Consider the following 112358-nt stretch of genomic DNA (forward strand, 5'->3'; position numbering starts at 1 on the left):
TGCGGACGCCCTCGTCCGGGTGGTGGTGGGCCATGTCCAGCGCCGCGGCGTTGCGGTAGGTCAGGGCCCGGATCGCCTCGATCTGGGACTTCATCGTCAGCAGCATCCGGCGGACGTCGGGGTGCTTGACGATCAGCGACTGGCCACCCTCCAGCTCCTCGTCACCGGGGGCCTTGCCCTGGCGGCGCTCAAGGGAGTACTGGACGGCTTGCTGGTAGGCGCGGTCGGCGATCGAAAGGCCCTGGGCGCCGACACCCAGGCGGGCGTCGTTCATCATCGTGAACATCTGGCGCATGCCCTGGTTGGGCTCGCCGACCATGTAGCCGATGGCCTTGTCGTACTCCATCACGCAGGTGGGGGAGGCGTGGATGCCCAGCTTGTGCTCGGTGGACACGACCTCGACGGCGTTGCGCTCGCCGATGGACCCGTCGTCGTTGACCAGGTACTTGGGGACGAGGAACAGCGAGATGCCCTTGGTGCCGACCGGCGCATCGGGCAGGCGGGCGAGGACCAGGTGGCAGATGTTCTCCGTCAGGTCGTGGTCCCCCCAGGTGATCCAGATCTTGGTGCCGGTGATCCGGTAGGTGCCGTCCTCCGCCGGCTCGGCCTTGGTGGTCAGCGCGCCGACGTCGGATCCCGCCTGCGGTTCCGACAGGTTCATCGTGCCGGTCCACTCACCGGTGACCATCTTCGGCAGGAACGTCTGCTGCAGGTAGTCGTTGCCGTGCGCCAGCAGGTCCACGACCGCGCCGGTCGTGAGCATCGGGCACAGCGAGAACGCCATGTTCGCGGCCGTGATCATCTCCTTGATCGCGGTGGCGACGGCCAGCGGGAAGTTGCCGCCGCCGAACTCCTCGGGGAACTGGATGGCCCCCCAGCCGGCGTCGACGTACTGGGAGTAGGCGCTGTGGAAGGACTCCGGGGCGGTGACGCCCTCGCCCTCGGCGCGGATGACCGATCCCTGCTGGTCGCCGTCGACGTTGGTGGGGGCGATGACCTCGGTGCAGAACCGGCCGCACTCGCGCAGGAGCCCCTCGACGAGCTCCTCGTCGGCGTGGGCGAAGGCGTCGATCGACTGCAGGGTGTCCAGCTCGGCGACGTTCTTCAGGACGAACATCATGTCTCGAACAGGGGCGCGGTAGGTCATGCGGTACCAGCTCTCTCGGGTCGTTACCGGTCGGTAGGCGAGGGTACCCAAGGGAACACTGTCCGGCCCATTCCGAAGGGGTTTCCGGGGGTCCCCGCCCGGATAGCATTGCGCCGAACATGATCATCACCCTTGCCACTGAAGCCGCGTCCGCCACGCAGCGCTTCGCCGACTTCGACGTGCCCCCCTTCGCGTGGTGGGGCCTCCTCATCGGCATCGTCTTCCTGCTGCTGCTCGACCTGCTGCTCGTGCACCGCAAGCCGCACGAGATCAGCTTCCGCGAGGCCATCATCGAGTCGGCCGTCTGGATCACCCTCGGCCTGGCGTTCGGCCTCGTGATCCTCTTCTGGCAGGGCGGACAGGCGGCAGGTGAGTACTACGCCGGCTACCTGATCGAGAAGAGCCTGTCGATCGACAACGTCTTCGTCTGGGCGGTGATCCTCAGCTACTTCTCCGTCCCGAAGATGTACCAGTTCCGTGTGCTGTTCTGGGGTGTCTTCGGCGCCCTCGTGCTGCGCGCCCTCTTCATCTTCGCCGGCGTGGCCTTGATCGAGCGCTTCGACTGGGTGCTCTACGTTTTCGGTGCGTTCCTGCTGTACTCGGCCTGGAAGCTGGCAGCCCACCGCGACGCCGAGATCCACCCCGAGGAGAACCCGGTCCTGAAGCTGGTCCGTCGCGTCGTCCCCTCGACGAACGACTACCACGGCCAGGCCATGTTCATCCGCGAGAAGGGCAAGCTGCTCGCGACGCCGCTGTTCGCCGTGCTCGTCCTGATCGAGGCGACCGACGTCGTGTTCGCCGTCGACTCGGTTCCGGCGATCCTCGCGGTGTCCCGTGAGCCGTTCCTCGTCTTCGCCTCCAACGCCTTCGCGATCATGGGGCTGCGGGCCCTGTACTTCGCGCTGGCCGGCATGAAGGACCGGTTCCGCTACCTGGACCTCGGGCTTGCCGCCATCCTTGCCTTCGTCGGCGTGAAGATGCTGATCGCCGACGTCTACCACATGCCGATCCCGCTCAGCCTCGGCGTGATCTTCGGTGTGCTGACCATCGCCATCTGGACGTCGCTGGCCGCCGACAAGCGCGACACCCCCACCGCGGACCCGGCCGGTCGGCCGGTCGACCCGGTGTCGGAGGAGCCCGCCTCGCTCGAGGCCCCGCCGGTCGAGGAGCAGGCCCCGGAGCCCGAGCACCCCCGCGGCTGAACCCGGCGTCGGGAGGGTCAGTCCTCCCGACGGATCCGCGCGACCGTGGCCTTGGTCACCTCGACCAGGGCCGCGGGCGCCAGCTCCAGCTCCAGGCCGCGTCGGCCACCGGAGACGAAGACCCGCTCGTGGTCCATCGCGGAGTCGTCGAGGACGGTGTCCAGGCGCTTGCGCTGGCCGATGGGGCTGATCCCACCGACCACCATGCCGGTCGAGCGTTCGGCGTCGGCCGGCTTGGCGACAGCGACCTTCTTGACCCCCAGCGCCTTGGCGACGGCCTTCAGGTCCACCGTCGTGGTGACGGGCACGATGGCCACGGCCAGCCGGTCGTGCTGCACGAGGATGGTCTTGAAGATGCGCTCGGCAGCGACGTCCATGGCCGCTGCCGCGGCGAGGCCGTAGCCCCGGTCGTCGTCGGGCACACCCTCCTCACCCAGGTCGTGGACCTCGTGGTCCAGCTTCGCTCGGCGAAGGGCGATCACTGCGGGGGTTTCCTTGCCGCTCATGCCGCGAGGCTATCCCCGACGGGCCCCGTGGTCGCAGTCGGCTCGGTCACCCGCCACCGAGCCCGCCGGCGTCGCCGAACGGGTCGTCGCGCTCCCGCACGGCCTGCCGGAAGCCGGCCTCGGCTGCACGCTGCTGGAAGGCGTACCCCTCGGGCGTGTGGCGCGTGATCCCATCGAAGACCGTGCCGAGCACCTGGGTGGCGTGCAGCCCCTGCTCCTGGACCTGGGTGTTGACCAGCAGCTTCATCATCGCGAGCTGGTTCAGCGGCATGCGGGTGATCCGCTCGGCCAGGGCGTCGGTGCGCTCGACCAGCCGGTCGGCCGGCGGGGCCTCGATGGCGAGTCCCCACTCGAGGGCCTCGGTGCCGGACAGCGAGTCGCCGGTGAACAGCAGCCGCTTTGCCCGCTGCGGCCCCAGCCGGTGGGTCCACATCGACGTGGTGGGCGAACCCCAGACCCGGGCCGGCGGGTAGCCGATCCTGGCGTCATCGGCGATCACGAGCAGGTCGCTGCACAGGGCGAGGTCGGTCCCGCCGGCGACGCAGAAGCCGTGGACGCTGCAGATGACCGGGGTGGCCGCGTGGAACAGCGTCATGAACGCCTTCACGTTCCGGCTCATCATCGCGTAGTCCACCATCGGGTCCCACGTACGGGACGGATCGTGGTTGGCGGCCATCACCGCCGGGTCCAGCGGCGACCCCTCGACCGCGTCGCTGGGACCCAGCGACCCCTGACCCTCGGCCGACTCGACCAGGTCGTAGCCGCCGCAGAACCCCTTGCCGTTGCCGGACAGCACGATCACGTGGACGTCGGGGTCCAGATCGGCCCGTTCCACGGCAGCGGCGAGCTCGGCGATCAGGGTGCTGGTCAGGCCGTTGCCGCGGTCGGGACGGTCCAGGGTGATGCGGGCGATGCGGTCAGCGGTGGAGTACGTCAGCTGGGTGGGTGGCCACATGGCCGCAGCGTAGGGTCTCGGCTCGGTACCCTGCGTGGTTCGGCACCAACGCCGAACGAGACGACAGACCCGGAAGCAGAAGGACACCTGTGGCGCCGCACGACGACAGAACCGCTTGGCTGGTCAAGGCCGGGAAACGCGCCAAGCACGCCCGCGACTTCGTCATCAAGGACATGGTCTCCATCGGCAGCGAGTGGCCGGGCGTGGGCGACCTGTCGACGGCATCGGACGCCGAGGTGTTCCTCGCGATCGAGGCGGCCGGCCGCAAGAAGCCTGCCGACGACCTCGTCCAGCTGCGCATCCTGTCGACCCGGATGGCCACGGGGGACATCGTGGTCACCCCTGACGTCGCCAACGGGGACCTGCTGTTCGGCGCGGTCAGCGGCGAGTACGAGTACTCGGCCCGCCCGGTCGTGGAGGACCACCACCACTCCCGCCCGGTCAGCTGGTTCGGTCGCCTGACCGTCGACCACCTCGAGCCGTTCCTCGCCAAGGCCGTCGACTGGCGCGGTGGGACGCTGCGTCGCCTGCCCGAGCAGACCCACTGGCTGCGCCTCGCCGGCGAGATCCGCGACGGCCTCGGCCGGCCCGCCAGCGACTTCCCCCGGATCGCCAAGGCTGCGCCCGCCAAGCGCAAGACCCCGTCGAGCACGCCGCGCATGGCCGCCAACCCGACCATGGTCGTCAACCCCGACCAGCTGTGCCCCTCCTGCGGCCTGCTCCGCGCCGCCAGCATGTTCCCCGACGGCTCCGAGTACTGCCGCGACTGCGATTAGATCGGTCCTCGGGCTCGGTGCTTGCTGGTCCTCGCTCCGCTCGGACGGTCCTCGGGCTCGTGACCGGCGAATCGCTCCCTCGATTCTCGGACCTCGCTTCGCATCGGGCACTGCGAGTCTCGCTCGCGTTTCGCCGGCGCCCTGCGGCGGTGGGTGGGAGCCCTGGTGGGGTCGGCACACGACGCGTTCCGGCCGTGGCGTGTGGTGTGTGCGTTCGGCTCCGTTGAGGGGTGGGCATCGCACCCAGCCTCTTGTGGCGTGTGCCTTGGGCATCCGTGTGCGGTGGGCATCGCACCCGGCGGCGGGCCCTGGGTGCGGTCGGTGTCGCTGAGGGGTGGGTATCGCACACGCACCCCGGGTTGAGGGGTGGGGGGGTCGCACACGCCCGCCCTGGTTGAGGGGTCAGGGGCCACGCACGCGCCCCTGGTTGAGGGGTGAGGGGCCACATACGCACGCCCGGGTTGAGGGGTGGCCATCCCGCACACCCTCAGGCGGTGTGTGGCGTGGACGTCCCTGAGGGGTGGGCCTGGCACACGGTGGCCGAACCTGGGTGTGGTCGGCGCCGCTGGGGGGTGGGTATCGCACACGCACCCTAGGCTGAGGGGCCGCGGCCGTGAACAGTCGGTGACGGGCGGGGGAGGGGGACCGGCGGTCGCCTAGATTGCCGGCCATGACGAACTCGACCCTGTGGCTGCGTGGCAGCCTGCTGGCCCTGGTGATCCTGGCGACCGCGTGCGGCGGAGGCACCGACGACACCGCGGAGGGGCAGCCCGAGGTGGCGGTGGTGGAGGAGTTCGACGCCGAGTGGACGCGCAACGCCACGGAGCTGCGCGGCAACGACGGCGACCGGTACGCCTACACCTGCCCGCCGGGCGGCAGCGCGTCGTCGGTCTGGGGGACGGGCCCCTACACCGACGACTCCTCGGTCTGCACCGCGGCCGTCCACGCCGGGCTGATCACCTTCGAGGACGGCGGCCGGGTGGTGTTCGAGATCGAGCCGGGCCTCGAGGCCTACCCCGAGGGGGAGGCCAACGGGGTGACCGCCTCATCGTGGCCCAGCTGGCCCGGCTCGTTCTCCTTCGTCAGCCGTTAGGCCGCCGCCCGCCGACCGCCGCCCGCCGCCCGGACTAGATCGCCATCGTCTCCGTCAGGTAGCCCGCCAGGCGGTCCGGGCCGGGGAAGTAGTCCCACTCCTGCGCATGCGGGTAGGGGGTGTCCCAGCCGGTCACGCGGCGGACGGGCGCCTCCAGGTGGAAGAAGCAGTAGCGCTGGACTAGGGCGGCGAGCTCGGCGCCGAAGCCGCTGGTGTGGGTGGCCTCGTGGGCCACGACACACCGCCCGGTCTTCTTCACCGACTCCACGATCGTGTCCAGGTCCAGCGGCAGCAGGGTCCGGAGGTCGACGACATCGGCCTCGACCCCCGCCTGCTCGGCCGCGGCAAGGGCGACGTGGACCATCGTCCCGTAGGCGAGGATCGTGATGTCCGACCCCTCGCTGGCCATCGCCGCCTTGCCCAGGGGCACCGTGTAGTGGCCCTCCGGGACCTCACCCATCGGGTGGCCCTTCCAGGCCTTCGACGGGCCGTCGTGGCGCCCGTCGAACGGACCGTTGTAGATCCGCTTCGGCTCGAGGAACACGACGGGGTCGTTGTCGGCGATGGCCGACAGCAACAGGCCCTTGGCGTCGTAGGGGTTGGACGGCACAACCGTCTTCAGCCCGGCGACGTGGGTGAACAGCGCTTCGGGGGACTGGCTGTGCGTCTGGCCGCCGAAGATCCCGCCACCGGTGGGCATCCGCACGGTGATCGGGGCCCAGAAGTCACCAGCGGACCGGTGCCGCAACCTGGCGGCCTCGCTGACCAGCTGGTCGTAACCGGGATACATGTAGTCGGCGAACTGGATCTCCACGACCGGCCGGATCCCGTAGGCACCCATGCCGATCGCGGCGGCGATGATGCCCTGCTCGCTGATCGGGGTGTCGAAGCAGCGAGTCTTGCCGAACCGCTCCTGGAGCCCCTTGGTGACGCGGAAGACGCCGCCGAAGTAGCCGACGTCCTCGCCGAAGACCACGACGTCGTCGTCGGCCTCCATGGCGACGTGGTGGGCGTCGTTGAGGGCCTGGATCATGTTCATTGCGGGCATCAGCTGTTTCCCCCGGGCGTGGAACCGGCACCGAACTTCAGGAAGGCGGCACGCTGCCGCTCCAGATGTGGGGGCATGTGCTCGAACACGCCCTCGAAGATGTCGCGCTGCGCGGTGTTGTCGTGCAGCGTGCCGTAGCGCTCGGCCTCGCGTTGCGCCTCGGCGACCTGTTCCCTGATCTCGGCTTCCATGTCGGCACGGTCGGACGCCGACCAGTCGCTGATGGCGGCGAGGTGGCGGTGCAGCCGCTCGACCGGGTCCCCGAGCGGCCACTTCTCGTACTCGTCCTTGGGTCGATAGCCCGAGGGGTCGTCGGAGGTGGAGTGGGCGCCGGCGCGGTAGGTCAGCCACTCGATGAGGGTCGGGCCCAGCGACCGGCGGGCGCGGTCCGTCGCCCACTTCGCGGCGGCGTAGACCGCGAGGTAGTCGTTGCCGTCCACGCGAAGGCTGGGGATCCCGAAGCCGTGCCCACGGGCGGCGAACGTCGCTGCGCCACCACGTGCCACGGTCTGGTAGGTCGAGATGGCCCATTGGTTGTTGACGATGTTCAGCACGACCGGCGCGTTGTAGGTCGAGGCGAACACGAGGGCGGAGTGGAAGTCGCCCTCCGCCGTCGATCCGTCGCCGATCCAGCCGGCGGCGACCTTGGTGTCGCCCTTGATGGCCGACGCCATCGCCCACCCGACGGCCTGGCTGAACTGGGTCGCCAGGTTGCCCGAGATGGTGAAGAACCCCTGCGCCTTGGAGGAGTACATGACCGGCAGCTGGCGCCCGCGGACCGGGTCACGCTCGTTGGAGTAGATCTGGCACATCATGTCGACGAGCGGGTAGTCGTCGGCGATGAGCAGCCCCTGCTGGCGGTACGTCGGGAAGTTCATGTCCCCGTCGGCCTGCACCATCCGCGAGGCGCAGGCGATGGCCTCCTCACCCAGGCACTGCATGTAGAACGACGTCTTGCCGGTGCGCTGGGCGGTCTGCATCCGCTTGTCGAACTCGCGGACGGTCAGCATGTGCCGCAGCCCCGTGGTCAACGTGTCGACGGACAGCTCGGGGTTCCACTCGCCGACGGCGTTGTCGTCGTCGTCGAGGACCCGGACCAGCCCGTAGGCGAGGTCGCGCATGTCCTCCGGCGGGGTGTCGACCGCCGGCCGCGGTGCGTCACCGGCGGCGGGAAGGTCGAGGTCGTCGTAGGAGGGTGTGTCGCCCGGTCGGAAGGCGGGCTCGGGAACGGTCAGCCTCAGCGGCTGTACGGAGGGGTCGGCCATGGGCCCGATTGTGCCGGACGTCGCCGACCCCCACCGGTGGCCGTTCCTACAGGGCGGACAACGCCGCGTCGTAGTCGGGCTCCTGGCCGATCTCGGGGACCTGCTCGCTGTGCAGGACGGTGCCGTCGGTGTCGAGGACGACGACCGCACGGGAGGCAAGGCCGGCCATGCCGCCGTCGAGGATCTTCACGCCGTAGTCCTCGAGGAACTCCGGGTTGCGGAAGGTCGAGCCGACGGCGACGTTCTCGATGCCCTCGGCGCCGCAGAAGCGCTTGAACGCGAACGGGAGGTCAGCGGAGACACAGACGACGGCGGTGTCCTCGAGCTCCGCGGCCTTCTCGTTGAAGGTGCGGACGCTGGTCGCGCACACGCCGGTGTCGACGGACGGGAAGATGTTCAGCACGACCTTCTTGCCGGCCAGGTCGTCGGAGGAAACGGGCTTGAGGTCGGCACCGGTCAGGGTGAAGGCCGGGGCCTTCTCGCCCTTCTGGGGGAGGTCGCCGATGGTGCTGATGGCGTTGCCGCCGAGGGTGATGGATGCCATGTGCAGGGGTCCTGTTCTGTCGGTTGTCGTCTGGACGGTCGGTAGGGGGAACTGGTGGTTCTGGGACTGTCTACATGCCGATGGGCGCGCGCGGAAACCGGACGCTCGACGTATCCGGTCACAGGGCCCGTGCTAGGCGGTCATGTCCGCCGGGTCGAGCCCCTCGCGGGCGCACCACTCGCGATAGGCGATCGGGGAGATCTCGCTGGGCTTGATCTCGCTGCGACCACCCCAGAACACGTTGGTGTAGGACACGGGAATGCCGACGGACTCCAGGTGCGCGTCGATGGCCGCCTTGTGCTCCAGCACCCGCTCCTTGTCGGTCCCGTGGGACACACCCATGATGTTGACGTCGGCGAACTCGGGGCCGCCCTCGCGCCAGTAGGCGTGGGTCATGCAGTGATGCCGCCCGACCTCCTGGCCGGCGCGCAGCTCCTCGCCCTCGGGCACGCGCCAGTGGAACAGCGCGTTGTAGCGGGTGACCTGGGTGCCGTCGCTGTGCTTCTTGACGTGCTCGAGGAACGTGGAGAACCGGCCGATGACCCGCCGTTCGTTCAGCGACGCCGCCACCTCGCAGAAGTCCTCGATCGTCTCCCCGGCCTCGGCCGCGCGGGCGACCCATGGATCCTCGACGATCTCCTCGGGCGCGAACTCGCGCTTCAGCGCCATCAGGATCCGCCACTCGCGCTCGGTCAGGTCGACGATCTTCGTGTCGAGCACCCGCCCGGGTTCGTCGGTCTTCTCGCCCGGCTCGATCGTGCGGCGACGCACGTGGCCGACGCCCAGGGCGAACAGCTTCTTCGCCGGCAGCAGGCGGTACCCCTGCGCACCCGTCTTCGCCATCAGGTACCGGCAGTGGGCGTCCATGTCGTAGGGCTTCGGGACCTTCAGGGTCGTCCAGAGCTTGTACTGGCTGCCCGGCGTCTCGCGGTCGGTCGTGCGAGTGACCACGTGGCCGCTGAACGGGTCCTGCTCGAACATGTAGTCGAACGTGGCCTTGATGTCGTCCTGGGGCACCTTCCACGCGACCAGCGCACCCGGTGCGAGGGAGGTCGCCATCAGCGTCTGCCGGATCCGGCGGATCGTGCCCGCCTCGACCATCGCACGCAGCCGTTCCAGCACCGTCTCCAGCTCGACCCCCGAGTCCTCGGCGATGGTCCGGAAGGGGTAGCGGTGGAACCCCTGGATCCGGTCCTCCGACACCTTGAGGATCTGGGAGTTGACGGCGTCGTCGACGCCTGCAGGCACGGCTTCAGCAGTTGACATCGTCCTCGGAGTGTAGGTCGACCTGCCATGCACGCCGTACGGTGAGGCCATGCGCGTCACCACCATCCACGCCCCCGGCGACATCCGCCTCGAGGAGCGCCCCGACCCGACCATCGAGCGTCCCACCGACGCCATCATCCGGACCGTGGCCGCGTGCGTCTGCGGGTCCGACCTGTGGCCCTACCGCGGCGCCAACGACGTCGAGGCCGGGAACCCGATCGGCCACGAGGTCGTGGGCGTGGTCGAGGCTGTCGGCGCCGACGTGACGTCGTTCCGCCCCGGACAGTTCGTCGTCGTGCCGTTCTGCCACAGCGACAACACCTGCGCCCACTGCGCGGTCGGCATGACCTCGGCCTGCGTCAACGGCGGGTTCACCAGCGGCGGCCAGGCCGAGCTGGTCCGGGTCACCCAGGCCGAGGGCAGCATGGTCGCCACCGACGGCATGCCCGACGACGACCTCATCCCCTCGTTGCTGACCCTCTCCGACGTGATGGCCACCGGCTGGCACGCCGCGGTGGCGGCAGGGGTGGAGGAGGGGGACACGGTCGTCGTGGTCGGCGACGGTGCCGTCGGGCTGTGCGGCGTCCTCGCGGCCTCGGTCATGGGGGCCGGACAGGTCATCGCCATGTCCCGTCACGAACCCCGCCAGCGGATCGCCGAGCAGTTCGGCGCCACCAACCTGATCGCCGACCGCGGTGAGGAGGGCGAGCAGGCGGTCCTCGAGCTGACCGACGGCGTCGGCGCCGACGCGGTGCTGGAGTGCGTCGGGACCGGCCAGGCCATGGAGACCGCGTTCGCGGTCGCCCGCCCCGGTTCGACCGTCGGGTTCGTCGGCGTGCCCCACGGTGTCGAGCTGCCGATCCGACGCATGTTCGGCAGGAACATCGGCCTGGCCGGCGGCATGGCCCCAGTCCGCACCTACCTGCCCGAGCTGCTGCGGCTGGTCACCGAGGGCACGATCAACCCCGGCATCGTCTTCGACGCGGTCATGCCGCTCGAGGACGTCGCCGAGGCGTACCGGGCGATGGACGAGCGCGAGGCCATCAAGGTGCTCCTCGAACCCTGATCGTCAGGCGTCGAGGTGGTAGGGCACGGAGGTGACCACCGTGCCGCGGCGGAACAGCAGGCGTGCCTTCAGCAACAGGGCGCTGTTGTTGTGCAGCAGGTGCCCCCACCAGCGCGACACCACGAACTCGGGGATGAGCACCGTGACGATGTCACCGTCCCAGCGGTCGTCGACCTCGTCGATGTAGCGCAACAACGGCCGGGTCAGCTCGCGGTAGGGCGACCGGATGACGTCGAGTCGGATGTCCCCGGGCACCCTCGCCCAGCGCTCGTGGATCGCGGTCTCGGCGTCGTCGTCGGCGACCACGCTGACCGCCAGCAGGTGCGTCGGGTGCAGCGACCACGCGTAGCGCAGTGCCTCGACGGTCCCGCGGTGCACGTCGCCGACCAGGACGACGACGGTGTGGGCGGTCGGCTCCAGCACGATGCGGTCGGGCAGCCGCAGCCCCGAACGGACCCGTTGGTAGTGGGCCGACACCCCGCGGAACAGCAGGACGACGGTCGGGATCACCACGAGCGGCAGCCATGCCCCGCTGGAGAACTTGGTGACCGCCACGATGAGCAGGACGACGAAGGTGGCCAGGGCGCCGACGCCGTTGATGGCCACGCCGCGTTGCCAGCCCGGTTCCCGCAGGGTCAGGTGGTGACGCACCATGCCGGTCTGCGACAACGTGAAGCTGGTGAACACCCCGACGGCGTACAGCGGGATCAGGGCTGTCGTGATGCCGCCGAAGCCGATCAGCAGGGCCGAGGCCGCCGCGGCGAGCAGGACGATCCCGTTGGAGAAGACCAGCCGGTCGCCGCGGTTGGCCAGCTGCCGGGGCAGGTAGCCGTCGCTGGCGATGATCGAGGACAGCCGGGGGAAGTCGGCGTAGGCGGTGTTCGCCGCGAGCACGAGGATGCAGGCAGTGGCGACCTGCAGGACCAGGAAGAGGGGCCCCGCCCCGAACACGGCGAGGCCGAGCTGAGAGACGACGGTCTGGTCGTGGCTGGGGACCGGCATGACGTCGCGGGCGAGCACGGCCGAGCCGAGGAACAGCGCGCCGAGGATGGCAGCCATCCACGAGAGCGTCACGGCCGCGTTGCGCGGGGCCGGCCGCTCGAAGGCAGGGACACCGTTGGAGATCGCCTCGACACCCGTCAGGGCGACGGCACCCGACGAGAAGCCCTTCAGGATCAGGAAGAGCCCGAGCTCGCCGCCGTCCAGGGCTCCCTCGAAGCCCTCGACGTCGACCGGTGACAGGCCACCGAACAGACCCAGCTCGGCCTTGGCGAGGCCGACGACGACGAGGGCGCCGAAGGTCAGGATGTAGACGTAGGTCGGGACGGCGAACACACGGCCCGACTCCTTGACACCACGAAGGTTGACGATCGTGATCAGGGTCACGAGGACCAACCCGACGGCGACACGGTTGTCGCGCAGCCCCGCGAAGGCGGGGATGGAGAGGATCGCGGCCACCCCGGCGGAGATGGAGACGGCCACGGTCAGGATGTAGTCGACCAGCAAGGACGCCCCGGCCACCAGGGAGGGCGTCTCGCCAAGGTTCTCGCGGCTGACGACGTAGGACCCACCGCCGGAGGGGTACGCGTGGATGGTCTGGCGGTAGGACGTCGAGACGATCAGGAGCAGGACGGCGACGGCCAGCGCGATGGGCACCAGCACCGACAGGCCGAGGGCCAGGCTCGACGCGCCGAGCGCCACGACGAAGAGGATCTCCTCGGTTGCGTAGGCGGTCGACGAGATCGCGTCGGAGGAGAAGACCGCCAGTCCCACGCGCTTGGAGATCCGTTGGTGGTCGAGCTCGCTGCTGGGCAGGGGGGCGCCGACCAGGGAGCGCTTGATCGCCTCCAGCACAGGGGGATGGGTGTCCTCCGTCGGCCCATCCGGGTCGGCGTGGGCGCGGGCGACGTCGTGACGTCGGGAGACCTCGAGGTTCATCGGACGTGCTCGTCGGCTGGTGCGGCGTCCAGCGGGACGACAGGGGTACTCGGGGTGGCGGGGCACACGGCGGGGTGGCGGGAGCCGGTGCGCAGCTCCAGCAGGACGGGCACCACGGAGGCGAGCACGATCACACCGATGATCGGCAGGAGGTAGCGATCGATGTCGGGGATGGCCTCGCCGAGCAGGTAACCGGCGGTCGTGACACCCCCGCCCCAGAGCAGGCCGCCTGCCACGTTCCACCCGACGAACGCGCGATACGGCATCGCGACCGCACCGGCGACGAAGGGCACGAACGTGCGGACGATCGGCACGAACCGGGCGAGGAGGACGGCGCGGCCGCCGCGCTCCTCGAAGAAGGTCCTGGCCCGCTCGACGTGTGCGGGGCGGGACCACCACCGCTCGCGTCGCAGCAACGGCATGCCCAGGCGAGACCCCAGCCAGTATCCGGTCTGGTCACCGAGGACGGCCGCCAGGCAGACGCCGACAAGCAGGACGGGAAGGTCGAGCACGCCCCCGGCGGCCAGCAACCCTGCGGTGAACAGGAGGGAATCGCCCGGCAGGAAGAACCCGACCAGCAGGCCGGACTCGATGAAGACCACGGCGATGACGCCGATCAGGCCGAACGTCATCACGAGGTGATCGGGATGGAGCAGCTCCATCACCGTCCCCCACCTGCGGAAACGGGTACGTCGGCACACCACACACATCCGTGCACGCTGTCGCTCTCCTGCGCTGGGGCCCGTCGACCGGGCACGCCTCCCCGGCCCGGACGGGTCGGAGGTCCGCGTGGAACCAGCCCCACTTCGCGGACGTGCCCATCCTAGCTGTGGACGGATCCGCCGCAGCGATGTCACGGGTGTCTGCGAGGGTGGTGTCCATGTCAGACGACACGTCCCTGCCGCCAGCCCCACCGCCACCCGAGGAACCACCCGAGGAGGAGTGGGAGGACTCGTGGAGCCCCGACGAGGAGACCCCGTCCCGGGCGACGGCGCCCGTGGCGCGACCGGTCGTGCCGGATGGCCCACGTCGCGTGGAGGGCGACGTCGACGCCGACGCGATCGGCGAGCAGGCGCAGGCGCTGATCGAGCAGCTCGCCGGGCCCGACGCGACGGTCCGGCCCGACCAGCTGACGGCGATCATCGCCCTGCTCGAGGGCCGACGAGCGCTCGTCGTCCAGCGCACCGGCTGGGGCAAGACCGCCGTCTACCTGCTGGCCACCGCCCTGGCCCGGCGGCGCGGTGACGGCCCGACCCTGCTGGTGTCGCCGCTGCTCGCCCTGATGCGCGACCAGCTGCTGGCCGCCGAACGGGTGGGTGTGCGGGCGGCGACGATCAACAGCGCCAACATCGACAAGTGGGGCGAGGTCGAACGGGCGGTCACCTCCGACGAGGTCGACCTGCTGCTGATCAGCCCCGAACGTCTCAACCACCCGGGGTTCCGCGAACGGGTGTGGCCGTTCCTCGCGGCCCGGGTCGGCATGGTCGTGGTCGACGAGGCGCACTGCATCTCCGACTGGGGCCACGACTTCCGGCCCGACTACCGGCGGATCAAGGACGTCCTGGCCGACCTCGGCGGTGCCGGTGTCCTCGCCACGACGGCGACCGCCAACGACCGGGTCGTCGACGACGTCACCGCACAGCTGGGGGAGGGGACCGTCATCCTGCGGGGCGGGCTGGACCGCTCGTCGCTGCACCTCGCCGTGCACGACCTCGACGACGACGAACGGCTGGCGTGGATGGCCGGCTGGATCCCGACCGTCGAGGGCTCGGGCATCGTCTACTGCCTGACGGTGGCCGACACCGAGCTGGTTGCGGAGTTCCTGCGGGCCGAGGGCATCGACGCGGTCGCCTACTCCTCGTCGCTGGACAACGACGCCCGTGAGCAGCTCGAGGCGGACCTGAAGGCCGACCGGGTCAAGGCCGTGGTGGCCACGTCGGCGCTGGGCATGGGCTTCGACAAGGCCGACCTGACCTTCGTGGTCCACCACGGGCTGCCGTCCTCGCCCGTCGCCTACTACCAGGCGATCGGCCGCGCCGGCCGAGGGGTGGACCGGGCCGACGTGGTGGCGCTGCCCGGCCACGACGACGACGCGGTGTGGGCCTACTTCGCGTCGGCCTCGATGCCCCGCCAGAAGCTGGTCGACCAGATCCTCGAGACGTTGTCGGTCGGGGCCTCGACGTCGGTCGCCGCGCTGGAGACGTCGGTCAACGCCGGTCGAGGACGGCTCGACGCCGCGCTGCGGATCCTCGACGTCGACGGCGCCGTCGAACGCGTCAAGGGTGGCTGGACGGCGACCGGGAAGGGGTGGCAGCCCGACGAGGAGCGCATCGACCGGGTCGCCCGAGCCCGCGACCTCGAGGCGGACGCCATGCGGACCTACGCCGGGCTGGCGGCGAAGGGCGAGTGCCTGATGCACCTCCTGCTGGACCACCTCGACGACCCGTCGGTCAGCGAGGACCCGTCGTGGCGCTGCGGGCGCTGCCAGGGCTGCGACCCGACCCTGCCGTCCGCCACGTTCGCGGCCGACGCCGCCACAATCACCCGCGCCCTGGCGTTCCTCCGCAGCCGCGACGTGATCGTCGAACCCCGGCGCATGTGGCCCACCGGCCTGTCGGACCGCAAGGGCAGGATCAAGGGCCTCCAGGCCGAGGAGGGGCGGGCGCTGGCCCGCGGTTCCGACCCGGGCTGGCGTGACGTCGTCGAGGTCCTGCTGCGGCGTGGCGCCGACCGGGCCGACCCCGCGGTGGAAGAGGCGCTCGAGGAGGCCGTCGACGGCCTCTTCGCCGTCCTCAAGCGGTGGCGCTGGGAGGCCCGTCCGACCTGGGTGACCTGGGTGCCGTCACGCGGTCGCCCGTGGCTGCCCGAGACGCTGGCCGAGCGGATCGCCACCGCCGGGCGGATGGAGCTCGTCGACGCCGTCAGGAGGACCGGGGTCGACACGCCACCGCAGGAACGGATGGGCAACTCCGCCCACGCCGCCTCCAACGCCATCGCGGGCCTGACCGTGGATCCCGCGGCGGTCCGCGCCGCACCGGCTGGCCCCTGCCTGCTGGTCGACGACATCCGGACCAGCGGGTGGACCCTCACCGTCGTCACCGACCTGCTGGCACAGGCCGGCGCCGACGCCGTCCTGCCCCTCGTCCTCAAGCGCGCGTACTGACCCTCGACATCCTGGAGGAGCCCCCGTGGCCAGCCTGATCAGCCACACCACCGTCAACACCCTCGACGCCTACACCCTGTCCTGCTGGTGGCGGGACCTGCTGGGCTGGACCGACGTGCCCGGCGACCCGAACGAACCGGGCCACGAGGAATGCATGATCGTCGACCCGGCGACGGGTCGGATGGTGCTGTTCATCGAGGTCGAGGAGCTGCAGCCCAGGGAGGGACGGTTCCACTTCGACCTGATGCCGACGGACCGCACCCGCGACGAGGAGATCCAGCGGGTGCTGGAGCTGGGCGCACGGCAGGTCGCCGACCGGCGCAACCCCGACGGGACCGGCTGGATGGTCCTGGCCGACCCGGACGGCAACCAGTTCTGCGTGATCCGCAGCGCCGAGGAACGCGCTGCAGCGGGCGACCCTCCGCTCGGCGGCTGACCCGCGATCCGGCCCGAGCTGATCCGGCCCGAGCTGATCCGGCCCGAGCTGATCCGGCGGGTCAGCGGCGGCCGAGGATCGAGCCGAGGATGTCGTCCAGCGGGCTTGCCTTCTTCTGCTTGTCCCGGATGCCGTCGAGCACGTCGTCCAGCACCCCGCCACCGCTGGAGGACCTCTCCTCCTTGCCGTCGCCGAGGACCGAACCGAGGATGTCGCCGATGCCGCCGCCGTCGCCGCGGTCCTGCTCGGGCGCGTCGCCACCGCCGAGGACCGAGCCGAGGATGTCGCCGAGCCCGCCGCCGCCACCGGTCGCCTGACCGGCTGCCCCGCCGCCGAGGACCGAGCCGAGGATGTCGCCGAGGCCACCGCCCCCGCCCGAGCCACCGCCGGTCATCTTCTTCTTCATGTAGGCCATCACGAGGGGTGCGAGCATCGGCATGAGCTTGCCGACCAGGTCACCCGAGCCGCCGCCCAGGAATCCCTGGAGGTCGTGCTCGACCGCGCCCCGCCGGTCGCCGAAGACGTGCCCGACGATCTTGTCGCCCTCCGCGGGGTCGACCCGGCGGACGGCATCGTCGGCATTGAGGAGGGACTCGTCGTGGTCCTGGCGCAGGGCAGACGCGAGCCCCAGCGCCCGAGCGGGATCACTGGCCTGTGCGGTCAGCCCGGCGAGCAGCGTCGGCAGCGCCGCCTCGGTCGCCTGCCGCGCCGTGTCCTCATCGGTGCCCAGGCGGGCGGCGATGTCGGACATCGACACGCTGGACAGGATCTCTTCGGTCATCGGGTTGGCCACGGTGGTGCTCCAGGGAGTTGGCGTCGGCCTCGTCACGAGGTCGAGGGGAGCCTACGCCCTCGGGGCTGCCCACCGGCCGGCCCAGCCGGGCGGTCACGATCGCGCCAGTCATCGGCCATGGACGACGCAGGCCCCGATCGCGCCGGTGGCCACCCGGCCCGGCCGGGCCACACCCGGCGGGCTACCAGCCGCGGTCGCGCCACTCCTGCAGGTGCGGTCGCTCGGTGCCCAGGGTCGTGTCGTCGCCGTGGCCCGGGTGGACCCACACCGCGTCGTCCAGCACGAACAGCTTGCCCTCCAGCGAGTCCATGATCCGTCCGAACGCCTCGCTGCTGCCGAAGGTGTTGCCCGGGCCACCCGGGAATGCGGGGGGAAATTCCCTCCCTAGAAGTGCTATCTTGAGACCATGAGAGCAGGTTGGGTACGGTCATGAAAGCGGGTCTCTACGCCCGCATCTCCCAGGACGAGCACGGCACCGAGAAGGGGGTGCAGCGTCAGCTCGAAGACGCCCGTGCCCTCGCTGAAGCGCGTGGCTGGGAGGTGGTGGGGGAGTGGGCGGACAACGACGTCAGCGCCTACTCCGGAGCGAGACGGCCTGGCTACCAGGCACTCATGGACTCAGCGGCCGCGGGAGAGTTCGACCGGATCGTGGTCTACATGACCTCCCGGCTGTGGCGGTCACGTCGGGAGCGAGCCGAGGCGATGGACCTGCTCGCGGACCGGCGGATCTCCGTGGCGGCGGTGTCGGGTCCCGAGCTGGAGCTGGCCAGCGCCTCGGGCCGGATGGTGGCGGGCATCCTGGGCGAGTTCGACACCGCCGAGTCGGCGATCAAGGGTGAGCGTGTGGCGCGTGCGGCGCTGCAGCGCGCGCAGGAGGGTCGTGCGTCGGGGCCGGTCCTGTACGGCTGGCGTCGCGAGCCCGTGCTCGACGATGAAGGACGGCAGGTGTCGTTCCGCGATGTCGAGGATGAGGACCAGGCCGATATCGTCCGCGAGTTGGTGGACCGCATCATCGCCGGTGAGTCGATGAAGGGGATCGGGGAGGACTTCAACCGACGAGGCGTCCCCGTGCCGTCGGGCCGGGCCGGAGTGAAGTGGCGCGCGGGGACGGTCCGCAAGCTCGCGCTTCGACCGGCCAACATCGCCAAGCGGGTCCACCATGGGCTCAAGCGGGATCGGCTCGGCCGTCGGGCGCCCCGCCACAGCGGCCCGTGCGTCGATGCGTGCATCATCGGCGATGCAGCCTGGCCGCCGATCATCGAGCAGGAGCGCCACCGCGAGGTTGTCGCCCTGCTGACCAACAAGTCGCGCCGCACCACCATCGCCACCAACAACCGGGTGCATCTGCTGACCTACGGCATCGGGCGGTGTGGCATCTGCGGGGCGGACCTGCGGGTCAAGTCGTGGCGCTACCACCGCAAGCGGACCGGCCAGACAGTGCAGCGGACGCTCTACACCTGCGAGGCCAAGGGCTGCACCAGCCGCGACGAGCCATCGGTCGACGATCTGATAGGGCAGGTCGTCGTCGCCCGCTTGGGTGCGCCGGATGCGGCCCTGCCTGACCTGACGGCCGCCGGTCGGCGAACAGGTGCGGACGACCACCGGCGGATCGCCGAGGATTTGCGCCGCCGGCTCGACGCTGCCGCCGTCGACTACGCCGACGGCCTCATCGATCGGTTGCAGCTCCGTGAGATCTCCGCTCGGCTGCGGCCGCGACTCGAGAACGCCGAGCGCAAGGCGACCCGCACCTACGCGACACCCGATCCGAAGCCGCTGCGCGACCTGCTGACGAGTGCCAGCATCCAGACGGCTTGGGCACAGCTTGACGTGCGCGGGCGGCGGCGGGTGCTCGAGGTCCTTAACCTCTCGGTGTCGCTCATGCCGACCCGGCAGGGCCCCGGCTTCGAGCCGACCGACGTCGTGATCGAGTGGGCTCCCTCCAGCCACGACTAGGGCTGAGTTTCTCAGGGGAGCGCCCGGGTACGGACCGGGGGTGGATCGACGTCCTCCTCCTGGCGCTGTTGCCGGCCGCCGGCAACATCACGGGTGGCCTCGTCGCCGAGATCACCCCCCGTCGGACCGTTGGCGCAACCGGGCCTTGCACGCCGCGGCCGGTGTGGTCTTCGCCGTCGTAGCCGTGGAAATCATGCCGAGAGCCGTCGATGTCGTGGCCGGGTGGCTGCTCGCCCTCGCGTTCCTTGGCGGTGGCGGCCTCTACCTGCTGGCGCAGCGACTCATCCAGGCCCGCGCGAAGGGCTCCGGGCGGATGTGGATGATCTACCTGGCCATCGCGTCCGATCTGTTCAGCGACGGGCTTCCCATCGGGGCTGGTGCGTCGCTGGGCGGCGGGCTCGGGTTGGTGCTCGCGGTCGGTCAGGTGCTGGCCGACGTGCCCGAGGGGGCGGCGTCGACGATGACCTTCCGGGGCAACGATGTCCCACGATCCCGACGCCTGTTGCTGTCGGTGGCAACGGTTGTGCCGGTGTTGGTCGGGGCGGCGCTGTCGTTCCTGGTCCTGCGTGGACGTCCGGAGCGGTGGCAGCTGACTGCGCTGGTCCGCCGCGTGGCTGCCGAGCAGGCGGCCGTCCGTGCGGCGCTGGCGGCAGCGGATCAGGCAGCTGAGCCGCAACTCATCGGTCGCCAGGCGGTGGTGGCCGGGGGACAGGAGGCCTGGCCCCCGGTCATGGCGTGCCCCCTCGGACCGCCGAACGGCTTCTCGTCATCGTGGGGCGCGCCACGATCCGGCGGTCGCAGCCACGAAGGGGTGGACATGTTCGCGGCCCGGGGGACCCCGTGGTGGCGGCCGGCGCCGGCACCGTCCGAGTCGGACGCAACGGCTCGGGCGGATTGACGGTCAACCTGCATGACGTGGCGGGCAACCGGTACTACTACGCCCACCTCGACAGCGTCGGCGTGCTGGACGGGCAAGCGGTCGAGGCGGGTCAGATCCTCGGTGGTGCAGGTACGTCCGGAAACGCCGCAGGTACGCCGCCGCACCTCCACTGGCAGGTCCACCCCGGTGGCGGCGGACCGGTCGATCCGTTCCCGCTCCCCAACGCGCTCTGCAGGTGACGGGCAGGACGGTCGTGCCGGCGTCGCGACTGGATGGTCGGCAGTGATCGGCCCCCAGGTTGTCGTGCGGACACTATCAGGGCTGCAGGCCCCGTCAGGCACTGACCAACACGGTCGAGCTGCGGTGGCCACCCACGCCTGACATGAGCAGCGGCGACACCCCCGTGGTCGTGGTCGACACCGCTCTCCCGGCGCTCGTGTGGACTGCCGACGATCAGATCGGGGGCCAGCCAAACCGGCTGAACAGGCTGGTGAGGGGAGCGAAGAAGCGAAGCCACTGATTCGTGAGGAGCAGGATGCCCATGGTCACCATGACGGCGGCGCCGGCCAACTCCACCGCTCTGGCGTGTCGACGGAGCCAGGTAACGATGGGGTCGAGCTGTGAGGCTGCGACGGCGAGACCGATGAAGGGCAGCCCCAACCCGGCCGAGTAGACGGCCAGCAGCGCCGCCCCTTGCCCGACGGAGCCGTTGCTGGCGGCCAGGGTGAGGATGCCGGCCAGCACCGGGCCAATGCACGGCACCCATCCGATCGCGAAGGCCATCCCCAAGGGAACCGCTCCGGCAGGGCCGGGCCGGACCCGCGACAGGTCGAACCGGTACTCCCGCATGAGCACCGGCACGCGCACCACACCGGCCAGCACCAGCCCCATGACGATGATGACGACACCGCCCACTTGTGAGAGCACGATGCGGTTGGTGAGCAGCACGGTGCTCATCGCCGACGCGCCCGCGCCGAGGGCGGTGAAGACCACACCGAAACCGGTGACGAACAGCAGAGCGCTGGACAGCGCACGGGGCCGAGCTGTCCGCCGTTGCACCACCGTTGCGGTCGAGGCTGCGGTGGTGGCCCGTCCTGAACGATCCGGGGCGTCCTGGCCGGTGCTGCTGATGTAGGCCACGTAGCCCGGCATCAGCGGCAGGCAGCACGGCGAGGTGAAGGACAGCACTCCGGCCGCGAACGAAAGTCCAGCCATCGTCATCAGCTCCATGCTGGGTCCTTCCGCGCCTCATTCCGCAACGTCCCTTGTCTGCTACGTCCAGTAGTAGCATGTTGGGCTGCTGGATCTACAGCGAGCAGAAGTTCGGTTCGAGGAGGAGGACGGCATCTGCGGCATCCACCGCCCCGAGGACCAGCATCGCGGCCATGAGCGTCGTGGCCGCGCCCAGGATGGCGCGGTCGCGCCAGGATGCGGTGGGGCTGGGCGCAACCAGACGCTGCACCCGCCAGACCGCATCGCCGGACGCCCCCAATCCGTGTCCGGGCCTGGCCGCGAGGGCGACCTGACCCAGGGTCACGCCGACGAGTCGGGGGCCGTGTCGGCGCACCGCCGCATCATCGGCCAGCGCCTCGAGGTGCCGCCCGATGCAGTCGCTGGCGTGACGGACGAACGGCAGCGGTGCGAGCCCTGCGCCCAGAAACTGTGTGACGGCATCCAACAGGCCGTGCCGACCGCGCTGGTGGGACTGTTCGTGCGCCAGGACGACGCTGCGCTCAGTGGCGTCGGCGTCGGCCCAGAACACGGCGTCGACCGCGACCACGGGGCGGAGCAGTCCCACGGTGACCGCCGGTGTCCCAAGATCATCGACGACGGCGACCCGCCTCGGCCGATGGGTGGCCCCGACAACATCCGCCGTCACCGCCGTCACCGCTGGGGCCGTGCGGACACGCCGGAGGAGCCGGCGCGAGCCGATGAGGTCCTTCGCAACGCACCACAGGCCCCGGCCGGGCAGCAGCACGACCCAGGCGAGCAGCAGCGACGACTGCCACCACCCGAGTCCCCCGGTCAGCAGGTCGCGCAGCACTGTGCCGCAGGCGGCCACAAGGGTGCCCGCCGGGCCCGCTGCGTCGGCGATGGCCTGTACGACCAGTCCCAGCGAGCCGACCCACACGGCGGCGGTCGAGAGCAGCAGCATCGTGACGGCGGCGCGTGGTGCCCGTGCCTCGAGGTCACGGCAGGGCCGCCAGGCAAGCATTGTCAGGCCCATGGCCGTGAGCATGGCCGCGTGGATCACGCCGATCCCCCGCTTTGCGGTTCCGGGGCGCCGCCGAGCAGGCGGCGCAGCGCTGCAGCCTCGTCCGGATCGAGATCGGCGACGAAGTGCAGCAGGGCCGCGGTCCGGTTGCCCGCGACCGACAGCGCGTCGGCCATCGTGGCGGCCGCGTGAGCCTCACGCGTCGACGACGGCTTGTAGGTCCATGCCCGTCCGGCCCGACGCCGCCGGAGCAACCCTTTGTCGTGCAGTCGGTTCATGACGGTCATCACCGTGGTGTAGGCGAGATCGTCCTCGAGCCTGGACAGCACGTCACGAACCTGCAGGTACTGACCCGCGTCGTCCCAAGCCACCCGCATGATCTTGGCCTCGAGCGAACCGAGTTCCGGGGAATCCGCGCCAGCAGCCATGCACGGGCCTCCTCTCGTACGGGTGAACAACAGTGAACGTGGCGTCCCAGACTACAGTGTGAATGTGAACCCTAGGACGTGTAGTACAACCGTCGCTGACCGTCCAGGTCGTTCGATGCGCCGCAGCGTGATTGGCCTCCTGCTCGGCGCGCTGTACCGCAGCGAGGACCAGGGGGCCTCATGGGATCTGGCTGGCCTGGAAGGACAGGACGCGATGTCGCTGGGGGCGCAGGATCCTGACGGGCTGCTGTTCGTGGCCGGTCATGAGGTGCTGCAGCGCAGTCGTGATGGCGGTGCCACGTTCGAGCCGCTCGCGCCGCCGGACCTTCCGTCGCTGGACATCCACGCGTTCGCGCAGTCCGCCAGCGATCCGGAGACGGTGTATGCGTTCGTGGTCGGCTTCGGCGTGTTCGTCAGCACCGACGCGGGTGAGACGTGGGAGGCCCGGGCCGGGGCCGGCCAGACGGTCGGCGCGGACACCTTCGCGCTGTTGGTCGACCCCGAGGACCCCGACGTGGTCCTGGCGGGTGGCGGGCAGAGCGGGCTGGCGCGCTCCGCCGATGGCGCCCGGACCTTCACCGTGGTCGACGAGGCGGGCGTGGGCTCGTTGACCGCCGACCCGGATGACCCCGATCGGGTGGTCGCCCTGACCAGCGTGGGGGTGCAGGAGAGCATGGACGGCGGGCAGACGTGGTCCATGGTGGGCCCGCCAGACGTCGCTGGACAGCCGGTGACGATCGCCGCCGGCACCCAGGGCCGTATCTGGCTGGTCGCCGAGGAGCCCCGGCAGCTGTACGTGAGCACCGACGGCGGGTCCACGTGGCAGACCGCACCGCCGGCCTGACCGGCGACGCCGATCCGCCTGTCCGCCGCGCAGCCGGGGCAACGGCGTCGGTCGCCGTCGTGCTGGCCATCGCCGTCGCCGGCGTGGTGGCCTACCTGACCTCGTCGGCACATGGACTGCACGATCCGGTCCACGCGCTGCAGCAGTTCGACCTGTTCTACCTCGACCAGCCCGCGCCGCTGGCTGAACAGCTCGGTCTGCAGCCCGGCCGGCCCGTCCTGGTCGTGGTTTGTGAGGACTGCCAGGCGCCGGACGTGGACGCGCAGGTCCGCGTCACCGACGACCCCGACGTCGCACGGCGCTACGGCCTGCTCACCGCGGAGGGCCGGATCGGTCCTGGCTACGCCGTGGTGGATGCCACGGGCACGTTGCGCTACCGGACGTTTGACCCCGCACCCGCCGCGCACTCCGAGGAGATCGCCGTGCTGCTGGACGCTGCCCGGTGAGGCACGCCATCACTGCCGTGGTGGTCGTGGCGGTCGAGAGCTACCTGTACTGGCGCTACCGGACTCTGGGTGCGGAGTTCCACTTCTGGCTGCACGGCCTGTTCGGCGGTGCCATCGGGGTGGCCACGACGACGGGCTGGGCGCTGCTCCGCCGGCGCCGCCCCGGCGCGGTGTGGGGGCCGGGCTTGGCCGGGCACGTCTACTCCGCCTTCCCCGACGCCCTCTTCCTGTCCGCGGGGATCCTCCACGCCCTGTGGATGGACGCCTTCGCCTTCCACATCGCCCTGCACCTGATCCCCGCACCGCTTGTCACGATGCTGGGCGTGTTCGCGCTGACCCTGTTGGCCTGGCTGTCGGCGTCGTTGGACCGCCCCCGCACGGCGGTCGCTGCGCTCGTCCTCGCGGTCGGGGTGACGACGGTCGCGCTGCTGGTCGCACCGGCCATCCCCACCACGGTCGAGCAGATCCGCGATGCGCCGGAGATCGCGCTGCTCTGCCCGCTTCGCGAGGTCGATGTCGCCTCGTGGTGATGCTCAGCCGTCGTCGGCGCAGACCTGCTGGGTGGTCTGCCGCTGCGATGCCAGCTGGTCGGGCGTCCACCAGGTGGTGATGTAGGCCAGCACCGCTCGGCGGTCCTCGGCGTCGAGGTCGTCGGCGAAGGCGGGCATCGTGGGGGTGCCCTCGGGAAGGCCGGGACGATCGGGCAGGCCCTCGGCGATGATGTCGAGCAGCTCGCATTCGGCGTGGTGCCAGGTGTGGCCCTGGGCGTTGTGTCGTGGTGGGATGTCAGCGATCGCACCGCCCTGCGCCCCGCCGTGGCAGCTCATGCAGTTGGCTGCATAGATGGCCTCCCCCCGCTGGACCGCCGCGGCCTCCGCGCCGCTGGGCCCGCCGTCGGGGGTGGCGCATCCGGTCAGCACGACGACGAGGACGACTTCGGGGGCCTCGGTCAGGCTGGCGCCTTGCGATGGATCAGTGGTGGCGAGGAAGGAGTGCGCTGACGCCGGCCCCGCAAGCACCGCCAGGAAGGCGAAGGTGAGCGCCAACACACCTGCGGAACTCCGGCGCATCTGCTTCTCCTGTCCGGTCGATCTGGTCACAATCCCATTCGGCTTCGGCACCACAGGCTACGACGCTGCATAGTGGACGGTGCCACCGACGTGCGTCGGCAGGCGCCCCACCATGACCATCACCCCGTTCCTCTCCTCCGCCGCAGATGCCAGCCGTGCCGCCGCGTCACGCTGCGTGCTGGAACTGCAGGCCTGCCACCGGTCATACGGCGCGGTCCTGGCCCTGACCCCGATCACCCTGCGGGTGCAGCGCGGCGCGGTGTGCACCGTCACGGGTCCCAACGGGTCGGGCAAGACCACACTGCTGCGCATCGCCGCAGGGTTGCTGAAGCCGTCCGGAGGCGTGAGGACCGGTGGCGAGCCGGCGCTCTACGCCGCCGCAGGGGACGGGGCCAGAGCGACACAGACGGTCGGGCAGGCGGTGGCCGTCGCCGCGGCGCTGGGTGGAGGTGACGTCGAGGAGGCGATCGAGCTCGCCGGCCTGTCAGCCCTGCGCACGAGCACGGTCGGTGAGCTGTCGGCCGGCCAGCGGACACGGGTCACCCTTGCGACCGTGCTGGCCGGCACCCCGGCCATCGCCTGCCTCGACGAGCCTGATGCGCATCTGGACGCCGACGGACGACGCTGCGCGGCGGGGGTCGTCGACCACCTCGCCCGCCGTGGTGCTGCCGTCCTGATCGCAACCCATGACCGTCGCTGGCTCCAGGAGCGACAGGACGGTCATCTCGAGCTGTCCCCGTCGAGGGGTGAGCGTGGTGGCTGATGCCGGCAAGGTGCTGACCGTGTTCACGCGGGAGCTGGCAGTCGAGGCATCGGGCCGGCACCTGACCCGTGTCGCGGTCCCGTTCTCCCTCGCCGGCGTGCTGCTCGCCGGCCTGGCCTTCGGTCCGGCACCGTCGGTGCTGCAGGTGGTCGCCCCCGGCCTGCCCTGGCTGGTGGTGCTGCTCCTGGCCGCACCGTTGTCGCTCACCGTCGCGGTGGCCGAGCGCGAGGACGGCTGCTGGGACCTGCTGCGCAGCCTGGCCGGCCCAGGCCCGCTGCTGTGGGGGAAGCTGGCGGCGATGTGGGTGTGGCTGACGGCCACCTGGACCGCCGCAGCTGGTCTCAGCATCATCGTGATGGGTGCCGGGATGGCGCTGTCATCGGTGCCTGCTGCCGCGCTCGGCACCCTAGGCCTGTCGAGTGCCGTGGTCGTGTACGGCACCGCCGCCTCGGCAGCCGGCCGGACCGGCACGGGGCTGCTGACGGCGCTGGTCCTGCCGGCAGGGCTCCCGGCCCTCGTCGCGGGTACGCAGGCGAGCACGCCTGGCGTCGACGCCTCATCCTGGCTACTGCTGCTCCTGGCCTACGACCTTGCGGCCCTCGCCGTGGCGTGGGCCGTGTTCCCGACCCTGCTGGAGGAATGACCGTGCGCATCCGACCCACCACCGTCCTGGGTGCTGCCGCCGCGGCGGCCGGTGGCGCCGCCGCAGTCCTCGGCCTCCTGCTCGCCCCTCCCGATGTCGTGCAGGGGCAGCCGCAACGGCTGATGTACGTCCACGTGCCGGCGGCATGGGTGGCCTACCTGGCCTTCGCGGGGGTGCTGGCCGCGAGCGTCGCCTACCTGCTGCGCCGCGACCTGCGGTGGGACCGACATGCTCGGTCGGCTGCGGAGTTGGGCGTCGGGCTGACTGCGCTGGCGATCGTGCTGGGAAGCCTCTGGGGCCGACCGGTGTGGGGAGTGTGGTGGACGTGGGAGCCCCGGTTGATCACCACCGTCGTCCTGCTGGTGGTGTACGTGGGCTACCTGGGGGTGCGGGGGCTGTCGGCGGACCCCCATGCCAGCGCACGACGGGCGGCGGTCGTCGGGATCGCGGCCTTCGTCAACGTCCCGATCGTGCACTACTCGGTGGTGTGGTGGCGGACCCTGCACCAGCCACCGACCGTGCTGCGGCCGGGGGGTCCGGCCGACTCCATCGAGCCGATGATGCTAGCCGCGCTTCTGACCGCGGTGCTCGCCTTCACGCTTGCTGCGGTCTGGGTTCACCTCCGTCGCGTCGCGGTGCTCGCCCAGGACGACCCGGCCGTTCCCGCCGACGACGACATGCCACGACCACTGGAGCTGACCGTGACCGCGAGGACAAGCCGATGAGCGACGGATGGGGCTGGGTGGTGGTCGGCTACGTGCTGACCGTGCTGGTGTGGGCCGGCTACGCGTGGTGGAGCGGCCGGGGGTTGGACCGATGAGGCTGGCCCGACCGCGCACGCGGCTGCTGGTCGTCGCGGTCACCGCGCTCGCCGCGATCGGCCTGCTGGCCACGAGCGGACTGGACGACAGCCTGGTGTACTACCGGAGCCCGGCAGAGGCCGCGTCGCTCTCCGCAGCCGACGGACGCCTGCGCTTGGGCGGTCTGGTGCAGCCGGGCTCGGTCGTCCGCGACGGCGAGGCGGTCCGGTTCGTGCTGACCGACGGCGTCGCCGACGTGGACGTGGTGCACCTCGGTGATCCGCCCGGCGTGTTCCAGGAGGGCCAGGGCGCACTGGTCGAGGGTGCCTTCGACGGTGACGGGGCCTTCCGCTCCGACCTGCTGATCGTCAAGCACTCCAACGAGTACGAGGCCGCATCCGAGGCTCGCCCGTGAACAGCCTCCTCGGAACCGCCGCGCTGTCGCTCGGCTTCGTCACGTCGCTGGCTGCGACGGGATGGTGGGTGCTGAGCGTGCGCCGCCCCGAGCTCGCGCCGCGGGCGAAGCGCCTGACCGCGGTGATGGCCGTCGGGGCGGCGATGGCGTGCGCCGTGCTGGTGTGGGCGCTGGTCACCCACGACTTCAGCGTCCGCTACGTCGCGGAGAACGGCGCCCGCGCCGTGCCGCTCTACTACACCGTCATCAGCCTGTGGGCGGCGCTGGAGGGCTCGCTGCTGCTGTGGCTGCTGGTGCTGTCGGGCTATGCGGTGCTGGTGATGCGCCGCGTCCACCCCCGGGCGGCAGCGCTGCACCCCTGGGTGATGGCGGTCATCTGCGGCTCTGCCGTGTTCTTCTTCGGGTTGGCGCTGTTCGCCGGAAACGCCTTCCAGGTGGTCTCGCCCGTGCCCGCGGATGGTCCCGGTCCCAACCCGTTGCTGCAGGACCACCCGCTGATGGGTGTTCACCCACCGCTGCTGTATCTCGGCTACATCGGCCTGACGGTGCCGTTCGCATACGCCGTGGCGGCGCTGATCACAGGGCAGACGGGCAGAGGTTGGCTGGTTGTGACCCGCCGCTGGACGCTCACCGCGTGGACGTTCCTGACCGCGGGGATCATGCTCGGCGCCTGGTGGTCCTACGAGGTCCTCGGCTGGGGTGGCTACTGGGCGTGGGACCCGGTCGAGAACGCCTCGATCCTGCCGTGGTTCACCGCCACCGCGCTGCTGCACTCCGTCATGGTGCAGGAACGGCGGGCCACGCTGCGGGTGTGGAACCTCTCCCTGGCTGCCGCGACGTACCTGCTGGTCATCCTCGGCACCTTCCTGACACGAAGCGGCGTCGTCGCCAGCGTCCATGCATTCTCGCAGTCCGCGATCGGCCCGGCGCTGCTGGGCTTCTTCGCCTTCGTGCTGGTTAGCGTGGTCGCGCTGCTGATCTGGCGTTCCGACCGCCTCGGCCCCGTCGACCGGATCGACGCCGGCGCGTCGCGGGAGGCGGTGTTCCTGGGCAACAACGTCATCCTCGTCGGACTGGCCGTCACCGTGCTCATCGGCACCGTCTTCCCGCTGCTGGTGGAGGCCGTGAACGGAGAACGGGTGAGCGTCGGCGCGCCCTACTTCGACCGCATGGCGATCCCCCTCGCCCTCGCGATGCTCGTGCTCATGGGCGTCGGACCGCTGGTTCCTTGGGGGCTGGCTGACCCCCGAGCGCTCGCCCGGCGGCTGGCGGTGCCCTCCGCGCTCGGTCTGCTCACCATCGCCGCGCTCGGTCTGTCCGGCCGGAAGGGCGTCGCGCCGCTGGTCACCATCGGCGTCGGCGTCTTCGTGCTGGCCACGATCGTCGACCGAGTCGTGACCGGATGGCAGTCAACCCGGGCAACGACCGGTCAACCCAGCCTGCCGGCCCTCTGGACGACCCTCGCCCGCCGCCGCCGTCTGTACGGCGGCCTGCTGACCCACGCGGGCGTCGTGCTCGCCGCGGTGGCGATCGCGGCGTCGTCCAGCTACAGCATCGACGGACAGCAGACGCTGGCCATCGGCGAGTCCTTCGTCGTGGGTGACCACACCGTGACGTTGGAGGGCATCACGCCACAGCGCACCGAGCGCAAGATGACCATCAGCATCCAGGTGGCGATCGCCGACGGGGACCGCGCTCTCGGCGTCTACGAGCCCGCGCTGAGCTTCTACCCCGCGTCCGTGCAGGCCATCGGCACGCCGTCGGTGCGGACCGGGCTCGCCGAGGATGCGTACCTGCTGCTGTCATCGGTCAACGACGACCGCACCGAGGCCACGGTCCGGCTGATCATCAGCCCGCTGGTGCTGTGGCTGTGGGTCTCCGCAGGCGTCATGGTCACAGGCGCGGCGGTGGCAGCCTGGCCCGACCGGCGGCGTCGCCACGACGGTGCGGCGGTGGTCGATCAGCCAGCCGCGACGACGGTGGACGCATGACGTCGATGCTCCACACCTTCGGTGTCCACGATGCGGCCGACGATGATGCCCCGGACGAAAGGCCGCGATGGCGTCGTCGGTGGCCGCTGCTGATCGTCGTGGTGCTCGTCGCCCTCGGAGCCGTCGGCGTGCTCGGCACCGGGTTCGGACGAGATCCGACCGTGGTCGACACCGTGCTCATGGACCGACCTGCCCCGCCGCTGTCCGGTCCGACGCTCGAGGGTGGCACCGTCGACATCGCCGAGTTCGCCGGTCAGGTCGTGGTGGTGAACGTGTGGGCGTCGTGGTGCGTGCCGTGCCGCCGCGAGCACCCGCTGCTGGTGCGGGCTGCTGAGGTTCTGGAACCCTTCGGGGTGCAGTTCATCGGCATCAACACCCAGGACTCCGAAGACGACGCCCGCGCCTTCCTGGAGGAGCGAGGAGCCTTCGGCTATCCGAGCGTCCTGGATCCTGATGGCCGCTGGGCGGTCGAGTGGGGAACCTTCGGTGTTCCCGAGACGTTCGTCATCGACGCCGACGGACGGATCCGCGCCAAGAAGATCGGTGAGCTCACCGAGGGCTGGATCGTGGAGGCCGTCGGCCCGCTGGTGGACACCGGATGACACGTGCGCGCCCTTCTGCGACGGCCCTGCGGCGGCTGCTGACCGTCGGGGCGTTCGTCGCGCTTGCCGCTGGGTCGGCACTGGGGCTGTGGCAGGCGCTCGACGCACCACCCGGCACCCCCCAGCAGCAGGCGACGACCATCGCCACGGGCCTGCGCTGCCCCACGTGCCAGGGCCTATCGGTCGCAGACTCCGCGGCACCGATCGCGAACAGCATGCGCGAGATCATCGCCGAGCAGCTGGCCGACGGGCGCACGCCCGACGAAGTCCGCGGCTACTTCGTCGCCCGCTACGGCGAGTGGATCCTGCTGTCGCCGCGCACCGGCGGGCTCGGCTGGCTGGTGTGGTTCCTGCCCGTCGCGGCGGTCCTCGGCGGAACAGGCGCAGCGCTGTTGCAGACCAGGCGGCGTCCCACCGCGGTGTCCTCGGCGGACCTGGACCACGCTGTCGAGCTGGCCGACGGGTACGCCGCGGGTCGGTTGGCCCTGCCGCAGACGCCGGCGGGTGAGCGGCTCGAGGCGGCCCTCGAGCTCGCATCCGCGATCGCCGACGACCGTGAGGACGCGTCCACCGGTGCACACCGGAACGGGATGATCCGCATCGCAGCCGCGCTGGCAGCGCAGCGTCGCGAGGCGACCACGCCGGTCATGGCAGGCTCGCGAGCGACGGCGGTGGCGCCGGCGACGGACGACCGCGCCGCGGATGGTGTTGTGCGACGCCGTGGCATGTCGTGGGCCGGGGGTGCTGCTGCGTTCGCTGCCGTGCTCGTCGGCCTGCTGGCCTTCAACCTGGCACCCCGAGGCGTAGGCGACCTCCCGACGGGCAATCTCCCCGATGTCGACAGCGGACCCAGTGCGACCGCGGAGCTCGATGCGTTGCGCGCCAGCGTCGAGCAGGATCCGTCGAACATCGCAGCGCGCCTGGACCTGGCCTCACAGCTGTTGCAGGCGGGCGATGTCGGCGGCGCACAAGTCACAGCCCGAGCGGTTCTTGACCAGCAGCCTGATCACCCTGATGGGCTCCTGCTGCTGGGCCTGGCGCTGTTCACCGACGGCTCAGCGGTCGCGCCCCAGACGCTGCAGCGGTTCCTCGACGCCGCGCCCTCCGAGCACCCCGGCATCCCGCTCGCCCGATCGCTGCTGGATCCGCAGCAGTGACGGCCCCGCGCCAGGCGGTAGCGGGCGTCCTGCTGATCATGGTGAGCGCCTGCGGTCCGACAGGGACCATCGCCGGACCCGCCACCGTCGCCGCAACGCCGGCCGACCGCATCGACGTCGGCCTGACCGACTTCGCCATAGCCTCGTCGAGTGCCGTGGTCGTGGTGGGTACCGTCACGATCGACGTCACCAACGCAGGCGCCACCGCTCACGACCTGCGGATCGGTGGGGACGGCATCGACGAGCGCAGCGAGGTGCTGCCACCCGGCGGGACGACGACCCTCAGCATGGCGACCACCGAAGCGGATCGCCTGACGCTGTGGTGCACCCTGCCAGGCCACCGCCGACAGGGGATGGAGACCACGCTGTCGATCGGGAATCGCTCCCCGGGCGGCGCGGGCGCCTCTTGAGCCCGTTCGCCGCGCGGGTCCTGGCTCGTCCGGCACGCATGCGCGACTGCAGTGCTATCGTGTGTAGTAGTTCTGCGTCTGAGTAGGAGGGAGTTGTCGTTGGCCGTCAACCGTCGAGGACTGCGGCCGTCAGCGTCCATCGTCGCGATGGCGCTCATGGGGCTGCTCGCTGCCTGTGGCGGTGGTGATGTCACCGATGCAGACGCTGCCGGGAACGCCCCAGAGGTCGCTAGCGAACAGGGACCCGTCGGGGCTGACGACCAAGGTGAGGCGGCGCAGCTGCTGTCCTTCACCGCATCAACCGTCTATGGTGATCAGTTCGAGGGGGCGGGTCTGCTCCGCCAGGACATCGCCATCTGGTTCTGGGCTCCGTGGTGACCGGTCTGCAACCGGGAAGCTCCCGATGTCGCGCAGGTTGCGCGGCAGCTCGATCAAGACGTGACGTTCCTCGGCGTGGCCGGTCAGGACTCGTTGGACAACATGCAGGCGTTCATCGACGAGTACAGCCTGCCGATGACGAACATCGCCGACCCTGACGGACGCCTTTCCGCGGCGCACTTCGAGATCCTCGGTCACTCCTCGTGGATATTCATCGATGGTGAGACGGGGGAGGTGACGCGGCACGTCGGGCCGCTGTCGCGCGAGGCGCTCGAGGAACGAGTGCAGGCGCTCGCCGCCTGAGGGTCCGTTCCGTGCCGAAGCCGTAGTCGGAGCAGGAGAACTGCCGCACAGATCGGAGACCACATGGCCAAGAAGACGATGCGGATCTCGGTGGCCCGGCACACGGCGGTTGCCGTGCTGGGCCTCATGCTGATCGCGGTGTTCTGGGCTTCCCGCCCGCAGTGGATCCCGAGATGCGTTTGTGGAAGTCCGTCGGTGATGGCTCGCTGATCCTGCTGCTGGCCACGCTGGCGATCGGTCCGCTGGCGAAGCTCTGGCGCCCGGCGGGTCGCGCGATTGTTTGGCGTCGAGAAGCGGGCATCTGGTTCGCGGTCCTGGCGGCGGTGCACGCGATCCTGATCCTCAACGGCTGGGCTCGCTGGTCGCTGAGCCGCCTGTTCGGCTTCGAGTTCGTGGCCCAGCTCGGTCGTGAGGCACGGATGGAGCCCGGTTTCGGGCTCGCCAACCTCCTGGGCATCGTCGCGCTGGTGTGGGGACTGGCGCTCGCAGCCACCTCGACCGACGCTGCCGTCCGCCGTCTTGGACCGGCCTCGTGGAAGTGGCTGCACAGCGCAGCCCAGGTCGTCTTCTACCTCGTGCTGCTCCACGTCGGCTACTACCTGTTCCTGCACTACACGCTGTCGTTCCACCGGATGCCGCCGGAGCCAGACTGGTTCAGGATCCCCTTCGTTCTGCTCGGGCTGTGCGTGGTGGGGCTGCAGATGGCTGCGTTCGTCCACACGGTCCGACGTCGGAAGACGGCGCGGTCGTCCTCGCGTTCTTCGCGCGTCGCTGGCAAGGCAGCCTCCTGACGAGGGGCGCTAGACAGGGAAGATCTGGGCGAAGAAGTCGGCGAAGACCGCGAGGGCGATGAACCAGAGGCCGACGGCAATCAGCACGGCACCTCCCCACCGCTTGATCTTCGGAGCGGTCGCCTTGATCCGCTCGACGGTAAGTTCCTGCGCACGGGACACGGTGAACGCCGCGGTGAACATCAGCGCCAGGATCACGATCGCGGCGAGCCCGAAGGCCGTTGTGGCGACCCCGGAGCCACCGGTGACGAGAGCTTGCCCGGCCAGACCGGCCAGGATCGGCCCAGTTCACCCGAAGCCGGCGGCCAGGTAGAAGAAGCCGAACGCCGTGAACCCGGCGACGGGGTGCTGCCGCCGCAGCACGGCTTGCTTCTTGCTGAGATGCTTCGTGGCCCGCTCCACCGCCCGGAACGGCGAGTCCGCGAGGACACCGATCTGGACGAGGCCGAGCAGCACCAGGGCTGCGCCGACGACGACCCGCAGCGTGATGCCGACGGTGCTGGTGAACGTCACGCTCTCCGCCAGCGCACTTCCACCCAGACCGATCAACACTCCCAGCGCCAGAAGGAACAGCGCAGCGCCCCCAGCCATGGCTGCGGCGAACACCGCCGGGCGGTGCTCCTCGCGATCTTCTCCGCCGACCCGGCGGGACAGCAGCGTGACCAGCAGCGGGAAGGAGCACGGCGCGAAGAACGATGCGATGCCTGCGCCCGCGGCCAGCACCAGCAGGCCAGCGCCCTCCAGTGCGGGAAGATCGAACCGGGGGTACAGCTCGTAGCCCGCGTATCCCGCCAGCGCCACCACGAGTAACCCTGCCGTCAAGAGCGCATAGCGGGACCACGAACTCCTCTCACCCGTCTCCGTGCCTTCTCGATCCGTCATGTGGCACACCGTAGACATTCCAGTCGACTGAAGGTCAAGCGGCGACCACGCCGGTGCTAGTGTGCGCCGGAGACGTCCGCCCAGCGGGCGAGGGTCCTCAGACGGGTTTAGCTGGCACGGACATGCCTGGAGCGATGTGCGAACAAGAGACCGTCCCGAGGGTCTGTTCGCGATGCTGTCCCGCGTTCTGGCCGTGATGGTTCTGGCGGTGCTAGCCGCTTGCGCGCAGACCGCGCCGGTCACCGTCGATCTGGCAGTGCTCGCCGATCACAGGAGGCCTGGCACGGTCGTCTGGTCGAGGTCAGCGGCGTCGTCGAGACCTACCCGGACCCTCGTCACTACTGGGTCGAGGACGAGGCCGTGAACCGCGTCGAGCTGTGGCCCCCCCGGGGGTGGAGCGATCTGGTCGGACAGACCGTGACCGTCCGCGGACGCTTCACGTTCGTGGAGGGGGAGGGTCGCAGGATCCACGTCGAGGAGGTCAGGACCCAGGACACCGGTGGGACCTGACCTACCCGCCGTCGGTCCTCCCAGCGGGAACCTGAACGGCGTTCTGCGGCGTGCAGGGCCGTGACGAGGCTGGCGTGCGCACTACCGTCACGCTGCTGAACCGACCGGGACCGGGGCCGGGCCGGACGGTCGGGTTCGGGGTCGTGTCAGGTGTCGCCCTTGGTGGGCTCTGTCCAGCGAGGGCTGTCCCGCAGGCGTGTGAGGAACACCCGTTCGCCGAGGAAGACCAGTCCCATCCCGACGAGGCCTATCAGGACGATTGCCGGGTCGGTGGTGGTCTTCATGACCAGGAACGTGGCGAGCACGACAACGTCCAGGCCGATCGCGGTCAGCAGCACCCACGTCTTGGCGTTCACTTCCTCTCGCAGGTGGCGCAGCACGCCGACGTGGACGGTCAGGTCCATGGTCAGGTACAGGATCGCCCCGAGGGAGGCGATGCGGCTGAGGTCGAACAGCATCGTCAGGGCGGCGGCGATCACCACCGTGTAGATGAGCGTGTGGGTCTGGATGGTGCCGGGCAGACCGAGGTGGCGGTGCGGCACCAGCCGCATGTCGCTGAGCATGGCCAGCATCCTCGAGACCGCGAAGATGCTGGCGAGGATCCCCGATGCCGTGGCGATCACCGCGATAGCCACGGTGAACCAGACGCCGAGGCTCCCCAGGGCTGGTCGGGCCGCCTCGGCGAGCGCGAAGTCCTTGGCCGCCACCAGCTGGTCCAGCGGCAGGGAAGCCCTCAGTGCGGCGACGACAGCGAGGTAGACAACCAGACACACGGCCAACGAGATCACGATCGCCCGGCCCACGTTGCGATGGGGGTCGATGACCTCGCCGCCGCTGTTGGTGATCGTCGTGAACCCCTTGAACGCGAGGATGGCCAGCGCAACGCCGGCCAGGAACCCGCCCGGTCCGGCGGCACCAGGTCCGGCGCCGCTGGCGGCGGCAGCAGACCAGCCCGACGCCCACAACGCCGCGCCGGCGAACAGCAGGATCCCGGCGACCTTCACGATCGCGGTGACCTTCGACACCCGGTCGATCAGCTGGTTGCCGGCGACGTTGACGGCGAAGGCGGCGGCGATCAGCGCCACCCCGAGTCCCGGCACCAGCAGACTGTCCGCACCGACGTCGAACGGCTGCACCAGGTAGGTCCCGAACGTTCGGGCCACGAGGCTCTCGTTGATCACCATCGACAGGGCCATCAACAGCGCGGCCCAGCCGGTGAGCGTGGTGTCGCCATAGGCCTTGTGCAGGATCATGCCGATGCCGCCGGCCGACGGGAAGGTGGAGGACACGCGGATGTAGGAGTAGGCGGAGAAGCCGCTGATCACCGCGGCGAGCACGAACGCCGCCGGGAACCACTGCCCGGCGAGCTCGGCGACCTGGCCGGTGAGGGCGAAGATGCCAGCACCGATCATCACGCCGGTGCCCATGGCGACGGTGCCAGACAACGTCAGGCTTGCCTGCTCATAGCGCGGAGAACTCAAGGAAAGGACCTCGCGATTCGGTCGATACCGGTTCGAGCAGTAGACCGCGCAGTCGGACCGCAGGACCCGCGGATCCGCAGCAGCCTCGTCAACGCGGTGTGCAGACGGGTGAGCGCATCCGGTCGAACCTGCTCGGGGTCGCCCGTCACCGTCGGGTCCACCATCCGCTGGATCCCGCGGACCTGGCCCTCCACGCGTCCAAGCCGCCGTCGCATCTCCCCACGATCCATGGTTGCTTGCCTCCAGACCCGAGTCGGTTCGGGTTTCAGGTCAGCTGCTCGAGGCGTTCGCGGTACTCTTCGGTGTCGATCTCCCCTCGGGCATACCGCTCCTGGAGCAGGTCCCGGGCACGGCTTCGCGCATCACCGTCACGTCCGCGCAGCACGACCCACACGGCGCCGGCGATGATGGCGACCCAGGACAGCATCATCAGCGTGCCCCACAGCCACATCCAGCCGCCACCCCAGCCGGACATGTGATCCCACCAGCCGCCGGCCTGGGCCAGCAGGGTGTTGGTTGCAGTGATCAGTGTCATCATCGTCAACTCCTCATCGTGATCGGAACGTGGGCCTCCGGGTCTGTCGCCATCGCGGCGCGCGCCGCGTCCGAATCGCCGGCGCCACCGCCGACCTCCACATCGGGCTGGACCGGCGCGGCAGCAGGCGCGCCCTGGGTGAGCGCGCCAGTCTTGCCCAGGATGATGGCGTCCAGCCGCTGCGCGGTCTCCAACGCCTCGGCGGAGCGGATCAGGATGCCTGTGGTGCGCCCTCCTGGGTGCCTACCATCATCGAGAGCGGCGCGGCCAGCCCCAGCTGGGCCGAACTCCCCATGGCGGTCTGGGGTCATCTCTATAGTTGTGCGGACGTGGGCGGGTAGCAAGGCGTTGATCCCGAAATCGCTGAAGACCACCCGGGACATGCAGTCCCCCGCCTCCTGCCAGTCGAAGGCAAGCCGCAGCGGCACCCCCTGCTGCATCTCGATCCGATCAGGGGCGTAGCCGCCCTCGATGGTGAGGGTGACCTCTTGGACGCCGCCACGCAACGTGGCGCGGCTGGCGTCCGGGCTGGCGAAGAAGAACCGCAGCAGCCCGGTGCTGCGAGCCACCGCGCCGAGCAGGATGATGACATCCATGCGCGTCACAGCCCACCACCTCCTATGGGGACGTCCGCCGATTGGACAGTGTCTGCTGACAGGGCGGCTGGCCTCACCGACGTGTTGGGCGGGCAGGGAACGTGGCGGCAGCCCAGTGCCGCCCGCATCGCCGCGCTGAGCTCCTCAGCGATGCGCTCGCGACACACCCACCCGCCGGCGCCACGGGCGAGTGCTCGCACGCGGTAGGCCTCATCGGGCTCCGGACCCACCACGATCACCCGGTCGGGTGCGAAGGCCTCCACGGCGGCCTTGCAGCAGATCGGCAGGTCGGCGTCGTCCACCACGACCAGTTCGGGCCGGGTGCGGGCGATCGCGTCCGCCAGCAGTTCCTCGCCGCGCGGCTGGACCACGCTCCAGCAGCCGTGCTCCGTGGTGAGGAGCTCCTCGCTCCAGCGGCGCATCGTCGGGTGGCGCAGCGCCACCAGGACCACCGGGGCCAAGTCGCACACCGGGCACTCCGCGTCCCCTCCGAGCCGGAGAACACTGCTGATGGGGTCCATGTGCACAAGACTGACGTGCCTCACCGCTGCGGGCATCGGAGTGGACTACCGATCCTCGCGCGCGGAAGGCTACGCACTCGACACGGCGCTGCAGGCGTACCTGCCACGGATGAACGCCCGATCGCGGTGGAGCCATGGCAGCCAGCGAAGGACATGGAGGTGCTCGGGACGAATGCGTCGTGGGCGGCAGGCCCCTTGATGTCCAGCCCGCGTCGCTACGGCCCGTTCGTCGGCTGCTCCAGCAGGCCGGCCTCGCGGGCCAGGCTTGCGAGCTTGGCGCGGGAACGTACGCCGAGCTTGGTCTGGATGTGCGAGCGGTGGCTCTCCACCGTGCGCACCGACACCACCAGCTGTTCGGCGATCTCGGTGTTGGTGAAGCCGAGTGCGATCAGCCGCAGCACCTCGATCTCACGGTTCGACAGCTCACCTCCAGGACCCGCCAGGGCGGCCGGTGAAGCGTCGGGGCGCATCAAGGCAGCGCCCAGCCGTGGGTGCACGTGCTCCCCGCCGGCCGCCAACGCGCGCACCGCGGTGACCAGATCGGAGTCGGCGGCATCCTTGACCAGATAGCCCGTGGCGCCGGCAGCGAAGGCCCGCCGCAGATAGCCGATGTCGTCATGCACCGTCAACACCAGCACCGTGCTGCCAGGGCTGGACCGCAACACCGCATCCGTGGCATCGATCCCGCTGGCATCAGGCAGACCCAGGTCCATCACGACCACGTCAGGGTGGAGCTCGCCGGCCCGTGCGATCGCCTCTGCGGCGGTGCCCGCCTCGGCCACCACCTCCAGATCCTCCTGTTCCTCCAGCACACGCCGCAGCCCCGCCCGCACCACGGTGTGGTCGTCACACAAGATGATGCGGATCGTCTCAGCCAACCGGCACCTCCACCATCACCGCGGTGCCGACGCCTGGAGCCGACTCCACCCGCAGTGACCCGCCCGCCGTGGACGCGCGCTCTCGCATGCCCACGAGTCCCAACGATTCCTCGGCCGCCCTGTGGTCGAAGCCACGGCCGTCGTCCTCCACCACCGCTCGGACCCGGCTGTCATCGGCCACGAGCTGGATGCCGACGACAGTCGCCTCAGCGTGCCGCACCACGTTGGTCAGCGCCTCCTGGACCACGCGGTACAACACGGTCTCCACCTCCGTCGGCAGCCGGTCGGCCTCGCCGAGCCCCTCCACGTCCAGTTCCACGGCGATGCCGGCCCGCTGCTGGATGCTGTTGACCAGCCGCTCGAGCGCGGGCACCAGGCCGATGTCGTCCAGCACGGTAGGCCGCAACTCGAACGCCAGATTTCGAACCCGCTCGAGCGCATCCGCGACTAGACCGCGGACTTCAGCCCAGTGCTCCGGCCGCACCTGCTGGCTGTCGGTGCCCGCCGCGAGGCCGTCCTCGGTCAGCCGCAGGCCCAGCAGAACCGAGGTCAGCGCCTGACCGATCTCGTCGTGCAGGTCTCGAGACACCCTGGCACGTTCCGCCTCCTGCGCCGCGATAACCTGCCCCAGCAGCTCCCGCTGCGCCGACTCTCGCGCCCGGGCTGCGGCCTCGCCGGCAACGGCGTTCGCTCGCTCCCGTTCGGCGGCGAGCAGCGATGCGGTCTCGATCGCCGCTGCCGACAGCCGCGCGAGCACCGTGATGGCCCCTTCATCACGGTCATCGAAGGGCATGCCGTCGACCCGGTCGCACACGTACAGGCTGCCGTAGCGGCCACGCGGGGTCACGATCGGTGCCCCGAGCAGCCGCCGCATCTCCGGATGTCCCTCCGGGAAACCCGCCGCCCTGGTGTCGGCGGCGATGTTGTCGACGCGCACCGGTGCCGTGGTCGAGGCGACAACCCCAAGCAGCCCGTCGCCAAGGGGGCACGAACTGATGGCCGCAACCTCCTCGGGCTCCAGTCCCTCCTGCACGAACCCTGTCAGCGCCCCCTGATCGTCCTGCAGTGCCACTGCGGCGTAGGAGGATCGGGCGACGCGGCAGGCCTGGGCCACGACCGTGAACAGCACCCGGTCGAGGTCCCGCTCCGAGGACAGCGCCAGGGCCACGGCCGCCAGCCCAGCAGCACCTTCCGAAAGCCCCCCTGCCCGCAGGCCAGCCTCGCCATCCATGTCCGCGAACCTACCTCACCCTCGCAGGGCCGCGAGAGTCACCGGTAGGCCTCACAACACTGGCGAAGTATCGCGCGGCTGGGACAGTCGTTGAAGCCGCCGCACTGGTTCGCCCCGCTGGCGCCAACCTCCGCGGACAGTCAGAACCGCGGTCGGGCCGACATCGGGGGGAACCACGGATCACGTTGCGGGAAGGACCGGCTCCTACGACTCAACGTCGCAGCGAAGGAGGGGGATCATCCGGGTGCTGGGGCGGAACGGCGGGGCGGCCCGCCCCGTCGTCCGGGTGGTCCGTGTGGTTCATGCCCCGCATCATCATGGCCATCATGCCGACGCACAGCCCGGCGAACACCAGGAAGCCCACGTCCACCACGCCGGCCGCCACCAGCGCCACGGCAAGCACGACCATGGGGATGCAGCAGACCAGCATCATCCAACCGTGGCCGGTGGTAGGCCGGACCGTCGTCCTTGTCGTCGGGCGGGGACGCCCGTTGGCAGAGGCGGTCATTGCGGGTCCGCCCACGACTGCGGCACACGGCCGAGCTTGTGGTACAGGGGGCAATAGCCGATGGCGCCGGTGACCACGAGGTCGAGACCGGCGGCAGCGAGCAGGATCTCCAGCACGACCGCAACCGCAGAGTTCGCAGTGGCGACCAAGGCGAGCGCCGCGACGGTCGCGGCCGCGCCGAGCAGGATGCGTGCGGCCCGCTCGGCGGGGGTGATGTTGACGCTGAAGCGCGGACGACGCGTACTGCCACCCCGTGAATCGCTGTTCATGACCTTCTCCTCTCGAGGCCCATTTCGTTGCTTGTCAGGGCATCATCCGCCTTCACATGCTGTTCGGCATCCGATGTGACTACCGAACTGGCTGCGGGCCGCTCCGGAGCCGGACGGGATCACCGCTCGAGTGTCGACTGGCCCGGGTGCGTGGTTGCCCGGACCGGGCATGCCGTAGTCCCCTCGGATGCGCAGGGTCCTGACGCCCATCACGATGTGTTCGGGACTTCCACGAGGAGGCATGTGATGTCGACAGGCAGAGAAGTCGTGACCATGGCCAAGCCGCGGTTGCGCAAGCTGCTCCCCGCACTGGGCACCCCCTGGCAGAGGGGAGAGGCCACCAACCCACCCTGGCGGCGGCATGACTCGGGACCGCAGGATCAGCCCGCCGAGCCGCACGACGATGCGAGAGGAGGGCAGCGGTCATGACCGCGGCATCGTCGACGACGAGTTCCGCCGGCGTGGACGCTGTCACCGCCGACGGACGGCCCGCGGTGGTGCTGAGCGCCCGCGGCATCACCAAGTCCTACGTCACGGGGATCTGGCCTCGGCGGCGCCGGCTGGACGTGCTGCGTGGAGCCGACCTCGAGCTGCGCGCAGGCGAGATCGTCGGCCTGGTGGGAGAGAACGGATCGGGCAAGTCCACGATGATGAAGATCCTGGTCGGCGCCCTCGACCGCGACGAGGGCACCATCCAGCGGCAGGGCGCCCTGGGCTACTGCCCGCAGGAGTCGATCCTGTACGAGCGGCTGACCTGCGACGAGCACTTCGAGCTCTTCGGTCAGGCTTACGGGCTCACCCGTTCCCAGGTCGAGTCCTCCCGCAACGAGATATACCAGCTCCTGGGCTTCGACCGCTGGGCCGGGGCACGGGTGGAGGAGCTGTCCGGGGGGACAGCGGCCAAGCTCAACCTGGGACTGGCGCTCCTGCCCGACCCGCAGATCCTTCTGCTGGACGAGCCCTACGCAGGATTCGACTGGGACACCTACCAGCGGTTCTGGGACCTCACCCGGACCCGCCGCGACGCGGGACGGTCGCTGCTCATCATCAGCCACTTCATCACCGATGAGGACCGCTTCGACCGGATCTATGACCTGCGCGAGGGCAGGACGGTCCCACGATGACCGCCACCGCCTCGACCGGTCCCCAGAAGGGACCATCGCTGGGCCTGCTGGGCTGGCGCTACCTCGCCGAGTACGCCCGCCGGCCGTTGAACCTCGTGCTGCTGGTCGTCGTGCCTGTCGTGTTCGTCACCCTCTCAGCCGGGGCGATCGCTGACTTCGCCGATGCGCTGGGCGGGATCACCGACCTGGGTCCGATCGAGGCCGCGACCGCGGGCTGGGCGGCGTCGCTGCTGGCCGGCGTCGCCGGGTTCTTCCACGTCACCGGTTCCCGCGAGGCCGACCGGCGACTGGCAGCCGCCGGTGCGGGAACGCTGCGGGTGGTGGCGGCCAGGCTCACCTCGGCCCTGGGACTGGCGGCCCTCGCCGGCATCGGAGCGCTCGGGGCACTGACGGTGCGCACCGACCTCGCTGACGCTCCGCGGGTGGTAGGTGTCACATTGCTGATGGCGGTGACCTACCTCGGGATCGGTGCGATCGTCGGTGCCCTGGTTCGCTCCGAGCTCAACGGGTCCCTCGTCGTGGTGTTCGTCTGGCTCTTCGACGTCTTCTTCGGCCCCGCGTTCGGTGGCAGCGGCGTCGTGCTACGGACCTTCCCGCTGCACTTCCCCACGCTGGTGGTGACCGACGTCGCCTCCGGGCACGCAGGCCCCCTGGGCGGTGTCGGGCTGTCGGCGCTGTGGGCGGTCGGAGCGCTGTTGGCAGGCACGGCCGCGCTGGTGCGCACGACGCGTCCCTCGCCGCTGGCTCTCCCTCGGCCGGCCGGTCGTTGGCGCCGCATTGCCGTGGCGCTGCGCTACGGGTTTCGCGACTACCGTCGCAACCTCGTGCTGTGGGTCCTGCTGGTCGGGCTGCCGGTGGCGTTCATCACCCTGTCGATCGCCGTCACCCCCAACGATCCCACACCGGTGGAACTCATCGACGGCGGCACGCGGAGCCTCCAGGTCCTGCCGATGAGTGATCTCCACGGCGCCATCATGGTCCCGATCACCGCCGGGTTCCTCGCCGGCCTGGCCGGGCTGTTCGTCGCCCTCGGGTCAGCAGAGGGGGTCCGGCGGCTGGTGCTGGCCGGCTACCGGCCGCTGGAGATCCTGGCGGCCCGGCTCGGCGTCATTGTCTTCGCGGCACTGCTGACCACCGGCGTATCGTTGGCAGTGACCGGCGCCAGCTTCACGCCCGTGGACTGGTGGGTCTTCGGGCTGGCCAACGTCCTCGTCGCGCTCACCTACGGAATGCTCGGCGTGCTCATCGGTCCTCGCTTCGGGCTTCTCGGCGGGCTCTACCTGATGCTCGCGCTGCCCTTCATCGATGTCGGCATCGCCCAGAACGCCATGTTCGACGCCGCCCCACCCGCCTGGGCCGTCTACATGCCTGCCCACGGCGGCATCCGCGTGATGCTGGACGGCGCCTTCACCGCCAGCTTCGACGAACTCGCCGCCTTCGGGCTGGCCCTGACCTGGCTGGCCGGCGTGACCGTGCTGGCCGTCGCGCAGTTCCGCCACCTCGCCTCACCTCGCGCTGGCTGACCGCGCGCCGGTCGCGCCGTTCGCGCCGGGGCTCAGGTGACGTTCAGCCAGGTCATCATCCCGGCAGCCGCGTGTTCGAGCATGTGGCAGTGGAGGAGCCACTTGCCGGGGTTGTCGGCGAGGAATGCCAGCTCGACGGTTTCGCCCTGCCCCATCAGCTCGCTGTCCCGCCAGTCCGGCTGGGCCGAGGGAACGCCGTCGCGGGTGATGACCTGGAAGTGATGGCCGTGGAAGTGCATCACGTGGGGGAACGCCGTCTGGTTCTGGATGGTGACGACGACCGTGCGGTTGCGCGCGACTGTCGTGAGGGGCATGTCGAGATCGCCCGCGACACCGTTGAAGGCCCAGAACCGGCGCGCGTCCATCAGCTCCGGCATGGCGAGCGTCTGGCCGTCGAGCGTCGCGGCGGACATCCCGCCCATCGCACCCCCCTCCATCAGCAGATCGACGCGGACAGGATCATCCAGATCGAGCGCCGCACTGCCGGGCGCCCTGCTGGGCAGAGCCGGAACGTCCGGGAAGCTCGTGCGGATGGGCTCGTCGGGGCCGTAGCGGAACGTGGCCCCGGGAGCAGCACCCTCCTGGGTCAGGAGCTCCAGCTGGCCGACCGCTCCCGGGTCCCCAGTCATGTCGACGACGACGTCGACCCGTTGCGCGGGTCCGAGCACGACCGGTCCGTCCACCTCCCGCGGTTCGATCGGGTAGCCGTCGAGCGCCACCGCGCTCGCGGGAAGATCCCCGAACGAGACGCCCAGGATCCTGGCGTTGGCGGTGTTGATCAGGCGCATGCGGATCCGCTCGCCGGCCACGACGTCGATGTCGGGAGTGCTGCTGCCGTTGACGGTCAGCAGACCGCCTGTGCGGCCGCCGTGACTCCAGTCGCCCGCAGCGCCCATGCTGTCTTCGTCGATCTGCGACCGGTCGTCCAGACGCCAATCGTCGATGACAAGCGTCAGATCCCCGTCGACGTCGTACGGTTCGGGTTCCTCCACGATCAGAGCGCCGTGCAAGCCCCGTGCGTTCTGCTCCCAAGAGCGGTCGTGAGTGTGATACCAGTACGTCCCGGGGTGGGGCACGACGAAGTCGTAGTCGAACGCCTCGCCGGCGCTGACAGCGTCCTGCGTCAGGCCGGGGACGCCGTCCATGTCGTTGTCGATGCTGATCCCGTGCCAGTGCACGGCCGTGGACTGCTCCAAGCCGTTCTCCAGGCGCACCCGCACTCGATCACCGGCGACGGCGCGGATCTCCGGTCCTGGTACGGAGCCCTCGTAAGCCCATACGGCAGTCATCTCATCCGCCTGTCCTGACAGCTGTGCCATCGCGGGGGCGGCGCGCATCCGTTGGAACCCGGCAGGGACGTCCTCGAAGCGAAGCTGCTGCGCGGAGATCTCGGCAGGCGATGATCCCGCCTGCAGACCAGCCCAGAGCCCACCTCCTGCCACGGGTACGGCTGCGGCAGCGAGGAGCGCCTGTCGACGTGAGAGCTTGCGGTTGCTCATCGCCGCGCCTGAGAGCGTGGTGAACTGCGGTTCATGGGCGAACTGTACGTCAGTTCTGGCGCTGGTCAGGCCGTCCAGCTGATCCTGGGGGACAGTATGACGATCCATCGACTCATGGCACCGTGCGCATGACCGCCGTCACCTCGGTCGCGGGGCTGCTCGTGCTCGCGGGAACCCTCGCCGATCTCGTCGCCACGACACTTGCCGGAAGCCTGTCAGCCGGTTGGACCACCCGACGTCTCAGCCCCATGGGGTGGGCCGCGATCCGGCGCGTGGGCGCCGGCCGGCATCGACTGCTCCAAGGGGCTGGACTGCTCCTGGTTCTCGGTCTCGTGCTGCTGCGGATCCTCGGCCTCTGGATCGGTTGGACGCTGGTCCTGTGGGACACCGCTGGTTGGACCACATCTCAGGACCGGGCAGCTTCCGCGTGGAACGGCTGTACGCCGCCGGCTACACCCTCACGACGCTCGGGGTGGGCGACATCGTTCCCACGACGGCACTGGGTCGGGTGCTGATCGTCGTGTGCAGCGCGTCGGGTCTGCTCACGCTCACGCTGGCGATCACCTACCTGGTGCCGGTGCTGAACGCCGTGACGGCGAGGCGAGTGCTCGCAGCGACCTTGAACGCCCTGGGTGGGGACCCCGAGCAGGTGCGCCAGCGGCTGTGGCCCGGAGGCGATCTGAAGGGGACACGCGCAACGGTCGAGGGTCTGGCGTCCGACATCCGGTTCGTGACGCAGGCGCACTACAGCTACCCGGTCATGCACTTCTTCCACTGGCCGACGCCCGCCACCGCGTTCGCGCCGGCTTTCGCACGTCTTGCCCTCGCCGTCGAGACTCATCTGAACGCCTCGACGGCGCCACGGCCCCACCGCACCTGCATCTGCATCTGCTCACGAGTGCCATCGAGGAGCACATCACCGTGCAGATCGAGTCGTTCGTGACCGCAGGACCGGGCGCCGAGCATCCCCGTGGGAGGTTGCGCGCGATCGTCCGGGACGACGCTTGGTCGTGGGACCTCGTCGAGCCCTGACCTGGCTGTCTGATACCCCCCGGGACGCACTTCCTCCTCAGGATTGGGGCGGGTCTGTCGATACGATGTTCGTCGTGCGTGCCCTCCTCGTCCTCGCTGTCTGCGTCATTGCGATGACGCAGAGCCTGGGCGTGCTCGTCTTCCACACCCACTTCGATGAAGTGGGTGATGGTGCCCGTCACCGCCACGCCTACGCATCCGATGATGACGGACACATTGGACATGCCGAGGACGTGAACTCAGCCGAGACGCCTCACGGCGGCGAGCAGACGGCCGCGCGCACCGCGGGCTTCGTGGTGGTGCTCGCTCTCGCGGTGATGGTTCTGAGCCAACGCACGCCGAGCGGACGGCACGGCCCGCCGGTCCTCGTGGCCAGAACGCAGCGAAGACGTGCGAGGCGCCATCCTGCGCGTCTCGCGATGCTGGCGATCCTGCGGGTCTAGAAGCACGCGGGTCGCCCTCCCCTGCCGACGCATGCACCCAGCGGCGTGCAAGGGGACGGTGCCGTCGGCCTGCCGCAGCTTCGGAGGCCGCAACGACCCGTGCCATCGCGTGGGTGCGACCTCTCGTGGTTCGTCGACGTCGACGAACCACCTCGCGTCGCAAATTCGAGGAGTTTCCAAGGTCATGTCTTCAGCACGCAATCACATCCGCCGGATAATCCAGCCAGCCCTGCTCATCGTGGGGTTGCTGCTGGTCCTCGCCGCACCGGCGGCCGCCCACTCCGCACTGCAGTCCGTCGACCCCGCCCCAGACAGCACCTTCGACCAGCCCGTGCAGAGCCTGACGCTGGTCTTCGCCCAACCGGTCGATGTCCTTCCCAATTCGGTCCAGGTCACAGGTCCCGATGGGCAGACACTCGCCGTGGGTGAATCGGTACTTGCCGGTGACGGTGTCACCGTCACGGCTGAACTCGCCGAACCGCTGCCCCCCGGGACGTCATCCGTCGCCTGGCGTGTGATCGGAGGAGATGGTCACCCGATCGAGGGCGGGTACGTGATCACCAGCACCTCGCCCCCGACCGAGGGAGCTGCCCCGACAGTGGCACCGGCGGCCACAGCCGCAGGGCCGGAACCGTCAGCAGCGGAGTCACCCAACCCCGCCCCGTCACCCGAGACGGCGCCCGAAGATGCTGCTCCTGAGTCGAGCGAGTCCGCGGGGGCCGCTGCGGTCGTGTCGCCGCAGCCGCCTGACGTGGCGGCAGGGGAGCCGATGGCTCCCGAGATCATCCAGGTGGTCGGACGGTGGCTCGTCTTCGCCGCGAGCCTTGTGGCGATCGGCGTTGTCGTGTTCGGCGTCGCGGTCCACCCCGACAGCCGCGCCGACCAGCGGCTCCTGAGCCGCCTCGTCACCGGTGCGGCGGTGGTCGTCATCGTGGGCACGACGATGCAGCTCCTCGGTCACGTCGCAGTCATCGCGGGGGAGGGCATGAGCGGGATGACCAACACCTCCGCCTGGGACATCGTCCGCGGCTCGGGTCTGATGATGGCTTCGCTGCTGCGCATCTGGGGTGCCGGCGTCATCCTGGCTGGCACCCGCGGCTTCGTCCGCTGGTCACACGATCCCTCGCACGTCGGACCGATGCTGCTGGGTGCAGCGAGCCTCCTGCTGTCGTTCCAGTTCACCGGGCACACCGCGACGAGCACTCCCGGCCTCCTGGTGCGTCTGTCCGACGCCGCGCACGTCGGCGGAGCGGCGGTCTGGACTGGTGGCGTCGTGGGTCTTGCGGCAGTTATGGCCGCGCGACGGCACCGCGGTGACGACTCCAGGCTGGTTGTGGGACGCTTCTCCGTCGCGGCCACCGCTGCTGTGGTCCTGGTCGGCGTCGCCGGCAGCGCTCTCGCGGTCGTCGAGCTGGAGAGGGTCGGGCAGCTGTTCGCCACCGGCTACGGACGGGTACTGCTGGCGAAGCTGGCCATCGTCGGCTTGGTGGCAGCCGTCGGCGCGTTCAACCACACCCGCCTGGTGCCCGCCATCGTCAACGGCGACGACGAGTCCGCCGCCCGGATGCAGCGCACGATGCGGCTGGAGCTCGCGCTGTTCCCCCTGGCCATCGCGCTGACTGCCGTCCTCGTCCGGATGTCCCCGTAGTGCGACCCGGCGGGGCATGAGTTGCCTCCAGGATCCGTGGCCGGCTGTGAACCGGCAGCCGGCCATGACGTTCCTCGAAGGCGAGGACCGCACGTCAGCCGACGCGGAGCGTCGCCTCCATGCCCTCCTCGCGATGGCCTTCGAGGGCGCAGTAGACCGCGTAGTCGCCGCTGGGCAGCGCCGGCAGCCTGTACGGTGCTGAACCACCCTCGAGGATGGCCAGGTGCACCAAGACGTCCTCCGGTAACCCCTCGACCGTGAAGTCGTGGGGCACCGAACCGACGTTGGTGAGGGTCAGTTCGAAGTCGGGCGTGTCCGCTGGGACCCGGATGTCGACGGGCCGGTACTCGAACTCATCCATGATGAGCTCGTCGGTCATGGTGGGGCTGCTGCACGCTGCCGCGCCGAGGAGCACCAGGAAGGCAGCGGCCATCAGCCGCAAGGTCAGCACCCGCGGCTACTCCAGCAGTCCTGCGAGTTGCTGCTCCGCCCGAACGAAGGCGATGATGTCGGTGACGTCCTGTTCGCTCAGCCCGTCGATCGGGGGCATCGGTCCGAACTGCCAGTGGTGTGGCTGAACTCCGTTCTGCACGGCGGCGCGGAACGAGAACTCACCATGGTGGTTCGGCAGGTACACCGCATCCAGGTGCGGAGGCCCTTGATCCGTCCCTTGAAGGTCCGCGCCGTGGCATTGCGCACAGTTCGCTTGGTAGAGCGTCTCGCCAGCCGCGACGTCGCCAGCCGCGACGTCGTCGGCGACCGTTTCCGGGGTGCCCGACGGTTCGGATGCGCAGGCGGTGAGCAGCAGGACGAGGGTCGTCGTGATCAGGAGGAGACGCATACCCCGAGAGTATCGGAAGCACCGGAGCAAGACTGGGCGTGGCAGCGGCCCCCAGAGCCCAGCCTGCGGCTGCGGTCAAGGCAGCAGCAGCGCGCCGGTGAAGGTCTGCAAGAGTGGTTCGGCCGCGACACCGGTACCGATCGTGGCGATCACGGCGACGCCGGTTGCGACGGCCGCGGTCTTGCCGAGAACCGGGACGGGGCCGGGGGCGGGGTCGAAGTATCCGGGACCGAGGACCCGCGCGTAGTAGGCGAGGGAGACGACGGAGTTGATGACAGCCAGCAGGGCCAGCCACGAGAAGCCGGCGTCGATGGTGGCGGCGAAGAGGGCGAGCTTACCGGCGAAGCCGCCGAGCGGGGGGATGCCGACCATCGACAGGAAGGCGAGCACCAGCGCGGTGAACAGCCACGGGCGCCGTCGGGCCAGGCCGGCGTAGTCGGCCAGGTCGGTGCGGCCGCGGAGCTCCACGACGACGCCGAAGGCAGCGAGGTTGGCTGCGGCGTAGGCGGCGAGGAAGAGCAGCAGCGACGGGATGGCGAGGTCGCTGCGGCCAAGCGCCACGGGGGCCATGAGGGCGTAGCCGGTCTGTGACACCGCTGACCAGCCGAGCAGCCGGCGCACGTCGGTCTGCCACAGCGCGGCCAGGTTGCCGAGGGTCATGGTGGCGGCGGCGATCAGGGCAATGGCGGGCCGCCAGCCCACGGGGGCGTCGGCGAGGAGTGCGGCGAGGCGGGCGATGGCGATGATCCCGCCGACCTTCGGAGCGGTCAGCAGGAAGGCCGCCGCAGGTGCGGGCGCGCCCTCGGCGACATCGGGCACCCACGGGTGCACGGGTACGGCGCCGACCTTGAACGCCATGCCCAACAGCAGCAGTCCGGTGCCGGCCAGCACCCCCAGTGGATCGGCGCCGGGGAGCGTCTGTGACAGCCCGGGGTAGGTGGTGGTGGTGCCCAGACCGAACAGGAGCACCACGCCGACCAGCATCAGGGCGTTGGTGAGGGCGCCGAGCAGGTAGTACTTGATCGCGGCCTCGCCCGACTCCTTGGACTGGCGGTGGTAGGCGGCCAGGACGTAGCCGGTGACGGAGGACAGCAGCAGTCCCAGCACCAGCTCCATGAGGTCGGCCGCGCCGGCCAGCAGCACCGCACCGAGGGTTGCGAACAGCAGCATCGTCTGCAGCTCGCCGGCCCGGTCGTCGCTGCGGAACCATTCGGCGGTGAGCCCCACGGTGATGGCGGCCACGGCCAGGACGATGAGCTTGCCGACGACGGCGGTGCCGTCCAGCGCGTAGGTGTCGAAGAACCCGATCCGCTGGACGGCGCCGAGCTGTGGGACGGTGGTGGCGGTGGCGACGCCGATGACGAGCAGGGACAGCCATGGGGCGTGGTGCTGCAGGCGCCGTGGGGTGAACAGCGCGGTGATGAGCACGACGACCGCGCCGGCCAGCAGCACGATCTCCGGGACGACCTCGCCGGCCGCCGCGGCCATGTCCATCTCCACGCTCGCTCAGCCTCCCATCGCGCGGGTCGCTGACTCGATCGGGCCGAGCAGCCACCGTGGATAGACGCCGATGACGATGACCAGGGCCAGCAGGACGGCCAGCGACGCCGTCTCGACACGGCCCACGTCGGTCCAGTCGCCCCACCGCTCCGGCAGATCGCCGAGGAACATGCGCTGGAGGACCTGCAGGAACAGCGCTGCGGTGATGACGACACCGAGCAGGCCGATGCCTGCTAGCCATGGATAGACCGCGAAGGTGCCGACGAAGATCTGGAACTCGGCGATGAACCCGGCCAGCCCGGGCAGCCCGAGGCTTGCGAAGGCGGCGACGACGGTCGCCGCGGTCATGCGGGGCGCGCGGGCGGCCAGGCCACCGTAGTCGGCGATCTCGTAGCTCTGGCCCCGCTGCCAGATGCTGCCGCTGATCAGGAACAGCGCGCCGGTGATCAGGCCGTGGGCGACCATCTCCACCACCGCGCCGGTCAGCGCGAGGGTCTGGGCATCGCGGTCGCCCAGGCCGATGGCTGCCGCGCCGGCGGAGACGCCGAGGATGGTGTAGCCCATGTGGTTGACGCTGGTGTAGGCGATCCGGCGCTTGAGATTGGGCTGGCCGAGGGCCACCAGGGCCCCGTAGACGATGGAGACCACGGCGATGACGGCGAGGGGGAAGGCGAAGCGCTGGTACTGCTCGCCCATCATCTGCAGCATGATGCGGATGAAGCCGTAGGTGCCGAGCTTCAGCAGGACGCCGGCCAGGATCGCGGAGGCCGGTGCAGGCGCGTCGACGTGGGCTGGCGGCAACCAGGTGTGCACCGGCACCAGCGGGGTCTTGACGCCCAGACCGATCGCGAACCCCCAGAACGCGAGGACCCCGAGCAGGCCGCTGCCGGCCAACGGTTGGCTGGCGATGAGGGTGGGGATGTCGAAGGTCCGCGGGTCGGTCGCCAGGTACAGCGCGAGGATGGCCAGCAGCATCACCAGCGACCCGGCAAGGGTGTAGATGAAGAACTTCAGCGCCGCCCGCCGGGCGTTGCCATGGCCCCACACCCCGATCAGGAAGTACATCCCGACCAGCGACAGGTCGAAGAAGACGTAGAACAGGAACAGGTCCAGGGCGAGGAAGACGCCGAGCGACACCGCTTCGAGGAACAGCATCCAGGCGTAGTACTCGTGCCCGCGGCCGCGCAGGTCGGTCGGGTACGCCGTGGATGCGGCGAAGATCAACGCCGACATCACCGCGAGCACCAACGACATGCCGTCGACGCCCAGCTTGTAGGTCACCCCGAGGGAGGGGATCCAGGGGGCCTGCTCGATGAGTTCGAACCCCCCGTTGCCGTCGAACTGCGTCCACACGACGATCAGCAGCAGCAGCGGTACCGCGGCGATGCCGGTGGCGACCCCGCGCTGCGTCGGCTCCGACGTGCGGCGCAGAGTGAGCATGGCGACCGCACCGAGGAGCGGCACGAGGATGGATGCGGTGAGCACTGATGGACCTCCGTGTGGCCGTCAGGTGTCGAGGAGGACGCCGAACAGGACGACCAGCCCGATGACGGCGATGACGTAGTAGTGGTGTGCAAGACCCGTCTGCAACCGACGGGCCTGGGTGCCGGCGGCGCCGATCCGCTCCGCGATGGCCTCGACCGCGCCGTCGACGCCGCGGTCATCACCCCGACGGGAGATGTCACCGATCCAGGTCGTGGCGGCGGCGATGGCGGCCACGATGCCGTCGACCCCGAGCTCCAAGGTCCGGGTGACCCCGCGGGACGCGGCCCGTGCAGCGGCGGCGACGGTGCGGACGGCGCCGTCGACGACACGGTCGTCGAACCGGGGGAGTACCGACGTCAACCCGCCTGCAGCACGGGCGACGAGGCGGGGTGGCAGGTCCAGGACGGCGTCGTCGAACCGGGCTGCGACCGCTGCAGAGGCCAGCACGGGGGTGACGACCAGGCGCTGCGCCGCCGTCGTCGCACCGAACCAACCTGCCGCAGCATCGGCCAGGCGGTGGGGGAGGACGTCGCCCTCCCGCCGGACCGCCCACACCGCGACCGCAGCGCCGAGGAGCACCAGCACCACGGCCAGTACCAGCTCCCAGGGATGGCCCGCGTCGATCGTGCCACCCACGAGCCCTTCGACGACCTCACGGGCCCCGGGCAGCCACAGCACCCCGAGGGCTGCGGAGGCCACCGCCAGCAGGACGATCACGGCGACCTCCACCCGGTGCGGATCCGGCCGGTCGGGGTCTGGCGCGGGCCTGGTCCGGTCGCGCCCGAACGCCAGCAGGTGCAGCCGCAGTGCGTACACCGCCGACAGCAGACCCGCCAGGAACGCGAGAATCCCTGGGACGGGGCCGGCGGTGACGGCGGCGGCGACGATCTGCTCCTTGGTCCACGCCGCGCCCAGCGGCGGGGCGGCGGCCAGCGCCAGCGCACCGACCGCGGCGGCGACCGCCACCGTCGGCATGCGGCTGCCCAGATGCCAGCGACGCACGTCACCGGTGCCCGTCGCCGACATCCCGACCCCGACGGCGAGGAACAGCTGGGACTTGAGCAGCGCGTGGGCGACGAGGTGTGCCGCAGCCGCAGCCGGGGCGCCCATGCCGACGGCGGCGAACATCAGCCCGTACTGCGCGGCGGTGGAGGCGGCGAGGATCCGCTTGCCGCGGACCTCGCCGAGCGCGACCACACCACCGACCAGCGCCGTGGCCAACCCGACCGCCGTGACCACCGGTCCGAACCAGCCCACGGTCGAGAACGATGGACCGAGGACGATCAGGGCGTAGGCCCCTGCCGCGACCATGGTCGCGGAGTGCAGCAGCGCCGACACCGAGGTCGGTCCCGCCATCGCCGAGAACAGCCATGGTGAGAACGGCAGCTGGGCCGACTTCGACATCGCCGCCAGCAGGACGCCTGCGGCGACTGCGTCGAGCATCGGCCGGGGGACGTCACCGATGGCGTCGTAGGCGAACGACCCGGTCGAGGCGAACGTGACCCCGGCGGCGAGGATCAGCCCGATGCTGCCGACGCGGGTGGCGTTGAAGGCGTGGGCGGCCTTGCCGACCGCATCGGAGGAGCTCCACGCCGAGCCGATCAGCGCCCAGGAGCAGGCGGCGACGAGCTCCCAACCGATGGTGAGGGCGAGGAGGTCGGCCGCCAGCACCACCATCTGCATGGCGCCGGTGAAGGCCACCATCAGACCCAGCAGCCGCGGTAGCCCCCTGACGTCCTCGTGCACGCTGGCGTAGGCCACCACCACCACGGCCACTGCCGGCACGAGCGCGGCGACGACCCCTGCGACGCCGTCAGCAGCGAAGGTCAACGACAGCTGGGACGACCAGACGACGTCCAGCCGACCGTCGCTGACGGCGGCCACGACCGCCGCCGCGAGGCTGGCGGCCAGCAGGCTGATGGCGCCGGCCCCGAGCACCCCCCGCCGACGGGGTGGGGTGACCCGGATCCCGAGTGGCCACAGGAGGGCACCGCCCACGAGCGGCAGAAGGATCGCGGCGGCGATCACCCGCGGAGTCGCTTCGTCTTCTCGGTGATGTCTGCCTTGCGGACGCGGTAGATGCCCACCATGACCGCGAAGCCCAGCGCGGCCTCGACCGCCATGACGGTCAGGACGACCACCCCGAGCATCTGGCCCTTGGGGACGCCTCCTGCGGCATGCGCCCACAGCGCCGCACCGGCCAGCAGCGCACCGTTGATGATCAGCTCGATGCCCATCATGATCATCACGAAGGACTGCTGGCTGATGGCGCCGTACACGCCGACGCCCACGAGCGCCGCGGCGACGACCATCAGCACGTCGAGCGTCATGACGTCTCCTCCGGCGCGTCCGCGTCGAGGGGCACCAGGGACGGCGGGGCGGACCCCTCCTCGGCGTTGCCGTACCGGCCCCGCCGGCTGGTGATGGCGATGGATCCGATCATCGTGGCCAGCAGCGTCGCACCGGCGGTCTGGAACACCAGCATCGAGTCGCCGAGCTCCTCGACCCCCAGCTGCTCGGTGACCTCCGCCGACGTCTGCGTCGCGGGCTGGTCGGGGAAGTCGACCAGCACCCCGACGACGGCCAGGGCGAGGAACGCCACCACCCCGGAGACCTTTGCGACGGTGTGCTGGTGCACCATCGTCATGGGGTTCAGCCCGGCCGGGTTCATCATCAGCATTACCATGAAGATGGCCATCACGGCCATCTCCCCGGCCATCATCAGCATCACCGAGAAGCCCAGGAACCGGGCGTTGAGCAGCACCAGGATCCCGCCGACGCTGACGAAGGACGCCAGCAGCCAGAACGACGCGCGGACCATCGAATCGGTGCGGAACACCAGCCAGCCCGTGATGACCGCGACGGCGCCGAGGACGACGCCGATGCCGTGGGCCACCGGGCCGAAGCTCACAGGAGCCACCAGCCGGTGAGGAACACGTCGAGCAGCGCCAGCGGCAGCAGCCCCACCCACGCGAGGACGACGTAGCGCTCGGTCCGCACGCGCGGCAGCAGATGACGGGTTGTTGACAGGACGGCGAGCAGCGCGAGCGTCTTGATCGCGACCCACGCCACACCCGGCAGGAGGGGACCGTGCCAGCCCCCGAGGAACACCGATGCCCCCACGGCGCAGGCGCCGACGACCACGCCGCGGTGGGCGATCCGCCACAGGAGCAGCTGGACGCCCGATGCCTCCAGCTCGACCCCGCCCGCCAGGTCAGCGCCCGCAGGGGTGGCCAGCGGACCGTAGAACAGCACGCCGACCGCCGCCGCCAGGTAGATCGGCAGGCCGAGGGGCTGACGGACGACGTTCCACAGGCCCTCCTGGTCGGCCACGATCGCGTCGACGCCGAGGGACTCCGCCGGCAGGGCCGTGCTGATGAGCACCAACGCGAAGGGGATCATGGCCGACAGCGCCTGGGCGAACATGCGGTAGCCCCCGATCATCGGGAAGGGGCTGTTGGGCGCCCACCCCTGCAGGAACACCGCGATCAGCACCAGCGCGGCCGCGGCGCCGAACAGCACGATGCCGTGGGACAGCGGCGCCAGCACGGTCTCGGGCGCGATCGGGACGACCGAGACCATGACCGCAGCGAGTCCCAGCAGCAGCGCAGGGGCCACGGCCCAGGCCTGCGCATCGGGGCGCTCGGTGGTCGTGCGCTGCTGCAGGAACTGCAGCGCGCCTCGTCGCCATGGCTGCTGCACGGCGGGACCGATGGGGGCGCGGGCAACACCCGCCCCGACAGCGGCATCGACTGCCACGAAGCCGATGACCCCGACGGTCAGCCCGACGGCGGCCCAGATGACGCCGATCACGTCGCCACCTGATCGATTGGCGCGGTGCGGCGAAGGTCCAGGTCGAGGCTGTCCACGACCGCGACGGCATCCCCCCACTCCAACCCCACGAGCAGGTCGGGCAGCATCGGCAGCAGCTCGGCGGTGACCGATGCCGGGTCCTCGACCACCGGTCCGGGTTCGTGCAGCCGCGTCCCCGCGGCCGCAGCGAGGGCGATCGACTGGTCGATCTCGGCCAGTCGCTGACGCCACCGGGCCCTGACGTCACCGCCTTCGCCACACACCGGGGTGAAGCCGAGGTCGTCGTAGGACGGGTCAGCAGACCGGGCATCCCTGCAGGATCCGGCGGCACGTGCCGCGAACCCGTGCCCGTCCCATGTGGTGTCCGCAAGTGTGCCGCACGGGGGCAGGGACCGTTCCACCGAGGTCCGGCGCAGCAGCCGCGCCAGCCCAGGACCGGCAGAGAGCAGCGCCTCGGGCGGCCCGTCGGTGTGCTGCACCATCCGTGCCGCGAGGGCGTGCAGACCGAGGAGGCGCAGGGTGCGGGCGATGGCCCGCAGGTGGTGGACCACGCGGGCCTGCTCCAGGGCGGCGACCCGCACCGGTTCGGTGGCCGCGCGAGCGAAGACGTCGGTGGGGGAGGAGGACACGGCCAGGAAGGGGTTGCCGTGGACGTGCACCTCCTGGACGAGGTCGCCCTGCAGGACCACGTCGAGCATCAGCCCCACGGGGAACGGCGCGTAGAACGGACCGACGGGAACCGACAGGGCGTCCAGCTTCAGACCGTCCCGCAGGTCGTCGGCGCGATCGGGCAACGGCCGGCCGTGTGGCACCCCGCCCGTCATCCCCGAGCCGCCATGACCGAAGGGCCCGACACCACGCCAGGGCTCACGGCTCGTGGATGACATCAGTGGCGGTTCAGAGTCCCGGGTGCCGTCGATCAGGCCACGGTGCACCTCGAGGACCGCGGCGGCGACGTCGTCGTCGCCCGCCGTGGGCCGCAACGCCAGCGACGTCCCCCATCCGTCATCCGCATCCCCCCAACGGACGGTGGCCCGCGGGTGTGGAAGCGCGTCGTGCACGAGTGCTGCGGGCTCATGGAGCTCCGGCGGCAGGGCACCGGCCACCAGCAGGACGGTTGCGTGGCGGGGGGAGTCGACGACGTCCAGCCGCGGATCGCGCCGCAGGCGCTCGGCGTCACCGGCAGGTCCGCCACCACTGCCCTGCAGCACGAGGACCGGGACCGGGGTGGCCGCCGCGAGGCGGCGCACCACGCCCATCACTGCCACGACAACGCCCCCTCACGCCAGGCGTACAGCACGCCGACGAGCAGGATGACGATGAACATCAGCATCTCGATGAGCGCGGTCACCCCCTCCTGCACGTAGACGACCGCCCACGGGTACATGAAGACCATCTCCATGTCGAAGGCCAGGAACAGCACCGCCATCGTGTAGTAGCGCACGTGGTAGCGGTTCCATGCATGCGTCTGCGGCTCGCGGCCCCCGGTGAACGGGACCATCTGCGATTCCGAGAGGGGGGCACGACCGAGTGCGCCGTCGACCCAGCGGCCCACGAGCACCGCAGCCGACGCCCCCAGGAACAGGGTCAGGACACCCGCGAGTGGGAGCAGCATCGTCTACGGGCTGGGCGTCAGGTGTAGTCCTCGGGGTTCTCCTCGAACTCCTCCGCACAGTCCTTGCTGCAGAAGTAGTACGTCGAGCCGTCGTGGTCGACCGTCGCGACGGCGTCGCCCTCCTCAACCATCATGTTGCAGACCGGATCCTTCGCCATCGCATCTCCTATTCGTCGTCGTAGCGTGCACTGGATCGTCGGCACCTTACCGCACGGACTGGAACACCAACCATCCGCTTGCCGGTCATTGCCGTGCTTGCGGGCCCGGGCGGAGAACCCTCTACGATGTGATGTCAGGAACGCTTGTCCCCTCGGCCTGCCTTCCGCTGGCGACCTGCTCGTGGATGGCGGCACCTCTCACTTCCGGGACCCGAAGCGGCACGCCGAGCTGCTCAGATCGTCAAGCTGGTGGCCAACGCCCAGGCCGGCAAGGGTGAGGCGCATCGGTGGGCTGGTCGCCGCAGTGGCGGTGCTGATCATCGCGTGCCCCTGCGCCCGGGGCCTGGCGACCCCGTCCGCGATCATGGTGGGGACGGGCCGCGGGGCGAACATCGGCATCCTCATCAAGGGCGTGGAGGTGCTGGAGCGAATCCGCACCATCACCACGGTGGTGTTCGACAAGACCGGAACCCTGACCACGGGGCGGATGTCGCTGACCGACGTCCAGGCCGCTGCCACCACTGAGGAGGAGCTGCAGCGTCGCGTCGGTGCGGTCGAGGCCGACAGCGAGCACCCCATCGGCCAGGCCATCACCACGGCTGCGCGGTCCCGGGACGACACCCTCCCAGCGGGGAGCGACGAGGCGCTCGCCGGGCATCGTGTGCGTACGGACGTCGATGGCGTCATGGTCTGGGTCGGTCGGCGCAAGCTGCTGGCCGAGGCCGGCCTGATCCTCGCCGAGGACCTCGACGACCGGGCCCGGGCGCTGGAGTCCGCCGGCAAGACGGCGGTCGTCGCCGGCTGGGAGGGTGATTTGCGGGGGGCCTGGCGGTGGCCGACACCGTCAAGGATGACGCCGCGGCGATCGTCGACCGGCTGCACGACATGTCCTGACGGTGGCCATGATCACCGGCGACAACGCCCGGACCGGACAGGCGGTGGCCGACGGCGTGGGCATCGACCGGGTGATGGCCGAGGCCCTGCCCTCCGACAAGCAGTCGGAGGTGCAGCGACTGCAGGCGCAGGGCGAGGTCGTGGCGATGGTCGGGGACGGCGTCAACGACGCCCCTGCGCTGGCGCAGGCCGACCTGGGCATCGCCATAGGCACCTCGCCATCCCCCTGGCGGCCCTCGGCCTGTCGAACCCCATCATCGCCGGCGCGGCCATGGCGTTCTCAAGCGTCAGCGTGGCACGAAGTCCCTGCGGCTGCGTCGCTTCGGCAAGGGCCGTCCGGCAACCTGATCTACTACGCCATATAGTGGTTGGTGCGCCGACAAGGGCGCCTTCGACTGGAGTCACGATGAAGATGCTGAAGATGTGCATGCACCCCAAGGTGATCGCCGCGATGGTGGCCGTCGCCGCCGGGGTGTGGCTGGTCGCCCCCGGCTGGTTCGCTGCGGCGCTGCCGATCCTGTTCCTCGCGATCTGCCCGTTGTCGATGGTCGTCATGATGAAGATGATGATGCCGGGTGACGCTGCGAAGGAGGACACGGCCGACGACTCGTCGGAGGAGTCCCTCCGGGAGCGGTTGCGCCAGCTCGAATCCCAGCAGGCGGCCGTGTCCGAGCAGCTGCGGACCCACCGCCAGCCGCAGGGCTGACCCGATGTCGCTGGGGCTGCCCGACGCGCACGATCTGGGGACGGCCGATCGTGGTCGTCGTCCGGTCGCGCGGTGGGCGGTCCTCGGACTGGTCGTCCTGGTCGTCGCGGGCGTCGGTGCCGCCGTCGCCGCCGGGCTGCGGTCCGACGGCGGCGTGGCGACGGTCTTCCAGCCACAGCTGTCCACGCCACCCGGACTCGGTCCGGCGGTCGAGGAGGTCCCGGAGGACCTGCTCCCAGGGCCCCTGCTCCCCTTGGGTCCCGGACCGGAGGTGGATCTGAGTGCCTACGAGGGGCGGCCGCTGCTGGTCAACTTCTGGGCCACGTGGTGCGGACCCTGTGTGGAGGAGATGCCCGTCCTGCGGGATACGGAACGGTGCTTTGGGGAAGAGGTGGCTTTCATCGGGATCAACGTGCAGGACAACGAGGAGGCCGCTCTGGAGTTCCTGTCCGAACTTGACGTCACCTACGACCAGGCTCGCGATCCGATGGCCGAGTACTTCACGGCGATCGGTGGCTTCGGCATGCCGACCACGCTGCTCGTCGACGCCGACGGTCAGATCACCTACCGCCACACCGGCGCCGTCGAGGCCGCCCAGCTGGACGACCTGTTGGCGGCGCATCTGGGGGTCTCGCCATGAGGCCGTCTCCGCCGGCGGCCGTGGCGTCGGTCGTTGCGCTGGCTGCGGGCTCCTGGCTGGTGCGCCACGTGACCTCGCCGGCGGTCCGCGGCTGGTCGCCACCGTCGGGTGAGCGCGGGCGGGCCGGCGGGCTGGCCGTACGGCGTCTGGGTGCCGGCGAGGATCGGCCGGTCATCGTGCTGTTGCACGGCTTGACCGCGTCGGGTGACTGGTGGGGCGGCGGCTACGACGTCCTCGCGGAGGACGCGGAGGTGGTGGTGCCGGACCTCCTCGGCTTCGGCGCATCGATGGACGTCGACCGCGGCGACTTCTCCCGGGAGGCACACCTGGATGCGCTGGACGCGATGGTGGACGAGCTGGGTCTGACCGGCCGCCCCCTGACGGTGGTCGGGCACTCCATGGGGACGCTGGTGGCACTGCACTGGGCTGCCCGTCGTCCGGAGACCGTCCGGGTGGTCGCGTTCAGCGCCCCGCTGTACGACAGCCGGGAGGAGGCTGAGCGGCACATCGCCCGCCTGGGCCCGCTCGAGCGGTTCTTCGGGCTGGACACCGGGTTGGCCGAGCGCACCTGCGCACTGATGTGTGAGTACCGCAGCACCGCGCAGTGGCTGTGGACCGCGGTGTCGCCGCAGTGGCCGGTGCGGTTGGCCCGACACGGGGTGCTGCACACCTGGCCGGCCTACCTGGGCGGCATGGAGGGGCTGATCATCCGTGGCGAGTGGGAGACCGCACTGGAGCAGCTCGACGAACGGGGGGTGCCGGTGCTGCTGGCCGACGGGGCAGAGGATCCCATCCCGGTGGCCGGGCGGGCGCAGCGGCTGGCCAGCGCCCACCGGTGCGTGCGGACAGCCCGACACCCGTCCGCCGCACACGACCTGCCCGCTGCCTACCCCAACTGGTCGCGTGAGCAGGTGCGAGCGGCTGCGACGGGGACCGATCCATCGATCGATCTCGGCTGATCAACCGCACGCATCGTCACCGCAGTCGATCTTGCCCTCCCAGGCCTCGCGTCCCTCCATCACCGCGAAGCCGGCGATGACGAAGCCGGCCAGGGCGTCCAGCCACGTCCAGCCGAACAGGCTGAAGGCCAGCAGACCGGCGAAGGTGGAGACCGACAGCCATGCGCACAGCCGTGTCTCGGCGGCGTCGGCGATGACCAGTCTGGAGCCGAGTGCCTCACCGGCGCGGCGCTTGGCGCGGGCCAGCCACGGCATGATGACCACCGAAGCGCCGGTCAGGGCGACACCGATTGGGCTGGCGTCTGGCGTCTCATCCCCGAGCAGGCGGATGACGCCCTCGACTGTGACGTAGGCCGCCAGGGCGAAGAACGTCGCGGCGATGAACTTGAGCGATCGCCGTTCAGCGGCTTCGTCCACCTCACCACCGCGCAGCTCGGAGAGCAGTCGGTGCAGCACCACGCCGGCGGCGGCCACCTCGATGCCAGAGTCCACCCCGAAGCCGATCAGTGACACCAGGCCCGCGGCCACGCCTGCGCCGACGGCGATGACGCCCTCGACCACGTTGTAGCCGATGGTCAGCTGCTCCAGCCGCACCGCGCGACGCGCAGGGCCACGTTGCCGGAGGTCGGTCGCCGTCATCCCGTCACCGCGTCGCCGTAGGCGGGGCACAGGGCGACGGCGTGACCGGTCGCGGCCAGTAGATCCTCCGCAGCGGCCAGCAGGCGCCGTAGCTCCACCTCCGGCGCCAGGGCGTACACCGTCGCCCGTCCCTCCGGCCGACCGACGATCAGGCCGCAGTCCCGCAGGCACGCGCAGTGCGCTGAGACGGTGGACTGGGCCAGCTCGAGCTGGCCGGTCAGGTCCACGACCCGCTGGGCGCGGCCGGCGAGCAGCTGGAGGATCGCCAGCCGCGTCGGGTCCCCGAGGCTCCGGAACAAGCTGGTCGCGCTCGAGAACAACGCCGGTTCAGTATCTACATCTACCGCTGTCATCGTCATACAGCGATGATATCCGCCCGACCACGCCTGACATCGGGCAGCGCATCCAAGGGTGGTGTCAGATGCCACGACCGGGTCCTTCCAGGGTGCGTTGATGCCGTCTGCCCACGTCATCTGGGCGGTACTGCTCTGCGATGGCGGTCTGATGAGCGCGACGCATCGCAGCCATGGCGAAGGAGCGTCCCGGCGTCGGTTCGACGTACTGCCTTCGACCGAGTGGCGCATCGCCCGTGACGGCGTGACGGTCGCGATAGGCGGCGACGGTGGCCAGGTCACCGAACCACTCCCGGCGTCGGTGTGCATCGACGGGGGGTCGGCCAAGGTGGCGCGTCCACCTGGCGCCATCGGCCAGAGCGGTCCGGCCGAGCTCCTCGGCGCGCTGCTGGATGAGCTGTTGACGAACGTCGAGTGCGGTTCGCATGTCGCCGGACATGGATCCTGTGACCACAGGGATCAGTCCGGCGATCAAATCAGGTGGTCGGGCTCGGGTCTTTTTGGCCAACGTGCTCACGGCAGTCTGGGCCCGGTGGTGCAGGACCGCGGCGATGTCATCGACGTCCTCCAACGGTCGTGCGTGCACGAGTCGTGGCAGGAGCGCGCTGACATCGAGGCGGTGGGCTTCGATGGTGCGCAGCGTGGCGCAGAGCGGTCCGAAGGCGTCAGAGGCGATGACTGCCTCCACCTGGTCCTCGCGTAGACCGCATGCACGGATGAGGGAGGTCCAGCGCGGTCGCTGTGCTGCGGCGGCGATGGTGTCGTACTCCGCGGCGAGCTGGGCGATGCTGCCGTAGCGGTCCTGTTCGGCAGTGATCATCTGGTGAGCGGACGCCTCGGCACCGATGCGGGCGAGCACGCCGGCCAGTACCGCCCAGCCGGTCGGTGCGTCGGTGTGCTGGTGGGCTTCGATGTCGAGGGTGTCGGTGCAGGTGTAGGCGTCGTTTGACTGTCGTCCGCGGGTCATGGCGACGTACAGCGTCTCCCGGGTCATCCCCGGACCGACGATCGCGTGAGCGGTGTCCACCGTCGCGCCCTGCGCCCGGTGCACGGTCGTTGCGTAGCCCAGCTCGACGTGGGCGTCGACGTAGCTGGCGGGCAGTCGTGTCGGGCTGCTGGACGGCAGGCGCTGGCGGCGGACGTCGACGGTGCCGTCGGGGTGCAGGGCGGTGATGCGCCAGCGGTCCCCGTTGCGGACCCACCCGCCGGCGCCGTGGAGGCGCCGGTCGTTGCGACGGGTCACCACCACGTCGCCGACCCCGGCGGTGGTGCCGTCGTGCAACGCCACCGTGTCCGCTGCGTCGACGTGGCCAGAGGCGATCAGGTCGGCCTGGGCGCGGATGTTGAGGGCGAGGACCTGATCGCGGGTGGGGGCGATGAGCAGGCTGTGCTTCCCGGCGGCCTGGTCGGTCTGCCAGGCGGTGTAGGCGGTGTTGAGCATCTGTTCGGTGTCGCCGTCGTGCAGCCGGTCGTGCTGGCTGTAGGTGTCGAGGACGGTGGGGTTGCCGTCGCGTAGTTGCAGGGTTGCGGCGGCTTCCCAGGGCTGGGTGAAGCGGCGGACGTCGGTGAGGTGTGCGACGTCGTCGCGGTCGCGGGCGAGGAGTTGCAGGGCGCCGCCGGCATCGACGGATGCGAGCTGTGCGGGGTCGCCGACGACGAGGACCTTGGCGCCGACGGTGGCGGCGTGGTCGGCGATGGTGTGCAGGCTGCGGGTGCCGGCCAGGGACGCTTCGTCGATGATGACCAGCTGCCCGGCCGTCAGGGTCGCGTTGCCGGCGTGGTGGTCGTGCAGCCACTTGGCGAGCGTGTCCGCCGGGACGCCCAGGTCCTGACCGAGGACCTCGGCGGCGGCCGCGGATGGGGCAAGGCCGATCACCGAGTTGGCGCCGTAGAGGCTGGTCCAGGCCTGGCGGAGGGTGCGCATGGCGGTGGTCTTGCCGGCGCCGGCAGGGCCGATCAGCACATCCACAACCCGCCCCGACGTCGCCACTGCGGTCACCGCGGCGGCCTGATCGTTCCCGAGCCCACCCGCCGTCACGGCCTGGTCGCTTGTGTGGGGAGGAAGGGTCGGTGCGGTGGTGGTGCGGCCGAGGTCGAGCAGCCGGTCCTCGGCGGCGAGAAGCTCGGCTGAGGTGAACACCTCACTGTGACGGGGTCGCAGCACGCTGGTCCCATCCGCACGGCGGAGCTCTGCGGGGACGGTGGCGAGTTCGGGCGGGGTGAGACGGACGGACTGCTGTTCGGCTGCGTGCACGATCCGCCGCACGAGGCGCTCACGGTCGGTGGTGGTTGCGAAGCGGACGCCGGTGAGCTGGCGGGATGTCTCGGCGTGCAGGTTCCATCGGTGCCACGTCGACCGTCGTTCACCCACCACGTCCACGACCTGAGCTGCAACGCCTGCAACGGTTGCCTCCGACAGCGCGTCGGCGGTGAGCAGCTGCTGTCTGCGCTGGCCGTCGTGTAGCAGACCGGCTGCCCAGTCCTCGGCGGGCCGGGCGAGGACGGCAGAGGCCCGTTCCCGCCAGCTGGTCATCAGCGCTGCGAGTGGCGTCACCGTCTTGTCGGGCCGGGTGGCCAGGGTGGCCTGCTGCCGCAGCTTCAGCACCGTCCGGGCTGTCGGCTGGTGGCCGTGTTCGGCGACGTAGGCGGCGACCAGGTCGTCCTTGACCGCCCCGATCGCCGCAGCCCGCGACGAGAACAGCTCGAGCAGCTCCTCGGGGACGCCGGTGAGATCCCAACAGGCGTTGCGATCAGCGCCACGGTCGCGTTGGTGCCAGGTGAGCCCGAGAGTGCGGGTGAGGTGGTCGGCCAGCACCGCTCGGTAGTGCTCCGACAGCGCCACCATCGCCGCATGCACCGGCCGGCCATCCAGGGATCGCCACTTGCCATCGAGGGCGGTCTGGACCTTGTTGGCGATCACGACATGGGTGTGCAGCTGTGGATCCCCCGCACGGGAGTCGACGTGATCGAAGGCGACTGCGCTCACGCCGGTGACGTCGACCTGGGCAACCGCCCCATCCCCGGCATCCGCGCCCATCCGGGTAGCGGCCACCTCCGCCTCGAACAGCCGCAGGACATCGTCGATGGCCGCATGGTGGGCAGCGACGATCTTGGCCTGCACCTCAGCGGGGGCGAGGGCCCACAGGACCGACACCGACTTGGGGACCGAGAAGGTCAAGTCGAACCCGGCAACTGCGCGACGGGTCGGTCGCGAGGCCTCTGCCGACTCGATGGACGCCATGGCCGCGGCCCGCTGCTCACGATCCAGCCCCCCATCGAGCCGGGCGACCCGCGCCGCCACCCGCTCCGCCCGGGACAGGTACTGGGGGTAGGCACGACCCAGCGGGGCGCCGGTGATCGGGTCGCGCCCTTCGCCCAGCAGCAACGCCAGCTGGGCCTCCTCCACCACATCACCTGCCCGGATGCGGCCGTCCCCGAGGCCGGCCAGGCCGCTGCCGAGCCATCGCCCGGGTGGGGTGCCGTCCGCGGTGTAGTAGGCCGTCAACGGCAACCCGGACTGACGTTGCCCATCGCCGATGGCGACCGACGACGTCAGGTACCGGTAGCCATGCCCAGCCGACATCACCCGCATCGACACCGTCACCCACACCACCCCCGACACGCCGACCGACCAGGACGCGCGGCCCACAGCCCACCTCGAACTGCAAGACGCGTGTCTGGTGTGACGGGGCCGAGGGGCTGTCTGTGTCAAGGATCCTGGAAGACGTTCGGGCGCTGCGATGGCTCGCGGTTTCGACGTGGCTGGCGGAGATTCCTGACACAGCACGGGCGGTGCCTGCGTCGTAGTTCGCGATGGCGACACGGCTGCCGACGAAGGCTCAGGAGGAGGGGCGCGCAAGGAGCTCGCGGTCGTCAACGTCGTCCGTCGGTACGGACGATCGCAATCCGGTCCTGCGCACGACGACGTCCTCGCCAGTTCCTGGTCGGAGCGCGACTGACGGGCGCGGCGCCACGGACGTCGCGGACTACGTGCGCCAGGTCGTCGACCGGGCCCCACCGCTCTCGGCGGCCCAACGAGAGCTGCTCGCCGACATCCTTCAGCGCCATGACGATGCAGGCACAGCGAGCGCTCCCGCCTGACGCGTGATGTCAGTGCGGGGACGTACGGTCCGGTCGATGACGTCCGGGAGCTGGCGCCCCGCGGCCACTACCTCGCTGCCGAGGTCAGCCGGCAGCCATCTGCGACGAGGTGGGCTGCGCGGCAACGTGACCTCAGCCACATCGAAGTCAACCCCGACCGGCTCTCCGGCAGCCCCGTGATCGCGGCTACGCGGAGTCCGGCTGACGACGTCGCCCGGCTCGCAGCTACGGACGACGGCGAGGCGATCCTCTGGGCTGACTACGGTCAGACCGACGAGCAGATCGCTGATGCGAGGACGTGGTGGGCCGCAGTCACGGGGTACGCCCCTGCTTGCGGCCTGACCAGCCAGGGGCATCGGGCGACTGCTGTTGATCGACGCCAGCTTGGCGCCGCGCATCGCGACCGTGCTGGCTCCACCGACCCGCTGTGGGGATCCCTCTGACACACGATGGAGGATCCGTGCATCGTCACCATGGCCGCCGTCGTTGCCGTTCTGGCCTTCGTGGGCCGCGTCGCGCTCGCTTCGTGGGCCGCTCCGATGTGACCGGTGCGATTCGTCGGCGTCATGGGTGAACCGCGCGTGAGATGTCGTTGCCTTGAGGAATCCTCGCTCGAACCCTGACCGAGCGTTGCCCCTTGGGGGTATCCACGACTTTGGGTCGTGCCGCAACCTGCCGATATAGTCCGCATGGTGCGCGTGCTCGTGCTCCTCTGCGTGAGCGTCATCGTGGTGACGCAGGGCCTTGGCGTGCTCGTGGCACATCCCCACTTCGACGCCATCGGGGACGGTGGGCAACACATCCATTCCTACGTCCCTGATGCCGATGGCCACACCGGGCATCCGGAGGACGCCGCGCCGGCCGAAAGCGAGCACCGGAGGGGGCAGCCCACCGCGCGCCTGTCCGGCTTGGTGCTGCTCTGGGCTCTGGCGTTCGTCGCAGTTGTGCGCGGCAACCGGTCCGCCGATCAATCAACCGGCCCGGTGATGCCCGGCACCCGCGCAGGCCGTCCCCAGAAGCGTCATCCCTCGCGGCTCGCGCTGCTCGCCATCCTCCGGATCTAGAGGACAGCGGGTCGCCCGGCCCGTGCTGCTGCGTCCGCACCCGGCGCGCCAGCCCGCCCGGGCGTTCGTCACGCGACCACCCGTGGTTCGCGTGCACCGCTGACCCGCCTCGCTGCATTCGGGTGCGACCCGCGACCACTGGCTCCTGCCGGATGGTCCCAACGAGTCGCGACCAAGGAACGCATCGCCATGACCACCCCCAACCAGATCCGGCGACCGATGCCGGCCAGCCTCGTGCTGCTCGGCCTGCTCGCCGCGCCCGACGCGGCCCACTCAGCGCTGCAATCCGCACACCCCGCCCCTGACAGCGGTACAGACCAGCCCGTGGACACGCTGTCACTGTTCGCCTGGCCTATCGAGGTCCTTCGTGACTCCGTCCAGGCCACCAGCCCCGTCGGCCAGACCCAACTCGAACCAGTCGGGCCTCCGACAGCGTCGCCCCCACTCAACCGACCGTTGTGTCGAGCGGAGGCATCGTCGTGATCCCCTCCCGTCAGGTGCCGCTTCGGCCGGGCGATCTCGTTGCGGTCAGGTCCGCCGAGGACATCATTGCGACCCTTGATGCTGACGGACGGCTTGAAGGACTGCCCTTCATGCCGGAGATGCTCACCTACTGCGGTCAGACCATGCGCGTGCACAAGACGGCAAAGGTGACCTGCGACGGCCGGGCTGACCTTCGAGAGATGGATGACGCCGTGTTCCTCTCCGGCGTTCGCTGTGACGGATCTGCTCACGGCGGATGCCAAGCACGGTGTCTGATCCACTGGAAGGCCGCGTGGCTGGAACGTCTTGACCCCGACAGTGTCCGGGCGCTACCAGGCTGCGGCGAGCAGCTGACGCCGTCGCAGCGGGAGCGGCTCCTGCCGCTGGTGGCCCCGACCAGACGCAACACCGATGGCGAGAGCCCGGCCCATCTGTGCCAGGCCACCGAGATCCTTGACGCGACGCGGCCATTGCCATTCACCCGACTGGCGCAGTACCCGCATCACGTGCGCAACTGGGGGCTGCGCCGGCTGGTGAAGGTCATGCTCGTCGCGCTGGTCAACAAGTACCAGGTCCTCAGCCGCCGGCTCCCACGACGGCTCCAGGTCAACGGGGGCGCGACCTTTCCGGCCGTGCAAGGCTCCCTTCGGAAGACACCGCCTGCCCCGTTCGAGCTACGACCCGGCGACCGCGTGCGGATCAAGAGCCGAGAGGAGATCGAGGCGACCCTGGACGCGAACAACGCCAACCGCGGCCTCATCTTCGATGTCGAGGAACTCCGCTTCTGTGGACAGGAGGCCACCGTGCTCCAACGCGTCGATCGCATCATCGACGAGCGCACCGGCAGGATGATCGACTTCAAGTCTGACGCCTACGTGCTGGACGGAATTGTCTGCCCCGGCGACTACCACCGCCTCTGCGCCAGAGGCATCTACTCCTACTGGCGCGCCGTGTGGCTGGAGAAGCTCCCGCCAGCGCCGTAGGGGGGGGGCAAACGGGTGTCCGGCGACCGGGCACCCGCTTGACCCAGAGGTGTCGTTGCCAGGAATATCGCACACCACGTACTACTCGGCTGGGCACTGTCGGTCGGCGGGGCGGTCGAAGTCCGGTACGGGTCGTGTGTTGGCCTCCTCGCGAGTTGTCGCGGCGCCGTTTTCGGCAATGTCCTCGATCAGCCAGTCCATCTCCAGGATCTCACGGCGCTGGGCTTCGCTGATCGCCACGGCCAGATCGCACACTCGAACGTCGTCATTGTTGAACCGCTCGGAGCGGGTGATGGCCAAGGAGTGGTGAGGGATCATCGCCTTCATGAACGCGCCGTCATCGACAGTGGCCTGGCTGCGGTCGAGGGTCACGCCGACGGCGAAGACAAGAAGACTGACCACGACAATGGCGATGTTGACTTTGGTACTGCGGTACATGTTGAGCATCCAGGCGAGCATGACCAAGCCCATCGTGCCGCCCATGGTGATTGCCATGAACACGCGGCTCTGGCTGAACCGGACGTGGCTCAGCTCCCACGAGCCGACGAACATGACCCAGTACATGACCACGATCGCGGTCAGGATCATGGCGCCGAAGCGCAGGTACATGCCCTTCTGCATGCCCGAGCCGTCGTGATCACCGTCGGTTGCGTGGTGCTGGTCGGCCTGGTCGGATGTCATCAGTTCAGCTCCTGTGCAGTCGGGTTCGGGAACGGTGCAAGGCAATCGCGGGCGAGCGACACCAGATGTCCGCGCCGCGGGCCATACCCGGATGAGTTGTCGGAATAACCCCTTCTGCCGATGCCGTGGTCCAACGCGTCTCGCCGGTGAGCACGGTGAGGTCGTTCTTCCTGCACGACCGGCACCCTGCTCGGCTCAGGCCGGCTGGACGGTGATCACCATCCCGGAGGCGTAGTGGCCAGGTTGGTGGCAGCCGATGAGGGTGCCGTCCGGGCCGCCGGTCACGAGCAGTTCGGCCGCCTCGCCGGGCTGGACGGTCACGCCGTCGGCGTCGGAGTCGTCTGTCCCGTGGTCCATGTCGGCCATCTCGGCCATTTCCTCCTCGTGGGCCTCCTGGGCGGCCTCGTCCCCGACGAACGCGTCGTGGGCGAGGGTGCCCTCGTTGGCGAACTGCACGCGGACGGTCTCGCCGTCGGCCACGGTGATGTTGGTCGGTTCGAAGGCGATGTCGCGCATCATCACCTCGATGGTTCGGGTTGCTGCGGTGTCGTCGTCGCTGGGGGGCGAGGAGCTGCATGCAGTCAGGAGGAGGCAGAGGACGGCGAGGGCCATCCAGAGGACGCGGTGGGTGGTGGGCATGGTGATCATTCTCCGTCGAAGGTGCGAAGTCGGAGCGAGTTGCCCGCGATGGACGAACTCCAGGCCGCCATCGCTGCTCCGTGATGAGCGGGTCGAGGTACCCGAGCCCGCGAAGGGGGTCGTCAGTGCGGGGGCCAGTCAGGGCGAAGGCTCGAGCCCGGCCACCAGGTTGAATGATCCGGTGAGCACGTTCAGCGCGACCAGGGCGACGATGTCGAGGATGTCGCGGTCGGACAGCCCCAGCGCGCGGAGCCGGGCGACGTCGTCGTCGGTGGTCGAGCCCGGGTCGACGTGGACCTGCCAGCCGAAGGCGACGATCTCGGCGAGCCGGGGGTCTGCGGAGGTTCCCTGCTTCGCCATCGCGATCTCGGCCTCGTTGATTCCAAGGCGGCGCGCGGCGTCGGTATGGGCGGTGAGGCACAGCGCGCAACCGAGGTTGGACTGCACCGCCAGCGAGATCCGCTCGGTGAGCGTTCGAGTCAGGCGGCTGCGGCCCATCGCACGGGAGAGCTCGAGGTAGCCGATCAGGGTCGAGGGGGATCCCGCCATGGTGGACACCATCGGCCCGACGGGGCCGCTGCGGGACTCCAGCTGGGCGAGGCGCTCCGCCACGCCTCCGCTGGTGGTGGCGGAGGTGTGGCGGGGGAAACGGTCGGAGGTGGTGGTGACGGTGGACATGTGGGTGCTCCTTCAGGCGGGGGGCCGGGGGACGGCGTCATCGGGATGTGGGTCCGAGGGGTCATGGGCTCCAGCCCAGCACGGCTGCCCCGAGGGTCAGGGACGCGTACCAGACGAGCAGCGCCTGGAGGACCACGAGTGGGACCAGACGGGGGTGGCGATGGCTGATCCGGGCGGCCAGCAGCGCGTGGGCGACCCACAGCGCCTGGACCACCAGGACGGCCCAGCCGGGGGCGATCAACCCGGATGCGGAGAAGGGGAAGAACCAGATGCCGATCAGGGCGGTCCAGCCGATGCCGGCGAGCGCCCGGTCGAGGAGGACGGCACCCCGTGACCGTGGCGCGTGGCCACCGAACCAGAGCGGTGGCCACGGGCGTGGGGTGGGGGCGACGGGCGGGGCGTGGGTCACCGCCGCCCTCCTGGGGTCAGGTCGACGCGGCGCAGCAGCTGGGCGTTGGCGGCCACGACGATGGTGGACAAGCTCATCAGCGTCGCCCCGACCGCCATCGGCAGGACGAACCCGGCGAAGGCGAGGACGCCAGCGGCGAGCGGGATGGCGAGCAGGTTGTACCCGGCGGCCCACCACAGGTTCTGGATCATCTTGCGGTAGCTGGCCGCGGACAGGCGGCGCACGCCGAGAACGCCGCGGGGGTCGTCGGATGCCAGCACGACGCCGGCGGACTCGATGGCGACATCGGTGCCGGCGCCGATGGCGATGCCGACGTCGGCGCGTGCCAGGGCAGGTGCGTCGTTGACACCGTCGCCGACCATGGCCACCACGTGGCCGCGGGCTTGAAGCGCCGCGACTGCGGCGTCCTTGTCGGCTGGCAGCACCTCGGCGAAGACCTCGGTGAGGCCCAGCTCGTCGGCGACCGCCTCTGCCACCTGGCGGGCATCGCCGGTGATCATGCCGACGGTGATCCCCAGGCGCCGCAGCTCGGCGACCGCCTCCCGGCTCTCCGGTCGGATCTCGTCCTCTAGGGCGAGGCTGCCGAGGACGACGCCGTCGCGGATGACGTGCAGCACGGCGGAGCCGCGTCGCTCCCATCGGCTGATCTGACTGGCGAGCGCCTCGGAGATTGCGACGTCCAGCTCGCGCAGCAGTGCCGGACCGCCGACGGCGACGGTGGCCCCGTCGACCTGGGCACGGACACCGCGGCCGGCGAGCGGCCTGAAGCCGGTTGCCGTAGGCGCACGAAGGCCTCGTGTGGCCGCCGCAGCGACGATGGCGCGGGCGAGGGGGTGCTCGCTGTCGGCTTCGACCGCGGCGGCCAGGGCCAGGATCTCCTCGTCGTCACCGCTGACGGATGCGACGTCCACAACGGTGTGCGCGCCTCGGGTCAGCGTGCCGGTCTTGTCGAACAGCACCGCGTCGACGGTGCGCATCTGCTCCAGCGCCAGCCGGTCCTTGACCAGGATGCCGCTGCGGGCGGACTTGGCGGTCGAGATCGACGTCACCAGCGGAATGGCCAGGCCCAGCGCGTGCGGGCAGGCGATGATGAGGACCGTGACGGCCCGTGTGAGCGCGTTGGCTGGCTGGCCGAGCAGGGTCCAGACCAGCATGGTGAGGGCACCGCTGGCCAACGCGACGTAGAAGAGCAGCGCGGCGGCCCGGTCGGCGAGGACCTGGGTCCTGGAGCGGGATAGCTCCGCCTCCGCGACCAGGCGCTGAATGCCGGCGAGGGCCGTGTCGGCGCCGACCGCGTCGACCCGCAGTCGAAGCGCGCCATCCGTGGCGACGCTGCCGGCCACGACGCGGTCGCCCTCGGCGCGCGCGACGGGGTTGGACTCACCGGTCAGCATTGACTCGTCGACATCGGCGGTGCCGGAGACGATGGTGCCGTCCACTGGGATCCGACCGCCGGGGCGGACCAGGACGACGTCAGCCATCCGCAGATCGGCGACCGCGACGCGGATGGTGCTGCCGTCCGCCGACACTCGTTCGGCGTCGTCGGGGAGGAGCTCGGCAAGGGCGGCGAGCGCGCCGCGGGCCTGGCCGATGGCGCGCATCTCCAGCCAGTGGCCAAGGAGCATGATGACGATGAGGAGGGACAGCTCCCACCAGACCTCGACAGAGAACCATCCGAGGCTGGCGGCCATGCTCGAGCCGAACGCGACGGTGATCGCCATCGAGATCAGCAGCATCATCCCCGGAGTGCGCTCGCGTGCCTCGGCGATCCCGCCGGTCAGGAACGGCCAGCCGCCGTAGAGGAACACCAGCGTGCCGAGCACGGGGGAGATCAGCGCGTCACCGGTGAAGTGCGGGAAGGAGTAACCGAACCACATCTGGAGGTTGTGGCTCATCGCGACGACCGGGATCGCCAGCAGCAGTGAGAACCAGAAGCGGTCGCGGAACAGGGCGGCGTGGTCACCGTGCCCGGCGTGTCCGGCGTGTCCGGCGTGCGCGTCGTGATCAGGGGTGTGGGTGACGGTCAGGTCGGCGGGGGCGGCCCCGTGGTGGGCAGGGCCGTGGTGGGCGGCCCCGTGGTGGGCAGGGCCGTGGTGGACAGGATCTGGTGTTGTGGTGGTGCGCATGACGGCAGCATGCGGTGCCTCGCCGTCCATCGACTGTCCAGCCGCTGTCCACGCCGCCGGGCTGCGGTGCCGGAGCCGACAGGCCCCGGACATTCCCACGCGGCAACGTCGGTGTCATGGACGAGCTCGAGCTGATCGTCGTGGGTGTCGACGACCGCGAATCCCTCCGGCGGGTCAGTGCATGCATCCGCGACGTCGAGGGCGTCGTCACGCTGCTGGTCGACGCCCGCACGGGCCGGGTCCGCATGGGTGGCACCGCCTCCCGCGACGCGGTCTGCCGGGCGATCGTCGAGGCAGGCTTCCGCATCGAGCCGTGACCTCAGACGCAGTCCGCGCACTCCTCGACGTCGCGCTGCTGCACGGCCGGGGCCGGCAGCCGGTGCAGGCGGCGCAGCGACGAGGCCCGAGCCAGCATGGCGCTGCAGCGCACACCCTCGCCGTCGCGCGCCGCAACCCGCGCGAGCTGCTCGCAGGACGCAGCCGTGACGCCCACGTCGGCGTGCCGCTCCCCGGCGTCGAGCGCCGCCAGCAAGACCGCGGTCACCTCGCCCGGGTCCACGGCGTCGTCGTCCAGCAGCGCTGCGCCGAGCCCAACCCTCGCTGCGGCCGCGTTGATCTCGACGCCCCCGGCGTCCAGGTGCGCGATCGCCTCGAGGTAGCGGGCCTTCGCGGCTGGACGGTCGCCTCGCAGCCGGGCTGCCGTGCCGCGGCCGAGTGCGATCAGCCCTTCGGAGGTCGCATCCGGGACCTGCACGGCGACCTGCTCGGCCTCTGACAGCTTGCGCTCCGCCGTGACGGGGTCCCCACGGTGCAATGCTGACTCGCCGAGCTCCACGAGCGCCCGCAGGAGGTTGTTCGGCAGGCCGCACTCGGTGGCGACCGACACGACCTCCGACAGGAACCGCTCGGCCTCGTCGGTCCGGCCCGCAAGACGCATCGCCATGCCCAGGTGCAGCCGCACCGCCGAGCGTCCCCAGGCGTCGCCCAGCCGATCGAAGGCCGCGGCGGCGCGCTCTCCCAGCCCGATCGCCGCATCCGGGTCTCCCGCGTGCATCCGCAGCTCCATCTCGACGAAGTCGGCCAACGCCGATCCCCAGGCGTCGCCCACGGCGGCCAGCCGAGCTCGCGCAGCCGCGGCCTCGGCCACGGACGGCAGCGGGTCGGCGGCGGCGACGCCTTCGACGGCTGCGAGCAACGCCGAGACGGCCGCGGGACCCTCCAGGCCGAGGTCCTCGAGGAGCGCGCGGCTCTCTCGCGCGGCCGCCGCGGCGTTCGCGTGGGGGTGCACGATGCAGCCGGCGGGGCGCAGCACCAAGGACAGCGACTGCAGCGCCCGCGCGCGTGCCTCCGACGGGCGCGGCGGCGCGGCGGCGAGCATGGTGGCCAGCCGCCCTCGTCCGTCGGCTTGTCGGCCGACGTACCAGTACCAGCCGAGCGAGGCGGTCAGCCGCAGCCCGAGGTCGGCCTCGTGCTCGGTGTGCGCCTCGGCCCAGTCCAGAGCTGCCCGCAGGTTCGCCTCCTCCACGCCCACCAGCAGCAGCCAGCGCCGCTGGTCGGGGCCGCGGAGTCCTTGTTCGGCCTCCTCGGCGAACCGGGTGAAGAAGTCCGCGAGGCGTCGGCCGGTGCGCTCGGCGTCGTCGGGGTCGGCGCGGAGCTGCTCGGCGGCGTACAGCCGGACGGTCTGCAGCAGGCCGAACCGGCCGTCGTCGGTGAGGGTGACCATCGACTGCGCGACGAGCCGGTCGAGCAGGTCGAGGACGACGACCCCGCGTTCGGCACACACGTCTTCGGCCGCCTCCACCGTCCAGCCACCGGCGAAGACGGACAGCCGGCGCACCAGGCGTTTCGCCTCCTCCGACAGCAGGTCGTAGCTCCAGTCGATGACCGCCCGGAGCGTCTGGTGACGTGCCTCCGCAGTCCGGGGTCCCGCGGTGAGGACGCCGAAGCTGTCGTCCAGACGTGCGAGCAGCTTCTCGGGGACCAGGACGCCGACGCGCGCCGCGGCGAGCTCTATGGCCAGGGGCATGCCGTCAAGACGCTCGCAGATCTGCGCCACCACGGGGTCGTCCTCGGAGATTCCAAGCCCGGGTCGCACCGCGTGGGCGCGGGCGACGAACAGCCTGGAGCCGTCGGCCGGGGGCAGTGGCGGCAGCGGCACCTGCACCTCCCCGTGCACGCCGAGTGCCTCACGGCTGGTGGCGAGGACGCGGACGCCGTCGCCGGCGCCAAGCAGGTCCTCGACCACGTGCGCACACGCGTCGATGAGGTGCTCGCAGTTGTCCAGCAGCAGCAGAACCCGGCGCTCGTGCAGCCAACGGCGGACGTGGGTAGAGGGATCGGCGTCGGGCCCGACGTCGAGGCCGATAGCCCGCGCGATGGCGGTCGGGATCGCCGCGCCGTCGGCCAGCTCAGCGAGGCGGACCAGCCAGCAGCCGTCACGGTGGGCGCTGGTCAGTTCGCGTGCGAGCGCCAGCGCGACGGTGGTCTTGCCCGCACCTCCCGGACCGGTGACCGTGACGACGCGGTGTACCGCGAGCGCCTCGCGGAGCTGAAGCAACTCGGCCTGGCGTCCGATCAGCGGGTGCAGGGCGGCTCCGATGTTGCCGCTGGTCGCCTGCGCGGCTGCCGGCGGCGCGAGCGCGGGGTCGTCGGCCAGGATCTGGCCCTGCAGCTGCCGGAGCGCGGCCGACGGCGGGAGACCGAAGCCCTCGTCGAGCACGCGGTAGCCGTCCTGGTAGATCTCCAGCGCCTCGGCGGTGCGGCCGCTGCGGTGCAGCGCGAGCATCAGCTGGCCGCGGAGCCGCTCCCGCAATGGATGCGCGGCAAGCAACGCCTGCGCCTCGCCGATGACCTGCTGGTGGCCACCTGCGGCCAGACGCTGCTCCAGCAGCTCCTCCAGCGCGTGCGCGTGCAGCTCCAGCAGCCTAGTGCTTTCGGTCCGGGCCCAGTCCAGCTCGATCATGTCCTGGAACGGGTCGCCACGCCACAGCGCCAGCGCCTCGGTGAACCGCCGGGCCGCCAGGAGCCGCTCGAACGCCACGAGGTCGACCTCGACCCCGTCGGCGAGGCGGTAGCCGGGCGGCTCGTGGATCACGGCCCCCGGAAGCGCCCGGCGCAGCTTGGCGACGCGCACCTGCAGCGCGTTGACCGGGTCGGCAGGCAGTCTCGCCCCCCACAACCCGTCGATCAAGCGGTCGGCGCTGACCGCACGTCCTCCGGCCGTCGCCAGCATCGCCAGTAGGCTCCGCTCCGCCAGAGGCAGTGGGATCGGCGGGGAGTCGGGGTCGAGCCGCACCGCGAGCCGGCCGAGCACATCGATCTGCACCACGCCCTCCTCGCATGGACGGTCCCCACGGCCAGCCGTGGAGAGGAAAGACTAGTCGCTGATCTCCGCCCTGCCCCGGTGCTTCGGAGCATTCCCTCACCTGACTCGCAGTCTTGCCTCCATGCCTGCTTCCCGGTGGCCTTCGAGCGCGCAGTAGACGTCGTATTCCCCGGCGGGGAGTGCGGGGAGCCGATAGGGCACCGATGCGTCCTCGAACACGGCAAGATGTACAAGGATGTCGTCGGGCAGGCCGTCGACGGTGAAGTCGTGTGGAACGGTCCCTGTGTTGGTGAGGGTGAGCTCGAACCCTTCGGTGTCGGCGGGAAGGTTGATCGTGGTCGGCCGGTAGGCGAAGTCGTCCATGACCAGCTCGTTCGTGGTCACCGGTGACTGGCAGCCGGCGCCAGCCACGGCGACGATGGCAAGGAGCACCCGAAGCGTGCGCACGGGCTGGACTAGTCCAGGAGGCCGGCGGCCTGCTGCTGCGCACGGACGTAGGCGACGATGTCGGTCACGTCGTCGTCGCTGACTCCGTCGATCGGGGGCATCGGCCCGAAGCTCCAGTGGTGCGGCTGGACGCCGTTGCGGACGGCGAAGAGAAATGAGATGTCGGCGTGATGGTTGGGGAGGTAGACGGCGTCGAGGTGCGGCGGTCCTTGGTCGGTTCCGCGCAGGTCGGCGCCGTGGCACTGAGCGCAGTTGGCTTGGTACAACTCCTCACCGACGGCGACATCGGCGGTGGCCCCGTCGATCGGTCCGTCCGTTGTGGGAGTGCCGGCGCAGCCGGCGAGGAGCACGAGCAGGGCGGCCGCCGGGAGATGTGCGCGCATACCCCCAAAAGGTATCGCGGAGCGTGACGTGTCACCATCCACGCTCCCGCCACTCGTCCAGCTTGGGCCGTTCAGCCCCCAACGTCGTGTCATCACCATGGCCCGGGTAAACCCACGTCTCATCGTCTAGAATGAAGAGGCGCTCGGTCACAGCCCGATACGCAGAGTCAAATTCCTCGGGACTTGTGGTCCTGCCAATCCCGCCCGGGAAGAGGGTGTCGCCCGTGAACAGGTGGCGTTCGCCCAGCAGGACCGACATCGAGCCAGGGGTGTGGCCGGGGTTGTGGATCAGCCGAACCGACGTCTCCCCGAACGAGATGACGTCGCCGTCGTCGACGTGGCGCGACGCCTCCACGGGGATCATGTCGGCGTCGGCCGCATGGTGGACCACCTCGGCCCCGGTGGCCGCGGCGACCGCCTCGAGCGCCTGCCAGTGGTCGCCGTGCCCGTGGGTCGTCAGGATCGTCGTCACCGTCACCCCGGCGTCGGCGATCGTGGCCAGCAGGGCATCGGCGTCGTTGGCGGCGTCGATCAGCAACGCCTCGCCCGCCGACGACAGCAGGTAGGCGTTGTTGTCCATCGGGCCGACCGACTGCTTGCGGAGGACCACCTCGGTGCCGTCGTCGAGGGCGACCGTGCGCTGGGCAGCCGGTCCGCCGGATTCCACGTGACCGTTCTCGGGATACGTCATGGCGCCGTTCTACCCGACGACCCCGCAGAGAAAAGTTCGACCACCGCTGTTAACGAAACGCAGGGTGCGCCGTCTACCCCCCGAACACGCCGCACCACCTACCCAAGGACACCCTGCTCGTGACCCCTGCCCGCCGCACCCTGCTCGCGCCCGCCGTGGCGACCCTCCTGGTCCTCCTGCTGGCCCTCGCCTCGACCCCGGCCGCCGCCGACCCCCAGTGGGCCTCCGTCGACGACGCCACCATCCACCCCGGGGTGCAGATGTACACCGACGGCGCCCAGTGCACCGCCAACTTCATCTTCTACTCCACCGACTCCCAGACCGGTGAGGTCGCCGACATGTACATCGGCTACGCCGCACACTGCGCCGGACTCGGCGAGGCCACCGACACCAACGGCTGCACCACCACCTCGCTGCCGTACGGCACCGAGGTCGAGATCTCCGGCGCCAGCCAGCCGGGCACCCTTGCCTACTCGTCGTGGCAGGCCATGCAGGACGTCAACGAGACCGACGCCAACGCCTGTGCCGGCAACGACTTCGCGCTGGTCCTGATCGACCCCGCCGACCACGACAAGGTCAACCCCTCCATCCCGTTCTGGGGCGGTCCGCAGGGCATCAACACCGACGGCGTCTCCTTCGGTGAGCGCATCTACTCCTACGGCAACTCCAGCCTGCGCCCCACCGACTCCATCCTGTCCCGCAAGGAGGGCTACGGCGTCCAGACCGGTACCGGCGGCTGGCTGCACACCGTCTACACGACCAGCCCCGGCATCCCCGGTGACTCCGGGTCCGCCTACCTCGACAGCGAGGGCCGCGCCCTGGGCGTCGTCTCCACCCTGGCGTTGGCCCCCCTCGCCCTGTCCAACAACGTCAGCGACCTGAACAAGGCGCTGGACTACGCGATCACCAACGGCGGCATGGACATCCAGATGGCCGAGGGCACCGAGGCGTTCGACCCCGGTCTCGGCACGATGCTCGGCTGATCCCGCCTCAGCACGACATCACGCCGCAGGGCCGACCCGGGGAGGGGCGGCCCTGCTGGCGTTTTCGGACCGAACTCGTACACTCGTTCGAGTGACGTCTGCATCGTTCCGGCACGTGGGTTGCCATGTGGATCCCGTTGTCGCCCCGGGTAGGTTGGGCAAGCCGTGACTTCAGCCCGCCCCAGCCCCGTTTCCGCCCCAGCTGACACGCTCCGCATCGCCGGCGCCCGAGAGCACAACCTCAAGGACGTCGACCTGGAGCTCCCTCGTGATGCCCTGATCGTGTTCAGCGGTCTGTCGGGCTCCGGGAAGTCCAGCCTCGCCTTCGACACCATCTACGCCGAGGGCCAGCGTCGCTACGTCGAGTCGCTGTCCGCCTATGCCCGCCAGTTCCTGGGGCAGATGGACAAGCCCGACGTCGACTTCATCGAGGGCCTCTCCCCGGCCATCTCGATCGACCAGAAGACCACGTCGAAGAACCCGCGGTCGACCGTCGGGACGATCACCGAGGTCTACGACTACCTCCGCCTGCTGTTCGCCCGCATCGGCAAGCCCCACTGCCCCAAGTGCGGCCGCCCCATCACCCGTCAGTCGGCCGAGCAGATCGTCGACCAGCTCGAGGCCATGCCCGAGGGCGAACGCTTCATGGTCCTCGCGCCGGTCGTCCGGGGCCGCAAGGGCAACTACTCCACCCTCATGAAGGAGCTGTCGGCCAAGGGCTTCGCTCGTGGACGGGTCAACGGCGAGATCGTCGACCTGGCCGATCCGCCGGACCTCGAGCGCTACGAGCAGCACGACATCGAGGTGGTCGTCGACCGGTTGGTCGCGAAGGGCAGCGAGAACCGGCGCCGCCTGACCGACTCCGTCGAGCAGGCGCTCGACCTGGCCGAGGGCGTCGTCGCCGTGCTCACCGTGCCCAGGGAGGGCGAGGGCGAGCACACCATCTACTCCGAGCACCTCGCCTGCCCCTACGACGGGTTGTCCTTCGACAAGCTCGAGCCGCGCTCGTTCTCCTTCAACACCCCCTACGGCGCCTGCACCGCTTGCGACGGCCTCGGCATCCGCAAGGAGGTCGACCCCGAGCTGGTCATCGCCGGTGAGGACGTGTCCATCGCCGACGGCGTGCTGATCCCGTTCTCGACGGGACCACAGCAGCGGTACTTCGCCCAGGTGCTGGCCGCCGTCGGCGAGGTCAAGGGCTTCGACGTCACCACCCCGTGGAAGAAGCTCAAGGCCCAGCACAAGCGGGTCCTGCTGCACGGCATGGACAAGAAGGTCCACGTCTCCTACAAGAACCGCTACGGCCGCCAGCGCAGCTACAACGCCCAGTTCGAGGGGGCGATCCCGTGGCTGCAGCGCAAGTACCTCGAGACCGACTCCGACTACCAGCGGGACAAGATCGAGGAGTTCATGCGGGAGGTGCCGTGCCCCACCTGCAACGGCGCCCGGCTGCGTCCCCTCCCGCTGCACGTCCTCATCGACGGCAAGTCGATCGCCGAGGTGTCGGCCCAGTCGATCCTGGAATCCGAGGCGTTCTTCGCCGCCCTCGAGCTCGACGCCCGCGACTCGATGATCGCCGCGCCGGTCCTCAAGGAGATCCAGGAGCGCCTGCGGTTCCTGCTCGATGTCGGGCTGGACTACCTGACCCTCAGCCGCGCCGCCGGCACCCTCGCCGGTGGCGAGGCGCAGCGCATCCGCCTGGCCACCCAGATCGGGTCCGGCTTGGTCGGCTGCCTCTACGTCCTCGACGAACCGTCCATCGGCCTGCACCAGCGCGACAACGAGCGGCTGATCGAGACCCTCATACGCCTGCGCGACCTGGGCAACACCGTCCTCGTCGTCGAGCACGACCGCGCGACCATGGAGGCTGCCGACCACGTCGTGGAGATCGGGCCCGGGGCTGGGGAGCACGGCGGCGAGATCGTGCACACCGGAACCCTCAAGGGCCTGATGGACAACGAGAAGTCCATCACCGGCGCCTACCTGTCCGGCAAGCGGCGGATCGAGATCCCCGAGACACGACGCAAGCCGAAGAAGGGCCATCACCTGACGGTCCGGGGCGCGCGAGAGCACAACCTGCAGAACGTGTCGGTGAAGTTCCCGCTGGGGGTGTTCACCGCCGTCACGGGCGTGTCGGGCAGCGGCAAGTCGACCCTGGTCAACGACATCCTCAAGCGGTCGCTGATGCGCCACGTCTACGGCTCCCGGGTGGTGCCCGGCGCCCACCGTGGCATCGACGGCCTGGAGCAGGTCGACAAGATCGTCGGCATCGACCAGTCGCCCATCGGACGGACGCCCCGATCCAACCCGGCGACCTACACCGGGGTGTTCGACCACATCCGCAAGCTGTTCGCCGCCACCCAGGAGGCCAAGGTCCGCGGCTACCAGCCGGGTCGGTTCTCCTTCAACGTCAAGGGCGGGCGCTGCGAGAACTGCAAGGGCGACGGCACGATCAAGATCGACATGCAGTTCCTGCCCGACATCTACGTGCCCTGCGAGGTCTGCAAGGGCGCCCGCTACAACCGCGAGACCCTCCAGGTGCACTACAAGGGCAAGACGATCGCCGATGTCCTGGACATGCCGATCGAGGAGGCGCTCGGGTTCTTCTCCAACCTGACCGCCATCGCCTCGCACATGCAGACCCTGGTCGACGTCGGCCTGGGGTACGTCCGCCTGGGGCAGGCCGCGACGACGCTGTCCGGTGGTGAGGCCCAGCGGGTGAAGCTGGCGTCGGAGCTGCGGAAGCGGTCGACCGGGCAGACCGTCTACATCCTCGACGAGCCGACCACGGGGTTGCACTTCGAGGACGTCCGACGGCTGCTGGACGTCCTGCACCGGCTGGTCGACAAGGGCAACACCGTCATCGTCATCGAGCACGACCTCGAGGTCGTCAAGACCGCCGACTGGATCATCGACCTCGGCCCCGAGGGCGGATCCGGCGGTGGCACCATCGTCGGCGAGGGCGCGCCCGAGAAGATCGTCGAGACCGCGAACAGCTACACGGGCAAGTTCCTGGCGCCGCTCCTGCAGGGCTGACCGCCGGGCCGGGGTGCGTCAGTCGTCCTCGGCGAACCCCTCGCGACCGATGAGGGGCACGAAGCGCACCGACATCAAGTGCTCGGGGCCGACGATGTCGGCCCCGTGCCGGACCCAGCGTTGCAGGCTCGACCGGGACGGCGGCCCGACGGGGATCACCAGCCGGCCACCGTCCGCCAGCTGGTCCAGCAGCGCGGGCGGGACCCGAGGACCGGTGGCCCCCACCGTGATCGCGTCGTAGGGCGCGTGGTCGGGCCACCCCAGCGTGCCGTCGCCCACGACGAGCCGGACGTTGCGCAGCCCCTCCAGCGCAGCGGTGGCGGTGTGCACCAACGACGGGTGGCGGTCCACGGACACCACCGAGCGAGCCAGCCGGGACAGGATGGCCGTCTGGTAGCCCGAGCCGGTGCCGACCTCCAGCACCGAGTCCCGGTCGGTCAGCCCGAGCGCCTCGACCATCCGCGCGATCAGCGACGGTTGGCTCGTGGTCTGTCCCTCACCGATGGGCAGGGGGGCATCGCGCGTTGCCTGGCGCCGTTGTCCCCGGGGGAGGAAGGACGCGCGGTCGACCTCCCGGACGGCATCGAGGACCCGACCGTCCCGGACGCCGGCGTCCCGGCAGGCGTGCACGAGCGAGGCGGTCACGGGCGGCTCCTTCCACAGGTGGTGGACCTCGACCATAGAGGTCGACGGGCGGGCGACGTCGCTCGGCGCGGATCGGCGAGTGAACAAGATTCATCAAGTGCTGGACGGGGTCGTCCGACCGGGCGTACGGTGCGAAGGAGGGGTCGCCTGCCGGAAGAGGAGAACTGCCATGAACGCCCGACCCGGAGACCGGATCTGCGTCAACTCGTCGAGCCCGTCAGCACCACCGCGGATGGGGACCGTGCTGGACGTCAAGCCGGGGGTCAGCTCACCCCTGTACCGCGTGGCCTGGGACGACGGCAGCGAGACGACCCTCGTCCCCAGCATGGGTGCCGCCGTCGTCACCGCCGACCACGCCCACCACGACGACGTCCCGGAGGCCACGTTCGGCTGCCACATCGACGTGGTCCTGCGGGAGACGGACGGGGAGTGCCGGGCTGTCGCCACGCTGGTCACGCCGCGCGGCTCGTTCAGCGCCGAGGGCGAGTCCCACCGCCACCCCGATGACACCGACGTCCCGATGATCGGCGAGGAGCTGGCCATGGGCCGTGCGCTGAAGCATCTCGGCAGGCAGCTCACCGCTGCGGCGATGGAGGCCATCGAGGACCACGAGTCGCGGCCCATCCACCTGCTGAACCCCATCTAGCGACCCCTCGCGGCGGCACCACCCGGCCACACGACCGGGAGGGCAGCAGCGCGTGTGTGCCTAGGCTTCGTCGAAGCCATGGTCATCGCCCCCGCCCCGTTCCCCGTCCAGCTGCCCACCGTGCGACGGGAGGGCTCGTGACGGCGTCCACCGAGGTGCTGGTCGTCGGTGGCGGACCTGCGGGGTTGGCCGCCGCCCTCCTCGCGGCCCGCGAGGGGCATCGCACCGTGCTGCTGGAGGCAGGCCACCGCGTCGGAGGGATGGCTGCCAGCGTGGAGATCGCGGGCCAGCGCGTCGACCTCGGCAGCCACCGCCTGCACCCCGCGGCATCCGCAGGGTCGATGGGGCTGCTCCGCGAGCTGCTGGGTGACGACCTGCAGGAGCGGCAACGTCGCGGGCGCCTGCGGCTGCAGGATCGCTGGGTGAAGTTCCCGCTCGAGCCGCCCGACCTGGCGCGCAGCCTGCCGCCACGCACGGCCGCCGCCATCGGCGCCGACCTGGTGACCGGCGCGGTCCGACGCGAGCGGCCCGCGGTCGACACCTACGCCGACGTCGTCAGGGCCAGGCTCGGGCCGACCGTGCTGAGGGACTTCCACGGACCGTACGCGCGGAAGCTCTGGGGTGTCGAACCCGAGGTGCTGGCCGGTGAGCTGGCGCGCCGTCGCATCGCCCTCACCGGGCTCGGGGACGTGGTCGCCAAGCTGCGACGAACGGCGACCCCGACCGGCCGGCGGTTCCTGTACCCCCGGCTGGGCTACGGCCAGATCGTCGAGCGCCTGGCCGAGGAAGCAGCACGCAGCGGTGCGGACCTGCGCATCGGCAGCCGGCCGGTCGCGGTGACCCCGGGTACCGACGACGTCGAGGCGACCCTCGCGGACGGCACGACCATCCGCGCCGGACGGGTGCTGTGGACCGCCCCGCCGACCGCGCTCGCCGACGCCGCGGGCCTGCCGGACGTCCCGCTCGCGCACCGCGGTGTCGTGCTGGTCTACCTGGTGGTCGATGCCGACCGCTGGCTGGACTGGGACGCCCACTACGTGCCGACCATCGGCGTGCCCTTCGTCCGGCTGTCGGAGCCCAAGAACTACCGCGACGGTCCTGACCCCGACGGCGTCACGGTCCTGTGCGCCGAGGTGCCCTGCACCGCCGGTGACGAGACGTGGTCGGCCAGCGACGACGAGCTCGGCGCGATGGTGCTGGACGGCATGGCCCGGCTCGACCTGCCCACGCCCCGCGTGGAGGGCGTCGAGGTCATCCGCCTGCCCAGCGTGTACCCGCTGCTCACGGCTGACGGGATCGACGAGGTCACGCGTGCGCAGCGGCAGGTGGAACGGCTCGACGGGATCACCGTCCTTGGCCGTCAGGGACTCGGCGTGGCCGACAACCTGCACCACGTCCTCGACATGTCCCGCGCGGCCGTGGCGTGCCTGGGGCCCGGCGGCGGCTGGGACCGGCGCCGCTGGGCCCGGGCCCGCGCCGGGTTCGACGACCACGTCGTCGAGGACTGACCGACGACGCAGCGGAACGGGCCGCCCCCGATCGGGGCGGCCCGTTCACGATCGTGCGACCGCTCGGCTAGGTCCATTCGGCCTTGCCGACGCCGTACTGCTCGACCGGTGTGCCGTTGGCGTCCAGGTCGAGCGCACCGTTGCCGTTGCCGTCCACGACGACGAGGACGGTGCAGTCCGGTGCCTGCGAGGCCAGGCGCACGTCGATGTCGCCGTCCTCGTCGACCTCGGCGAGGTGGATGGTGCTGTCCCGGACGTCCTCACCGTTGACCTGCGCGATGCGCGCCTGTCCGGTGTCGGTGGTGGCGAAGCCGTCGGCGTCGCCGTCGTCGTCGGCATCGACGAAGGTGTCGACGTCGGCGCCGGTCACGTCGGCGTTCTCGCACGGGAAGACCACCAGGTCCAGCGGACCGTCGATGGGTTCCCCGTCGTAACGGCGGACGACGGTGAAGTCGTGCACACCCGGTGCCTCGGTGCTCAGCGCCTGCTGGGGCGTGACCGTGTAGGTCTGCGTCATTGCCGGGGTGTCCTCACCGTCGTCGCCGTCCCCGGAGCAGGACTCGGCGAGCCCCTCGGCCCCGTTGGCGACATCGAGCGACACGGCCTCGGTCCCACCCACGACCTGCAGGACCTCGAGGGTCGGGCAGTGGTCGCTGAACCACGTTGCGGCGTGTTCGCCGAGGAGGTCACGGTTGGCGGTCAGCAGGATCGGCGCCTCGAGCCGCCCGGACAGCTGACCGGCGGTCACGGCGTCGGGAAACGCGTCACCTGCGGCCAGCATGGCGGTGGTGTCCTCGAACCAGCCGGCATCGATGAACCAGTCGGCAACGATGGCGGCGGTGTCGGTGCGGTTGATGCCACCCAAGCGGGTGGTCAGGCGACCCTCGCGTTCGATCTCGGCCAGGACGTCGTCGCTGATGGCGTCGGGGCCACCGACGGCGATCACGTGCTCGGGATCGAGATCGATCAGCGCGTCCTGCGTCGCCTCCGGGAGGGTGTCCGGATCGGTCAGCAGGAGGGGGATGGCGCCGTCGTTGGCGGGACCGCTGATCGACAGGGCGTCGGGGAAGTCAGTCCCGCTCGCCAGCGCAACGGTCGGCATGTCGTCAGCACCGAGCTCGGGCAGTCCACCGGCGATGGAACGAGCGGTCCGGGCGATGCGTGCGGCGGACTCGTACGGGTCGTCGTCGCCGACACGAGTGACGGCCCAGCGCTCGGAGAGTGCGTCCTCGACGTCGCTGCTGATCGCCGCAGGGCCACCCAGCAGGGTCACGCGCTCGGCGCCCATGGTCGTCAGGGCGTCAGCGGTGGTGTCGGCGAGGAAGCCAGGGGGCGTCAGCAGCATGGGGGCGTCGAGCGCTCCGGCCAGCGCCGCTCCGGCGAGCGTGTGGGTGAAGTCGTCGGACGGACCGATGACCACCTCGTCGCTGCCCTCGGGATGCGCACGTTCGGCGACGGCGACGGCCGTCTCCAGGCGGGTGGGGCCGTCGGCGCGCGCAGGCTGCACGTCCTCGACGGCCGACGCGATGGGCGCGACGACCAGGCCGGTGACGGCCAGGGCGAGGATCGCCAGGACGGCCACCACCGAGGCGCGGGCACGGCCGCCCATCGGTCGGTGGGAACGGTGTTCGTTCACGGTGTTCACGAGGTCACTCCTCACTGGATCGCGTGAAGTGGCTGTACTCGAACGCCTACCCGGGTCCCCCGGGGGACCGAAACATCGCCTCGTGGGGATCAGGCCAGGGCGTCGGTGCGGCGCAGCACCAGCAGCCAGGTCAGCACACCCGACAGCAGGACCAGCACCAGCGCGACGATGCTGGCCTCGGCCCAGAACGCGTCCTGCGTAGCAGCCCACACGTCGGTCGCGAGCGCGCGGAAGCCCGGCGGGCTCAGCAGCAGGGTGGCGGGAAGCTCCTTCAGGGTCGACAGCAGCACCAGGCCCCCACCGGCCAGCACCGACGGCAGCATCATCGGCAGCTCGACCCTGAGCAGCCGACGCAGGCGGCCGGCCCCGAGGGTTCGGGCGGCCTCGACGACGCTGTCGGGCAGCGCCTCGACGCCGACCTGCGACGCACGCAACGACTGCGCCCCGAAGTGCACGACGTAGGCGATCACGAGCAGCGGCAGCGTCTGGTAGAGCGATGCGACGACGCCGGGACCGCGCAGGACGAAGAAGGACAGGCTCAGGGCGATGATCAGGCCCGGCAGGGCGAAGCCGGTGATGACCAGGCCGTTGGCGGCGTCGGCCGCACGTCCTCGGCGACGCACCGTCAGGAACGCGATGGGCAGGACGACCACCGCCGCGACGACCGCGGCCAGGATGCCGGCCGTGGCGCTGCCCAGCAGGGGGGACAGCAGCTGGGCCGGGTCGCTCAGCACCGAGCTGGCCCGGGTGCTGCCGGCCGACAGCCCGCGGACGGCCCAGTAGACGAGCACCACCAACGGACCCACCAGCGACGCCACGGTCACCCCCGCCACGAACAGCAGGCCCAGGGGCCGCCGTCGGCCCATCGTCCAGCGCAGGCCCGTGCGACCCCGCACCGCCGACTGACGGTCGAGTCCGCGCAGGCGGGTCGTCGCTGCCCGCTCCAGCGCCGCGGTCAGCAGGGCGAGGACGCCGAGCTGCAGGGCGAACGCGCTGGACACGGGGCGGTCGAGCAGGTTGCCGAAGATCACGCGGGTGAGCGTGTCGTAGCGCAGCAGCTGCGGCAGCCCGAAGTCCGACACGGCGTAGAGGAACACCAGCAGCGCCCCGGCCAGGATCGCGGGGGTGACCTGGGGGAGGACGACCCGTCGGAAGATCGCGGCCGGCGACTTCCCGAGCAGCCGCGCGGACTCCTCGAGGTTGGCCGGCAGCTGCCGGAGCCGCGCGACGACGAGCAGGAACACGTAGGGATAGGTGAGCAACGTGAGGATGGCAAGCGCCGCCCAGAACCCCTCGACCGCCGGCAGGGACAGGCCGAGGACCTCGTCGGTCAGCCCACCGGGTGCCAGCGCGGCCTGGATCGTGAACGCCCCGATGTAGGACGGCAGCACGAGGGGAAGCGCCAGCAGGATCCCCCAGGCCTTCGCGCCGGGGAGGTCGGTCCGAGCCACCAGCCATGCACAGGCCGTGCCCAGCACCGAGGTGGTCAGGGCCACGCTGGTGCCCAGCAGCAGGCTCCGCCCGAGGGGGGCGAGGTTCGACGTGTCGGTCAGCGCCTCGACGACCGGGGTGCCGAGCGTCCACGACTGCTGCACGAGGAACAGCAGCGGCAGGGCGAAGACGGCCGCGAGGGCCAGCGACCCCACGCGGAGGCCGCGCCCACCCGTGTCGCCCGCGGGCCGTCGAGGCACGCCGAGCTCGGCCCCGTCCTCGGAGGACGGGGCCGCGACGACCTGATCAGCTGGCGAGGCCACTCTCCCGGATCAGCTCCAGCGTGTGTTCGAGTCCGCCACCGAGCTCGTCGATGTCGAACGGGGGAACGTCCAGCGTAGCCAGCGGCGGGACCCCGTCGGCCGGGTCCACCCCGACGGCCAGCGGGTACTCGAAGGTTTCCTCGGCGAAGTAGGTCTGCGCCTCCTCGGCCAGGAGGAACTCCACGAGCTGCCGGGCCTCGTCGGCCCGGTCGGTGCCCTCGATCACGCTGATGGGCGAGGCGATGAGCAGCGCGCCGATGTCGTCGCCGGCCAGCAGGTGGTTGCGCGACGGCAGGTCCGGGTCCTCGTCGAGGAACCGGTAGTTGTAGTAGTGGTTGACCAGCCCCATGTCGACCTCGCCGCGACCGACGGCCTCGACGATGGCGTTGTTGTTGGCGTAGGTGGGGGCGCCCGTCTCGACCAGCCCCTCCAGGAACGCCACGGTGCGCTCCTCGCCCTCGACCTGGACCATCGCGGTCACGAAGTCCTGGAAGGACCCGTTGGAGGGGGCGACGGCGACCCGGCCGGCGAGCGGCGGCTCGAGCACCTCGAAGACCGACTGCGGCAGCTCGGCCGGGTCGACGAGGTCCTGGTTGTAGACCAGCACGCGCTGCCGGCCGCTGACGCCGACCCACAGGCCGTCGGCGTTGCGGAAGCGCTCGTCGACGAGGTCGAGGGTCTCCTCGCCCAGCGGCGCCAGCAGGCCCTCGCCCGACAGAAAGCCGGTGGCGCCCGGGGACTGGCTGTAGAACACGTCGGCGGGGGTCCGATCACCCTCCTGCTGGATCAGCAGCGCGAGCTCGGCGGAGTCACCGTAACGAACCTCCACGGAGATGCCCGTCTCCTCGGCGAACCGCTCGAGGATCGGGTTGACGAGGCTGGATCCGCGACCCGAGTAGATGGTCACGGCATCGCTGCCTCCGCTGCTGCAGCCGGCGGCGAGCACGAGCAGGAGGACGGGGACGAGCAGGAATCGGCGCATGGAAGGGCCTCGGATGGAGTGGCGGATGGATCAAGTGGCCGGTCGGGTGTCGGCCAGCGGCGGCGGGTTCAGCTGTCGCCAGACGGTCGGGACGACCCGACGCAGGTAGCGGCCGAGCCGGACGAAGCTGCGACCGGACTCGCGGAACCGGTAGGTGATGGGGACCTCGGCGTAGCGGTAGCCGCGGCCGACCAGGTCGATGGTCAGGACCTGGGCGTAGTTGTAGTCGTGGGGGATCCGGGCGTCGGCGGCCGCGGCAGGGGAGAACGCGCGGTAGCCGGTCTGCCCGTCGCTGACGGGTTGGCGGACGGTCCAGCGCACCCATGCGGTCAGGACGAGGTTGCCTGCCCGCCGGTGCGGCCGCATCCACTCGATCTGCCCGGCGAACCGGCTGCCGCCCACGTAGTCGGCGTCACCGTCGAGGATCGGCCCGACGAGGCTGCCGAGCTCGGCGGGGTCGTACTCGCCGTCGGCGTCGCAGAACGCCACGGCGGCAGCCCCCTGCTCGACCGACCATTCGAGGCCGGTGCGCACGGCGGCGCCCAACCCCAGGTTGGTCGGGTGCGGGACGACGACGGCACCGGCTGCGGTTGCCTCCGCGACCGTGTCGTCGGTCGAGCCGTCGTCGATGACCGCCACCACGACCGGGTGGCCGTGCACGGTCGCCGGGGCGCGCCGGACGACGTCGGCGACCCGTGGACCCTCGTTGTGGGCGGGCATGAACAGCACCACCGGCGCGTCGAGGTCGGCCGGGGCGGCCGGAGCCGGGCGGGGGATCGCCCTGCGGGGAAGCCGGAGGTTGCCGACCAGGCCGGGGGCGGGCACGCCGAGCGCGATCGCGCCGACGGCAAGGCTGTAGGCCGTCTTGACCGCGTGCAGGCCGATGGCGATCGCCAGGCCGGTGGCGACCGGGACGCCGGCTGCGGCCAGGCCCGCGGTGGCGGCGGCCTCGTAGGACCCGAGGCCACCGGGGGCGACCGCGACCAGCTGTCCGGCGATGGCTGCAGCGAGGACGACGACGGACTCGGCCGCGGTCAGCTGGACGCCGAAGACGCTGGCGACCTCGTGGACCAGCACGGCCTCCAGCAGCCAGGCGGCGGCGGTGAGGGCGATGACCGAGAGGCCCGGCAATTCGCCGCCGGTCGGCAGGGGGCTGGCCGTGTCGGCCACGCGTGTGGGGGAGGGGCGACGGGCGATCACGAGCCAAGCGGCCACACCCAGCGCCGCCACGACGCCGGCGGCGATGCCGCCCACCGGGCCGAGCAGGCGGGTGACGACGGCGGGGCCGGCCAGCAACCCGAGGACCAGGAGCACCAGGACGTCACCGCTGCGCAGCAGCACCGTCGACGCGGTCGCCGCGCCGGCCTCGATGCCGGCCCTGCGCACGACCGACACGATGCGAAGCGGTTCGCCGAGGCGCAGCGGCAGGACGTGGTTGCCACCGAGCGCGAGGTGGATCCCCGCCAGCGCCTGCCCGAACCCGAGACGGGGGAGCACCCGTTGCCAGGCAACCGCTCGCAGCACGAACGCCAGGCCGAACGCACCGACGCCGACCAGCAGCCGAGCGGGCGACGCCGACAGGGTGTCCCATGCAGTTCGCAGCGCCGCGGTGTCGACCGTGCGGACGCCCCACACGGTCACGGCGACCACCAGCACGGACCCGACGGCGACCACGCCGGCACGGGCGAGGCGTCGGACATCAACCGCCTCTCGAGTGGCAGGCACGACATCGGCGTGACCGACGCGGCGCCAGGCCAGCATCGCGGACGCGAGCAACGCGACCGCCCAGACGGCCAGCAGCACGTCGTCGGCGATGCCTGCGCGGCGGCCGTCGGGCAGCAGGCCCACCAGCAGCCGGCGGATCGGCGACGCCGAGTCGGCGAAGTCCACGATCAGGACGGGACCGCCGGTGGAGGCTTCGACCGCCAGCCAAACCCAGCCGACGACGCCGGCGAGCAGCGCGGCCAACCCGCCGGCCATCGCGGCGCGCGAGGACACCATGGCGTCGGCAGCCCTGGCAAGGACGATCACGAGCAGCGGCAGGACGACGACGACCTGACGGCCCGGTGACCACCAGCCGTGCATCGTCAGGGCCACGAAGGTGGCGGTCAGCCAGCCGGCAGCCGCCGGGGCGAGCAGCACCCAGCGGTCGGAAGTCCGCTGCCGCAGGACGACGGCGATTGCGGCGGGCAGCGCGAACCATGCCGGGGTCCATGCGGCGATACCGAAGTCGGCGTCCACCAGCAGGCCGACGAGACGGCGGGCGCGCCCCAGCGGGTTGGGGGCGTTGCCGACCACCGACAGCTCACCGCTGGAGACGAAGTGGTCACCCGCGGCGTAGACGGTCCAGCCGCCGAACCAGAGATGGTGCAGCCCGAGGTAGGCCACGCCGGCAACCCCGAACACCGCAGTGGCGATCACCACCGTGCGCCGGTGCCCCGCGCGCCACCAGCGGATGCCGGCGAGCAGCGCCACGACGGCTGCGACCGGGGCGTACTTGACGGCCAGCCACGGCAGGGCAACGACCGCCGTGACGAACCCGAGCAGGTGGAGCGGCCCGACGCGGGGCGCGGTGAGCAGGGCCACCGCCGCCATCACGGCCAGGGCCGCGGGCACCTCCGGATAGACCTGGGTGCCGTAGCTGGCCAGCGGCATCGCCGCGGAGAGGCCACCGACGACGATCCCGGCCACCGCCGGTCGGACGTCGAACCGCTGGACGGCCACCCAGGTGGTCAGTCCGGCCAGCAGGGCCGCCAGGACAGCGAGGGTCGCCTTCGCGGCTGGCCATGCGGCGGACGGCGGGAGGGCCATCGCCGGGGCGAGCAGGACCCCGAGGAGTGGATCGTGGGGGCTGACCCGTCGGCCGGCCGCGTCCAGCGGGGTGGTCTGCTCGTCGAGCGCGATCTCGTGGAAGGGCCTGAACGCGCCCTCCTCGATCTCGTCGGCGATGTCGAGGGAGCCGTCCTGCGCCAGGCCGAGCGCGGTGAGCAGGTAGTAGGGCTCGTCACCCGACGTCCGCGCGCCGTAGGTGGCGCGGGCGCCCAGGCCCACGAGGGAGCCGACCAGCGCCACGAGGGCGCTGGCCACGACCCAGCGGGTCAGCAGGGCGCGGCTCGAGGCCTGCCCGGCGCGGACGTCAGTCATCACGGTGCAGCCGTCAGGAGACGGTCAGCGTGCCCTGCATGCCGAGCTCGTAGTGGGTCTCGCCGTCGGCGGTCTCGATGATGCAGAAGAGCGTGTACTCGCCGGGCTCGAGCTCGTAGGTGGCGTTGCAGGTCTGGCCGGGGCTGAAGGCCTCCAGCTCGAAGGCACCGGCCTCCTCGAGGGCAGCCTCGTCGGGGGCGCCGTCGGTGAAGGGCACCTCGCCACCGCCGGGAAGGAACGCCAGCTCGTGGTTCTCCGCGCCCTGGTTGTCCAGCGCGAACGTCACGATCCCGGCGGGGGCCTCGACGGCCTCGGGCTCGTAGCCGTAGTCCACGGCGGCGATCTCGATGGTTTCGACGGCCTCGGACTCCAGCTCGGGGTTCACGGGCGCACAGGCCAGCTCGCCGGTGCCGGTCGCCGATGCCGACGCGGACGCGGAGGACGACGATGACGACGACGAGGAGGATGAGGACGAGGAGGAGCTGCTGCCCTCGGTCTCGCCGATCGTGGTCACCGACGCGCCGTCGTCACTGCCGCAGGCGGTCAGCACGAGGGCCGACACGATGGCGAGCACGAGGGCCCGGAGCATCGGTCGCGAGCCGGTCGCGGGGGTGGTCGTGGGCATGGTGCGGGAGGGCATGGGTGTGTCCAGTCGTTCGGGGATCGTTGGTGATCGGTGGTGCGGGCCGGCGCGCTCAGGAACGGCGCGGCACCGACAGGGGGGAGCCGGGGCGCACGTCGGTGAAATCACACGACAGCTGGTCGCGGAGGCCGTCGACGAGCGCCGTCCGGGGTTGCCAACCGAGCAGCCGTTCGGCACGTGACAGGTCGGCCCAGGTCTGGCGGGGGTCGCCCGGGACGGCGCTGACCGGCTCGACGGGCACCGGTCGACCGCACAGCTGTCCCACGGCGTCCAGGGTCTCGGCCAGCGAGATCGGTCGACCGCTGCCGACGTTGACGACCGTACCCGGGCGAAGGTTCGCGTCGAGCGCCCGTGCGGTCGCCTCGACCACGTCGTCGACGTGGGTCATGTCGCGCGACTGCGTGCCGTCCCCGCGAAGCGGGAAGGGGGGCCCGCCCCGGAGGGCCTCGACCATCCGGGCGACGGCCATGTCGGGACGCTGCCGTCGGCCGTAGACGCTGAAGTACCGCAGGGCAACCGCGGGAACCCCCCGCAGCGCGTAGGCGCCGACGAGCATCTCCAGCGTGGCCTTCGACACGCCGTAGGGGCTGATGGGGCGCAGGGCCACGTCCTCGCGGACGGGGCCGTCACCGCCGGCCTCGCCGTAGACCGAGCTCGAGGACGCCATGACGATCGTGCGCAGCGGCGCGTCGAGGGCGGCTTCCAGCAGGTGCTGGGAGAGGGCGACGTTCTCCTGCAGGTGGTCATCGAAGCCGTCGGCCCAGCTGGTCTGGACGCCCGGCCTGCCGGCGAGGTGGACGACGGCGTCGACGCGGCGAAGGAGCGCCGGCAGGTCGAGGTCGGCCAGGTCGGCGACGACGACCTCCAGCATCCCGGGGTCGGCGTGCTCGGCCAGCTCCGCCACGGTGCGGCCACGGCGGGCATCGGGCACACGGTCGACGACGACCACACGGTGGCCGTCGTCCAGCAGGCGGGTGCACAGGGACGCGCCGATGAACCCGGCGCCGCCCGTGACGAGTACGGAGGACATCATCGAGAGGTTAGGTGAACCGAACCTAACTTGTCGAATCGGCGCGGTAGGCGGCGGTCGGGGGACCGTCGTAGGCAAGCGCCACGGGGTCGCCGGCCCGGTACGGCGGCAGCGACATCGTGCGGACCCGCAGGATCCCCGCCGGCCCGGTCAGCTCGGTGATCGCGTCATGGCCGTAGTACTCCACGGCGCGGACCGTCATCGGACCGCCGGGCGTCATCCGCAGGTGCTCGGGCCGGACCAGCACGTCCATGGGGCCGGCGGCGTCGGCCGCGAGGGGTACCGCGCCGAGCACCGTCTGGGCCGCGGTGCCGGACGCGTGCCCGGCGATCAGGTTGGCGTCGCCGAGGAACTCCGCGACCTCGCGGGTGGCGGGCGCGGCGTAGATGTCGGCAGGGTGCGCCTGCTGGTGGATGCGGCCGGCGATCATGACCGCCACCTCGTGGCCCAGCAGGAACGCCTCCTCCTGGTCGTGGGTGACGACGACCGCGGTGATCGCCAGGTCCGTCAGCAGCCGGGCGACGTCGGCGCGGATCTGGCCACGCAGGCCGGCGTCGAGGGAGGAGAACGGTTCGTCGAGCAGCAGGACCCGGGGCTGCGCCACGAGGGCGCGGGCCAGGGCGACCCGCTGCTGCTGGCCGCCCGACAGGGTGCTGGGCATCCGCGGGCCGAGGCCGGCGAGGCCCACCATCTCCAGGGCGTCCTCGACGGCGGGGCCACGGCGACCCGCCCGGTCGAGGCCGAAGGCGACGTTGGCCGCGACGGTCATGTGCGGGAACAGCGCGCCGTCCTGGAAGACCATCCCGACGTTGCGGCGTTCGGCCGGCAGGTCGGTGATGTCGTCCTCGCCCACGCGGACGGTGCCGGTCGAGAGGTGCTGGAGTCCGGCCACCGCACGGAGCAGGGTGGTCTTGCCGCAGCCGCTGGGGCCGAGCAGCGCGAGCGTTCGCCCCGTGGGGACCTCGAGGTCGACCCCGTGCAGGATCTCCGTCCCGCCGAGGTGCACGCGCGCATCGGTGACGTGCAGCGACGCTGCCCCTGGCACGAGGTGCCGGGCAGGCGAGGACGGCGGAGTGTCGACGGCGGTCACGGAGGTCGATGGTAACGACTTCGGTGAGGTAAGGCACACCTAACGGGCTGCGGTGGTCACGTGGGGTGCGGGTGGTGCGGTCGACCGTGCGGCGGATGGCAGGCTGGGAGGGCCGATGGTGTCCAACCCCGCACTCTCCTTCAGGCCCGATCCCGGCACGATCCCCACCGACCCGGGCTGCTACCTGTGGCGCGACCGCCACGGGCGTGTGGTGTACGTCGGCAAGGCCAAGAACCTGCGAGCCCGCCTGTCGTCGTACTTCCAGGACGTCAGCAACCTGCACCAGCGCACCCGCGGCATGCTCGAGGTCGCGGCGTCCGTCGAGTGGATCATCGTCGCCTCCGACGTCGAGTCGCTGCACCTCGAGTACAACCTCATCAAGCAGCACCGGCCCCGGTTCAACGTCCGCTACAACGACGACAAGTCCTACCCCTACCTGGCGATCACCCTGGGGGAGGAGGTGCCGCGGGCGATGGTGCGGCGCAACCCGCGCAACGACGGCAGCCGCTACTTCGGCCCGTTCGCCCACGCCTACGCCATCCGCGACACCCTCGACATGCTGCTGCGCGTCTATCCGGTCAGGACGTGCAGCAAGGGGGTGTTCGACCGCCACCAGCGGGCCGGCCGCCCCTGCCTGCTGTTCCACATCGGCAAATGCAGCGGTCCGTGCACCGGCGAGGTGTCGCCCGAGGAGCACCTGGCCCTCGTCGAGGACCTCATGGCCTTCGTCGACGGCGACACCGAAGGGGCGGTCGAGGCGCTCGAGGCCGCGATGGCCACCGAGGCCGAGAAGCAGAACTACGAGGCTGCGGCCCGCATCCGCGACCAGCTGAAGGCCATGCGGACGGCGCTCGCCAAGCAGGTCATGGTCACCGGCAAGCGCGAGGACCTCGACGCCATTTCGTGGCACGCCGACGAGCTGGAGGTGGCCTTCCAGGTCTTCTTCGTCCGCAACGGCCGTGTCGTCGGCCGCAAGGGCTGGACGGTGGACCGGGTCGAGGCGCTGGACATGGCCGGGTTGGTCCAGCGGTTCATGGTGCAGGTCTACTCCGAGCGGGCCAACACGCTCGGCAGCGGATCCACGGCCCTGACGTCCACCGCCAAGGGCGGGGCCGACGGCCTCATCAAGGAACCGGAGGGCGACGCCACCCACCTGGTGGGCAAGGAGGTGCTGGTCCCCGAGCTGCCCGAGGACCACGAGACCCTCGAGGAGCTGCTGTCGGAGCTGCGCGGCTCGCGTGTGGTCATCCGGGTTCCCCAGCGCGGCGCCAAGCGCGAGTTCCTCGACACCGTGGAGGAGAACGCCCGCGAGGCCTTCCAGCAGCACCGACTCAAGCGGGCCAAGGACTTCAACGCCCGCTCCCAGGCGCTCAAGGAGCTGCAGGAGGGCCTCGGGCTCGAGCAGGCGCCGCTCCGCATCGAGTGCTACGACATCTCCACGCTCCAGGGCACCAACTCCGTCGCCTCCATGGTGGTGATGGAGGACGGGCTGCCCCGCAAGTCGGAGTACCGCCGCTTCCGGATCAACGGCGTGGTCGGCCAGGACGACTTCGCGATGATGCACGAGGTCATCACCCGCCGCTTCAAGCGGTACCTCGCCGAGCGGGACCAACCGCTGGAGGACGAGGACGGCAAGCCCCGCAAGTTCGCCTATCCGCCCAACCTCGTGCTGATCGACGGCGGCAAGGGCCAGCTCAACGCGGCCAACCGTGCGCTCGAGGAGCTGGGCATCGAGGGGGTCGAGCTGGCCTCGCTGGCCAAGCGGATGGAGGAGGTGTTCCGGCCGGGCGCGTCGGAGTCGATCATGCTCCCACGGTCCTCCGAGGCCCTCTTCCTCGTCATGCGGATACGTGACGAGGCCCACCGCTTCGCCATCACCTACCACCGCAGCCTGCGGGGCAAGGAGATGGTGGAGAGCGTCTTCGACGAGATCCCCGGCGTGGGGCCGGCCCGTCGCAAGGCCCTGCTGGGCCACTTCGGCACCGTCCGGGCCATGAAGGAGGCCACGGTGGCCGACCTGGAGGAGGTTCCGGGCATCAGCGAGGGCCTCGCCCGCACCATCCACGAGCACCTGCGCCCCGGCCGGCGCCGCACCCCCGCCGAGCGGTAGGTCGACGGGAGGCGACGCCCGTGTCCCATCCCGCCCGTGCCGACCGCGGCCGGTTAGGCTCGGCGCCGATGAAGCCCACCATCGCCATCATCACCGGGATGTCCGGTGCCGGCCGGACGACCGCCGCCAAGGTCCTGGAGGACCTGGGCTACTTCGTCATCGACAACATGCCCCCGCAGCTGCTGGACTCCGTGGTCGAGCTGGCCACCGGTCCCGGCGCGGACGTCAGCCGCATCGCCCTCGTCATGGACGTGCGCGGACGCGCGTTCTTCGGTGACCTCCGTCAGACGATCAGGTCGCTGGAGGAACGCGGCCTGAGCGTGCGCATGCTGTACCTCGAGGCGTCGACGCAGTCGCTCGTCCAGCGCTACGAGGCCGCGCGCCGCGTCCACCCCATGGCGGGCAGCGACCGGGTCGTGGAGGGCATCGCCCGCGAGCGCGAGCTGCTCGCCGAGCTGCGCGCCGACGCCGACCTGGTCGTCGACACGACCCACCTGAACGTCCACGAGCTGCGGGACAAGCTCGTCGACGCCTTCGGGGACCCCGGCGACACCGTCATGGTCACCAACGTGGTGTCGTTCGGGTTCAAGCACGGCACCCCCCGTGACGCCGACCTCGTCCTGGACGTGCGCTTCCTCCCCAACCCCCACTGGGTTCCGGAGCTCAAGCCCTTCACCGGCCTCGACGCCCCGGTCCGCGACTACGTCCTCGGGCAGGACGAAGCGCAGGGCTTCCTCGACCGGCTGCTGCCGCTCCTCGACCTGATGGTCCCGGCGTTCCGGCGCGAGGGAAAGCGGTACCTCACCATCGCCATCGGCTGCACCGGCGGCAAGCACCGCTCCGTGGCGCTGTCCGAAGAGGTGGCCCGGCACCTGCGCGAGGGTGGCCAGACCGTGCAGGTCGACCATCGCGACCGGCTGCGGGAGTAGCCGATGGCCGGAGCCGAACGCGTGGTGGCCATCGGGGGTGGACACGGGCTGTCCCGGACCCTCGAAGCACTGCGCCTGATGGAGGTCGACGCCACCGCGGTCGTGACCGTCGCCGACGACGGCGGGTCCTCGGGCCGGCTGCGCCGTGAGCGGGGGATCATCGCCCTCGGCGACATGCGCATGGGGCTGCTGGCCCTGGCACCGCCGGGTCCGCTCCCGGAGGTCTTCGGGCATCGGTTCAACGGGGGTGGCCTCGACGGCCACTCGCTGGGCAACCTGGCCCTCGTGGCGATGATCGAGCAGGCCGGCGGCGACGTGCTGGTCGCCATGGAGCGGGCGGCCCGGCTGCTGGACTGCCGCGGGCGGGTGTGGCCCTGCACGACCGACGACGTCACGCTCGTCGCCGCGATCGACGGCACCGAGGTCGAGGGCCAGGTCGCCGTGGCGACCACCGAGGGCCGCGACCGCCGCGTGTGGCTGGAGCCGGAGGAACCCCGCGCGTGTCCGCTGGCGATGGAGGCCATCGACGAGGCCGACCTCGTCGTCCTGGGACCGGGCAGCCTGTTCACGAGCATCATCCCCAACCTGCTCGTGCCCGGCATCGCCGAGGCGCTCGACGACACCGACGCGCGGATCGTCTACGCCGCCAACCTGACCGCCCAGGCGGGCGAGACCGCGGGCATGTCGGCCCGCGACCACGTCGAGGCGCTGCTGGACTACCTCCCCGAGCGGACCTCTATCGAGGTGCTCTGCCACGACGGTCCCGAACCGGACGGGTCCGGACCCGCCTTGCCGCCGGACGTGTCCGGACGAGGAGTCAGCGGGGTCCACCACGCGGACCTGGCCGAGGGCGACGGCTCCCAGCGGGTGGGTGCCCACGATCCCGTTCGGCTGGCCGCAGCCATCCGCCGCCTGCTCGACGAGGCATGAGCCTGACGGTCGCGCTTCGCGAGGAGCTGGCCCACGCCGACGACCTCGGCAGCGCCCGTCGGCTGGCCGAGGCCCGTGCCATGGTCGACCTCGCCGGCACCCTGCGCGTCAGGGGCGGTCACGACGGCCCGAGCGTGGCCGTGGTGGTCCGCTGCGCCGTCGGGGCCGTGGCCCGCCGACTGCGGGGGACCCTGGTCGACATCGCCGGCGTCCATCCCGGCCTCGCCCGACGCCAGGGCGGCAACCTGCGTGGTGGGGACGCCTACCTGGTCGATGTGACCGGCGACGCCCTCCACGTGCTCGGCGTCCTGGACGACGACGGCCGGCCGGTCCGCCGGCAACCCGGTGACATCGACCCACCCGAGGGCTACCTGGCCGGCGCGCTGATGGTGGCCGGCACGCTCAGCGGCGTCGGGGCCCCCGTCCACCTGGAGATCCGGGCGCCCGACGACCGGCGGGCCACCGAGCTGTCGACGCTCGTGCCCGCCTCCGCTGTGGTCGGCGACCGGGTGGTCGTCAAGTCCGGCGATGCCGTCGCCGAGCTGCTGGCGTCCGTCGGCGCCCACCAGACCTTCCTCGCCTTCGACGGGGGCCGCATGCGACGGGAACTTCGGCGCAAGGTCACGCGGGCGGTCAACGCCGACCGGGCGAACCTGCGGCGCGCCACCGCGGCGGCCGGGGCGCACATCACCGCCATCGAGCAGCTGGTCGCGGCGCTCGGGTGGGACGGCCTGCCCGAGGACCTGGCCGATGTCGCGCTGGCCCGCGTCGCCAACCCCGAGGCATCCCTCACCGAGCTCGGCGAGCTGCTGGACCCGCCCGTCGGCAAGGCCACGGTCCACCGACGCCTGCAGCGGCTCATCGCCCTTGCCGAGGACGGCTGAACCGCCTGCCCTGCATCGCGACTGTCCGGCCGCCGGATGCTGACGACGCGACGGCTTGGGTTAGGCTCGCGCGGCACCGACGCCACCGTGCTTGAATATGTGGCGTCACACATCAAACACATCTCTCGAGGAGAGCGGGTACCCCAATGACCCTCAAGGTCGGCATCAACGGCTTCGGCCGCATCGGTCGCAACTTCCTTCGCGCCGCCAAGCAGGCCGGCGCCGACATCGACATCGTCGGTGTCAACGACCTGACCAGCAACGAGACCCTCGCCCACCTGCTGAAGTACGACAGCGTGCACGGCCGCTTCGACGGCACCGTCGAGGTCAGCGAGAACGGCCTGGTCATCGACGGCGACGAGATGCGGGTCTTCAGCGAGCGCAACCCGGGCGACCTGCCCTGGAAGGACCTCGGCGCCGAGATCGTCATCGAGTCCACCGGCCTGTTCACGGCCCGCGAGAAGGCCTCCGCACACCTCGAGGCCGGCGCCCGGAAGGTGATCATCTCCGCCCCGGCGAAGAACGAGGACGTCACGATCGTGATGGGCGTCAACCAGGACACCTACGACGCCGCCAGCCACCACATCATCTCCAACGCGTCCTGCACCACCAACTCGGTGGTGCCGATGGCGAAGGTCCTCGACGAGCAGTTCGGGATCGAGCGTGGCTTCATGACCACGATCCACGCCTACACCAACGACCAGGGCACCCAGGACGCGCCGCACTCCGACCTCCGCCGGGCCCGCGCCGCCGCGGTCAACATCATCCCGACCACCACCGGCGCTGCCAAGGCCGCCTCGCTCGCGCTGCCGCAGCTCGAGGGGCGCCTCGACGGCATGGCCGTCCGCGTCCCGGTGCCGGACGGGTCCCTGACCGACCTCGTCTGCACCCTGCGGGAGGACGTGACCGCCGAGCAGGTCAACGACGCGTTCAGGGCTGCCGCCGACGGCGACCTCAAGGGCATCCTCGAGTTCACCATGGACCCGATCGTGTCCTCCGACATCGTCGGCAACCCGCACTCCTGCATCCTCGACGGCGCCTCGACGTCCGCCATGGGCAACATGGTCAAGGTCCTCGGCTGGTACGACAACGAGTGGGGCTACTCCAACCGCCTCATCGACCTGACGACCTTCGTCGGCTCGTCGCTCTAGCACCCCACCGGACGGGAACCACATCACCGTGAGCCAGGTACCTGGCCTGGACCAGCTCGACGCCGCAGGGCGCACCGTGCTGGTCCGGGCCGATCTCAACGTCCCACTCGACGGCGGCCGCATCACCGACGAGCTGCGCATCACCGCCTCGCTGCCCACCATCAGGGCGCTCCGTGAGGCAGGCGCACGCGTCGTGCTGATGAGCCACCTCGGCCGGCCCAAGGGCCAGGTCGTCGACGAGCTCCGGCTCGGGCCGGTGTCCCAGCGGCTCTCCGAGCTGCTGGACATCGACGTCCGCTACGCCCGCGACACCGTTGGCGACGACGCCCGGGCCGCCGTGGAGAGCCTGGACGACGGTGGTGTCGCCCTGCTGGAGAACCTGCGGTTCGAGGCGGGGGAGACGGCCAACGACCCCGCCTTCGCCGACGCGCTGGCGTCCCTCGGGGACGCGTACGTCTCGGATGCGTTCGGTGCTGCCCACCGTGCGCACGCCTCCATCGTCGGCGTGCCCGAGCGGCTCGACGACGCCGTCGCCGGGCACCTGCTGCAGGCCGAGATCACCGCGCTGTCCAGGCTCCTGGACGCCCCCGCGACCCCGTTCACCGCCATCCTCGGCGGCTCGAAGGTCAGCGACAAGCTGAGCGTCATCGACAACCTGATGCCCCGCGTGGACGCGCTGGTCATCGGCGGGGCCATGTGCTTCACGTTCCTGGCGGCCACCGGCGGCGACGTCGGCGGGTCCCGGGTGGAGGAGGACATGATCGACACCGCCCGCGAGGTCCTGGAGAAGGCCGAGGCGCAGGGGGTCACCGTGCACCTGCCCACCGATGTGGTCGCTGCCGAGGCGTTCGCCGCCGACGCGGCCCACGAGGTCGTGTCCTCCACGGCGATCCCCGCAGGGTCCATGGGACTGGACATCGGCCCCGAGACCGTCGCGGAGTACGCGCACGTGGTGGCGTCGTCGCGCACGGTCCTGTGGAACGGCCCCATGGGCGTGTTCGAGTGGCCGCCCTTCGCCAGCGGGACCATGGGCGTCGCCGAGGCCATGGCCGACGTCGACGGATTCACCGTGATCGGCGGTGGCGACAGCGCCGCAGCCGTCCGCCAGATGGGCCTGGCCGACCGCATCGACCACGTCTCCACCGGCGGTGGCGCGTCGCTGGAGTTCCTGGAGGGCATCGACCTTCCCGGGGTCGCCGTCCTTCGGCGCGGCTGACCGACCACCACCCCACCACCATCCAGCAGAGGAATCCCCATGAGTCGCAAGCCCGTCATCGCCGGGAACTGGAAGATGAACCTCACCCACCTCGAGGGCATCCAGCTGGTCCAGAACCTCGCCTACCACCTCGACAAGGCGGACTTCGAGAAGGCCGACGTGGCGGTCATCCCACCGTTCACCTCGCTGCGGTCCATCCAGACCCTGATCGAGGGCGACCGGCTGGACCTGACGCTCGGCGCACAGTCGTGCCACCACGAGGCCAGCGGTGCCTACACCGGGGAGATCTCCCCGACCATGCTGTCGGCCCTCGGCTGCAGCTGGGTCATCGCCGGCCACTCGGAACGTCGCACCCTTTTCGGTGAGACCGACGAGGTCGTCAACGCCAAGGTGAAGGCCATCATCGCCGCGGAGATGACGCCGATCCTCTGCGTCGGCGAGACGCTGGAGCAGCGCGAGGTCGGCGAGGCCGAGGCGGTCATCCGCGGCCAGGTCACGGGCAGCCTCGCCGGGGTGTCCGCCGAGCAGGTCGCCGACCTGGTCATCGCCTACGAGCCGATCTGGGCCATCGGCACCGGCCGCACGGCCCTGCCGTCGGACGCCGACGGCGGCTGCGCCACCGTCCGCGAGACCGTCGCCGAGCTGCACGGCACCGAGACCGCCGAGGCCGTCCGAATCCAGTACGGCGGCTCGGTCAAGCCCGGCAACGTCGCCGAGCTCATGTCGCAGCCCAACATCGACGGCGCCCTGGTCGGCGGCGCGAGCCTGAACGCCGACGATTTCGCGGTTATCGCACGTTTCCATCGCTTGTAACGGTTGCCGGGGGTGCGACAGCGGTAGGATCAGGCGGACCACGACCGACACAGCCGGCCCTCCACGCAGGACCGACCGAGCCCTCCGCAACGGGGGAGGACGCCATGGCAAAGCGCAACAAGCAGCTGCAGGGCCTGCTGGGCCCCCTCGAGACCGACGTCATGGAAACGGTCTGGCGCCTCGGCGACGCGACCGTACGCGACGTCCACGAGGAGCTGCGCAACCGGCGTGACCTGGCCTACACCACCATCATGACCACGATGGCCCGGCTGGCGAGCAAGGGCCTGCTGGAACGCGACACCACGGGCCTGGCCCATCGCTACCGTCCGACGGTCAGCCGCGAGGTGTACGCCAAGTCGACGGTGACCTCCGTCGTCGACTGGCTCGTCCAGTCCTTCCCGGAACCGGCCATGAGCTACTTCGTCGAGAAGATCGACGACTCGGGTGACCCGGATGTACTCTCCGCGCTGCGGGCAAGCATCGACGCGCGACGTTCGGACGAGGACGATTGACCCGATGCCCCGCCGAGGGATGACCGGCAACCGGCATTGGGAGCGTTCGAACGCATGACAGATGGTGTCGTAGGGCTTCGCGACGTCACCGACGGACTGGGACTTCTGCTCAGCACCCAGTCGTTCGCGGCCCGCGCACTGATCGGGTCCCTGGTCGCCGCTGCGCTGGCTGCGGCCGCCGTCCGGCTCGGGTGGGTTCGGTCCAGCCGTGCCCGTCGCGGACTGGTGCTGGCCCCCATCGCCACGGCTGCGGCTGCCGCGGTCGCCAGCGCCGGGGATGCGTTCCTGCCGCCGCTCGTGGTCGCCACGACCGGCGCGGGGGAGTCCTGGGAGTTCTTCGGTCAGGAGTACCGCGTCCTCCAGCTGGAGTGGTTGCTGATCGCCTACGTGGCGGTCGCGTCGTTCCTGCTGCTGCGCAGGGGCCTGAGCCACCTCGCCATCCGCATGTACGTCCGCGGGGCCGTGCCGTGTGACGACCCGGCGGTGATCGCCAGCGTGCGACGGATGGCCTCCAAGCTGGGGCTGACGTCCCCGCCGCTGCTCCTGATCCCCGACTGTCCCGGCGGCGCCTTCACCACCGGCCTTCGACGCCCGGTCGTGTGCGTCGACCCGGACCTGGTCGACCAGCTCGACACCCGCGAGCTCGAGGGACTCCTGGCCCACGAGCTGGCGCACATCGCCCGCCGGGACGTCCCCCTGAACGTCACCATCGGTGTCATCCGGGACCTGACCTTCTTCGTCCCACCACTCCACCTCGCGGCCCGCTGGCTGCGGCAGGAGCAGGAACACGCGGCGGACGACCTCGCGTCGGACTCGACCGGCCGCCCTGCCGCGCTGGCCTCCTCGATCCTCAAGGTGTGGGAGGGCGCCTCTCGCCGGGGTGTGACCGTCGTGGCGTCGATGGCCTGCGCCACCATGGTCCCCGCCCCGCTGCCGGTACCTGCCGGCATGCCGGCACGCATCCTCCGCCAGGGTGGCCTCCGTGGCGGGGCCAAGCAGATCGCGGCTCGCGTCGTGCGCCTGATCGAGGGCGAGGCCCGTGCGTCGAGCACCCGCGAACGCGTGGAGATGGCCGCCCTCGCCGTGGTCCTCGGGGCGCTCACCGCGGTCACCGTCGTACTCCCCGCGCAGCTGGCCGACTCCTCGTTGCTGCTCGGCCAGTGGTCGCGCCCGGTGGCCCGCCCGGTGGAGTCCCCGGCACTGCAGACCTTCCGAACGCTCACCGTCGCCGAGACGACGGCGTTCGGGACCACCGTCGCCCGACCGGCGCGCGCAGCGACCTGCGAGGACTGCCTGACGGTGGAGTCGACCGCCGACTGGCGGCGTGGCGTTGCCCCTTCGGCCCCGGTGCGGACCGCGGGCTGGGCGCACGGTGGCTACGTGTGGGAGGACGGCAGCCCCGTCCTGGTCACCGCCCCGCGCGCGGAACCGCTCTGGGGTGTCGACGCCCGAACCACCCGCGTCGGCGTCTTCGTCGTCCGCTGACCCGGACGGGCGAGGGCCGTGTGGCCGGGCCGCGGACCGCTGCGAGGCGATCGGCCCGGTCGTGGGCTACCATCGTCGGTCGTTCACCGGATCGACCCTTCCGGGTCCGGCCGCCCTGTGCCGGACAGTCCCGAACCTGCGGAGCCCCCAAGTGCTGAACATCATTCTCACCGTGCTGCACGTGATCGTGTCGATCCTGCTGATCATGTTCATCCTCCTGAAGTCGGGCAAGGGCGGCGGGTTGTCGGACATGTTCGGTGGCGGCAGCATGTCCGGCGGGGGCGGTTCGACCATCGCGGAGAAGAACCTGGACCGCATCACCGTCCTCACCGCCGTCGTGTTCGCCGTCACGACGATGGCGCTGGCGCTGCGCCTGGTCTGACCGGTCGCCGTTCGACGGGGCCACGCAGCCCCTACGGGGTCCTGACCGGACTCCTCCTCCTCGCGCTGGTCGCGGGCGGCTGCACCCCGCCGGCACGGCAGGCCCCGCCGGCCCCGCTGCCGGCCGCACCCACCGCCTCGACCGGTCCGCCGGCCGTGGCGGGTGGAACCTTCAGGTGGGCGATCGGCGAGCCCACCAGCATCGTGCCCCCGATGGCGGGCACCAGGGACGACTTCGCCGTCGTCGACGCGCTCTTCGACTCCCTCACCTCCTCCGGCGTCGCCGGACGCGCTGTCCCGTCGGCCGCCACGGAGTGGTCGGCCAACGACGATGCGACGTCGTGGACGTTCCGGCTGCGACCGGGGGCCACCTTCCAGGACGGCACCCCCGTCACCGCGGAGGCGTTCGTCCGGGCCTGGACCACGCTGGTCACGTCGGGACCGATGCAGCACCTGCTGCGCGACGTGGTCGGGTACGACGCCGTGGCCAGCGGGACGGCGACGAGCCTGTCGGGGCTCCGCGTCACCGTGGAGGGCGACCTGCAGGTCGTCCTGTCCCGGCCCCGTGGTGACCTGCCGATACTCCTCGCCCACCCGTCCCTGGGCCCGGTGCAGCCGGTCGCCTCCGTGGCCGACCCGGCCGCCTACGCACTGCAGCCGGTCGGCAACGGCCCGTTCCGTGCCAGCGAACCGTGGGTGCACGACGAGTTCGTCCGCGCTGCACGGTGGGACGGCTGGGCCAACGGCAGCCGCCCGGAGGACGGCATCGGCGAGGTCGTCTTCCGCATCGCCGACCTCGACACGAACTTCCTCGCGTTCAGGCAGGGACGGCGCGACCTGGCGCAGGTGCCACCGGAAGCGCTGGAGCTGGCGGCCACGGAGTATCCCGCCACGCCCGGCAGCTACACCGGCCCCGGGCTCGTCATCGGCTCGACACCCGAGACCTACCTGCTGGCCATCGACCGGTCGGTGGAGCCCTACGACGACGTGGAGGTCAGGGAGGCCGCAAGCCTCTTCCTGGACCGGCAGCGGATCGCCTCGGAGAACGACGGTGGCAACCTCGACCCGGCCACGTCCCTGCTGCCGCCCACGATCTCCCGCCTGTCGGCCGGCATGTGCGAGCTGTGCACCTTCAACCCGTCGGGTGGGGCCGATCGGCTGGCCGACGCAGGGGTGCCGGGGTTGACCCTCGCGTTCAACGCCGAGGGGGGCCACGAGCGGATCCGAGACGTCCTGCGCGAGGCGCTCAGCGACCGTGGCTACACCCTCGTGTCCAACTGGCGGGGGCCCGCACCGACCCTCACCGAGTACCTGGACCGCCTGGCCGCCGGTGGGGTCGGGATGTTCCGGTTGCCACTGACGGCCGACGTGCCGTCGTCGCTGGACATCCTGTACCCGTTGCTGCACTCCTCGCAGACCCCGGACCGTGGCGGCCTGAACTACATGCGCTACCGGGACCCGCAGGTCGATGCCCTCCTCGACCAAGCCGCGAGGATCGTCGATGTCGAGCAGCGAGAGGCGTTGCTCCGCCGGGTCGAGGAGATCGTGGTCAACCGCGACCACGTCGTCGTGCCCGTCGTCACCTCCCGCCTGGCCATGGTCGTCGGCGAGGACGTCACCGGCGTCCGGGTCGATCCGTTCGGTGGCGTCGACCTGACCGCCGTCCGGGTGACCTGACCGACGGGCTCGGGACCGGTCACCGTTGGGGACAGGCACCGCTCACGAGCGGTCGAGGCTGGCCCAGTCGAGCAGTCCACGACCGTCCACCTCCACGGTGACGTCCCCGTCCATGGCGACGCCAACCGTGGAGAACCACAGGGGGACGAGCGGCATGTCGTCCAGCACCTGCTGCTCGACCACGCCGTAGGCCTCCAGCGCGCGCTCGAGGTCACGTTCGAGGTCGGCGGCAGCGAGGGCGTCGGCCACGCCCTCGGCCCGGTATCGGAAGTCGTTGGCCGACCCTCGCGGGCCGAAGAGCGGCTCCAGCAGGCGGGAGGGGGAAGGGGTGTCCGCGGCCCACGTCAGGCGGAAGGGGCCGGGTACCTCGGCCTCGGCCAGCCGGCCGAGCAGGTCCTCCGCCGGGAGCGTGGCCAGCTGGATGTCGTCGACCCCGAGCACGGTTGACCAGGCCCCGGCGACGGCGTCGATGACGGCGTCGTGACCGGCGTCGGCGACGAACCAGATCGACAGGGGGCCCACGGGTGGCGCCCACAGCGCCGCTGCCCGTGCGGGGTCGTGGGCACACGCCATGCAGACGGGTCCGTCGGACCGGGCCATGCCGGGGCCGAGCAGCCGGTCGGCGGGAACGGCGGCACCCTCCGGCAGCAGGTCCACCAGCGCATCACGGTCGATGGCCTGGGCGAGCGCCACCCGCACGTCGGGGTCGGCGAAGCGGGGATCGGTCAGCGGGAAGCCGAGGTAGGCCAGCTGCCGCCCCGGCGCCCGCAGCACCCGGTCGCGCTCGGCGTCGCCGGGCAGCTCCAGCACGCCGTCGGGGACGACCACGACCTGCTGCTCGACCGACGGCTCGTCGGTCCTGACGGCCAGCAGCCGGCCGGTGGCGGGCGCCCCAGCCGGATGGTCGGGCACGGCGTCGAGGAGGAGCGTGTCGCCCTCGCGACCCGCAAGGCGGTACACGCCGTTGCCGATCGGTGCCTCGGCGAACCGGGCCGGATCCGCCAGGGCCATCGGTGGGAGGGGAAGGAATGCGTCGTCGGCCAGCAGCGCCGGCAGCTGCCCGTACGGTGCGGCCAGGGCGAAGGAGAGGGTCGTCTTGTCCCGCACCCGGATGTCGGTGATGGTCGAGACGATCGGCAGGCCGGCATCGATGGCGGCCTGCCAGCCCCTCGCCACGTCCTCGGCGACGACGGGGCTGCCGTCGTGCCACGTCCACCCCTCCTTGACCCCGAGGTCCCAGCGACGAAGGTCCTCGCTGGACACCGACTCCAGCAGCGCCCCGGGCACGTCGGGGCCCCAGGTCGGAAGGCGGCTCTCGGGGTCGACCACCACCAGTGGCGAGAACAACGCGGCGGTCAGCTGACGGTTGGCCCGGTGCGGATGCAGGGTGGGGGAGGGGCCGACCCAGACGGCCAGGTCCAGCGGGTCCTTGGAGGACACGGCCGCGGGTTCCCTGGCCAGCGTCGTGCTGCACGCGGTGGCAGCCAGGAGCAGCACCAGGGCCACCCCGAGGCGCCGACGTCGACGTTCTCGCCTCGCACGGCCCCCGTGCGGCATCAGGCCTGCTCGAGGTCGGCGGCGCGGGTCTCGGCCATGAACCGGGCCTGGCTGGCGACCGCGTCGAGGTCGGGCGGGGTCTCCCAGGTGCCGTCGGCCCGCAGCCGCCAGCCCTGACGGGTGTCCTCCCACGTGACGTCGAGGATGCGGCGCAGCTCGGCGGCGAGGTCCTCGTCCTCGATGGGCACCATGGCCTCCACCCGACGGTCGAGGTTCCTCGGCAGCCAGTCCGCCGAGCCGATCCACATGTCCCGGCCGAACTGGAGGATGCGTTCGTGCTCCAGCAGCCGGCCCAGGACCGACATGACCCGGATCCGGTCGGAGACCCCCGGGATGCCCGGGCGGATGCCGCAGATACCACGCACGATCAGGTCGACGGTCGCGCCTGCCCGGCTCGCGGCGTACAGCTCGCGGATGAGGCTGCGATCCGACAGGGAGTTGAGCTTGACGCGGATCAGGCCCTCGGTGCCCAGCGCGGCCTGTTCCCGGATGAGCTCGGTGACCCGGTCGCGCAGCGAGACCGGTGCGACCATGAGCTGTCGGTAGCGGTCGTGCCGGGCGTAGCCGGTCAGGTAGTTGAACAGCTGCGTGACGTCCTCGGCGATGTCGGCGTCGGCGGTGAGCAGCCCGAGGTCGGTGTACAGCTTGGCGGTGCCCGGGTGGTAGTTGCCGGTACCGATGTGGACGTATCGACGGATGCCCTCGGCCTCCCGACGGACGACCAGCACGGTCTTGCAGTGGGTCTTCAGCCCCACGAGCCCGTAGACGACATGCACGCCGGCACGTTCGAGGATCCTGGCCCACTCGATGTTGGCCTCCTCGTCGAACCGGGCCTTCAGCTCGACGAGGGCGACCACTTGCTTGCCGGCCTCGGCGGCGTGGATCAACGCCCGGAACATCGGTGAGTCACCGGAGGTGCGGTAGAGCGTCTGCTTGATCGCAAGGACCTGCGGATCGTCCGCCGCGGCGGTGACGAACTGCTCCACCGACGTCGCGAAGGAGTGATAGGGGTGACGCAGGAGGATGTCGTGTTCGGCGATCCGCTCGAACATCGTCGGGCTGTCGACGGGATCGTCGGCGCAGGTCCGCAGGCGAGGGTGGGTGACCGGGACCCACGGTGAGAACCGGAGGGTCGGCTGGTCCAGGTCGGCCAGCTGCGACAGGTCGGCGAGGCCGAGCAACCCACGCACCGGATAGGTGTGCATGGTGCTGATGTCCAGCTCCTCCTGGAGCGTCCGGACCGTCTCCGCCGGCATGTCGTCGGCCACCTCGAGGCGCACGACGGAGCCGAAGCGGCGACGCGACAGCTGGGCCTGGATGGCCAGCAGCAGGTCCTCGGCCTCGTCCTCGTCGACGTCCATGTCGGCGTTTCGGGTGACCCGGAACAGGTGGGCGGACTCGACGTCCATGCCGGGGAACAGGGCGTCGAGGCGCCAGCGGATCAGCTCCTCCAGCGGCACCCAGGCCCGACGCGATCCGGGCACCTGCCAGAAGCGCGGCAGCACACCCGGCACCTTCACACGGGCGAGCTTGCGGTGCCCGGTCTTGTGGTCGCGGACCGAGACGGCCAGGGAGATCGCCAGGTTGGAGATGTAGGGGAACGGGTGACCGGGGTCCACGGCGAGCGGGGTGAGGACCGGGAAGATCTGCTCGTCGAACTGCTTCTGGAGCCGCCCGAGGGTGCGCTCGTCGAGGTCGGCGACGTGCACGACCCCCACCCCACGACGGGCCAGCAACGGCAGGATCCGCTCGTGCAGGGTGACGGTCGACTGTTCGGCCATGGGCCGGACGCGACGCGAGATGGCTTCGAGCTGCTCCACTGCCGAGAGGCCGTCGGGGGTGCGCAGCCGCAGTCCGGCGGCGACCTGGTCCTTCAGGCCGGCGACCCGGATCATGAAGAACTCGTCGAGGTTGGAGTGGAAGATGCTGATGAAGCGGAGCCGTTCCAGCAGCGGCACCGCGGAGTCGGCTGCCTGCGCCAGCACACGACGGTTGAACTCCAGCCACGACAGCTCGCGGTTGAGGTACAACGACGGGTCGCTCAGGTCCTGGACCTCGGGTCGCCTGAACCGCCCGTCGGGGCCCCTCGGGGGAAGGGAGCGGACGGCGGCAGCAGGGTCGGGCTCGGTGATCACGTGAGGACTGAATCTAGTCGCTCCGTCCGCGGCGTCAGCGGACGGAGGGTCGCTGACGCAGGATGGTCACAGGAGTTCTTACGAAGCCATCACGTGACCGGCGTTGGCCCCAACACACGTCACCATCGGTCGTTGAACGAGACGATGACAGCCACCCACCCCGACGTCGACCCCGCGGGCATGCCCGCCGGCGACCAGATGCCGCCGTCCAGCCCGTCCGACGGGCTGGGCCGCCCTGCCGTGGCGGGCCTCCTGGCCGCCGGCATCGCGCTGGGCACGACCGAGCTGGTGGCGGGCCTGGTGCCGTCGGCTCCGTCGCTGGTCGTGGCGATCGGCAACGGCGTGGTCGAGCTCGGGGCGGGCTCGCGGGTCAAGGAGATCGCGATCGCCCTCTTCGGGACCAACGAGAAGACGGCCCTGGTCGTCGGGACCGTGGTCCTGGCGTTGCTCTTCGGTGCGGTCCTGGGGGTCGTGGGTCGGCGCCGTTCGATCGGGATCGCGTCGGTGGGAATCGGCGCCTTCGGGCTGCTCGGCGTCGCCGCGACGACGGTCAACCCGCTGGACAGCACCGCCTGGTCGCTGCTGCCGGCCGTGTTGGGTGTGGCCGCCGGGGTCGCGACGCTCCGGCTGCTGCTGCGCCTCGACCGGGGCATCGACCGGGCCGCGGTGGGTCACCCGGGGGTGGGTCGTGGACGACGTGAGTTCCTCCGGATCGCCGTGGGTCTCGGCGCCGTGGCCGGTGTGATCGGGGCGTTCGGTCGGACGCTCTCGTCGCGAACCGCCATCAACGTCGCCCGGGACGAGGTGGTCCTGCCGGAGGCGGTCCGGACACCCGCACCCGTGGGCCTCGCGACGGAGTTCGAGGGCATCGACGGCCTGTCCCCGTTCTTCACGCCGAACGAGACCTTCTATCGGATCGACACCGCGCTGACGCCGCCGATGGTCGACGTCGACAGCTGGCAGGTGCGGATCCACGGCATGGTCGACCGGGAGGTCGTGCTGACCTACCAGGACCTCCTGGACCTCCCGCAGGTCGAGGCCGACATCACCATCGCCTGTGTCTCCAACGAGGTCGGGGGCGACCTCATCGGCAACGCCCGCTGGCAGGGGGTCCGGCTGTCGGACGTCCTGGACATGGCGGGTGTCGACCCCGCCGCGGACCAGGTCGTCGGCCGGTCCGTGGACGGCTGGACGGGCGGGTTCCCGACCGACATCGCCTTCGACGGTCGGGACTGCTTGGTCGCCCTGGCGATGAACGGCGAGCCCCTGCCGATCGCCCACGGCTTCCCCGCCCGGCTGATCGTCCCCGGCCTGTACGGCTACGTGTCGGCCACGAAGTGGCTGTCGGAGATCGAGCTGACCACGTGGGAGGCCTTCGACGGCTACTGGGTGCCCCGGGGCTGGTCGAAGGAGGGTCCGGTCAAGACCCAGTCCCGGATCGACGTGCCCAAGCGAGGGACCCGGCTCCAGGCCGGCCCGCAGGTGATCGCGGGTGTCGCCTGGGCACAGCAGCGGGGCGTGGACCGGGTGGAGCTGTCCATCGACGACGGCCCGTGGCAGGAGGCGGTCCTGGCCGACGAGCTCAACGTCGACACCTGGCGGCAGTGGCGGTTCGACTGGGATGCCGGGCCGGGACAGCACGTCATCCGCGTGCGTGCCACCGACCGAACCGGAACGACCCAGTCCGAGGAGCGCGTCCCCGTGGCCCCCAACGGGGCCGAGGGGTACCACACCCGCGTGGTCACCGTCACCTGAGCCGCGCCGGGATCAGCCCTGCTGGTCGGCCCAGTTGACGCCGGCCCAGTTGACGCCGGCCCAGTTGACGCCGGCCCAGTTGACGCCGGCCCAGTTGACGCCGGCCCAGTTGACGCCGGCCCAGTTGACGCCGGCCC

General features: G+C 70.8%; 109 protein-coding genes and 4 pseudogenes (1 of these 113 only partly in view). 53 read left to right on the forward strand and 60 right to left on the reverse strand.

All coding sequences use genetic code 11. The features are described from left to right. Window positions 1–1198: the 5' portion of an acyl-CoA dehydrogenase gene (locus tag CUC05_RS06660; protein ID WP_205712166.1), read on the reverse strand. It extends 644 nt beyond the left edge of the window; only the first 1198 of its 1842 coding nucleotides appear in the window; the start codon lies at window positions 1196–1198; the stop codon falls past the left edge of the window. A gap of 68 nt (window positions 1199–1266) precedes the next feature. Between CUC05_RS06660 and CUC05_RS06665 the strand changes: the two genes are divergently transcribed. Then, window positions 1267–2349: a TerC family protein gene (locus tag CUC05_RS06665; RefSeq protein ID WP_108665291.1), complete on the forward strand. Its 1083-nt coding sequence runs from the start codon at window positions 1267–1269 to the stop codon at window positions 2347–2349. A gap of 17 nt (window positions 2350–2366) precedes the next feature. Here the strand turns inward: CUC05_RS06665 and CUC05_RS06670 are convergent, their stop codons facing one another. After that, complete coding sequence (locus CUC05_RS06670) at window positions 2367–2855, reverse strand: aminoacyl-tRNA deacylase (RefSeq protein ID WP_108665292.1); 489 nt, start codon at window positions 2853–2855, stop codon at window positions 2367–2369. A 46-nt stretch (window positions 2856–2901) separates the two neighbouring features. After that, window positions 2902–3810 carry a crotonase/enoyl-CoA hydratase family protein gene (locus CUC05_RS06675; protein ID WP_108665293.1) on the reverse strand — a complete coding sequence of 303 codons (909 nt, stop codon included), beginning with the start codon at window positions 3808–3810 and terminating at the stop codon, window positions 2902–2904. A gap of 89 nt (window positions 3811–3899) precedes the next feature. Between CUC05_RS06675 and CUC05_RS06680 the strand changes: the two genes are divergently transcribed. Beyond that, complete coding sequence (locus tag CUC05_RS06680; protein ID WP_108665294.1) at window positions 3900–4586, forward strand: hypothetical protein; 687 nt, start codon at window positions 3900–3902, stop codon at window positions 4584–4586. 670 nt (window positions 4587–5256) lie between these two features. After that, window positions 5257–5679 carry an LCCL domain-containing protein gene (locus CUC05_RS06685; RefSeq protein ID WP_108665295.1) on the forward strand — a complete coding sequence of 141 codons (423 nt, stop codon included), beginning with the start codon at window positions 5257–5259 and terminating at the stop codon, window positions 5677–5679. A gap of 34 nt (window positions 5680–5713) precedes the next feature. On the opposite strand, the gene CUC05_RS06690 is transcribed toward CUC05_RS06685, so the two are convergent. The 4 genes from CUC05_RS06690 to CUC05_RS06705 form a co-directional block, all read right to left on the reverse strand. Beyond that, window positions 5714–6727, reverse strand: coding sequence for an alpha-ketoacid dehydrogenase subunit beta (locus tag CUC05_RS06690; protein WP_108665296.1), 1014 nt, complete (start codon window positions 6725–6727; stop codon window positions 5714–5716). Continuing rightward, window positions 6727–7992, reverse strand: a complete 1266-nt coding sequence (locus tag CUC05_RS06695) for a thiamine pyrophosphate-dependent enzyme (RefSeq protein ID WP_108665297.1) — start codon at window positions 7990–7992, stop codon at window positions 6727–6729. The genes CUC05_RS06690 and CUC05_RS06695 overlap by 1 nt, the downstream gene beginning before the upstream one ends. Before the next feature lie 46 nt (window positions 7993–8038). Next, the gene (gene tpx, locus CUC05_RS06700) at window positions 8039–8536 is read right to left on the reverse strand and encodes a thiol peroxidase (protein ID WP_108665298.1); all 498 of its coding nucleotides are present in this window, start codon (window positions 8534–8536) and stop codon (window positions 8039–8041) included. 132 nt (window positions 8537–8668) lie between these two features. Continuing rightward, window positions 8669–9802: an AsnC family transcriptional regulator gene (locus CUC05_RS06705; RefSeq protein WP_108665299.1), complete on the reverse strand. Its 1134-nt coding sequence runs from the start codon at window positions 9800–9802 to the stop codon at window positions 8669–8671. Between the two features lie 49 nt (window positions 9803–9851). On the opposite strand from CUC05_RS06705, the gene CUC05_RS06710 reads away from it, so the two are divergent. Continuing rightward, complete coding sequence (locus CUC05_RS06710) at window positions 9852–10868, forward strand: zinc-dependent alcohol dehydrogenase family protein (RefSeq protein WP_108665300.1); 1017 nt, start codon at window positions 9852–9854, stop codon at window positions 10866–10868. 3 nt (window positions 10869–10871) lie between these two features. Here CUC05_RS06710 and CUC05_RS06715 read toward each other — a convergent pair whose 3' ends face one another. Next, window positions 10872–12806, reverse strand: a complete 1935-nt coding sequence (locus CUC05_RS06715) for an APC family permease (protein WP_205712167.1) — start codon at window positions 12804–12806, stop codon at window positions 10872–10874. Beyond that, window positions 12803–13468, reverse strand: coding sequence for a DedA family protein (locus CUC05_RS06720; protein WP_108665301.1), 666 nt, complete (start codon window positions 13466–13468; stop codon window positions 12803–12805). The genes CUC05_RS06715 and CUC05_RS06720 overlap by 4 nt, the downstream gene beginning before the upstream one ends. Window positions 13469–13686: 218 nt before the next feature. On the opposite strand from CUC05_RS06720, the gene CUC05_RS06725 reads away from it, so the two are divergent. Then, a complete protein-coding gene (locus CUC05_RS06725; protein WP_108665421.1) occupies window positions 13687–15969 on the forward strand; it encodes a RecQ family ATP-dependent DNA helicase in 2283 nt (760 codons plus the stop codon). A 25-nt stretch (window positions 15970–15994) separates the two neighbouring features. After that, on the forward strand, window positions 15995–16405 hold the full coding sequence (locus tag CUC05_RS24540) for a VOC family protein (RefSeq protein WP_157965293.1): 411 nt from the start codon (window positions 15995–15997) through the stop codon (window positions 16403–16405). A gap of 61 nt (window positions 16406–16466) precedes the next feature. Here the strand turns inward: CUC05_RS24540 and CUC05_RS06735 are convergent, their stop codons facing one another. Beyond that, a complete protein-coding gene (locus tag CUC05_RS06735; protein WP_108665422.1) occupies window positions 16467–17186 on the reverse strand; it encodes a DUF937 domain-containing protein in 720 nt (239 codons plus the stop codon). 193 nt (window positions 17187–17379) lie between these two features. Continuing rightward, window positions 17380–17562: pseudogene (locus CUC05_RS25825) on the reverse strand (MBL fold metallo-hydrolase); the annotation flags it as partial. 65 nt (window positions 17563–17627) lie between these two features. Between CUC05_RS25825 and CUC05_RS06745 the strand changes: the two are divergent. From CUC05_RS06745 to CUC05_RS06750, 3 genes are all read left to right on the forward strand, one after another. After that, a complete protein-coding gene (locus CUC05_RS06745) occupies window positions 17628–19151 on the forward strand; it encodes a recombinase family protein (protein WP_108665303.1) in 1524 nt (507 codons plus the stop codon). Between the two features lie 193 nt (window positions 19152–19344). After that, the gene (locus tag CUC05_RS24545; RefSeq protein WP_157965294.1) at window positions 19345–20049 is read left to right on the forward strand and encodes a ZIP family metal transporter; all 705 of its coding nucleotides are present in this window, start codon (window positions 19345–19347) and stop codon (window positions 20047–20049) included. Then, window positions 19995–20270 carry a M23 family metallopeptidase gene (locus CUC05_RS06750; protein ID WP_157965295.1) on the forward strand — a complete coding sequence of 92 codons (276 nt, stop codon included), beginning with the start codon at window positions 19995–19997 and terminating at the stop codon, window positions 20268–20270. Before CUC05_RS24545 ends, CUC05_RS06750 begins: the two co-directional genes overlap by 55 nt. A gap of 214 nt (window positions 20271–20484) precedes the next feature. Here the strand turns inward: CUC05_RS06750 and CUC05_RS06755 are convergent, their stop codons facing one another. The 3 genes from CUC05_RS06755 to CUC05_RS06765 all read right to left on the reverse strand — a co-directional run bounded on the left by CUC05_RS06755 (window position 20485) and on the right by CUC05_RS06765 (window position 22674). Continuing rightward, complete coding sequence (locus CUC05_RS06755) at window positions 20485–21261, reverse strand: cytochrome c biogenesis CcdA family protein (RefSeq protein WP_108665305.1); 777 nt, start codon at window positions 21259–21261, stop codon at window positions 20485–20487. Between the two features lie 76 nt (window positions 21262–21337). Beyond that, entirely contained in the window at window positions 21338–22258 is a 921-nt protein-coding gene (locus CUC05_RS06760) for a M48 family metalloprotease (RefSeq protein WP_157965296.1), read from the reverse strand. A gap of 23 nt (window positions 22259–22281) precedes the next feature. Further along, entirely contained in the window at window positions 22282–22674 is a 393-nt protein-coding gene (locus CUC05_RS06765) for a BlaI/MecI/CopY family transcriptional regulator (protein ID WP_108665423.1), read from the reverse strand. Between the two features lie 115 nt (window positions 22675–22789). Between CUC05_RS06765 and CUC05_RS06770 the strand changes: the two genes are divergently transcribed. From CUC05_RS06770 to CUC05_RS06780, 3 genes are read left to right on the forward strand one after another with little or no spacing between them, the layout of a single operon-like run. Then, window positions 22790–23518 carry a WD40/YVTN/BNR-like repeat-containing protein gene (locus CUC05_RS06770; protein ID WP_157965297.1) on the forward strand — a complete coding sequence of 243 codons (729 nt, stop codon included), beginning with the start codon at window positions 22790–22792 and terminating at the stop codon, window positions 23516–23518. Further along, on the forward strand, window positions 23494–23964 hold the full coding sequence (locus CUC05_RS06775) for a hypothetical protein (RefSeq protein WP_108665308.1): 471 nt from the start codon (window positions 23494–23496) through the stop codon (window positions 23962–23964). The genes CUC05_RS06770 and CUC05_RS06775 overlap by 25 nt, the downstream gene beginning before the upstream one ends. Further along, window positions 23961–24494 carry a hypothetical protein gene (locus CUC05_RS06780; protein ID WP_108665309.1) on the forward strand — a complete coding sequence of 178 codons (534 nt, stop codon included), beginning with the start codon at window positions 23961–23963 and terminating at the stop codon, window positions 24492–24494. The genes CUC05_RS06775 and CUC05_RS06780 overlap by 4 nt, the downstream gene beginning before the upstream one ends. A gap of 3 nt (window positions 24495–24497) precedes the next feature. On the opposite strand, the gene CUC05_RS06785 is transcribed toward CUC05_RS06780, so the two are convergent. After that, window positions 24498–25034 carry a c-type cytochrome gene (locus CUC05_RS06785; protein ID WP_108665310.1) on the reverse strand — a complete coding sequence of 179 codons (537 nt, stop codon included), beginning with the start codon at window positions 25032–25034 and terminating at the stop codon, window positions 24498–24500. A 112-nt stretch (window positions 25035–25146) separates the two neighbouring features. Here CUC05_RS06785 and CUC05_RS06790 point away from each other — a divergent pair, with 112 nt between their 5' ends. The 11 genes and pseudogenes from CUC05_RS06790 to CUC05_RS06840 all read left to right on the forward strand — a co-directional run bounded on the left by CUC05_RS06790 (window position 25147) and on the right by CUC05_RS06840 (window position 33287). Then, the gene (locus CUC05_RS06790; protein ID WP_108665311.1) at window positions 25147–25797 is read left to right on the forward strand and encodes an ABC transporter ATP-binding protein; all 651 of its coding nucleotides are present in this window, start codon (window positions 25147–25149) and stop codon (window positions 25795–25797) included. Continuing rightward, window positions 25790–26440 carry a heme exporter protein CcmB gene (locus CUC05_RS06795; RefSeq protein WP_157965298.1) on the forward strand — a complete coding sequence of 217 codons (651 nt, stop codon included), beginning with the start codon at window positions 25790–25792 and terminating at the stop codon, window positions 26438–26440. Before CUC05_RS06790 ends, CUC05_RS06795 begins: the two co-directional genes overlap by 8 nt. Further along, window positions 26437–27165, forward strand: a complete 729-nt coding sequence (ccsA, locus tag CUC05_RS06800; protein WP_108665313.1) for a cytochrome c biogenesis protein CcsA — start codon at window positions 26437–26439, stop codon at window positions 27163–27165. Before CUC05_RS06795 ends, ccsA begins: the two co-directional genes overlap by 4 nt. Before the next feature lie 91 nt (window positions 27166–27256). Next, window positions 27257–27655: a cytochrome c maturation protein CcmE gene (locus CUC05_RS06805; protein ID WP_108665314.1), complete on the forward strand. Its 399-nt coding sequence runs from the start codon at window positions 27257–27259 to the stop codon at window positions 27653–27655. Continuing rightward, window positions 27652–29646 carry a heme lyase CcmF/NrfE family subunit gene (locus tag CUC05_RS06810; protein ID WP_108665315.1) on the forward strand — a complete coding sequence of 665 codons (1995 nt, stop codon included), beginning with the start codon at window positions 27652–27654 and terminating at the stop codon, window positions 29644–29646. Before CUC05_RS06805 ends, CUC05_RS06810 begins: the two co-directional genes overlap by 4 nt. Further along, window positions 29643–30248, forward strand: a complete 606-nt coding sequence (locus CUC05_RS06815; protein ID WP_108665316.1) for a TlpA family protein disulfide reductase — start codon at window positions 29643–29645, stop codon at window positions 30246–30248. The genes CUC05_RS06810 and CUC05_RS06815 overlap by 4 nt, the downstream gene beginning before the upstream one ends. Next, on the forward strand, window positions 30245–31405 hold the full coding sequence (locus tag CUC05_RS06820) for a cytochrome c-type biogenesis protein CcmH (RefSeq protein WP_108665317.1): 1161 nt from the start codon (window positions 30245–30247) through the stop codon (window positions 31403–31405). Before CUC05_RS06815 ends, CUC05_RS06820 begins: the two co-directional genes overlap by 4 nt. Further along, window positions 31402–31815 (forward strand): cupredoxin domain-containing protein, encoded by a 414-nt coding sequence (locus CUC05_RS06825; protein ID WP_108665318.1) that lies wholly within the window; start codon window positions 31402–31404, stop codon window positions 31813–31815. Before CUC05_RS06820 ends, CUC05_RS06825 begins: the two co-directional genes overlap by 4 nt. A 99-nt stretch (window positions 31816–31914) precedes the next feature. Continuing rightward, the gene (locus tag CUC05_RS06830) at window positions 31915–32193 is read left to right on the forward strand and encodes a hypothetical protein (protein WP_157965299.1); all 279 of its coding nucleotides are present in this window, start codon (window positions 31915–31917) and stop codon (window positions 32191–32193) included. 12 nt (window positions 32194–32205) lie between these two features. Further along, window positions 32206–32496, forward strand: a pseudogene (locus CUC05_RS06835) (TlpA family protein disulfide reductase); the annotation flags it as partial. A 173-nt stretch (window positions 32497–32669) separates the two neighbouring features. Next, entirely contained in the window at window positions 32670–33287 is a 618-nt protein-coding gene (locus CUC05_RS06840; RefSeq protein WP_108665321.1) for a ferric reductase-like transmembrane domain-containing protein, read from the forward strand. A 9-nt stretch (window positions 33288–33296) separates the two neighbouring features. On the opposite strand, the gene CUC05_RS06845 is transcribed toward CUC05_RS06840, so the two are convergent. Both CUC05_RS06845 and CUC05_RS06850 read right to left on the reverse strand, forming a co-directional pair. After that, complete coding sequence (locus CUC05_RS06845; RefSeq protein ID WP_157965300.1) at window positions 33297–33470, reverse strand: hypothetical protein; 174 nt, start codon at window positions 33468–33470, stop codon at window positions 33297–33299. Between the two features lie 105 nt (window positions 33471–33575). Further along, window positions 33576–34169 carry a cytochrome c biogenesis protein CcdA gene (locus CUC05_RS06850; protein ID WP_157965301.1) on the reverse strand — a complete coding sequence of 198 codons (594 nt, stop codon included), beginning with the start codon at window positions 34167–34169 and terminating at the stop codon, window positions 33576–33578. A 219-nt stretch (window positions 34170–34388) separates the two neighbouring features. Here CUC05_RS06850 and CUC05_RS06855 point away from each other — a divergent pair, with 219 nt between their 5' ends. Beyond that, a complete protein-coding gene (locus tag CUC05_RS06855) occupies window positions 34389–34679 on the forward strand; it encodes a hypothetical protein (protein WP_108665324.1) in 291 nt (96 codons plus the stop codon). A 146-nt stretch (window positions 34680–34825) separates the two neighbouring features. Here CUC05_RS06855 and CUC05_RS06860 read toward each other — a convergent pair whose 3' ends face one another. From CUC05_RS06860 to CUC05_RS06900, 9 genes and pseudogenes are all read right to left on the reverse strand, one after another. After that, entirely contained in the window at window positions 34826–36160 is a 1335-nt protein-coding gene (locus CUC05_RS06860) for an APC family permease (protein ID WP_108665325.1), read from the reverse strand. Beyond that, complete coding sequence (locus CUC05_RS26070; RefSeq protein WP_108665326.1) at window positions 36157–36390, reverse strand: metal-sensing transcriptional repressor; 234 nt, start codon at window positions 36388–36390, stop codon at window positions 36157–36159. Before CUC05_RS26070 ends, CUC05_RS06860 begins: the two co-directional genes overlap by 4 nt. A 35-nt stretch (window positions 36391–36425) precedes the next feature. Further along, window positions 36426–36695 carry an SHOCT domain-containing protein gene (locus CUC05_RS06870; protein WP_205712170.1) on the reverse strand — a complete coding sequence of 90 codons (270 nt, stop codon included), beginning with the start codon at window positions 36693–36695 and terminating at the stop codon, window positions 36426–36428. 296 nt (window positions 36696–36991) lie between these two features. Then, window positions 36992–37291 (reverse strand): annotated as a pseudogene (locus CUC05_RS26075) (heavy metal translocating P-type ATPase); the annotation flags it as partial. A 5-nt stretch (window positions 37292–37296) separates the two neighbouring features. Then, window positions 37297–37812: a response regulator gene (locus CUC05_RS06880; protein WP_157965302.1), complete on the reverse strand. Its 516-nt coding sequence runs from the start codon at window positions 37810–37812 to the stop codon at window positions 37297–37299. 215 nt (window positions 37813–38027) lie between these two features. Continuing rightward, a complete protein-coding gene (locus tag CUC05_RS06885; protein WP_108665329.1) occupies window positions 38028–38690 on the reverse strand; it encodes a response regulator transcription factor in 663 nt (220 codons plus the stop codon). Then, entirely contained in the window at window positions 38683–39921 is a 1239-nt protein-coding gene (locus CUC05_RS06890; RefSeq protein WP_108665330.1) for a GAF domain-containing sensor histidine kinase, read from the reverse strand. Before CUC05_RS06890 ends, CUC05_RS06885 begins: the two co-directional genes overlap by 8 nt. A gap of 211 nt (window positions 39922–40132) precedes the next feature. Then, window positions 40133–40351 (reverse strand): hypothetical protein, encoded by a 219-nt coding sequence (locus CUC05_RS06895; RefSeq protein WP_170127921.1) that lies wholly within the window; start codon window positions 40349–40351, stop codon window positions 40133–40135. A 74-nt stretch (window positions 40352–40425) separates the two neighbouring features. Further along, on the reverse strand, window positions 40426–40698 hold the full coding sequence (locus tag CUC05_RS06900; RefSeq protein WP_108665332.1) for a YgaP family membrane protein: 273 nt from the start codon (window positions 40696–40698) through the stop codon (window positions 40426–40428). A gap of 425 nt (window positions 40699–41123) precedes the next feature. On the opposite strand from CUC05_RS06900, the gene CUC05_RS06905 reads away from it, so the two are divergent. Together CUC05_RS06905 and CUC05_RS06910 are read left to right on the forward strand one after the other, a co-directional pair. After that, window positions 41124–41822 carry an ATP-binding cassette domain-containing protein gene (locus CUC05_RS06905; protein WP_108665333.1) on the forward strand — a complete coding sequence of 233 codons (699 nt, stop codon included), beginning with the start codon at window positions 41124–41126 and terminating at the stop codon, window positions 41820–41822. Further along, complete coding sequence (locus CUC05_RS06910; RefSeq protein WP_108665334.1) at window positions 41819–43345, forward strand: ABC transporter permease; 1527 nt, start codon at window positions 41819–41821, stop codon at window positions 43343–43345. Before CUC05_RS06905 ends, CUC05_RS06910 begins: the two co-directional genes overlap by 4 nt. 32 nt (window positions 43346–43377) lie before the next feature. On the opposite strand, the gene CUC05_RS06915 is transcribed toward CUC05_RS06910, so the two are convergent. Continuing rightward, entirely contained in the window at window positions 43378–44952 is a 1575-nt protein-coding gene (locus CUC05_RS06915; RefSeq protein ID WP_108665335.1) for a multicopper oxidase family protein, read from the reverse strand. A gap of 319 nt (window positions 44953–45271) precedes the next feature. Here CUC05_RS06915 and CUC05_RS24550 point away from each other — a divergent pair, with 319 nt between their 5' ends. From CUC05_RS24550 to CUC05_RS06930, 3 genes are all read left to right on the forward strand, one after another. Next, window positions 45272–45787 carry a potassium channel family protein gene (locus tag CUC05_RS24550; protein ID WP_157965303.1) on the forward strand — a complete coding sequence of 172 codons (516 nt, stop codon included), beginning with the start codon at window positions 45272–45274 and terminating at the stop codon, window positions 45785–45787. A 163-nt stretch (window positions 45788–45950) separates the two neighbouring features. After that, window positions 45951–46319 carry a hypothetical protein gene (locus tag CUC05_RS06925; protein ID WP_157965304.1) on the forward strand — a complete coding sequence of 123 codons (369 nt, stop codon included), beginning with the start codon at window positions 45951–45953 and terminating at the stop codon, window positions 46317–46319. A gap of 184 nt (window positions 46320–46503) precedes the next feature. Further along, on the forward strand, window positions 46504–47967 hold the full coding sequence (locus CUC05_RS06930) for a copper resistance CopC/CopD family protein (RefSeq protein WP_170127936.1): 1464 nt from the start codon (window positions 46504–46506) through the stop codon (window positions 47965–47967). A gap of 94 nt (window positions 47968–48061) precedes the next feature. Here the strand turns inward: CUC05_RS06930 and CUC05_RS06935 are convergent, their stop codons facing one another. From CUC05_RS06935 to CUC05_RS06985, 11 genes are all read right to left on the reverse strand, one after another. Further along, window positions 48062–48400: a cupredoxin domain-containing protein gene (locus CUC05_RS06935; protein WP_157965305.1), complete on the reverse strand. Its 339-nt coding sequence runs from the start codon at window positions 48398–48400 to the stop codon at window positions 48062–48064. A 24-nt stretch (window positions 48401–48424) separates the two neighbouring features. Beyond that, window positions 48425–48808, reverse strand: a complete 384-nt coding sequence (locus CUC05_RS06940; RefSeq protein ID WP_108665340.1) for a c-type cytochrome — start codon at window positions 48806–48808, stop codon at window positions 48425–48427. Window positions 48809–48883: 75 nt separating this feature from the next. After that, window positions 48884–50302 (reverse strand): NADH-quinone oxidoreductase subunit N, encoded by a 1419-nt coding sequence (locus CUC05_RS06945; protein ID WP_240606211.1) that lies wholly within the window; start codon window positions 50300–50302, stop codon window positions 48884–48886. A gap of 12 nt (window positions 50303–50314) precedes the next feature. Beyond that, entirely contained in the window at window positions 50315–51793 is a 1479-nt protein-coding gene (locus CUC05_RS06950; protein WP_108665341.1) for a complex I subunit 4 family protein, read from the reverse strand. A 21-nt stretch (window positions 51794–51814) separates the two neighbouring features. Continuing rightward, entirely contained in the window at window positions 51815–53821 is a 2007-nt protein-coding gene (locus CUC05_RS06955) for a proton-conducting transporter transmembrane domain-containing protein (RefSeq protein ID WP_108665342.1), read from the reverse strand. Continuing rightward, on the reverse strand, window positions 53818–54123 hold the full coding sequence (locus CUC05_RS06960; RefSeq protein ID WP_108665343.1) for an NADH-quinone oxidoreductase subunit NuoK: 306 nt from the start codon (window positions 54121–54123) through the stop codon (window positions 53818–53820). Before CUC05_RS06960 ends, CUC05_RS06955 begins: the two co-directional genes overlap by 4 nt. Then, the gene (locus CUC05_RS06965; protein ID WP_205712173.1) at window positions 54120–54704 is read right to left on the reverse strand and encodes an NADH-quinone oxidoreductase subunit J family protein; all 585 of its coding nucleotides are present in this window, start codon (window positions 54702–54704) and stop codon (window positions 54120–54122) included. Before CUC05_RS06965 ends, CUC05_RS06960 begins: the two co-directional genes overlap by 4 nt. Next, on the reverse strand, window positions 54701–55606 hold the full coding sequence (locus CUC05_RS06970; protein WP_157965306.1) for a complex I subunit 1 family protein: 906 nt from the start codon (window positions 55604–55606) through the stop codon (window positions 54701–54703). The genes CUC05_RS06965 and CUC05_RS06970 overlap by 4 nt, the downstream gene beginning before the upstream one ends. Beyond that, on the reverse strand, window positions 55603–56865 hold the full coding sequence (locus CUC05_RS06975) for an NADH-quinone oxidoreductase subunit D-related protein (RefSeq protein ID WP_108665345.1): 1263 nt from the start codon (window positions 56863–56865) through the stop codon (window positions 55603–55605). The genes CUC05_RS06970 and CUC05_RS06975 overlap by 4 nt, the downstream gene beginning before the upstream one ends. Beyond that, on the reverse strand, window positions 56865–57221 hold the full coding sequence (locus CUC05_RS06980; RefSeq protein ID WP_108665346.1) for an NADH-quinone oxidoreductase subunit A: 357 nt from the start codon (window positions 57219–57221) through the stop codon (window positions 56865–56867). Before CUC05_RS06980 ends, CUC05_RS06975 begins: the two co-directional genes overlap by 1 nt. Window positions 57222–57238: 17 nt before the next feature. After that, window positions 57239–57379 (reverse strand): YHS domain-containing protein, encoded by a 141-nt coding sequence (locus CUC05_RS06985; RefSeq protein ID WP_108665427.1) that lies wholly within the window; start codon window positions 57377–57379, stop codon window positions 57239–57241. A 283-nt stretch (window positions 57380–57662) separates the two neighbouring features. On the opposite strand from CUC05_RS06985, the pseudogene CUC05_RS26080 reads away from it, so the two are divergent. The 4 genes and pseudogenes from CUC05_RS26080 to CUC05_RS07005 form a co-directional block, all read left to right on the forward strand. Further along, a pseudogene (locus CUC05_RS26080) lies at window positions 57663–58621 on the forward strand (HAD-IC family P-type ATPase); the annotation flags it as partial. 58 nt (window positions 58622–58679) lie between these two features. After that, window positions 58680–58979: a DUF2933 domain-containing protein gene (locus CUC05_RS25525; protein ID WP_108665347.1), complete on the forward strand. Its 300-nt coding sequence runs from the start codon at window positions 58680–58682 to the stop codon at window positions 58977–58979. A gap of 4 nt (window positions 58980–58983) precedes the next feature. Next, window positions 58984–59619, forward strand: coding sequence for a TlpA family protein disulfide reductase (locus tag CUC05_RS07000; protein WP_108665348.1), 636 nt, complete (start codon window positions 58984–58986; stop codon window positions 59617–59619). Further along, a complete protein-coding gene (locus tag CUC05_RS07005; protein WP_108665349.1) occupies window positions 59616–60578 on the forward strand; it encodes an alpha/beta fold hydrolase in 963 nt (320 codons plus the stop codon). The genes CUC05_RS07000 and CUC05_RS07005 overlap by 4 nt, the downstream gene beginning before the upstream one ends. Here the strand turns inward: CUC05_RS07005 and CUC05_RS07010 are convergent, their stop codons facing one another. Genes CUC05_RS07010 through mobF form a run of 3 tightly spaced genes read right to left on the reverse strand, consistent with a single transcriptional unit; the run spans window position 60579 to window position 65219 of the window. Further along, window positions 60579–61217, reverse strand: a complete 639-nt coding sequence (locus CUC05_RS07010; protein ID WP_108665350.1) for a cation diffusion facilitator family transporter — start codon at window positions 61215–61217, stop codon at window positions 60579–60581. It lies immediately after the preceding gene. Beyond that, window positions 61214–61576, reverse strand: a complete 363-nt coding sequence (locus CUC05_RS07015) for an ArsR/SmtB family transcription factor (RefSeq protein WP_108665351.1) — start codon at window positions 61574–61576, stop codon at window positions 61214–61216. Before CUC05_RS07015 ends, CUC05_RS07010 begins: the two co-directional genes overlap by 4 nt. Window positions 61577–61634: 58 nt before the next feature. Continuing rightward, window positions 61635–65219: a MobF family relaxase gene (mobF, locus tag CUC05_RS07020; protein ID WP_205712177.1), complete on the reverse strand. Its 3585-nt coding sequence runs from the start codon at window positions 65217–65219 to the stop codon at window positions 61635–61637. 592 nt (window positions 65220–65811) lie between these two features. Here mobF and CUC05_RS26085 point away from each other — a divergent pair. From CUC05_RS26085 to CUC05_RS07040, 3 genes are all read left to right on the forward strand, one after another. Beyond that, window positions 65812–66114 (forward strand): DUF433 domain-containing protein, encoded by a 303-nt coding sequence (locus tag CUC05_RS26085; RefSeq protein ID WP_420810895.1) that lies wholly within the window; start codon window positions 65812–65814, stop codon window positions 66112–66114. A 246-nt stretch (window positions 66115–66360) separates the two neighbouring features. Then, window positions 66361–66735 (forward strand): hypothetical protein, encoded by a 375-nt coding sequence (locus CUC05_RS07030; protein ID WP_108665353.1) that lies wholly within the window; start codon window positions 66361–66363, stop codon window positions 66733–66735. 479 nt (window positions 66736–67214) lie between these two features. After that, on the forward strand, window positions 67215–68201 hold the full coding sequence (locus tag CUC05_RS07040; RefSeq protein ID WP_108665355.1) for a hypothetical protein: 987 nt from the start codon (window positions 67215–67217) through the stop codon (window positions 68199–68201). 81 nt (window positions 68202–68282) lie between these two features. Here CUC05_RS07040 and CUC05_RS07045 read toward each other — a convergent pair whose 3' ends face one another. The 5 genes from CUC05_RS07045 to CUC05_RS07065 all read right to left on the reverse strand — a co-directional run bounded on the left by CUC05_RS07045 (window position 68283) and on the right by CUC05_RS07065 (window position 72734). Next, complete coding sequence (locus CUC05_RS07045; protein ID WP_205712178.1) at window positions 68283–68882, reverse strand: DUF305 domain-containing protein; 600 nt, start codon at window positions 68880–68882, stop codon at window positions 68283–68285. A gap of 195 nt (window positions 68883–69077) precedes the next feature. Further along, window positions 69078–69521: a cupredoxin domain-containing protein gene (locus CUC05_RS07050; RefSeq protein ID WP_157965309.1), complete on the reverse strand. Its 444-nt coding sequence runs from the start codon at window positions 69519–69521 to the stop codon at window positions 69078–69080. A 138-nt stretch (window positions 69522–69659) separates the two neighbouring features. Next, on the reverse strand, window positions 69660–70199 hold the full coding sequence (locus tag CUC05_RS07055; RefSeq protein ID WP_108665357.1) for a carboxymuconolactone decarboxylase family protein: 540 nt from the start codon (window positions 70197–70199) through the stop codon (window positions 69660–69662). A 61-nt stretch (window positions 70200–70260) separates the two neighbouring features. Next, window positions 70261–70608, reverse strand: coding sequence for a hypothetical protein (locus CUC05_RS07060; protein ID WP_108665358.1), 348 nt, complete (start codon window positions 70606–70608; stop codon window positions 70261–70263). After that, the gene (locus CUC05_RS07065) at window positions 70605–72734 is read right to left on the reverse strand and encodes a heavy metal translocating P-type ATPase (RefSeq protein WP_108665430.1); all 2130 of its coding nucleotides are present in this window, start codon (window positions 72732–72734) and stop codon (window positions 70605–70607) included. Before CUC05_RS07065 ends, CUC05_RS07060 begins: the two co-directional genes overlap by 4 nt. Before the next feature lie 116 nt (window positions 72735–72850). Here CUC05_RS07065 and CUC05_RS07070 point away from each other — a divergent pair, with 116 nt between their 5' ends. Next, the gene (locus CUC05_RS07070) at window positions 72851–73051 is read left to right on the forward strand and encodes a hypothetical protein (RefSeq protein ID WP_108665359.1); all 201 of its coding nucleotides are present in this window, start codon (window positions 72851–72853) and stop codon (window positions 73049–73051) included. Window positions 73052–73053: 2 nt separating this feature from the next. Here CUC05_RS07070 and CUC05_RS07075 read toward each other — a convergent pair whose 3' ends face one another. From CUC05_RS07075 to CUC05_RS07090, 4 genes are all read right to left on the reverse strand, one after another. Then, complete coding sequence (locus CUC05_RS07075) at window positions 73054–76059, reverse strand: AfsR/SARP family transcriptional regulator (RefSeq protein ID WP_157965310.1); 3006 nt, start codon at window positions 76057–76059, stop codon at window positions 73054–73056. A gap of 96 nt (window positions 76060–76155) precedes the next feature. After that, complete coding sequence (locus tag CUC05_RS07080) at window positions 76156–76491, reverse strand: cupredoxin domain-containing protein (RefSeq protein ID WP_157965311.1); 336 nt, start codon at window positions 76489–76491, stop codon at window positions 76156–76158. A gap of 23 nt (window positions 76492–76514) precedes the next feature. Further along, window positions 76515–76889: a c-type cytochrome gene (locus CUC05_RS07085; RefSeq protein WP_108665362.1), complete on the reverse strand. Its 375-nt coding sequence runs from the start codon at window positions 76887–76889 to the stop codon at window positions 76515–76517. 31 nt (window positions 76890–76920) lie between these two features. Then, the gene (locus tag CUC05_RS07090; protein WP_108665363.1) at window positions 76921–77580 is read right to left on the reverse strand and encodes an MBL fold metallo-hydrolase; all 660 of its coding nucleotides are present in this window, start codon (window positions 77578–77580) and stop codon (window positions 76921–76923) included. A gap of 119 nt (window positions 77581–77699) precedes the next feature. Between CUC05_RS07090 and CUC05_RS07095 the strand changes: the two genes are divergently transcribed. Further along, the gene (locus tag CUC05_RS07095; RefSeq protein WP_205712179.1) at window positions 77700–78563 is read left to right on the forward strand and encodes a serine protease family protein; all 864 of its coding nucleotides are present in this window, start codon (window positions 77700–77702) and stop codon (window positions 78561–78563) included. 165 nt (window positions 78564–78728) lie between these two features. Further along, window positions 78729–81599 carry an excinuclease ABC subunit UvrA gene (gene uvrA / locus CUC05_RS07100; protein WP_240606206.1) on the forward strand — a complete coding sequence of 957 codons (2871 nt, stop codon included), beginning with the start codon at window positions 78729–78731 and terminating at the stop codon, window positions 81597–81599. An 18-nt stretch (window positions 81600–81617) separates the two neighbouring features. On the opposite strand, the gene CUC05_RS07105 is transcribed toward uvrA, so the two are convergent. Then, complete coding sequence (locus CUC05_RS07105; protein WP_205712180.1) at window positions 81618–82244, reverse strand: protein-L-isoaspartate(D-aspartate) O-methyltransferase; 627 nt, start codon at window positions 82242–82244, stop codon at window positions 81618–81620. A 169-nt stretch (window positions 82245–82413) separates the two neighbouring features. Between CUC05_RS07105 and CUC05_RS07110 the strand changes: the two genes are divergently transcribed. Then, window positions 82414–82890 carry a dsRBD fold-containing protein gene (locus CUC05_RS07110; protein ID WP_108665365.1) on the forward strand — a complete coding sequence of 159 codons (477 nt, stop codon included), beginning with the start codon at window positions 82414–82416 and terminating at the stop codon, window positions 82888–82890. Window positions 82891–83027: 137 nt separating this feature from the next. Further along, window positions 83028–84398 (forward strand): protoporphyrinogen/coproporphyrinogen oxidase, encoded by a 1371-nt coding sequence (locus CUC05_RS25285; protein ID WP_205712181.1) that lies wholly within the window; start codon window positions 83028–83030, stop codon window positions 84396–84398. Window positions 84399–84465: 67 nt separating this feature from the next. Here CUC05_RS25285 and CUC05_RS07120 read toward each other — a convergent pair whose 3' ends face one another. The 7 genes from CUC05_RS07120 to CUC05_RS07150 all read right to left on the reverse strand — a co-directional run bounded on the left by CUC05_RS07120 (window position 84466) and on the right by CUC05_RS07150 (window position 94686). Continuing rightward, window positions 84466–86043: a cell wall-binding repeat-containing protein gene (locus CUC05_RS07120; RefSeq protein ID WP_108665366.1), complete on the reverse strand. Its 1578-nt coding sequence runs from the start codon at window positions 86041–86043 to the stop codon at window positions 84466–84468. Window positions 86044–86132: 89 nt separating this feature from the next. Further along, complete coding sequence (locus CUC05_RS07125; protein ID WP_108665367.1) at window positions 86133–87797, reverse strand: ABC transporter permease; 1665 nt, start codon at window positions 87795–87797, stop codon at window positions 86133–86135. Further along, window positions 87781–88779, reverse strand: a complete 999-nt coding sequence (locus CUC05_RS07130) for an iron ABC transporter substrate-binding protein (RefSeq protein WP_108665368.1) — start codon at window positions 88777–88779, stop codon at window positions 87781–87783. The genes CUC05_RS07125 and CUC05_RS07130 overlap by 17 nt, the downstream gene beginning before the upstream one ends. Window positions 88780–88809: 30 nt before the next feature. Further along, window positions 88810–91923: a lysylphosphatidylglycerol synthase domain-containing protein gene (locus CUC05_RS07135; protein WP_108665369.1), complete on the reverse strand. Its 3114-nt coding sequence runs from the start codon at window positions 91921–91923 to the stop codon at window positions 88810–88812. Window positions 91924–91936: 13 nt separating this feature from the next. Then, window positions 91937–92563: a cupredoxin domain-containing protein gene (locus CUC05_RS07140; RefSeq protein ID WP_108665370.1), complete on the reverse strand. Its 627-nt coding sequence runs from the start codon at window positions 92561–92563 to the stop codon at window positions 91937–91939. 55 nt (window positions 92564–92618) lie between these two features. After that, window positions 92619–93596, reverse strand: a complete 978-nt coding sequence (locus CUC05_RS07145) for an NAD-dependent epimerase/dehydratase family protein (RefSeq protein WP_157965312.1) — start codon at window positions 93594–93596, stop codon at window positions 92619–92621. A 25-nt stretch (window positions 93597–93621) separates the two neighbouring features. Continuing rightward, window positions 93622–94686 (reverse strand): ABC transporter ATP-binding protein, encoded by a 1065-nt coding sequence (locus CUC05_RS07150; RefSeq protein ID WP_205712182.1) that lies wholly within the window; start codon window positions 94684–94686, stop codon window positions 93622–93624. Between the two features lie 115 nt (window positions 94687–94801). On the opposite strand from CUC05_RS07150, the gene uvrC reads away from it, so the two are divergent. The 11 genes from uvrC (at window position 94802) to CUC05_RS07205 (ending at window position 106774) form a co-directional block, all read left to right on the forward strand. Further along, complete coding sequence (uvrC, locus tag CUC05_RS07155) at window positions 94802–96796, forward strand: excinuclease ABC subunit UvrC (protein WP_108665434.1); 1995 nt, start codon at window positions 94802–94804, stop codon at window positions 96794–96796. 68 nt (window positions 96797–96864) lie between these two features. Then, window positions 96865–97725 carry an RNase adapter RapZ gene (gene rapZ, locus CUC05_RS07160; protein WP_108665372.1) on the forward strand — a complete coding sequence of 287 codons (861 nt, stop codon included), beginning with the start codon at window positions 96865–96867 and terminating at the stop codon, window positions 97723–97725. 3 nt (window positions 97726–97728) lie between these two features. After that, window positions 97729–98655: a gluconeogenesis factor YvcK family protein gene (locus tag CUC05_RS07165; RefSeq protein WP_108665373.1), complete on the forward strand. Its 927-nt coding sequence runs from the start codon at window positions 97729–97731 to the stop codon at window positions 98653–98655. Further along, the gene (whiA, locus tag CUC05_RS07170) at window positions 98652–99539 is read left to right on the forward strand and encodes a DNA-binding protein WhiA (RefSeq protein WP_108665374.1); all 888 of its coding nucleotides are present in this window, start codon (window positions 98652–98654) and stop codon (window positions 99537–99539) included. Before CUC05_RS07165 ends, whiA begins: the two co-directional genes overlap by 4 nt. Window positions 99540–99685: 146 nt before the next feature. Further along, window positions 99686–100690, forward strand: coding sequence for a type I glyceraldehyde-3-phosphate dehydrogenase (gene gap / locus CUC05_RS07175; protein WP_108665375.1), 1005 nt, complete (start codon window positions 99686–99688; stop codon window positions 100688–100690). A gap of 28 nt (window positions 100691–100718) precedes the next feature. Continuing rightward, complete coding sequence (locus tag CUC05_RS07180) at window positions 100719–101906, forward strand: phosphoglycerate kinase (protein ID WP_157965313.1); 1188 nt, start codon at window positions 100719–100721, stop codon at window positions 101904–101906. Window positions 101907–101945: 39 nt separating this feature from the next. After that, window positions 101946–102719 (forward strand): triose-phosphate isomerase, encoded by a 774-nt coding sequence (gene tpiA / locus CUC05_RS07185; RefSeq protein ID WP_108665377.1) that lies wholly within the window; start codon window positions 101946–101948, stop codon window positions 102717–102719. Window positions 102720–102823: 104 nt separating this feature from the next. Continuing rightward, window positions 102824–103231 carry a BlaI/MecI/CopY family transcriptional regulator gene (locus CUC05_RS07190; RefSeq protein ID WP_108665378.1) on the forward strand — a complete coding sequence of 136 codons (408 nt, stop codon included), beginning with the start codon at window positions 102824–102826 and terminating at the stop codon, window positions 103229–103231. Between the two features lie 54 nt (window positions 103232–103285). Beyond that, window positions 103286–104716 (forward strand): M56 family metallopeptidase, encoded by a 1431-nt coding sequence (locus tag CUC05_RS07195; RefSeq protein WP_108665379.1) that lies wholly within the window; start codon window positions 103286–103288, stop codon window positions 104714–104716. 151 nt (window positions 104717–104867) lie between these two features. Next, window positions 104868–105098, forward strand: coding sequence for a preprotein translocase subunit SecG (gene secG, locus CUC05_RS07200; protein WP_174236200.1), 231 nt, complete (start codon window positions 104868–104870; stop codon window positions 105096–105098). Window positions 105099–105310: 212 nt separating this feature from the next. Continuing rightward, window positions 105311–106774: an ABC transporter substrate-binding protein gene (locus tag CUC05_RS07205; protein WP_157965314.1), complete on the forward strand. Its 1464-nt coding sequence runs from the start codon at window positions 105311–105313 to the stop codon at window positions 106772–106774. A 42-nt stretch (window positions 106775–106816) separates the two neighbouring features. Here the strand turns inward: CUC05_RS07205 and CUC05_RS07210 are convergent, their stop codons facing one another. Next, window positions 106817–108271 (reverse strand): ABC transporter substrate-binding protein, encoded by a 1455-nt coding sequence (locus CUC05_RS07210; protein WP_170127937.1) that lies wholly within the window; start codon window positions 108269–108271, stop codon window positions 106817–106819. 59 nt (window positions 108272–108330) lie between these two features. After that, entirely contained in the window at window positions 108331–110466 is a 2136-nt protein-coding gene (gene ppk1, locus CUC05_RS07215) for a polyphosphate kinase 1 (RefSeq protein WP_108665382.1), read from the reverse strand. A 198-nt stretch (window positions 110467–110664) separates the two neighbouring features. Here ppk1 and CUC05_RS07220 point away from each other — a divergent pair, with 198 nt between their 5' ends. Continuing rightward, on the forward strand, window positions 110665–112221 hold the full coding sequence (locus tag CUC05_RS07220; RefSeq protein ID WP_108665436.1) for a molybdopterin-dependent oxidoreductase: 1557 nt from the start codon (window positions 110665–110667) through the stop codon (window positions 112219–112221). Window positions 112222–112358: the final 137 nt, after the last annotated feature.

This window comes from Euzebya rosea (assembly GCF_003073135.1).
In the GTDB taxonomy this organism is placed as follows: Bacteria; Actinomycetota; Nitriliruptoria; order Euzebyales; family Euzebyaceae; genus Euzebya; species Euzebya rosea.

Excerpts from the sequence above, each read along its gene's own strand:
- CUC05_RS06665 (WP_108665291.1), top strand. The coding sequence starts at position 1,267 with ATGATCATCACCCTTGCCACTGAAGCCGCGTCCGCCACGCAGCGCTTC.
- CUC05_RS06670 (WP_108665292.1), bottom strand. The coding sequence starts at position 2,855 with ATGAGCGGCAAGGAAACCCCCGCAGTGATCGCCCTTCGCCGAGCGAAG.
- CUC05_RS06675 (WP_108665293.1), bottom strand. The coding sequence starts at position 3,810 with ATGTGGCCACCCACCCAGCTGACGTACTCCACCGCTGACCGCATCGCC.
- CUC05_RS06685 (WP_108665295.1), top strand. The coding sequence starts at position 5,257 with ATGACGAACTCGACCCTGTGGCTGCGTGGCAGCCTGCTGGCCCTGGTG.
- CUC05_RS06690 (WP_108665296.1), bottom strand. The coding sequence starts at position 6,727 with ATGCCCGCAATGAACATGATCCAGGCCCTCAACGACGCCCACCACGTC.
- CUC05_RS06695 (WP_108665297.1), bottom strand. The coding sequence starts at position 7,992 with ATGGCCGACCCCTCCGTACAGCCGCTGAGGCTGACCGTTCCCGAGCCC.
- tpx (WP_108665298.1), bottom strand. The coding sequence starts at position 8,536 with ATGGCATCCATCACCCTCGGCGGCAACGCCATCAGCACCATCGGCGAC.
- CUC05_RS06705 (WP_108665299.1), bottom strand. The coding sequence starts at position 9,802 with ATGTCAACTGCTGAAGCCGTGCCTGCAGGCGTCGACGACGCCGTCAAC.
- CUC05_RS06710 (WP_108665300.1), top strand. The coding sequence starts at position 9,852 with ATGCGCGTCACCACCATCCACGCCCCCGGCGACATCCGCCTCGAGGAG.
- CUC05_RS06715 (WP_205712167.1), bottom strand. The coding sequence starts at position 12,806 with ATGAACCTCGAGGTCTCCCGACGTCACGACGTCGCCCGCGCCCACGCC.
- CUC05_RS06720 (WP_108665301.1), bottom strand. The coding sequence starts at position 13,468 with ATGGAGCTGCTCCATCCCGATCACCTCGTGATGACGTTCGGCCTGATC.
- CUC05_RS06725 (WP_108665421.1), top strand. The coding sequence starts at position 13,687 with ATGTCAGACGACACGTCCCTGCCGCCAGCCCCACCGCCACCCGAGGAA.
- CUC05_RS06735 (WP_108665422.1), bottom strand. The coding sequence starts at position 17,186 with ATGACCGAAGAGATCCTGTCCAGCGTGTCGATGTCCGACATCGCCGCC.
- CUC05_RS06745 (WP_108665303.1), top strand. The coding sequence starts at position 17,628 with ATGAAAGCGGGTCTCTACGCCCGCATCTCCCAGGACGAGCACGGCACC.
- CUC05_RS24545 (WP_157965294.1), top strand. The coding sequence starts at position 19,345 with ATGCCGAGAGCCGTCGATGTCGTGGCCGGGTGGCTGCTCGCCCTCGCG.
- CUC05_RS06755 (WP_108665305.1), bottom strand. The coding sequence starts at position 21,261 with ATGGAGCTGATGACGATGGCTGGACTTTCGTTCGCGGCCGGAGTGCTG.
- CUC05_RS06760 (WP_157965296.1), bottom strand. The coding sequence starts at position 22,258 with ATGGGCCTGACAATGCTTGCCTGGCGGCCCTGCCGTGACCTCGAGGCA.
- CUC05_RS06765 (WP_108665423.1), bottom strand. The coding sequence starts at position 22,674 with ATGGCTGCTGGCGCGGATTCCCCGGAACTCGGTTCGCTCGAGGCCAAG.
- CUC05_RS06770 (WP_157965297.1), top strand. The coding sequence starts at position 22,790 with ATGCGCCGCAGCGTGATTGGCCTCCTGCTCGGCGCGCTGTACCGCAGC.
- CUC05_RS06785 (WP_108665310.1), bottom strand. The coding sequence starts at position 25,034 with ATGCGCCGGAGTTCCGCAGGTGTGTTGGCGCTCACCTTCGCCTTCCTG.
- CUC05_RS06790 (WP_108665311.1), top strand. The coding sequence starts at position 25,147 with ATGACCATCACCCCGTTCCTCTCCTCCGCCGCAGATGCCAGCCGTGCC.
- ccsA (WP_108665313.1), top strand. The coding sequence starts at position 26,437 with ATGACCGTGCGCATCCGACCCACCACCGTCCTGGGTGCTGCCGCCGCG.
- CUC05_RS06805 (WP_108665314.1), top strand. The coding sequence starts at position 27,257 with ATGAGGCTGGCCCGACCGCGCACGCGGCTGCTGGTCGTCGCGGTCACC.
- CUC05_RS06815 (WP_108665316.1), top strand. The coding sequence starts at position 29,643 with ATGACGTCGATGCTCCACACCTTCGGTGTCCACGATGCGGCCGACGAT.
- CUC05_RS06820 (WP_108665317.1), top strand. The coding sequence starts at position 30,245 with ATGACACGTGCGCGCCCTTCTGCGACGGCCCTGCGGCGGCTGCTGACC.
- CUC05_RS06840 (WP_108665321.1), top strand. The coding sequence starts at position 32,670 with ATGCGTTTGTGGAAGTCCGTCGGTGATGGCTCGCTGATCCTGCTGCTG.
- CUC05_RS06845 (WP_157965300.1), bottom strand. The coding sequence starts at position 33,470 with ATGTTCACCGCGGCGTTCACCGTGTCCCGTGCGCAGGAACTTACCGTC.
- CUC05_RS06850 (WP_157965301.1), bottom strand. The coding sequence starts at position 34,169 with ATGACGGATCGAGAAGGCACGGAGACGGGTGAGAGGAGTTCGTGGTCC.
- CUC05_RS26070 (WP_108665326.1), bottom strand. The coding sequence starts at position 36,390 with ATGGATCGTGGGGAGATGCGACGGCGGCTTGGACGCGTGGAGGGCCAG.
- CUC05_RS06870 (WP_205712170.1), bottom strand. The coding sequence starts at position 36,695 with ATGACACTGATCACTGCAACCAACACCCTGCTGGCCCAGGCCGGCGGC.
- CUC05_RS06880 (WP_157965302.1), bottom strand. The coding sequence starts at position 37,812 with ATGGACCCCATCAGCAGTGTTCTCCGGCTCGGAGGGGACGCGGAGTGC.
- CUC05_RS06890 (WP_108665330.1), bottom strand. The coding sequence starts at position 39,921 with ATGGATGGCGAGGCTGGCCTGCGGGCAGGGGGGCTTTCGGAAGGTGCT.
- CUC05_RS06895 (WP_170127921.1), bottom strand. The coding sequence starts at position 40,351 with ATGCTGGTCTGCTGCATCCCCATGGTCGTGCTTGCCGTGGCGCTGGTG.
- CUC05_RS06900 (WP_108665332.1), bottom strand. The coding sequence starts at position 40,698 with ATGAACAGCGATTCACGGGGTGGCAGTACGCGTCGTCCGCGCTTCAGC.
- CUC05_RS06905 (WP_108665333.1), top strand. The coding sequence starts at position 41,124 with ATGACCGCGGCATCGTCGACGACGAGTTCCGCCGGCGTGGACGCTGTC.
- CUC05_RS06910 (WP_108665334.1), top strand. The coding sequence starts at position 41,819 with ATGACCGCCACCGCCTCGACCGGTCCCCAGAAGGGACCATCGCTGGGC.
- CUC05_RS06915 (WP_108665335.1), bottom strand. The coding sequence starts at position 44,952 with ATGGATCGTCATACTGTCCCCCAGGATCAGCTGGACGGCCTGACCAGC.
- CUC05_RS06930 (WP_170127936.1), top strand. The coding sequence starts at position 46,504 with ATGTCTTCAGCACGCAATCACATCCGCCGGATAATCCAGCCAGCCCTG.
- CUC05_RS06935 (WP_157965305.1), bottom strand. The coding sequence starts at position 48,400 with ATGGCCGCTGCCTTCCTGGTGCTCCTCGGCGCGGCAGCGTGCAGCAGC.
- CUC05_RS06940 (WP_108665340.1), bottom strand. The coding sequence starts at position 48,808 with ATGCGTCTCCTCCTGATCACGACGACCCTCGTCCTGCTGCTCACCGCC.
- CUC05_RS06945 (WP_240606211.1), bottom strand. The coding sequence starts at position 50,302 with ATGGACATGGCCGCGGCGGCCGGCGAGGTCGTCCCGGAGATCGTGCTG.
- CUC05_RS06960 (WP_108665343.1), bottom strand. The coding sequence starts at position 54,123 with ATGACGCTCGACGTGCTGATGGTCGTCGCCGCGGCGCTCGTGGGCGTC.
- CUC05_RS06975 (WP_108665345.1), bottom strand. The coding sequence starts at position 56,865 with ATGGGCGTGGTGCGCCGCCTCGCGGCGGCCACCCCGGTCCCGGTCCTC.
- CUC05_RS06980 (WP_108665346.1), bottom strand. The coding sequence starts at position 57,221 with ATGCTGCTCCCACTCGCGGGTGTCCTGACCCTGTTCCTGGGGGCGTCG.
- CUC05_RS06985 (WP_108665427.1), bottom strand. The coding sequence starts at position 57,379 with ATGGCGAAGGATCCGGTCTGCAACATGATGGTTGAGGAGGGCGACGCC.
- CUC05_RS25525 (WP_108665347.1), top strand. The coding sequence starts at position 58,680 with ATGAAGATGCTGAAGATGTGCATGCACCCCAAGGTGATCGCCGCGATG.
- CUC05_RS07000 (WP_108665348.1), top strand. The coding sequence starts at position 58,984 with ATGTCGCTGGGGCTGCCCGACGCGCACGATCTGGGGACGGCCGATCGT.
- CUC05_RS07005 (WP_108665349.1), top strand. The coding sequence starts at position 59,616 with ATGAGGCCGTCTCCGCCGGCGGCCGTGGCGTCGGTCGTTGCGCTGGCT.
- CUC05_RS07010 (WP_108665350.1), bottom strand. The coding sequence starts at position 61,217 with ATGACGGCGACCGACCTCCGGCAACGTGGCCCTGCGCGTCGCGCGGTG.
- CUC05_RS07015 (WP_108665351.1), bottom strand. The coding sequence starts at position 61,576 with ATGACGATGACAGCGGTAGATGTAGATACTGAACCGGCGTTGTTCTCG.
- CUC05_RS07030 (WP_108665353.1), top strand. The coding sequence starts at position 66,361 with ATGGTGCGCGTGCTCGTGCTCCTCTGCGTGAGCGTCATCGTGGTGACG.
- CUC05_RS07045 (WP_205712178.1), bottom strand. The coding sequence starts at position 68,882 with ATGACATCCGACCAGGCCGACCAGCACCACGCAACCGACGGTGATCAC.
- CUC05_RS07050 (WP_157965309.1), bottom strand. The coding sequence starts at position 69,521 with ATGCCCACCACCCACCGCGTCCTCTGGATGGCCCTCGCCGTCCTCTGC.
- CUC05_RS07055 (WP_108665357.1), bottom strand. The coding sequence starts at position 70,199 with ATGTCCACCGTCACCACCACCTCCGACCGTTTCCCCCGCCACACCTCC.
- CUC05_RS07065 (WP_108665430.1), bottom strand. The coding sequence starts at position 72,734 with ATGCGCACCACCACAACACCAGATCCTGTCCACCACGGCCCTGCCCAC.
- CUC05_RS07070 (WP_108665359.1), top strand. The coding sequence starts at position 72,851 with ATGGACGAGCTCGAGCTGATCGTCGTGGGTGTCGACGACCGCGAATCC.
- CUC05_RS07085 (WP_108665362.1), bottom strand. The coding sequence starts at position 76,889 with ATGCGCGCACATCTCCCGGCGGCCGCCCTGCTCGTGCTCCTCGCCGGC.
- CUC05_RS07090 (WP_108665363.1), bottom strand. The coding sequence starts at position 77,580 with ATGACGTATCCCGAGAACGGTCACGTGGAATCCGGCGGACCGGCTGCC.
- CUC05_RS07110 (WP_108665365.1), top strand. The coding sequence starts at position 82,414 with ATGAACGCCCGACCCGGAGACCGGATCTGCGTCAACTCGTCGAGCCCG.
- CUC05_RS07130 (WP_108665368.1), bottom strand. The coding sequence starts at position 88,779 with ATGCGCCGATTCCTGCTCGTCCCCGTCCTCCTGCTCGTGCTCGCCGCC.
- CUC05_RS07135 (WP_108665369.1), bottom strand. The coding sequence starts at position 91,923 with ATGACTGACGTCCGCGCCGGGCAGGCCTCGAGCCGCGCCCTGCTGACC.
- CUC05_RS07140 (WP_108665370.1), bottom strand. The coding sequence starts at position 92,563 with ATGCCCTCCCGCACCATGCCCACGACCACCCCCGCGACCGGCTCGCGA.
- CUC05_RS07145 (WP_157965312.1), bottom strand. The coding sequence starts at position 93,596 with ATGTCCTCCGTACTCGTCACGGGCGGCGCCGGGTTCATCGGCGCGTCC.
- uvrC (WP_108665434.1), top strand. The coding sequence starts at position 94,802 with ATGGTGTCCAACCCCGCACTCTCCTTCAGGCCCGATCCCGGCACGATC.
- rapZ (WP_108665372.1), top strand. The coding sequence starts at position 96,865 with ATGAAGCCCACCATCGCCATCATCACCGGGATGTCCGGTGCCGGCCGG.
- CUC05_RS07165 (WP_108665373.1), top strand. The coding sequence starts at position 97,729 with ATGGCCGGAGCCGAACGCGTGGTGGCCATCGGGGGTGGACACGGGCTG.
- whiA (WP_108665374.1), top strand. The coding sequence starts at position 98,652 with ATGAGCCTGACGGTCGCGCTTCGCGAGGAGCTGGCCCACGCCGACGAC.
- gap (WP_108665375.1), top strand. The coding sequence starts at position 99,686 with ATGACCCTCAAGGTCGGCATCAACGGCTTCGGCCGCATCGGTCGCAAC.
- tpiA (WP_108665377.1), top strand. The coding sequence starts at position 101,946 with ATGAGTCGCAAGCCCGTCATCGCCGGGAACTGGAAGATGAACCTCACC.
- CUC05_RS07190 (WP_108665378.1), top strand. The coding sequence starts at position 102,824 with ATGGCAAAGCGCAACAAGCAGCTGCAGGGCCTGCTGGGCCCCCTCGAG.
- CUC05_RS07195 (WP_108665379.1), top strand. The coding sequence starts at position 103,286 with ATGACAGATGGTGTCGTAGGGCTTCGCGACGTCACCGACGGACTGGGA.
- CUC05_RS07205 (WP_157965314.1), top strand. The coding sequence starts at position 105,311 with ATGGCGGGCACCAGGGACGACTTCGCCGTCGTCGACGCGCTCTTCGAC.
- CUC05_RS07220 (WP_108665436.1), top strand. The coding sequence starts at position 110,665 with ATGCCGCCGTCCAGCCCGTCCGACGGGCTGGGCCGCCCTGCCGTGGCG.